We start from the raw sequence: 100,764 nt of genomic DNA on the forward strand, positions 1-100,764 counted from the left end.
CGTATGAGTATGGCATAATATCAGGCTATGGCAACGGCACATTCGGTCCCATGGATAAGATAACCCGGGAGCAGGCAATGACCATAATCAATAAGGCTATGACAATCACGGGCCTTCATGTAGAGGTTAAGGCAAACGAGGCCGAAGCACTCCTGGCAGCGTTTGGGGATGCACAACAATCTTCTACATGGTCAAAAGAAAGTATGGCTGCTTGTATAAAAGCAGGAATTGTTTCCGGAATGAGTGATTTTAAACTGGCACCTAAAGATAGAATAACCAGAGCCGAGGTGGCGGTAATTGTAAGAAGATTACTCCAGAAATCCAACCTTATTTAATACGATATATCAGAAAAGAAACACAGGCCTCTGCAGAGTGAATGCAGGGGCCTGTGTTTGGTTCACTGAGTTGAAGAAGGAAATTAGCTTAGTTTAACTACTTCGGGATCAGATTTTCGAACTTTTGGATAGTGGTTTGGTCGGTAGTCGTAATGCTTGCTATGTCAGCCTATCGGCCAATAGCCGTTTACTGCTACAATATCTTGTCATAAGAAGGTTCAGGTGAGCTTACATTGGCATGGACACGGATTGCACGTATGTCCTTAAGCGGTGGTAAGCCGAAGAAGCGTTTGTATTCGCGGTTGAACTGCGTCAGACTTTCGTATCCTACCTCGAACGCGGCTGAAGTGACATCAATATCGTCGGCAAGCAAAATTCTCCGCGCTTCCTGGAGCCGGAGTTGCTTCTGATACTGGATTGGGCTCAGCGTAGTGACAGCTTTGAATTTATGATGCAAGGTGGAAGGGCTCATGCCGCCTACTTGGGCAATCTCTTCTATGGTAAGGGTACGTACATAGTTTGTTTTGACATAATGGATAGCCTTGCTGATGCCTGCTGCGTCATGATGTAATAGCATGTTGTTGTAGAAGCGCGCGCCACCCTCATCGGTCAGCAGGCGGTAAATCAACTCACGCTTAAGGCCGGTTGCGAGAAAAGCAGCCGCCTCACTGTCTGTAGCCAGTTGCAGCAGCCGCTCAAGCATATGCAGCACTTCAACCCCAGTCTTTCCAATAAACGCGCCTTCTGTCAGTTGATTCTCGCCAAAACCTTTGAGCTTGGCATCCAGAACAACAGAAGCAATTTCGTCAGTTGTAAAGGCAATCCGGATCGCTATGTAAGGCGCTTCCTGACTTGCTTGAGATACCTGGCCTTTGATCGGCATATCGAGGTTGGATGCGATATAATCTCCAGCTCCATAGTTGTAAGTATTATTGCGGACAATCAGTGTTTTGTTGCCTTGAAGAACTACACATATCCCTGGCGTGAAGAAGCCGTATTGAAGCGTAGTCGGCCGATCTGCCTTCAGCAGAGACACAAACGAAATGCCGGTCTCACAGATTCCGCGGGACAAGGAATATGCATTACAAAGGTGTAACAACCGCTGTAAAACAACTGAAAGTTCCTTGGCAGGATGTGGCATAAGCATTTTCCTCTCTATAAGCTGGCGTAACACAGCAGCCTTCTGACTGGGTAACTATATCTAATTCATCGGAGTTTTAGGCAAGAATGAAGCACGATCCGACTATCTCCCCAATTATATTCTCATTACAATAAAAGATACAAGGCCACCAGTTAAAGGCCTGCTAAATCACATAAACTCAAATTAGGGAGTGGATTACTTGTCAAAAGTGGTGGTTAATCTGATGCGCGCTGCATTGCCTATAATGCGCAAGCAACGTAGCGGGCATATCCTTCAAATTTCATCGGTCGGTGGAAGGCTCGCAACTCCGGGAAGTACGGCTTACCATGCAGCAAAATGGGCGATTGGCGGTTTCACGGAAGCACTGGCGATGGAAACAGCTCCTTTCGGTGTGAAAATCAGCGCACTTGAGCCTGGGGGCATGCGAACGAACTGGGTTAATCGAGCGTCCAATAACCGTACTCCATTGCTTCCAGACTACGAACCATCGGTAGGTAAGCTGCTCCAAATGATGGATGGCCTGCGGGGCCACGAGAAGGGCGATCCGGTCAAGGTGGCAGAGGTTGTCCTTCAGTTGGCTTACGCGGATGAACTGCCTGCACATCTGGTGCTTGGCAAAGAGGCTGCACAAGGTGCTGAACAGGCTGAGAAACAGCGCGCGGCCGATGCTGAACGCTGGCATGCAGTCACGATCTCGACAGAATATGAGTGATTCAGATCAAGTCTGGTTAAGGGGATTATACAATGAATAAGAAGGTAGCGATTGTAACAGGAGCTTCATCGGGGATCGGTAAAGCAACTGCGATTCAATTAAACAAAGAAGGCTACACCGTGTTTGCCGGATCAAGAAGAGTTGAGCAAATGAAAGATCTGGAGAAAACCGGTATTAAAGTTTTGAAGCTGGATGTCACAGATGAAAAGTCAAATCAAGACTTTGTAGATTTTGTTCGTTCCACATCATCCACTATAGATGTTCTTGTAAACTCCGCAGGATATGGGTCTCTTGGAGCGTTAGAAGATGTACCCTTACAGGAAGCCAGAAATCAGTTTGACGTTAACGTCTTTGGTGCAATGAACTTAACTCAATTGATTGCGCCGATTATGCGCAAACAAAAGTCCGGTAAAATCATAAATATTTCATCGGTTGGAGGACAAATTTATTCTCCACTTGGAGGTTGGTATTATGCCTCCAAACACGCACTTGAAGCTTTGAGCGATACTCTAAGGAATGAGCTAAAACCATTTGGCATTGATGTAATTATTATTGAGCCGGGGGGCACGGATACAGGTTGGCAAGAGGTGGCAAATGAAGCGATGAAGAAATCTACACCTGACAATTCTGTCTATCGAAAATTAGTGGAAGGATTTGCAGCGATGAGTTCTAATAATTACGCTACTTCCCCTGATAAAATTGCTAATCTTATCGTCAAATCCATTAAGGATAAGAATCCGAAAACAAGATATCAGCCCAGTATGAAGGAAGCCATGATTGTATTAGCTGCCAGAAGACTTCCATACAAACTATTTGACAAAGTGATAGAAGGTCAAATGAAGAGAATGATGAAATAATTTTTTGGGAAAGGCGTTTTTCAAATAGCCTCCATCTTAAGGTCAAGGTGTAGGCTATTTGACGTTTTCGAATTTGCAATATGACAGAATGTAGTCATGTTACAGATGCTACAATTTATAAACAAAGGAAAGGAGCGGATTTAATGAATAAACAAACACTGCCAGTAAGTATATCTACCTATATCGAAGGCTCCAATAAGTATGACATGGACATGTATCTCAGCGCTTTTTCAGATTCTGCCATGATTGAAGAGAAGTCTATCGGTCAAGACTTGAAGGGCAAAGTAGAAATACAAAATTATTTTCTCGACTATTTCATAAACTATCAAACGCATACGGAAATTATAGAGTATAAAGTAAAAGAAAATGTTGTAGACATGCGTGTATTATTTAAAGGCAGCTTTCCGGGGAATGAAATTATGGGGTTTTATCAATTTTGGCTTGAAGATGGAAAAATCATTAAATTAGTTGCGGACTTGGAATAATATGAACTTACAGAGGATGAAAGAGTCCTAATTCCTGCGGGTTTCATGCGTAGAACAGGGGGGAATGTGAAGGTAAATTAAAAAGTTAAAATGGCATTCAGCACTAAGGGTGTAATGGGTTATAACGATCTAAATCAAAATTGTCAGAGAGATGAGGGAATTATGGAAGATATGAACTTTAGTGAGATTATTGTACGTTCCATTCAAATTAGAGAACGTTATCATAAATTGGAACGGCAGCACCATGGGAAAGAGTGGAGTGTAGAAGAAGATGCTCTTGCTTTTCTGACAGATGCCGGATTGGTTGGCCGATTGACGATGTCACAACAGGAACGTTGGCCGAAAGCCGGCGATACAGGATCTGAATTGAAGCATAAACTTAGCGAATGTATCTGGTGGCTGATTGTTCTGTCCGAGCGTATGGATATAGATATCAGCGAATCGTTGAATGAGTTTTTGTCTGCACTTGAGGGACAGTTGCGAGGCTGATGAATAGATTTCATTCGAATCACTCTATTTTTATCGGGATAAACCCAGTGAAGCCACAATTGACATTTAGTCTAATTAGACTATAATAGTCTACGTATCGTTAGTCTAATTAGACTAACTTAACATCAGCGCTGAAATAGAGTCTGAAATATAAATCAAAGAAGGAATGAACAGAATGGTTAAATCGTTTCTAATGGTTGGACAGTCGAATATGGCGGGACGAGGGTTTATACATGAAGTAACCCCGATTTATAATGAAAGAATTCAAATGCTGCGTAATGGCAGATGGCAGATGATGGCGGAGCCTATCAATGTGGACCGTCCGGTTTCGGGAATCAGTCTGGCAGCTTCATTTGCTGAGGCCTGGTGCCGAGAGAATCTAGAGGATCGTATTGGCTTAATTCCTTGTGCGGAGGGCGGAAGTTCCCTGGATGAATGGGCGGTAGATCAGCCCCTTTTTAGACACGCTATAACTGAGGCTAAGTATGCTATGGAGAATAGTGAGTTAACCGGAATTCTCTGGCATCAGGGAGAAAGTGATAGTACCAACGGTAATTACAAAGTCTATTATGAGAAGTTACTTCTCATTGTGGAGGGGTTTCGTAAGGAGCTAAATGCTCCGGATCTTCCTTTTATAATTGGCGGTTTAGGGGATTTCCTAGGCAAAAGCGGGTTTGGCAAACACTGCACAGAATATCATCTGGTTAATCAGGAATTACAGAAATTCGCTATGGAACAAGACCATTGTACCTTTGTCACAGCTACAGGTTTAACGTCCAATCCGGACGGGATTCATATGGATGCCATTTCGCAAAGGAAATTTGGCCTGCGGTATTATGAAGCTTTTTCCAGTAAGCAACATGTAATGCAGCCATTAAATAACGAGGATGAGTTGATCCGTCTGATTCATGCCAGAACACATACCCGGACAGAGAAGATCTATATGCACAGTCTGGATTTAGCGTTAGGCAAGATATCCTATGATGAATTCGAAGCTGAGCTTAGAAAATGAGGTGTTGGGTTGATACCCTTACTAATTTTAGGTTTATTAAAACAGAACCCGGGTTCTCACGGATACGAATTATTGGCCTTAATGGAGGAGAAGCACTATAAATATATAGTGAATTTCACCAAAGGATCATTCTATTACAATCTTCAGCAGCTGGAAGACAAGCAATGTATTGTAAAAGTGGATCCATCCAAGGGCTCCAGAGAGACGAATAATTATGTCATCACTGAAGCAGGGGAAAGAGAATTCCAACAATTGATGGTTAAGGTTGGCGCCAAGACAGATTATATCAATTTATCTTTTTATGCAGCCCTGCTATTTGCTGATGAATATAACCGCGAAGAGCTGACCCAATTAATCGAAATCCAAATCGAACAAAGCAAACAGAAGATCACTTTATTAGAACATTCCATTGAGCATGATCCGTCGATTTCGACTCATTTTAGAAAAATGATGGAAAATTCGCGTGCTCATCATCTAGTGAATGTTCAATGGTTTGAAGGATTGTTACAAGAGAATCTCAGCTGAAATGACAAAGAAGACACCGGGAAGGTTCCGAGTGTCTTCTTTTGTGTATTCACACGGATGGGTTCACGCTCTGGTTACTTGCCGTTCCTTTCCGGCAGCGGGCGAATAAAACACGTCACTATGCATATGCTGAATTCGATCCCAGTTGGCCGGATTGGTCGTGTCCAGGGAGCGATGCTCCAGAATGGCTTGATAGAGGGCCGTTTTCTCTTCCAAATGGGCAACGTGCCGTTTGGCTTCTTCGAGCCTCGCAAGCGCGGCTTCCTTATGCTCCATCATGAGTGCGGAGCGTTGTTGTAGGGTCGAATCTCCCTCGAGGCAGAGATCCACATAGATTTTTATAGCTTCAATCGGCATCCCGGATTGTTTGAGGCATTTAATCCCATGCAGCCAGTTGACCGATTCCTCGTCGAACATCCGAATGTTATTTGGATTACGCTGTATGCTTGGTACAAGCCCCTTATCCGTGTAAAAGCGTACTGCGTGCTCGGTGAGTCCCGTGATCTGAGCAGCTTCTTTGACCGTATGCATGTGTAATCCTCCTTGGACAAAATTCATAAGACCGCTTGACTTCGTGTAACACGAAGGTCGTAAGCTTATTTTAAAGCAAAACGGCTGTAAGCGGTATCCCCCCTGCGGTGTCCGATTCCTAGGATTTGCAGCCGATTGCACTTATACATTTAAAACCTGGGAGGAATTATCATGCATAATGTAACATTGAATAACGGTGTAGAAATGCCCATCCTCGGCTTCGGTGTCTACCAAATACCCGATGCCGAAGAATGCGAGAATGCGGTATATGAAGCGTTGATGGCCGGTTACCGCCTGATCGATACCGCCGCCGGTTATCAGAATGAGGAAGCGGTCGGACGTGCAATCAAGCGCAGCGGCGTGCCGCGGGAGGAGCTGTTCATCACGACCAAGCTTTGGATTCAGGATGCCGGCTACGAGAGTGCCAAGCTGGCGTTCGCCAAATCCTTGAAGAAGCTGCAGCTCGACTATCTCGATCTGTACCTGATTCACCAGCCGTTCGGCGATTACTACGGCGCTTGGCGTGCGATGGAAGACCTGTACCGGGAAGGCCAAATCAGGGCGATCGGAGTCAGCAACTTCCTGCCCGACCGTCTGATGGATCTCATCGTGCATAACGACATCGTGCCCGCCGTCAACCAGGTTGAAACACATCCGTTCTATCAGCAGATCGAAAGCGCCGCTTTCATGCAAGAGCAGGGAGTCCAGCACCAGTCTTGGGCGCCGTTCGCGGAGGGACTGAACAACATGTTCGGCAACGAAGTGCTGACCTTAATTGCGGAACAACATAACAAGTCCGTCGCCCAGGTCGTACTGCGCTGGCTGATTCAGCGTGGAATCGTCGCAATTCCCAAATCGGTGCGCAAAGAGCGAATTGTCGAGAACTTCGACATCTTCGATTTCGAGCTGAGCGCGGACGATATGAAGCAGATCTCCGCCCTCGATACCCGGGGAACTCTCTTCTTATCGTATCACGATCCGAAATTCGCCAAGATGCTGGGCACCTTGAGAGTTGATCTGTAACCTTGAGCTACTTAGAGCTCTCTGAACAACAAACAGAAGACACCAGGAAGCTCCTGGTGTCTTCTGTTCTGTGCTTGCGCAGTTCAAATCCAAATCTCGGGTGCAATAACTTAGAATATCGAACGGATGCTGTTAATGATCCTCTGTCCCGTATTTACCTCTGTAAGGGTAACGTCCCACATCACGATCGTTGCCGCCGGATTTAGGTGATCGCCATTTAACGTAATATTAAGTTCATTCACACCCCGCAGAGGAAGCTCAAAGGATTCCGGCGGTTGCTCCCCTTCTAAGCTTAATGAATAGATCTCTTCTCCATCCGCAACAAAGGTGATTTCGCTTCTCCCGTTGACTGGAACGTTGTCAGCATCTGCTGGTATAGCGGCATAACCAGTCATTTTGGCATAGTTACCCTGTAGATCATATGAAAAGGAATGGGTCCCAGTGTTCTTCCGGCTGTACAGATTGATTTGAGGCTGAACCTTAGTTTCGGCTGCTGTAAACCCGGTAAGGTTGTTATCCCACAGTACGGAGCCCTCTTTAAGAGGGAGTTCATTTAGGACAACGATATCTCCGCCGCCTTGCTCCAGATAGTGGTTGATGCCGCCAACGGCTGCAATGAAGCCAATGGACATTCCAGCTGCAAGCAGGGCGATACGAAGCATCCCCTTCACAGATTCACGCTGGCGCGTTACCATTCGCTGTGCCCCGTATCCGACAGCAGCGCCAATGGTATTAATGAGGATATCATCGATATCGAATGCGCCCAAACGGGATATCATCTGAATGATCTCGATCACTGTAATACTCACCAGAAACCAGCAGATAAACCGGATAAAGCTGCAACGGTACAGAAGGGGGATGATGATTCCAAAAGGGATGAACGCTGCATAATTCCCCAGCTCGAACAACCAGATTCCAAAATCTCTCCCCGCTGGAAAGTGTAACGGAATCCCTTCAGGGTTGAAGCTATACCGCAGGCCCTGTTCTTGAACTGAGGAAGCTCTGTGAAACCCGACAAATAAGAAGTAAAAAGTTAAAACCGTATATATGGCCAATCCTAAAAGAATGATTCTTCTTGACCTTCCCTGATACATGGGCACACCCTTTCTGTGTTGTTTAGAGGGTCTGGGAGGCTTGTTTCACCCAATCGGTCAGCATTTCGGCATCGACAGGCTCATCCTTGCGGAACTTGATCGTCTTCCGTTCCGGAGGGCCGTCGAACAAGTCTTCGGGAAGCTCCAGCCCGGCCGTGTTGAAGATTGTGAAGCTGACAGCATCCTTAGAAGTTGAGATCACAGCTGCATATTTTTTATTCTTCAGGAAATGCGGCTTCTTGTATTGAATACGCTCCTGAACATCGGGAATTGCACTGTGGACGGCTTGGCGTAATTCATGGCATAGACTGGCTTGCCACGGCTCTTTGACCTTCTCGATAAACTCGTTAACCTCTTGGCTCATTTGAACTTCTCCTCCCGTAATCATCTCTTATTCCGCGACAGGGCTATATATTAATATAGACCCATCTTTCTGCCGAAATAAGTCATAAAGAAATCAGGTTTCTCGCTGACATACATAGTATACGGGAAAAGTGGAGGGGCCAGGAATGTCGCCAGCATATATTTTTTCTTTAGTTTTTTTATAGCGTTTGCCGTCTATTTATTTTCGGGATATATATTATATCCATCAACACAAAAAGCAAGCTAAACCGGCTTTATTTCGCCGCATGTCTCTCACTTTCGATATGGGCATTCTGTTTCTCCATAGCCAACTCCGCGCAGAATTATGAAATCGCTTTATTGTGGCGCAGATTGGCTGCTCTCGGTTGGGGAACTGTATATAGCTTTCTGCTGCATTTTTATCTCCTTCTGACAGAGAGAAATAAAATCCTGAGAAACCCATGGATATATGCACTATTATACCTTCCGGCGGCAATAAACGTTTATGCTTTTGGACTTAGCGGTTCAGCAAGAGAACAGTACAAGCTGATGAATTCCGCATTGGGCTGGGTAAACGTTTCGGCGAATAGCTGGGGAGATATCTATTTCAATGGGTATTATGTTTTATTTACCACTGTGGGTTTGTTACTGCTTTGGAACTGGGGGAGAAAGACGAAGGATGAGGTCAAGAAGAAGCAGGCCTATCTGTTTCTGTCCTCCTATCTCGTAACTTTGCTATTCGGCACGCTTACCGATGTAATCATGAATGCTTATACGTCCTTTAGAGTACCTCAGTTGGCGCTGGTTTTTGTACTTTTGCCCACTACAGCCATTTGTTATGCGATCAAACGGTATGGCCTAATGGGTCAGGGGAGAACGGATCGGGCTGAACCGGGAAAAATATTGAGCGAAGTCAATATGGACAGATTCATTAAAATCATGTCCTTCGTATATATCCTTGGCGGAATGCTGAATTTCGCGTCACAGTATTTCTTTAATCAGATGCCTCCCGATTTCAACACGATTTTATTATTCAGTTTTTACTTTTTTGCCATAGGAATTATAATGCCGTTTATTAAATTTCTGCCGATTAAGGTGGATTTCAAAGAATACATTTTTATTCTGATTATGTTAGTATCCATCCTTCTGATTGCGGTTAACTTTATTGATTCGGCAAGTATTACCGTATGGGCGGCGCCTATCATCGTAGTGATGCTGTCCGTACTGTTTAACAAGCGGATGATGATCTTCTGGATAGGGATTTCTATTCTGGCTGTGCAAATCTATGTTTGGATGAGAATACCGAAAATCATCCTTCAGGTGGATGGTTCGGATCATCTTGGGAGGATTGGAATCTTTAGCATCACCCTGTGGCTGGCCTATTTCGTCAACCGGGTATACATCCAGCGTCTGGAGGAGAATGAATCTCAAATCCGGTTTCAGAAGATGGTTTCTCGGATTTCCGGTGACTTTGTCAAGGTTACAGAAGCAGACCTGGATGAGAAAATCCATGAGCTGTTGGAGCTGAGCGGAGAGCATTTTCAGGTGGATCGCACACTCTTCATCCGTTTAACTGAACATCAAAAAGTATATGAATGGTGCAATGAAGGCGTTGAATCTGTAGCTGACCATATCCCCAAGTTAACAGAAGAGGCTTTCCCTTGGTGGATGAGCAAGATTCTAAGCTCAGACCTGGTAAATACAACGGATGTTGACATGCTGCCACCGGAAGCCCGGGCAGAAAGAGAAATATTTATCGCCCATAAGATGAAATCGCTGATCTCCATTACGGTAAGGCATAAGGGTAAAATTCTGGGGGAATTGTTCCTGGCGTCCGTCAAGGCGTCAAAAACCGTGGGGGCGAATCATCAGGAGCTGCTGAGAATCCTGGCTAACTTATTGTCAGATGCACTGGTGAAAGTGGAAGCCGAGAAAGAAATCAGCTACATGGCGTATTATGACGCGTTGACGGGATTTCCAAACCACTCGTTGTTCAAGAATCAGTTGGAACAGACGATTCAATCAGCCAAGGGAACGGACCATCTCATTGGTGTTCTTTTTATTGATCTGGATTCTTTCAAAATCGTGAATGATACCATAGGCCACCTTTGTGGAGATGAGATGCTGAAACAGGTTGCCTGCAGGATATCGGGGTGTTTACGGCAACAGGATACGGTTTCGCGTTTTGGCGGTGATGAATTTCTGATCAAGCTTGCCGGGATCGAGCGGGTAGAAGATATAAGGGAGATCGCTGATACTATCATGGAGTCCATTTCTCAGCCTGTGATTGTCAAAGGCCAGGAATTCTTCATTACGGTCAGTGCAGGTATATCCGTATATCCGGCAGATGGTGAAACGACTGAGGAATTGATCAAGAACGCCGATCTGGCGATGTACGGATCGAAAGAAAAGGGGAAGAATCAGTACACCTTATGCTCACCAGCCATGAAAGAAGAATTATCGCAAAAAACGCAGCTGATAAACAGTCTGTACCGGGCGCTGGAAAGAAATGAATTCGTTCTCCATTATCAGCCACAGGTGAGTGTGCAATCACAGGAAATCGTGGGTCTTGAAGCTTTGGTCCGCTGGAACAACCCGGATTTAGGGATGGTCTCCCCGGCTACCTTTATTCCTTTGGCCGAGCAGACCGGACTGATCATCCCGATTGGCCGGTGGGTTCTCGAGACCGCATGCCGCCAGAACAAGGCGTGGCAGGAGATGGGGCTGCCGCCTGTACGCATGGCAGTGAACCTGTCTGTTGTCCAGTTCCAGGAGCGGAACCTGCTAAGCATCGTGGACCGCACACTTCGTGAGACAGGTCTGGAACCGAAATACCTGGAACTCGAAATCACCGAAAGTGCTGCAGCGGATGGGGAAGACTATATTGTCCATGCACTTCAAGAATTGAAGGAGCTGGGAGTATCCATTTCCATTGATGATTTCGGATCCGGGTATTCTTCGTTAAGTAGATTAAAGACACTGCCGGTAGACCGGATCAAGATTGACATGCAGTTCGTACGCGGCATCTCAGCAGGTAACGAAGATGAAGCGATTGCCAAGACGATCATTCAACTGGCTAAGAACCTGAAGCTTCATGTAATCGCCGAAGGGGTCGAAACGGAATCGCAGTTTGAGTTCTTCCATAAATATAAGTGTGATGAGATCCAGGGGTATTATTTCTATAAGCCTATGCCTGCGGAAGAGATTGAAGGGGTTTTTGTGGGTGGGGTGAAGGGGTAGGGATAGGAACAGAGGGGAAATGGTTTATGTGAGAGCAGGTCCTATGCTTAAGGCATGGGGCTTTTTTGTGCGCGATTCCCTATAATGTCCGTTATATCTCCTGCGAGGAATCTCTATCGATCCGCAGCATCTACTCTATATGAATTTATTTTCCATGTAGGAACACTGGTCCTAAGATAGAGTGACATCGTATGACTCGGAGAAGATATGGCATTCAGCACCCGAAATAAAATAATGGAGGTTTTACTGTGATTAAGGTGGGATTCTGGGGCGAATTTTGGAAGACAGCATGCAGAATTATTCAGTACAATGGATGGTCTCGAGGTGGTATTAATCTATGGCCGGGACGAGAATAATTCAGCAAGTTATATCAATGTAAAATGATGAGGAAACTGATATGTTATCACTGTTTATGGAAACAAGAATCAAATGAATTGGTTGAAGTAAGATGAGATAAATGATAAAGTGTTGGAGGGAAATTATGCCATGTATATATTGCGAGTAAAAGTGTTAAGAGTTGACAAAAATTAGATAAGGAGATTGTTATGGGCTTTTTTAAAACTATAAAGTCTGCTACTGGTGAGCAATGGAAATCCACATCTTTATGGCTTTTTTATACCCTAGTGGGAAGCTTAATACCTACGTGGGGTGGAATAGTGCTCTTATTCTTTTTTAACAAGTGGCAAGGGTGGTACCTTTTTTACGAAAAAGGGGAATTTATTCTTTACAGTGCTGCGTTATTAGCACCAGCATTATATGTCCTAATTAAAGAAGCAAAAAGACCGGGGTTTCAGTTGATGGCGGTAATTTCTATTATAATATTAATAATTTCTGGATTGCTTTATTCCGCAATAGCGCTGTTAAGTTATAATATCATTGATTCTGACATAAAGATTGATATGGGGTTACTTGCAAATATATCTCTTTGGTTGTTTTTGATATCAATTATAATAGCATTTTTTGCAGAGCTTTTAAGTAAGATTCAGCAAGACCCGAACGTAGAGGGAATTAGATCGATAGAAATGACCAATCTTGAGGATGAATATAATAAATTCAAAAAGTGAGAGGATTATTATGAGCGAACGGGTTCTAGTAAAATGCATTGAAGTGCAGCAACCAATAGGTTTATTTTACATAGGAGTTATAAATGCTGATGATTTAGTGGCCATTTCTTATTCTGACCCTCGTAGAATTGAAATTGAAAATGAAATAGAAAGGTATCTTGGAATTCAACGTCCAATATCACCTTCGAGAATTAAAGAATTAGGTTCTTATGTAAATACTGTGGACGCTTCTTTCCCTACAAGTATTATCTTGTCGATTTCTTCTGAGGATGCTAAATTCCACAAAGAATCATCAACATTAGAAATTATAAACAAACCACACACCGCAAAAATAATTGATGGACAGCATAGAATAGCTGGATTAAATAATTTTAAGGGACACGGAAGGGACTTCCAGGCAAATGTAACAATTTTTATTGACATGGATATTGAGGATCAAGCAATGGTGTTTACAACAATAAATTTAAAACAGGAAAAGGTTAGTAAGTCATTAGGATATGACCTTTTTGATTATGCGAGCGCAAGAAGCCCGCAAAAAACATCTCACAATATTGCGAAATTGTTAAACTATCAAAAAAAGAGCTCTTTTTATGGGAAAATAAAAATATTAGGAAAGGCCACACAAGATGGAGAGCAAACACTAAATCAAGCAACTTTCGTTGAAGCACTTATGAGTTATATTTCAAAGGATCCTCTTCGAGATAGGGATCTTCTCAAAAAGGGGAAAAAAATATCCCCCGCCACTAAAGAGGAGATGAGGGAGTTAATATTTCGAAATATGTTTATTGGTAAAGAAGATGCCAGTATTGCAATAATTATTGATAATTATTTTACGTCCATTTCAAAAAGATGGCCGAGAGCCTGGAATACAACGGAGCGAAGATACATCTTAAATAAAACAATTGGATTTACATCTTTTATGAGAGTACTAAAAGAAATCATTATTTCTAAAAATAAGCTTGGTGAGGTCATCAGTGTTGATGAGTTTGATCAAGTACTTGAACTGATAAGTATGAAAGACGAAGATTTTGTTTCAGAGAACTTTTCTGGCACAAGAGGAATTACAATTCTGACACAACAAATTTTATCAGAAATTAGATAGGAAGTTGATCTTAGAAATAGACAAGGGACCTAAGTGGCTACTATCAAATAAATTTAAAGCATCTCAAAATTTACCACCAGCTCATCAGTCTTTTTAGAGTATTAAGTTGTGTTATAAGATTATCGGTTTTTTAATGGTTATCTTCTTATTAAAGGATAACTTTGGATTATTTAAACATATATGCATAAATTTAATGGATGATAGCTTGGCAATGCAGAGGATTAAATTTGATCTCTCTGCTTTTTTGTTGTTCACCGAATTTAATAGGATAAAATAGTTCGAACTGTTAACCTTTTATCCAATAGTTTTAACAACAATAGAAACTAAAAAGACCAAAAATTCTATTTATACTAATTGTGAAACTGGCTACAAGATTCTGAAAGTTTGGTTCATTAATTATTAGAAAAAGAGAAATATCTTAGACTGAAGAGGAATCTTAAGAATAGAAATCAATAAGTTATGACTTCCAGGACTAAGGAATAAGGTTTTTTTGAGGTTTGATTTATAATTCTTGCATACTATATTTATCCAGGGATTTAGAAAACTACCACAGATGAGGAAAAACTAGGCGATAATAATGTATGTTGTTATAATTAAATAAATAGTCCTATCTTAAGGACATTACTAATCCATGGAGATGATTAATTTTGCCTTCACAACCATCAGAGTTAGTCTCTTTTATTACGCAATGGGATGCGAATATTGCAGCAATTGTGCAGAAGATGGAGGAGCTAATTTACCAAGACCCGGCGAGTTCGATTGTAAAGGCAAGACTTCTTGTTGAGGAGATTCTGAAGCAAGTCTTTCAATTTGAAAACATTGTACCCCAGTTTAACTGGAGTTTAAATGACAAGATGGTTTTTCTGAGTAATAAAAATATTCTTTCTGGCGAAATTCAGAAGCTGTTTCATACTGTACGTTTAACAGGGAACAAAGCAGCACATACGGCTAACTTTGAAGACTTAAGTGAAGCGATTAAATTACATAAAACCATCTACTTTATTTCGAAATGGTTTTACGAAACCTATATGACAGTTCAAACTTCAGTTCCTGCTTATGAATATCCCAAACCAACATCGGAGAACTCAGAGGAAATTAAGAATCTTAAAGATAATGTCAAACGAATTATGGAAATGATCCGAATTGAGCAAGAAATAACACCCAATAAATTCGCAGTGTCAGTGAAATCAATCAGAAATGCTAGTCTTTTAATTTCAGATCTTTCAGAGGGGCAAAGTTATTTATTAAGGGAACTCCGCAGGTTGAAAGATTCATCCAGAGAAGCAATTGAAAATTCCAATTCGTTCAGCAAATATAAGGAATATCTTCATATTGAACGGAAAGTGCAGAAGGATTTGGAGAACAGTCTTCGCAAGAGACAAAGCATCTCCCAGGCGAGCCTTATTCTATTATGTGGAAGTGTTGGTGATGGTAAGTCCCATTTATTGGCCTACTTGAAGGAGAATAAGCCTGAACTGCTGGAAGGTTACACGATTTTTAATGATGCTACGGAAAGTTTTTCTCCATCCAAAGATGCTATGGAAACCTTACAGGATATCTTGGGAGATTTTTCAGATGAGCGGATTGAAAAATCAGATAAGAAGGTTATTTTGGCTATTAATATGGGGATACTCCATAATTTTATATCTTACGAACATAATAACTTTACATATGGCAGGCTGGAGAATTTCGTTGAAAACAGTGGTTTATTCTCCTCTGAAAAAATAACTGCTTGTTTTAGTGAAGAGCAATTTGATCTGATTAGTTTTAGTGACTATCATCCCTATGAATTGACTCAAAAGGGTGTAGAGTCTCATTTTTTCAGTACAATGCTGGAAAGGGTATTCTCATTTGAAGAGACAAATCCATTTTATCTTGCATACAAGGAAGATATTTCGAGGAATTATAAAACAATGATGCATGAAAACTACCTTCTTCTTCAAAATAGTTTTGTGCAAAAGCAGATTGTACAGCTCGTAATTCGAGCAATCATTAAGTATAAATTAGTGATATCTGCTCGGGCATTTCTTAATTTTATTGCCGATTTGGTTGTGCCTGATTTTCAAACTTCATATGATTTTATGGATACCTTTCAAAGAATGGAGCAAGCTGTCCCTTCATTGTTGTTTAAACGCCGCGAACGATCATTTATTCTGAAAGCTATTTACGATCTTGATCCTATGCATACAAGAAGTTCAGATACAGACAAACTAATCATTGAATTGAATACCTTGAGTGATTGGTCTAATATTACGGACATTTATATATTGGATGTTACAGCCAGGAAATGGCTGAATTTTTACAAAAATACAGAAGAAGAAAGGTTTACGCATTCTTCGTTTGCCCTTTTTTCAGAGTTCATATTACGATTGGCTTTTCTGACAAATGAGGAATTCTCAACTAAGACAAAACCAGTAATTTATTATAAGTATATAGAGAGTCTATATGCTTTAAATGTAGGTGACCGAAAAGGAATTAGGATGCTCTACGAAGAGGTTAAAGAAGTTATTCTTAAGTGGAAAAACTCCCCTGCTAAGGATTATGTTTATATCAGCAAACAAACAGAATCTATTCGGATTGCGCAAAAATTAAACCTTAATCCTGATATTTCTCATATTCAAACATTGATTAAAGAAAAACTCGAAACCTTTAAAGCATCTTTATCTGTAGCATATCGTTGTAAGAACCAGTTGGTAAACTTAGAAATTGATTATGCACTTTATGAATTATTGCAGAAAGTGTTGAGTGGATACTGTCCGAACAAAAAGGATGAAGAAGACGCTATTAAGTTTGTAGAGTTTGTTGAGAAACTAATGAATTACGGGGATAAAAATAAAGAGTTACTTGTGCATTACCCTCAAGATTCTCGAATATACAAATTTTACAAAGATGACTTTTCTGCTTTTGTCTTTGAAAAGGAGTGATGGATGTGGCTATAGAAATGAATCTCAGTGAGCTGGAAAAAGCATATAAGAAAAAGCATGAAACACCAGGTCAAGTAAGAAATATATTGCCGTTTGTCACTACTTTGGGCAGAGAACTTAAAGATGATTTTAATGACTTAATGGGAGAGTATGTGAGACAGTTTTGTAAACATACCATAAAAGAACAACAGAAAAAAATAGATGAAATTGAATTTGAAGATCCACTGATTGCTAAGTTGACTAGTCAAATTGATTTTAGGAATGAAGCACAGTTAGATTTGGAACGATTTTTAAGACAATTCTTATTTGGAGCTAATCATGATATGAAGGTGTTCCATCCTTATATTTACAACTTTCTACCAGTACCTGAAAAAGAGAACTATCGCAAATTCTCCAAATTCATTGCTGATGTGCTTGTAGGGGAAAACAGTGAAGTAGTGGCAGTTTTCAAAGATAAACAGTCGGAGGACATCTTAACGGAGCTGATTTTAAACAATCTTGAAGTCAAATCACATGAAAATAAAAGTAAGGGCAGTTATCAAAACCTTTTGCCCTTCCTATCCGCTCTTTATCAGGACGATCTTCTTTTTATAAGTAAACACAGGGATTATTTCCTATCACATTTTTCATTACTTACACATTTTTATTCATTTATGTACCTTTGCCAAATTTCGTATAAGTTCGAACAATTTGTACTAGGTGATTTCTCCCAAGCTTCCCAATTTTATTTTGCGCTAGAATGGGAACCACTAAGTAAGAGACGAAAATCAACTGAAGAACTTGGTTTTAAGGGTATTAAGGATAAACTTCATCGATTATTTGTCCATTTACATACATTATCACAGTTGAGCATGCAATCAATCGAAGAAAGGGAATTGCCATTTCTTACTTACCCCGATTTAAATAAACAATTTACAGATGATAATGAGAAGAGCATCTTTATTAATAGTTTGAATGATTGGATTACTAAATATTCTTCTATTTTTCCTTCGGAAGAAGAAGACCACTATAAACCGAAAGTGGAAATTGATCAGGCAATGAAAGGTTTATTTGAAAAAGTAAGAAAGGGAGTAAACAGGGAGGCTGCTGAAAGATACGGCAAGAACATTCAGGCTTTTGGTGGCAAAACATTTATTAAAAGCCGAAGTAGCTTAGGACAGGTGTTCAATATGAATCAATCCATGCTGCTCTTACTGACTGCAATTTGTGTGAGGGATACCCGTATGCCCCTTAATTCTCTATTTAATGAGTTTGCCAGAAGAGGAGTTGTCTTTGACCGCCTCTCTAAGAAAGCTATTATAGATTTATACGATAGTTTGAATATTCTTGACAAAAAAAGTGACAGTGGAGATGCTCAATATGTCAAACCCATTCTTTAAGAAAATAGCACAGCTACTTTTTAGCTTTTTTCAGGAGGAACTTAAATCACCTGGCGAACGTTATTATCTTCAGCTTGACCATTCAAGTGATGTCAAGGACCTATTAGAGGCCCTCAATAAGCATCCTCATGTTAAGCAATTTGTTTATCAGCATGAATTAGGACAAGCGTATACAACATTTGCTATTGATTTTAATGATATACAGCTAGTTATTGCGTCTACTTCTGATTCAGTTAAACCCGATTTTTTAGTTACTTTGAGAAATCAGGTGGGAGAACAAAATGGAGTTTGGGAAAATACAGCTCTGCTTAGTATTGTTTCCTCACAGCTGGATTCCATTCAAGGGGGAAGTAGCGATCTTCAGAAAGAAGGCATGCCTTTACATGCGCAATCTTTGGTTGCACAGTTAAAGAAAGAGATTGAAATCAGCACTCTCAGCAAGGTTGAGCAGATTATTCTTCTTGACCGTATGGAATTGACATTACAAGAACAAATGTATCAGCAGATTACATTTTTTGATTTTGAAGAAATTTTCAGAATTCTGACAGCAGGCTCTATATATGATAAAGACTATAAGATGCTTGGTTTGTTCAAGGACAATGAATTAGATACCTATAAAGGCAATAAGCTCAAGGAACGCATTGAATCAAATCGTGATTTTTTTAGTTTCGTAAATAACATACACGATTTTGGACTTGATCCAGATGAATTGGATAGGAAATTCTCTGCCAAGGGAAGAGAAAAGTTAGAAAAGGAAGATTGGACGGAAGTTTCTTTTTCTGAGGTTCTTAAATATAATCTGGAGCAAATGAGCAAGAATAAAGTCAAGGTAGAACTGAAGGACTTTATATCAAAAGATAATCTGGTGATTTGGAACAAACCTGCTAAAGAAACGAGTGCAGGAGCAAGAAAACGCCATATCATATTATTTAATCCAAGAAGGTTAAATTCGATTCAATTATCTGCAGTTTTTTCTCTTGAAGGTGAAGAGATTAAAGGCTTACATGATTCCTATATCTTTTCCAAAAGTTCTCAGGTTAGAGTTAGAGCTGCAAGAACAGCATTACAAATAGAAATTGATGGAACCTCTGATAGGTGCATTTTTGCCAAAGTAGAATATAAGCACAACAAAAAGCCGGCACTTGGGGCGGAATTTAATATTGCGATTCTACCAATCGAGCCTGAATTTATCGAATCCTACAGAACTTCTTATTTAATTGATTCCCGGAACAAATTCATAACGCTACAATATGAAGGAAGTCAACTTATTTTTGGTGAAGGCATTGAAGAAATGACGGTTGAAGTTATTCAGGATGGTCAAGAGGTGTCAGCTCCTCCAGAGTGGAGACTGATTATTCAGCCACAGCCAGATGCTTTTAATGACGAAGAAACACTTTCTCTGAATCTAAATACTCCAAACGGTACTCGTATTCCATTAAAGCTCATAAACGAGCTTCCTGAATCAACGCCTATTACTGGAATGAGACTATGGAAGTTGAAACGGGAAAACCAAAAGAGCATTGAATGGATAAATAATCGTCTAATGCTCGGAAATCGGGAGTTCTACACTCACAATGATTATAGGCAATTTTTCGAGTGGGAGTTGAAATGGATTGAGGAAGGATACAAATCGGCAACTTATGAATCAGGGAACTTAATCCGAATTAATCTTGAGTTAGATGAAGATCTTCGAGAAGCCTACAGCCGATTTATTAACCAGTTTAACGTGACCAGGAATATTCCGAGCTTAACTTATTATTCTGGAGAATTTGTAAATCGGGCTAAGGAATACTTAGAAGCTTTTATTAGAGTCATCCATTCCTTTAAAGAAAATAGAGAAGCCGGATCCCGTGGCAGAGACCTCTTTAAACTTGGTGTCATAAAATCCAGCAATTGTATTTATATGACTCCGTTTCATCCATTGTTAGTTGCTTACCAACTCCAGCTTAATGACCTGCTGGGACAAGAAGATGTGGAGACCAATATTCTGAATAGGCTGAGACCTGATGCGCTGTTGCCCTTCCTATTTGATGAGGACCAAGAAGAGCGGATTTACAAGCCTGAGCCACAGACTAAACTAATGGAGTGGTTGATTTACAAACCTGTTAATCAGGTCTCGGTATCGGATGCCAACAAATACCTTGCCAAAGTTATTGAAGACAAGTTATATCAATTTGAAGAGCATTTCGGTTATTTATTTGCAGAGGGCTCACGTGCTCCGTTAAAAATAAATCTCATTCATATTGAAAATGACCTTGAGGTGTTTCGAGGTATTATCCATTGGATGTTGAAATCCATTGAAAAAAAGGGTTTAGAAGAAGTGAAAAATGTAGAACTTACTTTGTATAGAGGAAAGGGTACTGAAAGTATATTTGACCAATTCTCAAGAGTGGAATCAGCAGAAGAATTTCAAGAAAAATTCGCTATTGAACTCTCTTCCAAACAATATGATTCACAAGACTTGTTAAGAATCATCCGTATGACACTTAATTATTATAAGCAAGAAGAAAATTATGATTACAAATATGCACATATATCCTTCTATAAAATGTTGGCTCAAGAAAAAGATGCCTTGCAGCCTATGAATGAGATGATCGCCGGAGTAGCTTTGGAGGGGTTATATTCTTTTGTACCTGCAATGAAATCGGAGGAAAATTATCGGAGTGGATTTGGTACCAAAGGCTATAGAATTGAAACCAATAATCTCCTTATGAATACTGCCTATCACTTAAATGAATTAGCAGCGAACTTGAAAAACGCCGGGAGCAATGTTTATCACAAAGCTGAAGCGATTTATTCCAGAACGACCACGGCAGATGAGACGACACTAGAGAGTATATTTAACATGTCTTATTGGGTTACGTTTATAGATTCTAATATTGATCTTGAATTCTTTAATGATTTCAAGAATCTTGTTGTTATTCATTATAGTGACCAATACTCAACGAGTTCGAAATATGATGCAATCACTGTGACAGACAAATCTCAGCAATATTATTCAGTCATAAGGGATGTATTGAATGAGAAAAATGTTGAAGCCGACGTCGAAAGCGTAAAGAACACAGTAAAGGCTTTTAATACATTTAATGGTGAATGGTTGCTCCGAATTATTGGAAGCAAAGGGCATTATACAAGGGAAAAGCTTAGTATTATCTCAGCCATTAAGTTTTCATTGGCCTATTTCTACCACGCTAATATTTTGTGGGTTCCAATTTCCTTGGAAGAGATCTTGAGAGTGGCGGGTGCGGTTAGCCTAAATAAATCTGAGGGGATTTTCACGGCGAAAAATTTGGGGGTTAGCGGAGCACACAGCGATGATTTACTGCTAATTGGATTGGAGAGTCATCCTGAAAAACTTAAAATGCATTTTTATCCAGTTGAAGTCAAAATAGGACAGAATAATAGTGGGGTTCTCAATAAAGCAAAGCAGCAGGTAAAGAAGACGAAAAAAGTCATTGTTGAAGCTCTAACTACTGAGAGTCATCCGTTTACGAGTATGTTTTATCGTTATTTTTTCGCTCAGCTATTCATAACAAATGCTCAAAAGCTTAGTCAGGGAAAGTTCTGGCCGGAGAGAAAAGGGTATCAAATTCCTATTGATACTGTTGAGAAGCTCTTGAAGGATGATTTTGAAATTGTTAATGATGTCACTCCATTCATAGGTGATGGAGCTGTCCTGTCTTTTGAGAGGGATGCATACCTGAGAAGTTCCAGTTTAGAAGATGGCGTTACCTACCTGAGTTTACCTGAGGATGATGGGTATAATGGTTTAACTAAATCAATGGAAAGCATGAAGATTTGGATTCAGAATCGGGATAATGATTTCATTAAGGAGAAAATGTTATCCTATTTATTCGAAGGAAACTTAATTAATCAAAGTTTTGAAATCGACAAGATGATCATAGAGGCGGCAGTATCAAAAGCAGAAACTGAAAACCCAATTAAAGAGATTCAAGAGGTAACGGAAAATAGTGCCAACTCAATGCAAACAAAAAGCACTAGTGTGCTGCCTTTGGAACAAATAAGAGTATTGATCGGGAAAGCTGAAAACAGCGAGCGAGAGATCTATTGGGAGTATGGACATGGTGATCTTGCAAACAGACACTTATTAATTTCCGGAAAATCAGGACAGGGAAAAACTTATCTGATTCAATGTTTACTGTTGGAGTTGTCTAAAAAAGGAATTTCAAGCATAATTATCGATTATACAGAAGGATTCTTACCGAATCAGCTTGAACCCGAGTTTATTCAATATCTAGGCTCTAAGCTTACCCAAAGGATTGTATTTAATGAAAAATTCTCAATGAATCCATTTCGGAGAAATGTACGAGAAATCGGAGGGATCACCCTTCCAGAGGATAATACGGATATTGCTGAACGAGTCAAAAGTATCTTTGCATCTGTTTACAAGTCTCTAGGAATTCAACAGCTGAACGCCATTTATGATGCAATTCAGCATGGCTTAGATCGTCATGGTGAGCGATTCTCTTTGCCGCTATTGAAAGATACACTTGAATTGGATGGGTCAAGCTATGCTAAAACAGCTTTATCCCAAATTCGGCCTTTAATTGACCGTAATCCATTCGTTGAGATTCATCCAATAAATTGGAGTGATGTGCTAGAAGGCGATGGAAATGTGTATATTATACAATTAACGGGATATCCAAGAGATGTGCAGTTGGTTCTAACGGAGTTTATTCTTTGGGATTTATGGAATTATTCAGTACGAAATGGAAATAAAACTAAACCGATTCCACTAATATTAGATGAGGCCCAAAATTTGGATCATAGTGAGAATGCTCCTTCTACAAAAATTCTTACCGAGGGACGTAAGTTCGGTTGGTCTGGTTGGTTCGCAACGCAGTTCTTAAAAGCACAGCTTGGAAATGATGAATTGGCACGAATGCAGAACTCATCCCAAAAATTATATTTTGCACAGCCTGAGCAGGAATCCTCGTACGTTGCAGGTAATTTAGCAAATGAACAATTGGATAAAAAGAAAATGGAGCAAAAAATATCTAATCTAAAAAAAGGACAGTGCATCTTCAATGGTCCATTGCTCAAAGAAGATTCTTCACTTTCCTCAACCATTGTAAATGTGGTTAACATTACCTCAATTAAAGACCGATTATAAAGAAGGAAGAGCCGCCCCTATTGTTGGAGGCGCTCTTCCTTCTTTATTGCAGCATTTTAATTCTAAAGTCTTCTAATGAATTTTGGGCAATCATTAAAGTTTGAAATTTTCGAAGTCCCGCTTCGATATAAGTAAGCATGTAATCACTTATTTGCTCATCATCTAGCGGTTTAAGCTGCTCTTGAATAATAAGATGTTTGAAGAGCAGATATTCTTTATCTTTAATTAATCCTTCGGGGATTGTCCATTTTGGTTTGTCATCTTTTTCTGTTTCCAGATTGTAAATACCTGCAGTGATTCCTTTAGCCAGGGCGAGCTTGAGAGCAAGTGAACGCTCCACTTCAGCAAAAATACATAGTGTATCGAGTATTTCTTTTCCTGTTCCGGACAAGTTTTTTTTTCGATTTGACATTAGAAAATCACACCTTTATAAAGTCAAAATAGCCGTCTCGAATGACGGTATATTTCTTATTTTGATCATAGTCCAGCAGGTATTGACGATAGGAATGCTGTTTCATTAAAGAAATGTATTCTTGCGTGACTTCCGTATCTGTAGAGAGAATGATAACCTGTTCACTAAGATTTTTATAATAATGATGGATCAGATGATTTCGATGTTGACTATCCAGGCGGCCTAAGGGGGTATCTATAACCATTGGTAATGAAAGATCAGAAGCTTTGGTTAGAGCCCAGATCAGTGATGAAGCAATCATTTGCATCTCACCGGCTGAGCGGTCATGGATACTGATTTCCTGATGCCGATCGTTGTATAAACGAATGACGTAAGTATGGATATCAAATTCAATTTGTCCGAATTCATCCTGCTTTCTGAACAGTGTTAGAAGCATTTTAGCGAATTCTTCTTTGATAAACTCAGCTTTAAGCTGTGTCATTTCCTGCACATACTGCTTTATGATACTTTCGAGTTTATTGATAACGTTTAATCGTTGAGTAAACTGCTCACTATTGATGATACTTCCGGACATACGAGTAATCTGATTTTGTTGTTTTGACTTTTCTTCTTTGAGATTTTGCAGCTTGGAATTTATACTACGAAATTTGGCATCCATTACACCTATTTTTTTTGTAAGCATATCAATTTTATTGTTTTCATTCTGAAGATCCACTGACTCAGGCGCGTTTCGTAACTCAGTCTCGATAGCGCTTAATGAGAGTTGATGATCTTCAAGCTGATTAATGAGTTGAACCACACTGGACTTACTTGATTTTGTTATTGATGTCAAATAATTAAAATCACTGGTGGTTAAATCATGATGTTCAGAAGTTGTTTGAATGGAATCTTGGAACTTGTTCTCTTTCTTCCATAACAGTTCGCCAGCCTCTCGTAACTGTAGCAATTGTTCATCAGAGAGTGGTGGTGTTATAGGCTGCTGAACAAGCTGATTAAAGAAAGCATAATAAGGAGTCATTTTCGCTTCTTGAAGGAGTTTTCGCTGGCGTTGATCATATTCTTGTTTTAATCTGGTTTGTAGCGAATTGATCTTTTCGCTTAAAATAATCTCGATCGCTTTTTCCTGGATTAAAGAATGAAGTGAGCGTAAGGTGGAATTCAATTTTTCGGAAATCTGGCCTTGCTTTTTAATTATAGTTTCACGAGAGCGCGAATTAAGAAGCAATTTATTATTTCTCTCCATATTAATTTCTTGCAGCAGGTGATTCAACTGTGTGCGATCTTGCAAATTGGATTCTCTTTTTTGTTCCAGAACGCTTATTTCGGCTTCGATATCCTCTAACTTATTTATATAGTTCGATACTGCAGACTGATTTTCAGCTTTGGAAATCTCTGCAACTACGGATGTTTTTAATTTATCTAAATCTTTGATAAGTTGCTTGTAGGCTTCAATTCCACTGATTTTATGTATGGCTTCTTTCATTTCTTGACTGTTCTGACGAAGAATAATATCTTTTATTTCCTCACCATCAAATATGAAAAAAGGAGCTGAATGGTAAGGAATCATTCTATCTATATAGCGGTAATAGGCATTTATATTTTCTACATTTGCCTTTTTTCCGCCCATCATTCCAGGTTTTTTGACGGTGATCTCACGATTTTCATGAACGAGTACCTTGTTATGATTGAAAGTCCACTTAACAATGAGTTCCCATTCTTCTGTTGCATCCAACTCAAGGGTTAGACGTATAGAGCATTCTCGTCCCCCTTCTTCAAAAAAAGTATTATTGAGTACATTGGAGAATTGTCTTTTGTGTTCTGTAGGCGACATTCCTCGTTCACCGAATAGAGCATAATGAATGGCTTTAAGAATTGTTGTCTTACCGGCACCATTAAGGCCACCGACTAGAATAATATTTTGTTGTCCTTTTTCCCTAACATCTTTGGGGATATCAAAGTTGAGCTCTTGTTGGCCGTAATAGGTTTTGTAGTTTTGCAAATGCAGTTTTTTTAAGATCATCGTCTACTCACCTTTGATATCCTTGGAATAAAAATCAATTAATCCAGTATAGTCTTTAAGTCTTACCGCATCAGTTGTATTTTCGTAAGAAAACTTGTTTGCGGATTTAAGCAGTTCATTAACCATTTTCATGGGAAGGTTATGTTCCCTACATAGTTTAGAGAGCAGTTGTAGTTCTTTATCTTTCATTTTTTTCATATTTTCACCTGCATAGTTTAAGTATGATCTCCACTTAAGAGTCCAATGAACTGGTCAATTTCTTCGAGAGTATTGAATTTTGAAAAGGAGATTCTCAGTGATGAACGAATTTCATCCAAGCTACAACCGATGCTTTGCAGGACGTGAGAAGGTTTACTACTGCTGCAAGCAGATCCGCTCGAAATAGCAATATCTTCAGCTATCTTTTTAATTAAAAGTTCATTATGAACTCCCTTGAATCTAATATTTAGTATACCAGGTAATTTTCCGGAAAGTGGAGAATTAAATTGAAGAATATCGTCGAATTTATCCTTAATTTTATTAGAAAAATATTCATCCAGTGTTTCTAAGTGACGAATATTCATCTCCATATCCCTTTTGGCGATTTCAGCTGCTTTTCCGAATCCTACGATAGCGGGGACATTCAAGGTTCCACTGCGATATCCGAATTCTTGTCCCCCACCATGAATCAAAGGTGTAATATGGGTCCGAATTCCCAGTGAATTTTTCTTGATCACAGCAGCTCCTATACCTTTTGGACCGTAAATTTTATGAGAAGAAAGGGATAAGAAATCAATGGGCATACTAGAGAGATTAATAGGAAGCTTCCCCGTAACTTGAGTAGCATCTGTATGGAAAGCTACAGAGTAATTGTTGCAAAGAGTAGAAATGGCATGAATATTATTTATAGAGCCTAACTCATTATTACCCCATATCAAACTGATTAATAGTAAATTATTTTTATGAGAATGCAGTAATTCTTCAAGATCATTAAGATTTACTTTACCAAATGAATCAACCTCAACTTTTATAACGATAAGCCCTTTGGATTGCAGGTAGTCAGCTGTTTCTAGTATAGAGGAATGTTCTGCTTTACTAGTAATAATCTGCTTTCCGGAACCCCAATACTCGTCAGAGAGGCCTTTTAGAATCATGTTGTTACTCTCCGTAGAGCCACTTGTAAATATAACTTCTTCCGGCTCACAGCCTAACAGCTCAGCAATACGGCTTCGCGCTTCATTAACAGCAATCTTTGCTTTTTCAGCTATGGAGTAATATTTGCTTGAGGGATTTCCAAACTGAAGATGAAGAAAGGGAAGCATAGCTTCCCTTACCGCTGGGTCTATAGGAGTTGTAGCAGCATTATCAAAATAGATCACGATAAACTCCCCCTAGTTTTTTCTACGAGATTAAAGATCAGTTTCTGATAATTTCCCGCATATTGATATTCATTCTCCAGCAGCTTCGAACCCCGTTCGAGATGAGCATAAAATAGATCGGGAAAGTATTCTTCATCCGTTATTTCTCGCCCTTCATACTGGGTTATAAGTGCTTTAAATATATAATCGTATGCACCGGTAAGGGTGTTGCGATTGAACTCTAAGCCGCCTTGATCTTTGACACCTGTAAAGGTTAGCATATTAGACTCACGGAGAGATAAGGATACTGATATTCGGGATAAAATATTCGGTGTCAATCCCGTACTGTTTTGCAAAAGTTTCAACCGGTCAGCTGTTGCTTTGGAAGTTCGTAAACGAAACTGCATAGTTATGGATACCTTCTTTAACGTTGAAATTGAAAGTAGTGGTTATGTACATGAACATTGGAATCTTCCGTGTTAAAGTCCAGCACATATTCTTTGGAAACAGCGCGATTAATTAATTTATAATGTTCTTCATCCACTTCAGAGTCTGTTGAAAGGATAATAACTTGATCTCCGCACCTTGGGATGAAATTCTCTATGATACTTTTTTTATGAGTCTGATCCAAGCGTCCCAACAAAGTGTCAAAGATAAAAGGTAATCTGCGGTTGGAGCTTTTGGCCATTGCCCAAATGGTAGAGAGTAAAAGTATTTGTGTTTCTCCGGCTGAAAGATTGCCTTTTAAAATTTCTTCATTTAATGAATTGTAAAGTCTCAATTGAAATGTTTCCGGATGGATCCATAGCCGTACGACAAAAAGTTCTTTGCGGAACAAAAGACGGAGCATTTTGGCAGCTTCGATTTCAACTTCTTGGAGTTTTTTAGTAAGCTGAATTCTTCGGAAATGTCTACTGACCTCGGCTAATCGAGTTGAGACAGCAAATATGTTTTCGGATTTTTTATTTTTCATCTGTTTTTCTTTAGCAACGCTCAGCAACCGGCGTAGTTCGAGAAGTTCTTCCTCTAAATCGGCAAGTATAGTTTGTTTTTGAATTTTATTATGTTCAAGAGAGGCAATACCTGACTGTGTATCGGTAATGTTTCTAAGTAATTCATGCAACTCGCTAGTATTGTCATTTTCAGTGAGTTTTTTTCGTAAGTTCTGGCTTTGTTTAATAAGATCCGTATTCTTTTTGAAATTGTCCACGAGAGAAGTGGGATTGAATTCCTTAATTTGATTACAGATCGATTGTATTTCAGCTTTTTGTTCAAAAGAAGCGCGATGAACCGGCTTAGGCAACTTTTGGGAAAGAAACTTAACAATTTCTTCTCGGAGCTGCTGGGCGGTTTGCGGACTAGTTATGGCAATATTACCTTTTTGCTGCATTTGATTCAAAATATATTGAAATCCATCTGCCTGGAATAAGGTATCAATATTGTTAATGAGTTCGTGTTTGATTTCATCCTGCATTTGCTTTTGAATATTGGCAAGCTGACCCTTCACAAGAGCAAATGGAAGCAGTGAAGAAATGTCTTCTCTTGTCGCATCCATTAGATTTTTGCGATTTTGTTCGATTTCATTATTTTTTCGAAGCAGAGTTTCTCTTTGTTCTTTCATTAACCCGCCATGTATTTCATAATTTCGGAGTAGCTCGTTAACAAATGCAGTTTTTTCCTCCAACTGCTTTTCCAGCTCTTCCAGCTCGTTCGCCATATTTTCTTTTTGTATCTGTAAGGTGTCATGATGGGAGTTAAGTTCAATTAACTCCTGTTGGTCTTCAGATAGGCTATTCTGAATGTTCTCCTGTTTTAGATACGTATGAAGATCAGATTCGAGATTCTCAAACAAATCCAAATTAAACATGACCTTGGCTGTTTCCCGCAAATAGTCTGATAAGATTTCATCGGAAATAATATGCGATATTTTTTCTCCGTCAAACAAACATAGATCCATCAGCTGAGGCGGAGTATTTTCACGCAGTTTATTGTGGAATAATTCCCGATCTATTTGGGAGAGTTCCACACGATTCCGAAGTACTGTGAAGTCTTCTTTCAGATTGTTCTTATTCAAGGACCAGCTTCTGCGGATCGTATACAGATTTTTTTTAAAATCCTCCACAATCTCAACATCCAGTATGATTTGGTAACGATTTTCGCGGTTCTTTTTTGCTATATTATTTAATTTGGCTTGTACTTTGTCGTAATAAGGTAAGGATTCGGATTTATAACCATAAGCAAGCGCGCCGAATAGGGCAAGTTTGACACTCTCTAAAATAGTGGTTTTTCCAGATCCGTTTTTCCCTCCAAAAAGGACGACATTTCGTTGACCACGTTCTGTTCTTAAATCAAAATCGTAACTGCCATGAAAGGCACCTATGTTAGTAATTCTGAGACGTATAAATTTCATAGTTTATAACCTTCAACTTGTCCGAAATGTAATTTGTCTTGACTTAGAACGCGATTGAAGTCTTGCAGAAGACCTCTTCGAACTTTGAATCCCAAGTGATTTTTTTCAATTCCAATCAGTTTCTTCATCAGTTCCATATCAACGTTATACTGATTGCAAAGCAATTCCAAATCAGTAATTTGTTCTGGTTCAAAGAGGGGACGGTCATTAAATTCCCAATCCAAGTCTTCTCCAAATACTTCTTGATAAATGGTAGGGAGAGAATCATCCCAGTCTCCGTCCTCTAGCCAGTACTTGCGGATAATACGCAATTCGTCATCCTGGATAAGTTTGTAGTCCGGGTCGTACGGATTAGCTACGACCTTTTGTGTTTCAAGGAGCTCTCTTAATATCATTTGGCGAGCTTTTAGAGTGAACGGTCCTAGACCTAGCTCCTTGTCCTCACCTTCTCCCACAAAATAAATGGAACCGTTCATACGATGTTTTTCCCGATAGTCACGATTTTCACGGATATCCGACAGCCAGTTACGAAATTTTAGAAGCGGGGTAAGCCAGGTCTCGCCACTTTCAATAAAGCCTACAAGGGCCTTATCTTCTTTAACCACTGTGCATACCCAGCAGCCAAAACGGCTATTACCACAGGAACCAGCACTTTCCTTGATCTCTTTATCTACAATTAATGGACATTCACCGCTGCTAGAGTTTTGGTATAAAGCATGAAGTTCATTATTATCTGCCCCCCAAGGAGTTGTACCATTATTGCTCAAAAGAAAAGTCCAAACGTCATCTAAAGTAAAGTCCCTAATCGGTGCATAGACATATGCATTAGCCAAAGAAGAATGCCTCATAAGAGTTTTTCCATCGATGGTGTGAGATTCCATAACTTGAGCACGGCTTGAACTTTCTGAATCTCTTACTCCAAGTACCATGATGACTTCGCCGAACTGAGATACTTTATCGAGAATAAACTTATTTGCCGGATCAATTTTCATACGATCTGTACACCAGCGAAACTTCTGACGAGGGGAGGGGTAACCTTTGCCGATCAGAGAGGACCAAAAAGTCTTCTCTGCCGTGGGTTTCACTTTGTGAGTTTCAATGGGTATCCCTGTTTCTAGGGCTAAATTTTGAATTTGGAGTAGAGTTCTGTTAATGGAAGAGATAATCAAAGGTGTTTCAACGAGCGTATCCGAAGAAATCACAAATACTTTTTTATGGCGCTGTTCAGGTTGAAGGCGGCTTAAAGCTTCAAAAACAAGTTGAACGACAACAGAGGAATCCTTGCCACCACTGTAACCAACAACCCAAGGCCGGTCATCGGCTAGGTATACGTCCTGGATGTCTTTGATTTTCTTATCTATACGATTAGACTGATCTAAGAGTCCAAATAACATAAGGTATCATCCTATCTTTATTTTTTCTTCTAGCAAGGTCTCTTGTTCGGTTAAAGAAAGTCCTATACTAAATTTAATTTGGTTTGCGGTCAGTTGAATCGTCTCGTTATTCTTATTGATTCTGCCTGTAGTCCCGAAGGCTCGTCCTAACCAGACCTTGTTGCTTCGATGCCAGTCTACTGCTGACAGTTTGGTCAAAAACTCACGCCAGTCAGTAGGATGGAACGTAAATAAATAATTACCTACAATACCGATTGCTTCAAGAAATACTCCATGAGTATTTATGTAATTGGATCTAAGATCGGACGGCGAAAGCAGCTTTTTCATTACGAGTTGCCACTCCGTCATAGAGTGGCAGAGTTCTTTCCAAAATTCTTCTAGGAAGATTTGTTCGGGTTCTGAGATGAATTCTCCTCGCTTTTTGTTTAATATCCTGCTGTTGGTCTGGAATAGATTGCTTAAAGCAAACAGTTTGGGAGAATGCTTGGCGAGAGATTGTTTTTCTCGGTCAGTATAACGTTCTAGTAAGGGGATTTGAGATATTAATGTTTTGGTGATGTTGGCCAACTGATCCCGATGCTCATAAAGGATTCCTAGAGAAGATGTTGTATTAACTGCATGGCGATTTAGATCAGCGAATAATTGTTGGCTCTTGAGTAACCCTGTATCTTGGAAAAAGACGACGGAGATAGTCTCCGTTCCAAGTTCAGGAGCAATCTTTAGTGCTTCTTCAATAGCTGCTCTTCGATGCTGACCGTCATTAATGAGAAAACGGGCATCAAGAGAGATGGATAACCTCCCTATATCCTTAACTTGGAGGTCATCGGAGAATGGGACAAATTCCATTTCGCCGTCAACGGATGAAGTCAGTGAAGAGAAGGCATAATCCTTAGGATTATTTAAAATGTAATTGCAAATTTCCGGAATCCTAGCTTTGTTAAGAGAACGCTGAGCACGATGCTCAGGCGGAATTTCTTCTTCATCAAACAAAAAAATTCTTGGGATTAACTTTAGAGGACACATGGCAACAAAATATTCATTACCTGCTTGTACACCTCTAATAGCTGGGAAGTTATAACTAAATGTTTGTTCCATAGAAACCTCCGATTACGTACGTAATTTGTGTTTATTATAAAAGATATGTAATAATTCTACAAGTACTAGATTGTAAGTAGATAGAGTTTTTTACTTGTTTCAGCATATACTTCTGGATCTTAAATTATTATTGTTTATTAATTTATACCAACCATACTTGGCGCATTTCTGTATTAAAGAAATCAATTTTTATGAGGACTTGGAACAGGGAAGCCCGAGTTCTCTAAATAAAGGGATTTAGTTCCTTATGTTGAAATAAATGAAGAATGAAAATCATAAATTTTACCTAAGAGAAAAAGGAGGGTGATATATATGAATCATATACAAGCACAAGGTACGTTCATTCGAAGTGGTGCTTTAGTCTTTCGTACAAAAGCTGAACTTCGTTTCCGAGAAGGAAATGGACAGCGGCTGCTACTGATTGGCCTTAACCCGGGTTCTTGTCAGCTACTCCATAAACATGAGTGGGCTTCTTTTCTTGAGCAAGAAATGCGAAGCGTAACGGGAGATATTGCTCTTGACCCAACCATGAAACAGATTGTGAATATAATAGAAGAAGCTGTTCCCGCTTTCAGCGGAAATTTACATATACTAAACCTGTTCAATCTACGCAATGGAAATATAGATAATGCACTGCAGGAATACAGTAAGCTGAAGCTTGATCCTCATATTTTACCATTGTTAGAAACGGACTTTAAACGGGATATCATATTTAGCCAGTATAGCTGTGTATGGTTGGGTTGGTCTCAGCACAGTCATAGTGAGCTTAATCTCCGGAAAAAATCAGTGAGGCAGTATCTAGCTTTGGCAGGTACTCCTGTATTAGCACGTTTCCGAAATGATAACTCAAAAGATCATCATGTGTGGCATTTCAAGCCCCAAATGAAAAATCAGTCTGATGAATACCGGAATTACATCGTTCCGTTATTGTCTAACCATCTCATGGCCCATTAAATTTATGTTAACCACCTTCCATAGACTTGAGGTCCTATCCATGAAACAAGGCATTTACGAGCAAATTATCAACAACATCACCCGTCAACAACTGGAATCTCTGGATCCCGGCGTTTACGATATCGGTAAAGAGCCGCTTGATGCAGAAGAGGCTAGGAAACTACTGACCTCATACTTAGCAACTGTGACTCGCAGGGCCTTAAAGGTAGTAAGGGAAGCCAGTGATGATAAGGAAGCTGTAGTGGCTCAAATACGGATATGTAATGACATCATAGCGACTTTACGGGATGCAATGGGTCCAGAAGAATATAAAGAATTGCAACTGGATGAACAGGGAGAAGTACTGACTCATATTTTCTCTAAAATCAATCATATTCGTGCATTCAAGAATGAGAAAGTGGCTCGTCCAGCTACTCCTTTGTCTCAGAGTTCTTTGTTCACAGGGGCGCATTCTGAACCAAGTATGCTGCATGAACTGAAACAAGAGATCCTAACGTCTGATCGAATTGATTTCTTGGTTTCTTTCATTAAATGGAGTGGCTTGCGATTTCTGATGGATTCACTGGAGCAATTCACTTCAAATGGTGGTCAGCTAAGAGTCATTACCACGACCTATATGGAAGCAACGGACTATAAGGCGGTCATGGAGCTCGGTAAATTGCCCAACACAGAAATCAAAGTTTCCTATGACACAGAGCGAACCCGGCTTCACGCTAAAGCATATGTGTTTAAGCGTGATACTGGATTTACTACTGCATATATTGGCTCATCTAATCTCTCTAATCCAGCATTAACTAGTGGACTGGAATGGAATCTGAAGGTAACAGAGAAAGACTCCTTTGATGTACTTCAAAAAGTGGAAGCTACATTTGAAAGCTATTGGAACGCTCAGGAGTTTAAAAGCTTTTTGCTATCCGATCCCGAACATGAGATGCTCCTCCAGCAAGCCCTTCGAAAAAGTAAACTCAACAATACGGAAGCATTGTATTTTCCTTTTGAGATCACACCCTATGACTATCAGAAAGAAATTCTTGAAAAGCTGGAAGCGCAGCGAACTCTTTTTGGACGAACTAAAAATTTGGTCGTAGCTGCTACAGGCGTTGGCAAAACTGTGATTTCTGCATTTGATTATAAGCAGTTTGCCCAGAAGCATCAGAGAGCGAGATTACTGTTCGTTGCTCACCGGGAAGAAATTTTAAAGCAGAGTAGAGATACTTTTCGCTTTATTGTAAAAGATCTGAATTTTGGGGAGCTACATGTCGGTAGTCATCAAGCTCAGTCCGTTGATCATCTGTTTATCAGTATTCAGAGTTTAAATTCCATGGGCTTAACGGAAATGACGACTCCAGATTTTTATGATTATATTGTTGTGGACGAATTTCATCATGCAGCTGCACCGTCTTATCAAAAATTGCTTACTTACTATACTCCGCAAATACTTATGGGTCTTACAGCGACTCCGGAGCGCATGGATGGGAAGAATGTACTTCAATATTTTGATGATCGAGTCGCAGCGGAAATTCGGCTGACGGATGCTATTGATCGCAAGTTGCTTAGCCCGTTTCACTATTTTGGAGTAACAGACTCCGTTGACCTTACGAAGGTGAAATGGTCCAGACGAGGATATGATCTCTTTGAACTAGAGAATCTCTACACCCACGATAAAATAAGGGCTATGCAGGTTCTAAATAGCATGAGAAAGTATGTTACGGATATGGATCAAGTTAAGGGTCTGGGATTCTGCGTTGGAGTGGAACATGCGCTTTATATGGCCAATATCTTCATTGAAGCAGGGATACCGTCGCTTGCCCTTCATGGTAATTCTAGTGATGCGGAACGCCTTACTGCTAAGCAGCGTCTCGAACAAGGTGAGATTCAGATAATCTTTGTTGTTGATTTGTATAACGAAGGGATTGATATTCCAGCGGTGAACACGATTCTTTTCCTTCGTCCTACAGAGAGTTTAACGGTATTTCTACAACAGTTGGGGCGTGGACTACGTCTGTACGAGGGGAAAGAGTGCCTAACGGTTCTTGATTTCATTGGACAAGCCCATCAGGAGTATAACTTCCAGGATAAGTTTCGTGCGCTGATCGGTAAAACCAAACACTCGGTGCAGCACTATGTGGATAACGGGTTTGCTAATTTGCCGCGGGGTAGCTTCATTCAGCTTGAGAAGCAGGCTAGGGACTATATTCTTCGTAACTTAAAACAGCTAACCACGAATCGACGAAGTCTGGTGCGCAAAATCAAATATTTTGAAGCCGATACCGGTTTGAAGCTTACTCTGGAGAATTTCGTTAAGTATCACGGGATGAGCCTCTATGAGTTTTATGGAGGTAGAACAGGAAACCGCTCGTTGCAGGGGCTTAAAGTAGAAGCAGAAGTGATTGAGCCGTATACTTGGGATAATGCTGACTATTTAACCAAACGTATTCCGGCATTGCTAAGTATAAACTCACAGAGACTACTAAAGTTTCTACTTAGCTATTTGGAGGAAGAGGTAAGTCCTCAAACAGAAGAAGAGCAGCTAATGCTGAATGTACTTTACTATACCTTTTATCGTTCTGAGCCTCAAAATAATCGGTTCTTGAATGTCCAGCATGCTCTTGAGTCTACCTTTACGTGCGAGGCCTTCCGGGAGGAAGTAATTGAAATCTTCAAATATAACCTGAATAATATCGACTTTGTGGATAAAAGGAACGAATTCCCTTATGTCTGTCCTTTAGATATTCACTGCAAATACTCTATGGATCAAGTGCTTGCGGCATTTGAATATTGGAATGAAGAGAAGGCTCCGAGTTTCCGGGAAGGTGTAAAGTATTTTGAGGAGAAAAAGACAGATATCTTTTTCATTACGCTGAACAAGTCGGATAAGGACTTCTCGCCTTCGACTCTTTATGAAGACTATGCCATCAATGAACGATTGTTTCACTGGCAGACCCAGAGCCGAACCTCGGAAGAGTCCAAAACTGCTCAGCGGTACATCCACCATAAAAAGATGGGTAATCGAATTGCTTTGTTTGTTCGTGAATACAAAGAAGAGAATAACTATACCTCTCCTTTTATTTTCCTAGGTGAAGCGGAGTACGTTAAGCATGAAGGGAATAAGCCTATCAGTTTTGTGTGGAGACTAAAGGATGAAATGCCTCCGGCATTGGTGCCAGTAGCGAATAAAGTAATAGGTTAATAACTTTGCTGAATATAAAAAGGGAATTTATTGTATCAATTAACTCAGAATCGAGCTGACCCCTATGAAACCAATCAGCCTTATTAAATTCGGCGGCATTACCTTGATCCTTTCGGCCATTCTCTTTTTGACCCAGTCTCTATTTCTTCTGCCGATGCCAATTCCTCCGCTGGCGGATGCGGATCTAATGACGTGGCTCACGAAATGGAAGACCAATATCGCGATGGCGGACGAGCTGCTGTTCTTTGCCACGGTATTGTTGATCCCTTCGATCGTTGCTTTGTACCGGATATTGGTGAAGGTAGATCGGATTAAAGCTATATTCGGCTGCGGTCTGTTGGCAGTGGTCATACCCGTTAATATAGTCCTGGACATTATCCTGGGGCGGCTAGTCTATCCGGTGTTTGATATCGAACTTTCCTCTGATATCTACAAGCTGGTAATTAGTTTATATTATGGTGGGATGCACATGGTAGCGATCATCTTCACTGCAGCTACCCTTATCTTGTGTTTTGCCATAAGAAGAAGTGGGCTTGGCAAGCCTGTAGCCTATCTTGGTTTTGTGGTTGGAATACTGGACTTGGTCGGCGCGTTTCCTTGGTTGATTAGTGCTACTATGGTATTTGTCTGTCAGTTGTTCTTCTGCGCATGGTTTGTCCTTCTCGGGATAAGGATGCTAAAAACGGAAAAAGCAGCATAAGTGAGGTTGCAGTACCTATTCCGAAATCTCATAGCTTAAAGTAAAGAAGGTTCGCTTTCTCGCGCTTTTTCTATTTTTTTTGCAGGAAAAAAGTTCCAAATGTCGAAATATTCAGAATCGAAGAAGCGACATGGGGGATGGAGTATGGCAAGAAGAAAGAGCAAAGCAAAACAGGAGCAAGAGTTTTTTGAAGGACTTGCGGGTATCGCAGCAGTTTCTTTTGGACTTGTTGGTTTTCTGATTTCCAAGTCATTGTATGGTGGAATAGTCGGTGTTATCCTGGGGGTGGCAATTGTAATCTCCATCATGGGGTATATTGGGAACAAAAGAGCAGAACGCTTGAAGAAGTCCGGAATTGCTGACATTGACAAGATGGATGGTGTCCAATTCGAGAAATACCTGGGCCATTTACTCCGAGCTCAAGGTTACAAGGCTGAAGTAACTAAGGCCGCTGGCGATTTCGGTGCCGATCTGCTTATTCAGAAAGATGGCAAAAAAATCGTCGTTCAGGCCAAACGATACAGTAAGAACGTTGGGATCAAAGCAGTTCAGGAGGCACAGGCATCAATCGCTCATTATGGAGCTGCTGAAGCCTGGGTCATATCAAATAGTGATTACACAACAGCTGCTTATGATCTGGCTAACTCCAACAGAGTGAAGTTAATAAACCGTGAGGCGTTAATCGAAATGATTCTAGCTATGAACCAGGGATCTGTGCCTACTCCGAAAGCTGTTATTATGGAATCCCCGGCTGATGAAGTGATTTGTCCCAAATGTGGAAGCAAGCTTGTACTTCGTTCTGGGCCAAAAGGTCAGTTCTATGGCTGTAGCAGATTTCCGAAATGTCGGCATATCAGATCGATAACCGCAGTATGAAGTCAAGGTAAGTAGAGGGTCACAATAAGGACTGTACTTTTTATTTAGTATCGGAATGTATTGCATGTGTTTTCTCTCCCAAATAATCAAAGAAAACGCTGTGGAGATTATCGAGTAACCGATAGAGATCATATGCAAAGGAGTTAATGTAAAATGAGATATAACTTCCGGCGTCCGCTGATGGTTATTATTGTGGCGCTGCTGGTGAGAATGTTGGTAGGTAATGTTTCTGTCCTGCTCGGGATGAAGCCGGAATCGGCATCGAGCTTGGGTATGGCCGCAGCCGTTCTATCCGCATTGTACCTGTTCACGCGCTTCAAGAAGCAGAACCGTAAATAAGCTTTTGGACTCCATAGAAGAGTGACTCGGATACCTGTGACAATTGGTCACGGGTATTTTACTTTTTAACCCTCTAACCCAATCCCGTCCCTATCGTTTATACTAATAAGACAACACTTCTAAGGAGCTGCGGAATCGATTATGAATAAAAAAGAAGTCGCGCACATTCGCAAACATTTTAAGCTGGACCATGATATGCTCAAGCTTTTTGAGATTCTTAATGTATATGTTATGAAGGAAAGCAGTGAAATTTATCATTACGAGTGCCAACCGTTCGAGCTGGTGGATCGGGAGAAACAGGAGCTGTATATCGGCAATTTCAAAAAATTGCTGACCGGCGAATTGGGCCAGAAGCTGTTCGAGTTACGGTTTCAAGACGAAGCGGAGGAGCCTACGAAGGTGCTGCTTCATCAAGGGCTCGTGACGGGAGACCCGGAACAGTGGCAGGACCTGATGCTCCTATTGGTGGACCGGATGCTCAAGGATACCAAGCTTGAACGGGATACAGTGGTAACCTTCGTTCGCGGGCAATACTTCCGGCCGACTAAGAGCCGAAACGATGAAGCTGAGGAGAGCGAGAAGAATGAGATGTTCGCACATCCGTTCATTTTGTGCAGCGTGAACACTACGGAGCCGCAGCGGAAATCGTTGTTATTCGATTATGTCGAGCGGGAATTCAAGTACAACATCATCGTTGACCCCATCATCAAATTGAGTACACCGGAGCAGGGATTCTTCTACCCTAGCGTGACGGACAACACCTCCGATGTGAACCGGGTTCTATATTGCGCGGGCAAGGCGAATGAACCGAATCTGCGTTTCATCGATGAAGTCCTGAATGCCGAGAAGACGGTAACGGCGCTGGAAGAGCGGGTTATATTCGAAGAGATCGTGAAAGAAGTGGCGGGGGATCAACTGGATACGGCAACGTTAGCTCATGTCTATGAGGAGATCCACCAAGTCATTGAGTCCAACCAGGAGGAAGAAGCGCCTACGCTGGATTTTAAAGATGTGGAACGTGTGCTGACGGCAAGCGGCGTGGAGAATATATCCTCGGAAAAAATGGAGCGTGCCTTCGAGACCGTCGTCGATGACCGCAACTACGAACTCAAAGCCAGCAACGTGATACCGAAGTTCACCACCAAGTCGATCAAGATCGAAACGAAGGTCGCAACCATCTCCATCAGCCCGCAGGATTTAAGATATGTGAAGCAGGTGAATTTCCAGGGCAAACGCTGCATCATGATCGAGGTTGACGAGGATGTGGTCATTGAAGGTTTCACGCTTACTACGGAAACGCTGTAGCCGGAAACAGGATGCTGCTCACGGTCATAAGTCTGCTCACGGTCATAAGTCATGCCTAATCGAACACTGGGTTGCTCTCCGTCGCAAGTCATACTTTATTCGAACATAGCTGCTCTTTCGTCACCGGGTCATTTTGTGATTTAACATCCATTTAACATGCCTCATATGATCACATGATATAACAGTAACTAGTTATAACAATAATAACTATGTGTATTAAACTTAGACAATTGAGGAAAGGGAAAGAAGCAACGAAGGGGAATTTTGGAACTGTAGGAGCGTTAGCGTTCGCCTTTGTCTCCGGATTTCATCCGCTACAAGCGGTATGAATCAAGAAATCTGGAGACAACAGCGACCAGAAGTCCAAATATTCACCGTAGTTGCGAATGGACCTATACTCATAGCCCATTAAGTTCAATCACATTAAGTTCAATCTATATAACGATCAGAGGCGGGTGTGATATGAAGCTAACCAAAGAGGAGAAATCATGGATTCTGTATGACTGCGGCAATTCAGCGTATTCGATGGCTGTTACCACTGCCTTATTGCCGATTGTATTTGGCATGTTCACGAATGTGAGCAGCAGCATGGATTTGGGGTATTTCAATTCAATTGCGAGTATTCTGGTGGCTATCCTTAGTCCGATACTCGGGACGATCGCGGATTACAAGGATACGAAGAAACGTTTCTTCATATTTTTCGCGTTGCTTGGTGTGATGGCTACGGCTGCATTGGCATTTGTTGCACCTGAGAGCGGGCAGTGGCAGGTATTGATTGTGTTTTACATCCTGTCAGCCATAGGTTTTGCCGGTGCGAATATCTTCTATGACTCCTTTTTGGTCGATGTGACGAAGGATGAGCGGATGGATAAGGTATCCACCAGAGGGTTCGCGTTCGGGTATATCTCCAGCGTCATTCCGTTCGGAATCAGCTTACTGCTGATCTTTGTGATGGGAATGGACAAGGCCATCGGGTATCAGATAGGTTTCATTATTACGGCCCTTTGGTGGGGGCTGCTGACGGTACCGATGATCAGAGATGTGAAGCAGAGACACTATATTGAGCGGGAACCCAGACCGATTGCTAACAGCTTTCGCAGACTGGCGGTCACTTTTAAGAATATCAAACAGCACAAGATTGTGTTTGTGTTCCTGGGCGCATACTTTTTCTATATTGACGGAGTCGATACGATTATTAAAATGGTGGTACCATATGCCACTACAGTACTAGGTACGGATTCCTTAGATACTTTTACCCTGTTGGGGATATTGCTGCTCATCCAGATCATTGCGTTCCCGTGTGCGATCCTCTACGGTAATCTTGCCAAAAAATACTCCGCCCGCACGATGATTATCGTCGGTATATTCACCTATATCATCTCTTGTATTGCGGCTTTCTTTATTACCTCGGTCTGGCATATTTTCATTCTGGGTGCGATGATCGGTTCGGCCCAGGGCGGAATCCAGGCGCTCAGCCGGTCTTATTATGCGAAGATTATTCCGAAGGAGAATTCCAATGAATTCTTCGGTTTTTACAACATCTTTGGCAAGTTCGCGGCGATTATCGGTCCTGCGGTGATGTCGTTGACAACAACGGTAACAGGCAATGCCAAGTTCAGTATTTTGGCGATTATCCCGTTATTTATGATTGGATTGTTCGTATTTCTAACTTTACCTAAAGAGCAGACTGAAATTGTAGCCAAGGGGTAGGTAATCCTATGAAATCCATAACTGCACAAGCGGCAAAAGCTAAGCATCTGATCGTCATCTCTTACGATGCCTTCTCTGAAGACCATTGGGAAATGGCCAGCCGACTGCCGAACTTATCGAAACTCATGAAGAGCGGAGCCCACAGCAACAAGTTAAAAAGCGTGTATCCCACGCTCACTTATGTGGTTCACAGCACTATCGCCACGGGTGTATATCCGGATAAACATGGTATCCATCACAACAATCCGTTTCAGCCGTTTGTGAAGGAAGAGGAGCAGAACTGGTTCTGGTTCCGGGATGCGATAAAAGTGCCAACAATCTATGACGCGGCACGCGAGCACGGGATGAGCACTGCTGGTATTCTATGGCCGGTATCGGGCAAATCCTCCATTAAGTACAATATCCCTGAAATCAGAGCGATCAATAACGAGAACCAGGCTCTCAAGGTGCTCCGAAGCGGGAGCCCCCTATACTGTCTCCAGATGGAGATGAAATTTGGGCGGGTCAGACAAGGAATTGCTCAGCCGTATCTCGATGATTTTACTACAAAGTGTGCGGTAGACACGATCAAGCGCAAAAAACCTAATCTGCTCATGATGCATTTGATTGATCTGGATGATGCCAAGCATATGTATGGAACGGACTGCGATGAAGTGATGCAGGTCATCTTGCGGATGGATAGCAGGCTGGGTGATATTATGCAGGCCGTGGAGGACGCCGGGATCGCGGAGGAGACGGTTATTCTGGTGTTGGGCGACCATGGACAGTTTGATGTGAGATACAAAGTGCATTTGAACAATCTTTTGCAGGACAAAGGGTTGATCTTTGAAGAGAATGGCGAGATGAAGTGGAGAGCGTATTTTCAGTGCGGGGGCGGATCGGCCTACCTGCATGTTCAGCCGGGTGATGAAGAAGCGGAAGCAGCAGCATTGGCTGCGCTTGAAGATTATATGAAGGATGACTCCTCAGGTATCGAGAGTGTGTATGACAGGGATGAGTTAGACCGTCTTCATGTGGGCCGATCCACAAGGTTCATGCTTGAAGCCAAGAAAGGCTATAGTTTCGATGAAAGCATGGGAGAACCGACGATTGTAGATTTGAAAGAGCAAGGGGTCCGCTATGCAACGCATGGCTATTCTCCTGAAAAAAGCGATTATCGCTGCAATATCGTTGTCTCTGGAGCTAAGGTGAAGCAAGACTACGCCATCGGTGATCTCGAAATGGTAGACATCGCCCCTACAATGGCAAAGATATTAGGGATTGATTTCAATCCTTGTGACGGCAGAGCACTAGATGAAATATTCAATAGCTAATAGAGGTACGAAGAATACAAGGAATGGATGAATGGAGAACGGGGGAACCCGGAACCATCAGGCCATTCCTTTGTTTGTATCTGGACAAAGGTTCTTTCGTTAGGGTAGCCTTCCTATTCAGCGAATAATACTGGGTGAATTAACAAATAATTACTTGGACAGCTCATTGAAAGGAGGGAAGGGGTGAACTTTCATTTTATTTGGAAATCGGTTGTTATTGTGGTGGGCGGGGTGCTGATCCTGCGGTTCGCGGGAAGAAAATCCATTTCACAACTAACGGTTGCCCAGACTGTCATGATGGTCGCGGTAGGTTCATTAATCATTCAACCCGTGGGGGATCGTAACTTATGGATTACGTTGTTAATCACGCTGTTAATGGTCATCACTCTGATAGGGATTGAGTATGGTGTCCTGAAATCGAATGCGCTTGAGACGGTTATTAACGGTAAATCTTGTATGGTTGTTGAGAATGGGGCAATAGTCGAGAAGAATATGAGGAGATTACGGTTATCCGTAGATATGCTGGAAGTGCGACTCCGGCAACAGGGAGTCCCAACGATAAGTGATCTTCAGTGGGCTACCATAGAATCAAACGGACAACTGGGTTATCTCTTAAAGCCGGGCAAGCAGTATGCGACCAAAGAGGATATAGACAGACTGATTGCGGCGATGCAGCCGAGTATGCCCAATATTTCCATCCCCTCGGCAGAATCCCGGTCGGCAGGGGCTGATTCGCTGTTCACAGAAGTCCATAACAATAAACATCAGGTGGAACCTCCGAATCGACTGAAATGAGTACTGTCCTATGGAAGGTATAACGAAATATAAGCATGTCATGAAGCTACGGGGTGCGTGGATTATCTTAGGGAGGTTAGAGAAGGGAATGGATGGTTAATAATCGGGTGGCTTCACGAATGGTAATACCATTGGCATCATTGGAAAAAATAAAAAGTGATATGGACAGTTATAAAAAAATCCCCTCCGGCAGATCGTGGCAGAAGAACGTGATTTCATGTGTTCTTCTATCATTATCAGGCTGTGAGGGGATTTATTTTATGATTATCAATCGAATGATTTCTACGTATGAATTATAAATTCTTTGCCTTCTTTACGCTTTTTCGCATATTCGGCTGTTGCAGTGAAGAGCAGGTCAGAAGATGAATTCAGGGCTGTTTCAAAAGAGTCCTGCAGTACGCCGATGATGAACCCTACTCCAACGACCTGAATGGCTACATCATTGGAAATACCGAAGATGCTGCACGCCAGAGGAATCAGGAGGAGGGATCCGCCGGCAACACCGGAAGCACCGGCAGCCGCTACGGCCGACAGGATACTAAGAATCAGCGCCGTACCGAAATCCACATCAATACCAACCGTATGGACAGCAGCAAGAGTCAGAACGGAAATTGTAACCGCTGCCCCCGCCATATTAATCGTAGCGCCTAATGGAATGGAGACCGAATAGGTATCCTTGTCCAGCTTCATTTGCTCGCATAAGCTCATGTTGACTGGAATGTTAGCAGCTGAGCTCCGGGTGAAGAACGCGGTAATTCCGCTCTCCTTCAGGCAATGCAACACAAGCGGGTAAGGATTCCGGCGGATATTCACATATACGATGAGCGGGTTAACCACAAGCGCCATGAAGAGCATACATCCAATGAGAACGAGAAGCAGTTTGCCGTAATCGAGCAGGGATGAAAGCCCGTTAGCTGTAATGGAATCAAAGACTAATCCCATGATGCCCAGCGGAGCCAGATTAATTACCCATTTAACGATATGGGAGACGGCATCGGAGAAGTTGGAAAGCATGGTTTTGGTACTGTCATTCGCATTCTTTAGAGCTACGCCGAGAAGAATCGCCCAAGCCAGAATGCCGATATAGTTGGCCTTCATTAGTGCGTTAACCGGGTTGTCCACAATCTGGAACAGCAATGTTTTAAGTACTTCTACAATCCCGTCAGGCGGACTCAGGTCACTGGCTCCTGTAACAAGGGACAAGCTTACCGGGAAGATGAAACTTGCGATTACAGCAAGAAGTCCCGCCAGGAATGTACTTAACCCATATAGGGCGAGGATCGATTTCATATTTGTTTGATGGCCTTTTTTATGCTGCGAAATTGCTGTCATGACCAGGAGCAGGACCAATACAGGCGCAACCGCCTTTAATGCGGATACGAACAAGGAACCAAAGATAGTGAACCCTGTAGCATCAGGAATGGCCAAGGCCAGGATGATACCCGCTACAATCCCTACAAAAATTCTTTTTACCAGGCTGAATTGATTCCACTTGTGTACTAATGCTTTCATGACTTCCCTCCGGTATCATTTATGGAAATATAACTAAGCCTAGTCGCTTTACTATGTTGATGCATAGCTGCTTTACTATGTTAAGGCAATTATATTTAGGCTAGTGTACCATGAAACTGACCGGTTGTGTGAGGGTGGAAGAAACTGTGCGCTTTTATTCACTTGTTCTTTATTTGAAGTTTAAAGCGGCCGCAGGTACTGAATTGAAGTAATATAATTCTATACTATAATAGATCCAAAGCATGTTTAAGAAAGGAAGTGTTAGCACTGGATTTAGAAATGGTGATGCAGGAGCTTGAAGCTCTCGGCAAGGAGCGAACCAAGAAGATGTACGTGTCCAATGGCGCGCACGAGCCGCTTTTTGGTGTGGCTACAGGCGCTATGAAGCCCATTTTTAAGAGAACTAAAATCAATCAGCCTCTAGCTGAGCAGCTGTACGCTACAGGAAATTATGACGCCATGTACTTTGCAGGCATCATTGCAGACCCCAAAGCTATGACTGAAGACGATTTTGACCGCTGGATCGATGCGGCTTATTTCTATATGTTGTCTGATTTCGTGGTTGCAGTAACCTTGGCAGAAGCAGATATTGCACAGGAAGTTGCCGACAAATGGATCGCAAGCGGGGAAGAGCTGAGGAGGTCAGCGGGCTGGAGCTGTTACTGCTGGCTCTTGGGCAATCGCCCGGACCATGAGTTCTCCGAAAGTAAGATTGCCCATATGCTTGAACTGGCGGAACAAACGATTCACGATGCTCCCGAACGGGCCCAATATTCGATGAGTAATTTTATCTACACCGTAGGGGTCAACTATTTGCCGCTCCATGACAAAGCCGTTGAAACCGCAAAGGCAATAAGCCCATTAGAAGTTAAACGGGATAAGGACAAAAGCAGCTTCCTCGATCCTTCCGGAAATATTCAAAAGGCCGTAGATAAGGGGCGAATTGGTTTCAAACGAAAGCATGTACGATGCTAAGCCCCGGCATATGGAGTTATATATGGAACTGAAGAACCCTGCCGCAATGGGCAGGGTTCTTTGTTTTTATAGGAAAATATGTATGTAGAACTTAGGAACGTAACAAAAAGGAAAGCTAGCATCGGAAGCATATGCAGTCTCCGGATTTCAACCGCGAACAACGGTTTTAATCAAGAAATCGGGAGTCAACAGCGGCCGGAGGTCCAAGCATTCACCGTAGTTACTTCCTCGCTCAAATGGCAGAATCTTGAGTTCGATTGTTACACACAGAGACTCTCCTTAGCTTTAGTTCGACGAGGAAGCAGCAGCCGATGCGGCGGCAGCTGCGGCAATCGCGGTCTGCTGGGCAATGACTATATTGGTAATGCTGGTGGAGAGCGTTGTGGTAAGGATGCCGCTTTTGACACCATCCACAGATTTGAAGGCTGCCAGCGCAGCGGATAACAGCAGTAATTCCTGTTTGGTAATGGACCAATTCCCGAACCCTTTTTTCGTACGCAAAAACTCATAGGTATCCGAGACATCGCTAATGATAGTCTCCTTGTCGGAGGGGAGTAATGATAGTACGCCAAGCGAAGAAAGGGTGTATTCTTTATCCAGTCGGATCCCCCGCAAGCGGAAAGCTTCTCGTAATTCAAGTACACGGGCTGCTTCGTTTGCCGCCTCGTCTCCAAGAACTAATACCTGTGTCAGGGCCTGAACACTGTTCCCGGATAAGAACTCGGGCTTCAGAGCCGTATAGAGCTGTTCTATTCTCGCCACACCGCGATGAACGTCAATGTCGGACAAGCCAAGCATTGCAGCAAAAATATAGTCGTCCTGTCCCGTAAGGAAGCGGTGGTGTACCTTTATGCCGTCGTAGAATGCTTTTGCCCGCTCAACGGTGTGCAGGTATTGATCTGATGTCGTATGAGCGGCGATCTGATAGGCGGCAACGACGAGATAATCGGAGGCTCTGAATTTGGCGTTCTTCATCAGGTCATAAACGGCAAGCGTGTGTGTCAGCAGCGTTTGTCTATCTGTAGTAAGAGATAGCAGGGCAGCGATACTGATGGCTGAAGTTCCTCTGAAAGAAGAAAAAAGCCCGGTATTCTCCTTAATCAGCTCATGGCTCTGACGTATCGCATCTTCGTCTACGATTTTATTTTCTGCCGTATACAGTAATGCAGCCAATCGATTGACCATGGCATTTTGCCAGACAAACGCCTTTTTCATTCTCTGCGCGTTATCCGCGAACAATTCGAGATTTGCTGTATACCGCTCCATCATCGTATCCACCGCCTAGTTTTGTTTGATTTCACATAAACCTGTATTCATTCTACCGCGCCAGAGTTGGTCTGAATACTACATTTTTCCATTGGTGAAAGATGTATAAACCTAAAGTCTCCCTTGTTCCAACGGCTTGCTTCGTCCATAATTTTACATGAGAAAGCAGACAAGAATGGAGACGATGTTCACTGTTAAACGAATTTATAATCCGAAATCCGCAAGATGAAGATGTGGAGCAAATCGCAGGGCTGGATTTTATTCTGAAGTTGCGATACCTGTATCATGATGATTTTGATAAAAAGAATATGTTCTGCGCAGTCCGTGGGGACAACGAGATTGTAGCGGTTGCCCATCTGATGGAGCATGATACCTTTCATGCCATCCGTCCAGATGACGACCTGAATTTCATCCGGTATCTTACCTTTGAGATCACCTTTGCGGCTGATCTGGAGGATGAACGTGTCAAAGATGCGCTGACAGAGGCTCTGCTTAAGAGAGCCAGAGAAATCAAAGCCGAATATCCAAACAAGCGTATTGTAATGGCGGAGTATATCGACACGGATGATTTCGAAGAGCTGAGCTATCTGCTTGCACGCGGATTTACCATCCACGATACGATCGTCGTCTTTAAATTTGACCTGAGTAAGGAGATCCCTAACTATCCATTACCGGAAGGTGTGCGGGTGCTGCCTTATGCACTGGATCACAGCGAGGCTTTGGAGCAATATCATCAAGCGGAGCTTGCTTCCTTCGATGGGGTGGCGTGGAGCATGAATCAGCTGAGATGGATGCAGGGAGCGCAGGAGATGGTTAACTATTGTGCTTTTCATGGCAGCCAATTCATAGGCAATACTTCAACATGGAGAATTACGGAGGAGAGAAGTGCAACGGAGAATGTGTTTGTCATTCCGGAATGGCAACACAAAGGCGTCGCCCGGAGCATCCTCTGTACAGCGCTTAGTGAGCTGAAAAAGCAAGGTAAAACCATCGCCACCTTAGGCACGCATGGAAACAACCGAAAGGCCATCCGGCTGTATACGCAGATTGGTTACGAACTGTACGGGTTCAGACTGACGGTTGGATATGAAATCGATTAGAGGAGTAGTATGGGGGAGCAGCGAGCTCCTCTTTTTTAATTTATACAGCTTCATTAAGGCATCTTCCACCGCGTTCAGCTAATTTTCATAATAGCCCCTTATACTACCTTCAAAGATATCTCGCCGCGAAGGAGTTTGGATATGGGGAAGTTGTTTCAGAAGACTATATATTTCATGCTGGCAGGTTTTATCGGGCTGTTTGTGGCATCCTCATTTGTGTACAGGGCGCAGTATAATTATTTTGTGTACGGCGATACGCCGGTTCTGGAGCGGCAAAAGCTGGGGATATTCCTGCTGGTGATCGTTCTAGTAGTTCTGCTCAGCATCGCGATGTACCGATTGTGCCTGAAGCTGAATAAGTATAGCTGGAAGACGGTTATTCCGCTTGTGCTGCTGTGCTCCTTCGGGATTCAACTCGTGATCATCTTTCTGTTCACCAGAGTGCCTACGGATGATTCGCAGACGGTGCTCTCGCTGGCAATGAGCATGCTGTATGACAAGGATTATTCCTCGTTTCAAACCGAAGGATATCTCCATATGTTTCCGTTTAATTTCTCCATCGTCCTGTACTTAAAAACGCTGCTGCTCCTGTTTCCGGACAACTATTTGGTGATCAAGATTTTTAATATCCTTTTTTCACTGGTTACGACATTAATGGTGTACCTGATCTATAAAGAACTGAATTACAAATCCAAGGACAACGACTATGGTGTTCTGGTGTTCGCGGCAACGTATATTCCGTCTTTGTTTATGAGCAATCTCATCTACAACGATATTATCGCTACAGCGTTTCTAACCACGGCTCTGTATTTGGTGATCCGATTCATCAAAGGCAAAGAGCTGAACATGCTGATTGGGGCCGCGATTGCCTTGGCTATCGGCAATTATTTTAGAAGCGTGGGTGTGATTGTACTCATCGCTGCGGCGATTAGCATATTGTTAAACCTTAAGCGTATTGGGATCCAAAAGAGTATAGTGGCTTTGGGCATCATGGCCGTGCTGTTTAACGTTCCGAACTGGACGCAAAATGCAGCTCTGCAGGCTGCTGGTATCGTCGATGAATCGGTTACCGCAAACTCCGCGCCAGTGTATATGTGGCTGAATATGGGGATCAATACGGATACGTTCGGCTTCTGGGATAACCGGGAGAGCTATAGTATCTATCAGAATGATGCGGGGTATGACAAAGCGGCCAGCACAGAGCTATTCAAGGAGGAAATCAGCCGTAAGCTATCCGAGGCACCCCCCGGTGAATTGGCGAAAATGTATTATAAGAAGATCGTTTGGACTTGGACAGAAGGAACCTATCAGATGGATCGTTATGGCATCAGCAATGAAGGCGGCGGGGGCGGGGGCCAGCGTATGGGCGCGCTCATGGGTGGATATAGCTATTCTACTTTTGCTACGGATTTATTCGCAGGAGATTCCGCTTACCGGAGTGCCTTGCTCTGGATGGTATATGTGCTGAACTTCCTGATGTACGGCATGATTCTGGTCCGGCTGATCGGCGGGATCCGGGCGAAGAGATTTGATGAGGTGTCTTTAATTCTGGTGATTCTGGGGTTTATCGGGTTCTATATTCTATGGGAGATCAAATCGAGATATATTTATCCGGTGTATCCGCTGCTGATCGTGTTATCTTATATGGGCTTCAAAGACGTGCATGATTACATGCTGACGAGTATCCTACCCCGTTACCGGGCATCCCATGGAAAGGAGCTGTAACGTTATGCGAAAAAGAGTTCAATGGCTACTCACAGGTGTGATCCTGCTCGTATGTTCCCTGGTACTCGTCTCCTGTGACGCTATTACCGCGCAAAAGATCACCAACACAGGCATAGGCTCCTTCCCTGGCGGGAACGGCGGGGGCCGCAGCGGGTTCCCCGGGATGAACGGGGGGCGCGGAACGAACGGAAGGCCGGGTATGAATGGGAGACCGGGTATGAACGGGAATCCGGGAACAAACGGCAGACCGGGTGTGAATGGCGGGTCTGGTGTGAATGGCGGGTCTGGTGTGAATGGCGGGTCTGATGTGAACGGCGGGCCTGGTGTGAACAACGGGCAGAATAACGACAGCTCGACCAATGATTCCACTAACAGTACCGATAAATAAAAGTGAAATTTAGATTAAGAGAGTGAGCCGGACACCAGCGTGTTCGGCTTTTATGTGTTCTGTATTGAATGTGTTCAGCTTTTGTGTGTTCAGCTTTTTGTTTTAGTTGTATGTAAATATAAGAACGAAGATGCTAATTGGGGATTAGAAGTGGTGCAAGCGTAACGGACATAGGAGACTCTATTTGGAGCCCGATCGACGTGTGTCATCCCTTGCGGACTCAGATGACCTTATCTGGTCTATAACCCCATAATATCGGCTGAATTGAAGAAATAACGGCGCTGGAGTCCGTTACCACTCCTAAAACAAGCCGTTGGGACTCCAATAAGCACCCTAGGGGCTGTTAGCATAGAGTCAAACAGGCTGCGGTTCATATTCGTGGAATGCAACTACACTTTCAATGATTGTAACTCAAAACCCCCGACTCCACTCTGGAGTCGGGGGTTCGTCATACAGTTAGCCTTACGCTTCCATCTTCTGCGCCGAATACAGCCGGTAATACAGCCCTTGCTGCGCCATCAGCTCATCATGCGAGCCGCTTTCGGCAATGCCCTTGTCAGACACGTACATAATGCGATCGCAGTTCTTCACGGTGGACAGCCGGTGGGCAATAATGAACGAGGTACGTCCCTTAAGAAGCTCGTTCAGACCCTGCTGGAGCAGGCGCTCGGTCTTGGCATCGATCGACGAGGTAGCCTCGTCGAGGATGAGAATACGCGGGTCAGCCAGCAGCGTCCGGGCGAACGAGATGAGCTGCCGTTGACCTTGCGAGAGCTTCGAGCCGCGTTCATTGACTTCCGTCAGGTAGCCCTGCTCGAATTCGCGGATGAACTCGTCAGCACATACGGTTTTCGCAGCGGCGATGATTTCTTCCTCAGTGGCATCGAGCCGGCCGTACCGGATATTCTCAAGGATGGTTCCGGAGAAGATGAAGCTGTCCTGCAGCATGATTCCCATCTGGCTGCGCAGCGATTTCAGTGTCACCTCGGAGATATCGTTGCCGTCGATCAGGATGCGCCCCCCGGTTAAATCGTAGAAGCGCGAGATCAGGTTGACGACCGTGGTTTTGCCCGCGCCTGTCGGCCCCACGAGAGCGATGCTCTCCCCTGCTTTAACGTCAAAGGAAAGGTTCTCCAGAATGTTCTGACCCGGATCGTAGGCGAAGGTTACGTCGTCAAAGGTCACCCTGCCTTGAACCGGCGGCAGCGCCTGTGCCCCAGGAATGTCGCTGACGGTTACGGGTTCATCCAGCGTTTCAAAGATGCGCTCCAGGTAAGCGACGCCGTTGATGAAGCTGTTGTACAGGTTCGACAAGTTCAGAATCGGCTGCCAGAAGCGGAGCGCATAGTTGCTCATAGCGAGAATGACGCCAAAGGTTACATCTTTGGGGTCCAAGGCCAGCAGACCCACCAGAAATAGCAAGGTCATGACAATCGTAGCCAGGTTGTCGACCGTGAACGGGATCAGGGCGTTGTACCGCACAGCCCGTATCCATTCGGTGCGGAAATTGGATGCGAGACGGGTGAATATGCCCTCATTGCGTTCTTCGCGGGAGAAGATCTGCGTCACGCCGATCCCGCTGATGCTCTCCTGCATATAGGCATTCAGGTTCGAGCTCTTGTTGGATACAGCTTGCCATGACCGCCGTTGCCGGTTCTTGATCAGCAGCATGAAGCCGAGGAAGACCGGCAGCCCCGCCAGAATGATGAACGACAAACGTACGTCGACGGCGAACATGAACGCAGCAATAAAGATCAGGTTCACAATCTCCAGAATGAAGTTGATAATACCGCTCGATAACACATCGGATACGGAATTGACGTAGTTCACGACCCGGATCAGGATCTTGCCCTGCGGGCGGTCGTCGTAATACTTGAACGGCAGCTCCTGTAGATGCTTGAACAAATCCATACGGATTTCATAAATAATATCCTGCCCGACCCTCGTCATAATACGTGAGCGGAACGTTGCCAAGATCACGCTGACTACGATGGTTAACAGCAGAAGCACTGACCAGCCGGCAAGTGCTGAAACGGCCTTGGCGGGAATGGTCACGTCTACGACATGCTGTATGATGAGCGGCGCGGACAGGGCGATGGCCGCCGACAGCGCGCTGAGCACAAAGGCGAGAATCATGGGCTTCTGCTGACGACGTATGTACACCATGGCCCGCCGGAAATGCCTGATGTCAAACGGGGATTCCAGATTTTCATCGATGTCGAATCTATTCCTTGCCATCAGTAATCACCTGCCTTCCAATACCCTCGTTCTGCAGCATAAAGACTTCGTAGTAATAGCCCCGCTTCGCTACGAGCTCGGCATGGGTGCCTTCCTCAATCAGGCGGCCGTTGTCCAGAATAAGGATACGGTCGGCTTTCGCGGTGGTGGAGACGCGCTGCGCAATGATGATCTTCGTGCAGGGGAAATCCAGCTCGTCTAAGCTCTTCTGGATGTGTTCCTCGGTCTCCAGATCGACAGCGGATGTGGTGTCGTCGAGAATCAGGATCGGACGCCGGACCGCAAGTGCGCGTGCAAGCGCGATCCGCTGTTTTTGCCCGCCGGACAGGCCGACGCCGCGTTCACCTACAATAGTGTCATATCCTTCCGGCATCTTGGTAATGAAACTGTGAGCAGCCGCAAGCTGAGCATACTTAGCTGTATCCTCTTCCGGGAGATCGGGCTCGCCAAAGGCGATGTTGCCGTCGATCGTATCGGAGAACAGCAGCACATCTTGGGTGGCGATCCCGATGTTACTGCGGAGCTCATCGAGCTTCAACTGGCGTACGTCAATGCCATCCACTAGCACGCGTCCTTCCGCGACATCGTAAAAACGGGGAATGAGGTTAACGATCGTTGTTTTGCCGGAGCCTGTTGAGCCCATAATGGCAATGGTTTCGCCGGGTTCGATGGTGAAGCTGACATCATGCAGCACTGTTGTACTGTCGTATTTGAAGCTGACATGATCGAACTCGATTTTTCCGTCATAACGGCGTTTGTCTAAAGCGTTGTGCTGGTTAAGAATTCTGGGCTTGGCATAATAAATCTCTACGATTTTGGTGAGGCTGGCGAAGAATCGCTGAATATCATTGATAATGATGCCGATATTGCGCATAGGGTTGGATACTGCCCAGATGAGGGAAGAGAAGGCCGTGAACTCGCCGAAGGTAATCCGGTCGTTCATGACGAACAGGCCGCCGGCGAACATTAGAATCACGTTGAAGACTTGTGCGAAGGTTTCGAGATAAGGGAAGTAATCCAGCCAGACGAGAGCAGCCGCTTTGTTGGCTTTGGAATAGTTGAGGTTCTTGTCTGTGAACTTTTCAATTTCATACTCCTCGCGGGCGAAGGCCTTGATGACGCGGTTGCCCGAGATATTCTCCTGTGTTGTGGTGTTCAATTGCGATAGCCGCTCGCGCAGATCGATGTACATGGGACGGACCCGCTTCGCGAACAGGAAGGCTGTTATAAAAATCGGCGGGGAGAGAATAAGCAGCCATAACGTCAGCTCGGCATCGATCGTAAAAAAATACACAACCGCAGCCGCGAAGACCGTCAACGACTCAATAATCGTCTTAATAATCCACGCCATGGAATGCCGGACCATATCCAGATCCCCGGTCATTTTGGTCATTAGATCCCCGGTACGATTATGGTCGTAATATTCCATGTCTTGGCCCTGAATCTTGTTGTACAGATAAATGCGGACGCGGTACAGCATGTTCTGCGAGGTATGCTCATACTCCATCATCGTGAGGTAAGCAAGACCCGTACGCAACAGGGAGAAGCCGATCATCCCTAAGCAAAGCGCGATCAAGAGCCCCCGCTGCTGCGAGAGGTTCTGCACTGCACCATCTCCAGCAATAAACGTATCGACAATCCGCTGGCTGATGTACGGATTCACGATCGTGAGCGAAGAGCCCACCACAGACAGGCAGAGGGCGAGAATGTAGCGCTTACGGTTTCCCTCCAGGTTCTGCCACAGCCATTTTAGTTCAAACATCTGATCACCTGATTTCTGTTTGTTCTGTTATTGGTGCTTGAGATTATAACATAATAAACGACCAACAGAGCCCCGTCTTTTCATTCTTTCTTTACATTGGAGTGAACGATTGCATTCGGAAGTCCAAACATTCACCGTAGTTACGATCTCGCCCAGATGGCACAATTTTAACTTAAAAAGCCGAACGAATTTCAGGTAATTACCCTGATTTACGTTCGGCTTTTAAGTTAGGCCGCTATTTAGTTAGCTCGATAAACTTGCTGGCTGCGCTCGACAGCGGCATGTTCCGCATGGTCATCATGCCCACCTGGGCGGGAGGCAGCTGCACATCGAGCTTAATCTCGAAGAGGGAGCCCTCCTCCAGCTCCTTGGAGACAAATTCCCGGGTAACGAACGAGATGCCTAGCCCTTTGCGCGCGAATTCGATAAGCAGGCCGACACTGCCGACCTCGAATTTCGGCTTCAGCTCATAGCCGTAGCCCTGGAACAGATCCGTAATCGCCATGCGGGCACGGCTGCTGCGTGAGAAGAGGATGATGGGGTATTGGAGCAATTCCTCAATGGACAGCACTTTGTTGTTAAGCTCGGCATAATGGCACCCGGCAATGAAGCAGTCCTGAAGCTGAAGACCCTGCCGCACCTCAAGCTGGGGATCGTTGATCGGGATGCGCACCACGGCCAGATCAACGAGGCCCTCTTTTAAATAGGAGATGACTTCCGGTGTGGTTCCATGAATGAGCTGAAGCTTGATGCCGGGGTACTGTTGATGAAAGATCTCGATGAAGGGTAGCAGATAATGCTTGAACAGGGAGTCGCTTCCGCCAATCCGCAGCTCACCGTTGTCCAGATTCTTGAGCTCGATCATCTTCTTCTCCGCCTGGGTGATGAGGATGTGGGACTGCTCGATATAGGAGTAGAGCGTGGTACCCTCCGGGGTTAGGTCAACACCTTTAGAAGTCCGGTAGAACAGGGTGAGGCCGAAGCTGTCCTCCAGCTGCTTGATGGCATGGCTGACGCTTGGCTGGGTGATGTACAGCGCTTTGGCGGCCTGGGTCAGGCTTCCGGTCTTGGCGGCCCAATAAAAAACCTTGTATAGCTCAAAATTGTTCATAGACATGATCTATGGCTCCTGTTAAATATATTAATTACTTGTATGGCTCGTATTTGTATTATAGTGTATCCAAGAAATAGAAACCAGAGATAAAGGAGAATGAGGATGGAGGCAACCACTTTTGTTTTATTTGGAGCGACAGGCGATTTGGCCCGGAGAAAAATCTACCCTGCGCTGTATAATCTGTATCTCGATCATAAGCTGCACCATTCATTCTCTGTGATTGGTCTGGGCAGAAGAGAACTGGCTGACAGTAAATTTCAGGACATGGTGGAGCAGTCGCTCTGGGATTTTTCCAGGCGGGAAGTGAATGATTCTGCGTCTCTGAGCAGCTTCCTTGGGGCCTTCCGTTATAATGTGCTGGATGTAGGACATACAGAGGATTATCTTAAGCTACTTGAGCGTATTGAGGAGCAGGAGAAAGGGATGGGCATTTCGCCTAACCGGTTATTTTACCTGTCTGTAGGGCCTGAATTCTTCGAAACGATTGCCTTGAATATCAAGGAGAGCGGACTGGGTGCCGCCAAAGGGTGGAAACGTCTCGTAATTGAGAAGCCCTTCGGCCATGATCTGTTGTCTGCGCAGGCATTGAACCGGAAGCTTAGCGAAGCTTTTACCGAGGATGAAATTTACCGGATTGATCATTATCTGGGTAAGCCGATGGTGCAGGAGCTGGATGTCTTGCAGCAGACGAATCCGGTGCTTCATGCCCTGTGGAACAATCGGTATATCGCCAATGTGCAGATTACTGCGGCTGAAACGGTGGGTGTCGAGGAGAGAGCGGGCTATTACGATCATGTGGGTGCGCTCCGGGATATGTTCCAGAACCATATGCTGCAGCTGCTGATGATGCTGGCGGTCCGTCTGCCGAAGGATAGCACTCCTTCCGAGCTACGCTTCAAAAAGAAAGAGGTTATGGAATCCCTGGAGCCGCTGGACGAAGCAAGTCTTGCACTAAATGTGATCCGGGGGCAGTACACCGCAGGTGCCATTCAGGGTAAACCGGTCATTGGATATGCTTCGGAACCGGGGATTGCAGCAGGCTCCATGAATGATACGTTTATTGCCGCAAGGCTGCAGATCGATGATCTGTTCTGGCGTGGTGTGCCTTTTTATATCCGTACCGGTAAAAGAATGAAGGAGAAGTCGACGCGGATCGTCATCGAGTTCAAAGAGCCGATCAAGCATAACTCCTCCGTCGCCGAGGATGATATTCCTAATCTTCTGGTGTTTGAGATCAGTCCGAATGAGGGCATCACCTTACAGATTAAGGCGCGGGATCCACGGCATAAAGGCAAGTTCAAACCGATGCACATTGATTTCCATACCCGCTCTATCGACGTACCGGAAGCTTATGAGAATCTGATCCAGGATGCATTGAACGGGGACCCGTCTTTCTTCGCGCATTGGGATGAGGTGGAGCTTTCCTGGAAATGGGTGCAGCCGATCCTTAACGCTTTTGAGCAGAATCAGATTCCTCTTCAGCACTATGCAGCGGGCTCATTTGGGCCTGACGAAAGTGAGCAGTTGCTATCGAGAGACGGATATCACTGGTGGTTCGACGATGTAGTGGAAGAAGAAAGCGAAATTCTTTTGCCTAGTACATCGAACTTTTAATACTGTAATTAAATCTAATAAGAAATCATTTGAATCAACGGGAGGATATTAACGATGTCAAAGCAACAGATTGGCGTGGTCGGCCTGGCCGTCATGGGTAAAAATTTGGCACTGAATATGGAGAGCAAAGGGTTCTCGGTGGCGCTCTACAACCGTTCCCGGGAGAAGACGGATGAGCTTCTGGCCGAAGCGCCGGGCAAAAACTTCGTTGGCGCGTACAGCATCGAGGAGTTTGTCCAGTCTCTGGAAACGCCGCGTAAAATCATGATTATGGTCAAGGCCGGCAAGCCGACGGACGATACCATCAGTCAGCTGGTGCCGCACCTGTCGCCCGGGGATATTCTGATTGACGGCGGCAACGCCTTTTTCCCAGATACGCAAAGACGGAATAAAGAGCTACAGGCTCAGGGCTTCCGCTTTATCGGTGCAGGAGTATCAGGCGGAGAAGAAGGAGCGCTGAAAGGTCCGGCCATAATGCCGGGCGGGCAAAAGGATGCCTACGAGCTGGTGGAACCGATCCTGACAGCCATTTCAGCCAAAGTGGACGGTGATCCTTGCTCTACCTACATCGGGGAAGATGGTGCGGGACATTACGTGAAGATGGTTCATAACGGCATTGAATACGGCGATATGCAGCTCATCGGGGAAGCATATCAGTTGCTGAAAGATGTGCTGGGTCTGGATACGAATGACTTGCATGAGATTTTTTCGGAATGGAACCGTGGCGAGTTAAACAGCTATCTGATCGAGATTACGGCGGATATCTTCGCCAAGACCGATCCGGACACGGGTAAGCCAATGGTGGATGTGATCCTCGATTCCGCCGGACAAAAAGGGACAGGCAAATGGACGAGCCAGAATGCCCTCGATCTGGGCGTGCCGCTGTCGATCATTACCGAATCCGTCTTTGCCCGGTTTATCTCGGCGATGAAGGAAGAGCGGGTCGCGGCAAGCCAGCGTCTGAGAGGACCGGTAGCCAAGCGCTATGAAGGAGATACGAAGGAATTTATTGAGGCTGTGCGCAAAGCTCTGTATGCCAGCAAAATCGCCTCGTATGCCCAAGGCTTTGCCCAAATGCGGGTTGCTTCCGACGAATACAACTGGAATCTGAACTATGGCAGCATTGCGATGATCTTCCGCGGGGGCTGCATTATCCGTGCAGGCTTCCTGCAGAATATCAAGGACGCGTATGACCGGGACCCTGAATTGAAGAACCTCTTCCTGGACGAATACTTCAGCAGCGTGGTTCATGACTATCAGGAAGCCTGGAGAGAGGTTATTGCACTGGCCGTTAAAAGAGGGATTCCTGTTCCAGCGTTTGCTTCTGCACTGGCTTATTACGACAGCTACCGTTCGGAGCGGCTTCCGGCCAACCTGCTGCAGGCGCAGCGCGATTATTTCGGGGCGCATACCTTCGAGCGGCTGGATCAGCCGGGAAGCTTTCATGTTCAATGGATGGGGAATAAGGAATAACTTTGGAGCAGCATGCACTTAAGAAGCCCGGGCGGAAGTGCCCGGGCTTCTTAAGTGACCGGATGCTGCCAGTTAAACAAGTTAACCTGTTCCAGCTCCAGTAGCGCGGTTTTCTTGTCGATTCCTCCGGCATACCCGGTCAGGCTTCCGTTGCTGCCGACCACCCGGTGACAAGGGATCACCAGCGAAACCGGGTTGTGTCCTACCGCTCCGCCTACAGCCTGCGCCGACATGGATGACAGTCCTTGCTGCTGGGCAAGCTGCTTAGCGATGGTTCCATAAGTAGTAAGCTCTCCATAGGGAATGTGCAGCAGAATATCCCAAACTGCTTTCTGGAAGGGTGAACCCTTCGGTGCAAGAGGGAAGGTGAGCTGAGGCTCTTTTCCGGCAAAATAATCGGTAATCCAGCCCCGCAGGTCCGCAAATACAGGATAGGAGGAGTCGACGATCCAGTCTGCCGTATGCTGCGGGTAGTATTTCTGCCCGACAAACCAGAAGCCTGTTAAGGCTCCATCCTCACTACTTACTGTCGCAGGTCCGAGCGGGGTATCGATGGTGCTGGTGTAGATCATGGGATTACTCCTTTCTAATCTATTTGGAACACCTTGCTTTTAGCGATGAAGGCAGATGATAATTCATCATACCATAAGGTGTTTAAGAATCTGGCAGGATCAGTTGAAATACGCGGGAAAAGAACATTGGAAATGAAACTGAGTTTGCAGTAATCTGAGAGAGATAATGAAAACGGTCTATTTCTTAATCATTCAAGTAGACGAAAGAGAGGCTTAATTCATGATAAGAGCATCTGAAGACAATCAGTATTATGAACTGACGAGTCCGACCAGCCTGCCGAAGGCATCGGGGTTTCTGTGGAATGAGAAGATGATGATTCATGTGAACTGCCGTGGGTATGCGGTGGCACAGTTTATGCAGCCGGAACCTGCCAAATATTCGTATGCACCGAATCTGGAAGCGAAGACGTTCATGCAGCCGGAACAGCCATATTATGCCCATCACCCCGGCCGCTTTGTATATGTGAAGGATGAAGAGAATGGTGAAGTGTTCTCGGCTCCTTATGAGCCGGTTCGGAGACTTCCAGATCAATACACTTTTGCAGTCGGCAAAAATGATATTGTGTGGAAGATCGAAAATGACGGCATCGGCATCGAAATGAGCTTGAGCCTGCCTAAAGAGGATGCCATGGAGCTCTGGCGGGTGAAGGTGACGAACCTATCGCAGAAGAAGCGGACCTTAAGCATCTATCCTTATTTTACCGTTGGCTATATGTCATGGATGAATCAATCCGGTGAGTACAAGGAAGAGCTGCAAGGTATTGTGTGCTCTGCGGTTACGCCTTATCAGAAATATCAGGATTACGCAAAAATCAAGCTTTTGAAAGACAAAACATTCCTCTTAGCTGATCAGAAGCCTTCTTCATGGGAAGTTAACCAGGAAGCCTTCGAAGGAGAAGGCGGTATTCAATCACCGTCGGCGCTCCGCAGTGAAGTGTTGTCCCAAGGGGAGTCCCGTTACGAATCGCCGGTTGCTGTCTTGCAATATCGTCTGGAGCTGGAGCCTGGTGAAGAGCAAACCTACCGGTTTATATTCGGCCCTGCCAAGACAGAGGAAGAGATCGCCGGAATCCGTCAGAGCTTCTTCCTGGAGTCGAATGCCGGTGGTGAGGATGGTTTTGTTCAGGCGGAGCGGGAATATGCGGAATACATACAGGAAGGCAGAGGGTGCATCGAGATCAAGACCCCGGATGGTGATCTGGATAACTTCGTGAACCACTGGCTGCCGCGGCAGATGTATTACCATGGTCAGACGAATCGCCTAACGACAGATCCCCAGACCCGGAACTATCTGCAGGATAACATGGGTATGAGTTATATTAAGCCGCAGATCGCAAGACAGGCTTTTCTGACAGCGTTAAGCCAGCAAAATGTAAGCGGGGCTATGCCGGACGGCATTATTCTCCATGAAGCGGCTGAACTGAAATATATTAATCAGGTTCCGCATATGGATCATTGCGTGTGGCTGCCGATTTGCCTGAGCACCTATTTGGATGAGACGAATGATTACAGCATCCTGGATGAAGTGGTCCCTTTTGCGGAAGGGCAGGAAACGGGAACTGTATTTGAACATATCAACCGGGCGATGTATTGGCTACAGACGGCGAGAGATGACCGGGGTTTGAACTTTATTGATCAAGGCGACTGGTGTGACCCGATGAATATGGTGGGCTATAAGGGAAAAGGTGTGTCTGGGTGGTTAACGATGGCTTCAGCCTATGCCTTTATGATCTGGGCGGATATCTGTGAGGTCAGCGGGCAACCGGATCTCGGCCAGGAATTGCGCAAATCTGCGGATGAGACGAATGCTGTTATTAACACCTACCTTTGGGATGGAGAGTGGTATGCCCGGGGAATCACGGATGATAATGTGGTATTCGGTATTAGCACCGACCTGGAGGGCCGGATCTTCATTAACCCTCAAGGCTGGGCGCTGCTCTGTGGTGCTGCGGATTCTCTGAAGCAAGAGAAGCTGATCCGGGCAGTTGAGGAGCAACTGGAGACACCGTATGGTGTTGAGAAGCTGGCTCCGGCCTACACAGCAATGCGGGAGGATGTCGGCCGGGTTACGCAGAAGCATCCGGGAACGGCTGAGAATGGTGCGGTCTATAATCATGCGGCTGCTTTTTATATCTATGCGCTGTACGAAGTGGGCGAGCAGGATGATGCGTACCGTTTACTGCGGAAGATGCTTCCTGGACCTGACGCTGAGGATATAAAAAGACGCGGTCAATTGCCTGTGTTTATCCCCAATTACTACCGGGGGGCATACAGACAAATTCCGCATACTGCCGGACGTTCCAGCCACTTGTTCAATACCGGAACTGTTCCGTGGGTGTATCGCTGTCTGATTGATGGCCTGTTCGGCGTAAAAGGGAATAAAGCGGGTATCCATATCAAGCCGCAATTGCCTGCAGAATGGCAGGAGGTCACAGTGAAACGGTTGTTCCGGGGCGCGGAGCTGCAAATCGAGATGAAGCGGGACTCCAGTGTTACGGAAACAGAAGTATATGTTAACGGCAATTATACAGAAGACAGTATCATCAAGGACTTGAATCCGGGTGCAGTGTATAATGTGCTAGTTATAATTCCTTCCCGCAATGCATAAGTATAGAAATTATTCGCATAAATATTCATTTGATTGGTGTTGAAAATTTATTGATAATTTAAACCGAGCGATATTCAGGTAGCGTTTCTGAGTATCACTCGGTTTTCTTTTGTCTCACCAAAATCAGGACTAAGGAATTAAAGGTCTTTTGCACTAATACTTGAAATTATTGTCGAAAAATAGAGTGATTATTTAAAACTTTAGAACTATTTATGTCGAAAATAGCGAGTAAAAGTTGATATTTTTTAAAAAAATCCGACATGCTTTGACAAATATCCCCTTTGCAACTATAATCGCGAGGAAGGGTTAGTGAAGACTGATCTGTAATGTCAAATCATACGGTATTTTATACATATTTAGGGCGTTATTATCGAATCTAAGAGAAGAAGGGGAGCGATTATACTAGCCAATTAATGAGTGTGGAGTGGAGGATATATCTACCCAGGATATTGCTAAAAAAGGGATTTATTGAGAGACCCCCCAACACCTTCGTCAATTTATTGAAGTAATCGAGCATTTCATAAAGATGATCATGCAATCTTTCAGACAACTGAGAAATATGAATTTGGTTGAGGTTTTCGTTATATATTTGATACACCTATTTAACATATATACTAATGCAGCCCTTCTATGAGGGAAGGATATACTGAGATACATACAGGTAAAGCTAATGAGCAAAATTCAAGTGCACATCAATTCGTATAACAAGGGAAAATCTTTTGGAATTCGTTGCGAGAACTTTGTTGCTGATCCCATCAATATAGATCTGCTGATTGAAGATTTGAAAAAAATCGGCTTGATATTCAATATGTAGTCAGCCGGGAAAGAAGTTGAAAATGACAACGGTATTAATAGTAGATGATGCGTCATTTATTAGATCACAACTTAAACAAATGCTTGTACAACATGATTTTGATGTTGTTGGTGAAGCCGAAAATGGATTGGTTGCACTGGAAAAAATCAAGGAATTAAAGCCTGACCTGGTTACGCTTGATATTACGATGCCAGAAATGGACGGACTTGAATGTATCACTGAGATTATGAAAATGAGTCAGAAACCTATTGTAATTATGGTATCTGCTATGGGACAGGAATCTGTTGTGCAAAGCGCAATCATGAAGGGAGCAAAAGGCTTTATTGTTAAACCTTACAATGCAGAAGGAGTAATCAAACAGTTGAATAAGTTCAGAAGATAACTTGAACGAGGAGTGGAAGAGAGAACATGCATCATTTAACCGATGAATCTCTTTTGAACTTTATAAAGAGTTGTGAACCCGAGTTCAATACTTTGGCTGAAATCCATAAAATTCTCATTCAACATAACATACAGTGCAGTATTGAAGAGATCAGACAGAAGATACTTGCATTACACAAGGATGGATATATAGGAAATGAGTCCACCGGAGACGGTGTGAATATGTACTATATCATTTTCAATCCCGAGGATACCATGCACAACCCTGCCTCTTAATAACATTATCATGATGGTAATGGTGATGGATAAGTAATACTTCATAATGTGCATTTATTCACATTGTGCCTAGAACGTGAACCATAGTAGATATTCGGGAGGACATATCATAATGGAGAAGAAACTAGCAACGCCTTCAAGTGAAAGAGCCAAAAAGGGAACAGCAAGCACATCGGTACCCGCGACCGATGAAATGGAAAGAAAGAGAGAGCAGGCAAGAAAGCAGGCTCAGGATAAGGTGAGAGCTAGGACATTAGCCAAGCAGCAGCAGTTGGCGGAGCGTGTGGCTACAGCAACAGAACAACTTGCTTCAGGGATAGAAGAAGCTAGCAGTGCCGCAGAGGAACTTGGTGCAACCATGCAACAAATCGCTACGGGAGCCAGTCAAGCCTCGTCAGCTGCTGAAGAGTCAAGAACTGCCATTAATCAGGTTGATAAAGCATCACTAATAGCGGACAGGAATGCTAGGGAATCACTTGAAAAGGTCGACATTGCGAAGGAACTTATTGAAAATACGACTAGTGATATTGAGTTAATGATCAAAGGAATACAGGATTCCGCCGATACCAATTTGGAATCCGTAAAACTTGTGGGGGAACTGGAGAAGCAGTCCAATGAGGTAGGAGATATAGTACAAGCTGTTGTAAGAATTGCTGACCAGACAAATTTACTTGCATTAAATGCTGCAATTGAAGCAGCTAGAGCGGGTGAGCACGGAAAAGGGTTCGCCGTTGTAGCTGATGAAGTTAGAAACCTTGCGGAAACCTCTGAAAAGTCTGCTAGAAATATAAGAGAGTTAGTAAATGAAATCTTGAATAATGTAAAGGTAGTAGTTGAAGATATTCAAAATGCAGGTGAAGCTGCAAATGAAGAAGTTGATAAAGCAAAGAAAACAACTTCAGACCTAATAAAGATTAATGAAGAAATTGTATTGGTACAAAAAGCTATTTTCGATGTATCCCAGTATGCAGCAGATTCAAATAAGGGAGCGGGAGAATTCCTTGGAATAGCTGAACAGATTGCTGCGGCTGCTGAACAGCAAAGCAGCGCTGCTGAGGAAGTAGAGAGATCCATCCAAATGCAGAATAAAGCTTTTAATGAGTTGAACGCAGGTGCAGGAGACCTTTCCCAAATGGCGGAAGACCTAAAGGTGTCTACCGATGCCCAAAAGTCCTCTGAGTCTGTGGCTGCTGCTTCAGAGGAATTATCGGCAAACGTGGAAGAAGCAAACTCAACAGCATCAGAAATACTAAAGGCCATGCAGCAGATCTCTTCCGGTGCGGAGGCTCAGGCTGAGCTTACTGATAAAGCGGGAGTGCTTGCAGAGAAGCTTGTAGTAGCAGCCACTCAAATGAGTGAAAGAGCAGCTTTCTCTAGTACTAAGACAGAAGAGCTGCAGAAACTATTAGAATCTAATAAAATTGCAATTGATAACATGATTTCGGGGATCTCGTCTTCGGCACAAATCTCCCAAGTGGCAGCAAAAAATATAAAGAGTCTTGAGGAAACCACTAGAAGAATTGACAAAATCGTAGATGCGATTGTGAATGTGACCATACAAACAAACATGTTGGCCGTAAATGGTTCCATTGAAGCGGCTAGAGCAGGAGAGTTCGGAAGAGGGTTCTCTGTAGTAGCTGGAGATATTAGGGCTCTTGCTAATGAATCTGCAGAAAATACGGATAAGATTAAAGATCTTGTACGAGGTATTCAAAACCAAATCCAAAGAGTTTCGGCAGATACAGACTTTTCCAGCAAAGCTTCCTTTGCGGAAGTCGAGAAGTCAAAGAAGACAACTCAGAACTTGGGCATTATAGAAGAAAGCATGATGAAAATACTAAAAGGTGTCAAGGAAGTTCAACAAGGCGCTGAGGAGTCAATGGTTGCCTTGGAACAGGCGAAAAAAGGTGTGGACCAGATTGCTATAGCAGCCCAAGAAGCCAGCAGCGGAGCAGAGCAGGCTTCAGTTGCTGCTAATCAACAATCAAAAGGCATGCAGGAACTTGCAGAAGCTATAGAAGAGATATCAGGACTGGCTGATGAGCTTCAGAATATGTAATAGGAGGGAATAGTTATGGCTTCTGAAATACAGAATGCAAGCTTTGCAGAGTGCCAGCTAGTTACCTTCCTGCTAGGAGATGATGAATTCGGGGCAGATATTATGGATGTGAAGGAAATTATCCGGGTTCCGGAGATCACAAAGGTACCGAATGCTCCAAGCTATGTTGAAGGTGCCTGTAACTTGAGAGGAAATATTCTACCTATTATTGATGGTAGAACCCGATTTAATTTAACTCGAAAAGAAAAGGATGAGAATAGCAGAATTCTTGTCATAGATGTTGACGGCAAGGCGACTGGAGTAGTTGTAGATAAGGTATCTGAGGTAATAAGGGTAAGCACCATGGATATAGAGGAACCACCGCAGATCGTGAAAAATGTGAATGCGGACTATTTAAATGGTGTTGTGAAGCTGGACAACGGAAACAGACTCGTATTGCTCCTAGATTTAGTAAGTGCTTTAAACACCGGGAATAACCGGATAAGCGACAGCAACGATGAGGGCTTACATCATATTAATCCAATGCTCAACAGTTCGAGTGGGGATTCGATAGATGAAGAACAACTGGTTTCATTCCTGCTGGATAAAGAAGAGTATGCCATTGGAATCATGAAGGTTAAAGAAATCATCCGTGTATCTCAAATCGTAAGAATTCCTAGTTGTGAAGATTATATAGATGGTGTAGTGTCTATCCGCAATAACCTGCTGCCCATTATAAACTTGAGAACCTACTTTGGAATGAGCCATCTGGAGATCAACGACCAGACGAGAATACTTGTGGTGGATATGGGTGACTACTCAGCGGGAATAATGGTAGACAAAATTTCGGAGGTTCTGAGAGTACCGGCAAATTCAATTCAGGCTCCGCCTAAATTCTCTACACAAAGTGGAGAACAATTAAAGGGAGTGGCAAAGCTTGATAACGGTAAACGAATGATTCTGATTCTTGAGCCCTCAAAGCTGATTACTGCCGATGAAATTAGTGGACTCAACCTCAACTTTGAAACGCATGGTGTGCAGGATGCCGTTGGAGAGAACTTTGCGGGCAAGCTTCTTGACGAAGAAAAACTAGTGACCTTCAAGATTGACATGGAAGAGTATGGTATTAAGATAGCCAATGTACAGGAAATCAATAGGATGACAGAGGTTACCAAGATACCCAGAGCTCCTCATTACGTTGAAGGTATTGTAAATCTTAGAGGGAATGTAATTCCTGCACTAGATTTAAGAAGGCTCTTTGAACTATCAGATAAGCAGGTGACTGATGCCACCAGAATTATCATTGTTGATTTCAACGGGAAACGAACAGGAATTGTAGTGGATTCGGTTTCGGAGGTTCTCAAGTTCGAGAAGGCAATGATTGAGTTGCCGCCCGCTATATTGAGCAATGGTATTGACAGTGAATATGTCGAAGGTGTTGGAAAACTCGACGGCGGTAAGAGAATGATTCTGATTCTGAATATTAGTAAAGTATTGAGTTTTTTTTGAGGATTTATTAAAAGGGTATTGCCTAGAGTATCAATCAATTTCGACTCTGGGGGATACCCTTTTTATTAATCATTATGATAGGTGGGTCTGCATATGTCTGACAGAATAAAAGTATTGATTGTTGATGATTCAGCCCTAATGAGAAAAGTGCTGAAAGAGATCATTATGACTGACTCCAGTCTTGAAGTGGTGGGGACGGCTAGAGACGGGCAGGAAGCCATTGATAAGGTTCATGACCTGAGGCCCGATGTGGTCACAATGGACATCAATATGCCGGTTATGGACGGCTTAACCTCTATGCAGCATATTCTAAGTTATTACCCAGAGATGCCTATATTAATGGTGAGTTCCCTTACTGCTGAAGGCGCATTGACCACTTTTGAAGCTTTAGAACTGGGAGCCTTTGACTATGTAGGCAAACCATCGGGGACTGTATCGACTAACCTGCATATCGTGGGCAAGGAAATCATTCAAAAAGTTAAACTGGCTTATAAAGGTGTCAACAAAAAAAGTATAAGGGAAAGATCACTAAGGCGAAGTGCTGCGATAACTCAAAAAACAGTACCCCTCTCTAAAAAGCAGGACTCCCCGAGAAACAAAGAGGTGTCAAAAGTAGTGGTAATTGGTGTTTCCACGGGTGGTCCAGGTACTTTGATGGAGGTGCTTCCTATGCTTCCACAGGATCTCAAAGCAGCAGTAATCATTATACAACATATGCCACCTTCCTTTACGACCTCCTTTGCCAAAAGAATGGATAATGCATGCCGAATTCATATCAAGGAGGCGGAAGCCGGTGATGTACTCCAGAACGGACGAGGGTATATTGGGGCAGGAGGATACCACTTGGTGGTGAGGGGGGAAGCAGGTGCACTGCGGCTACCCAGCAGTCCCAAAACCATTTTTATGCCCTCAGTAAATGTGACCATGGAATCTGTGCTGGAGGCTTATGGTGGTGAGAATGTGATTGGGGTTTTGATGACTGGAATGGGGGACGACGGAGCAGACGCCATGGTAAAGATCAGAAATGCCGGCGGTGTTACGATTGCGGAGGATGAGTCTACGGCAGTGGTTTTTGGGATGCCAAGGGAAGCCATAGAAAGAGGCGGTGCTGAATTTGTATTGCCCTCCTATAAGATAGCGAATGCAATCATACGAGCGGTGAGAAAAGGTTAGTGAATGGAGGTTTATGATGAGGCTTAAATATAAGGTTCTGATTGTTAACGATAATGAACAAATGGCAAGTACACTTGAAGGGCTTCTGCGACAGGAGGGTTATACAGTAGAAACTGCCCCTAGTGCTGACAATGCTTTTGGTAAAGTTGAATGCTGTAAGTATCATATAATTTTAATTAATTCAGATTTACCCGATATGGATGGGATTGAGCTATTGAAGAGAATGAAAAAATACGATCCAATGTCACAGATCATCATGATGACGGAACATCCCAATATAGGAGATATATTAAGCTCACTAGAATATGGAGCGAACGATTATCTAAATATGTCTCTTAAGAGTGCTGAGCTTGTCATAGAGGTGGTCAATGATTCTGTACACAATCTAGAAAGATGGCGAGAGACTATCGTACAACTCGTTAAATAATGAACTTGGAATGAGAGAAACACATAGCTCTCGGAGGTGTTCTTAATGGATGCAATGATGCAAGCCTATATGGAAGAAACGGAAGATTTGCTGCAAAGGGCAGAGGAATGCATCATAAGGCTTGAAGTAGATTATTCGACTGTTGATGTTAATGAACTGTTCAGAATGGCGCATACCATTAAAGGTTCTTCCTATATGGTGGGTTATGAAGATATCGGGAAACTGATGCACGAGATTGAAGATATGCTTGACTGCGTAAGGAACGGCTCTATCTTGTTTGATCAAAGTATAGTTTCCCTCTGTTTTAAAGGTTTGGATACCGTGAAAAAAATGCTGCAATACAAAACTGAGCCAGTTACTCAGGAGAGTATGCAGGACCTTCTAGACGCTGCATCCAATATTAGCGAAATGGTGGAGGTCTTGATTAGAACTAATAAAAAGGAAGAAGAAAAGAGTAGCTCTATACAGCCAGAGATGGGGATTATTTCATCCCACTTACATAGAGAATCAAAGGGTGAAAATAAGTACTATATCACGTTCTTCATCGAAGAAGATGCGCCAATGATATCTCCTGTACTAATGATAATTTTAAACAGTGTTGCGGCTATAGGAACACTCGTGTATTCCAGTGTGACTGATCAATATTTTGCTGGTCAAACGGGCGATCATGATCTAAAAACGTTTGATATCATCCTATGCACAGATGTTGATGAAGCGGAGCTGTATTCTTATTTTGCCTTATTTTATGTTGAGAAAATAAATATTGTGGATTTGAGCAGAAGTATTATTGAGGGAAATGATTATAGCTTCAATGATACTGATGATATGCCTTACATTGTTATTTTGAGAACACTGTTGAAGCTGTACGCTTTATTGTTCAACGATTCTAATAGGAAGATAGAAGAGCGATACATTATAGAATCCTTATACAAGGATACTGTAAATGCCATTTCTAAGCTGGAAAATAAAAAAAACAGCATCTTAATCAAAGATTTCAATGAGTTGTATAACCAAGCTCTTACAATATATGACGTACCATCGGGCATTGAAGAAATAAACCGCATGAATAGTCAAACACGGCTGGTAAAGCAAATGGAAAAATTTTATAACCTTACCAAAGGGAAATATATATTCAGCATTTTCAAATCAGGAAATGACAATTTTATTCATAGCCTAACGAATTTTATAGAAATGGTTAATAAGTCATCCATTTCAATCATGTTTATCGATATAAGTAAGCTGGATGTATTACATCATGATGAGATAAAGGATTTAATGGAGATCAAGAAACAGCTAGAAGATCAAGATATAGAAATCAGTATTATTATAAAAGGCCCTGGTGCTAGAAGGCTTCTTAACATTTTTGATTCTATACAACCACTGGGAAAGTTCAAGGTGTTTAGGTCAGAACTTGATGCTATTCTTGGGGTGTTTGAGTCTGAAGGCTCTTTTCGTAGAATAAAGGGAGTGGAGCATGAATAGTAGCATGAACGTATTCGATGAACAAGATATCAAGTCACTTATTCATAGTCTCCTTACAGAAAAAGAAAGATATGAGCAGGAGAAGATCACCCTAAAAATTCAAAGAATAAAAAATGAACGTACTGCTGAACTTGTAGCCGAACTTCTATATTCAGGAGATGCATTTATTCGCAATATTGCCATTGAAATGCTTATAGCACTTGAGGATACTGCATTACCCGTTTTGAAAGATAAACTTTCAGATAAGGATAGAAACATAAGGAAGTTCGCAATGGATGCGTTGAAAAGTATAAAAGGAAGCGCTAGCTGCGAGATTGCCTTAGAGGCTCTTGAAGATCCGGATGAAAATGTTGTAGAGGCAGCCTTGGAAGTCATTGCAGGGCACCACTATACAGAGGCGGAGGACAAACTTCGGGAATTTCTGCATAAAACTAATAGTGTCTGGATCATAAATGCACTTTTAGGAGCGTTTGCAGACCTTGATATCAAAATTTCGGGAGTTATGGAAAGAAAAATACTTTCGCTAGAGGCTACTACCCTTGAAAAAAGCATCTTAATGAACACTTATGTTCGGACTCTAGGCAGCACAGGTTCCTATGACGATATTGAACTGATTCTAAATAAGTATTCCAAGGATATCATGTTTGATGATTCTAACCTCGTCTTCGGATTAAGCGGTTTAATACTAAAGAGTGAAACCTCTAAACTTCCTGTAGAAACTACTCGGGGGATTTCGAGGTTTTTTCAGGAGCGCTGGGATTATCAGGACTCAAGTCAAATATTTGTTTCCATCGCCGCCTTTGTTAAACTTCAGCAGGATTTCTTTCTCCTTGCTATTAAAGAAATATATGATTTTTATAAGGAAGAAGAGTTCTTTATTGAAAGATTTGTTGAACTTGTACAGAGACTAGAGAATATCCCTTTCAGCTTTGTTAATGAAATACTGACTGCTGATGAGCCAGTATTGGTATTGATGGGGCTAAATTTGATATATACCAAAAAAATACCTGGATTTAATAACATCGTGGAGAAATTATGCTATTTCAAAGATACAAACATATCTGAAATGGCAATTTGTATTATCACTGAACTTGATTCATATAAGAATGTCTTACTGCTTGAGAAACTGACGAATTTTAGTGAAGAAAACGAGGTTGCATCCATAGTAAGCACAAATGAAAGAGAGCCGGAGATCCTTGATTATCTTCTTCTGAGACTTGAGCATCCAAGCCGGAAAGTCAGGAAAGCAGCTGCCCAAAAGCTATTTTCGTTTTTTAGTGATGTGGACATAGAATTACTGGAGGCGCTTGTAAAGCGCAATCAAGGAGAGGAAGGGCTAGAAGCCCTTGAAGTTCTTTTCCGTTTAAATGGTGATATTGGATGGAAATATATCGTCTCCAAAATGGATTGTATGGATGAGAATGTTCGAGTGGGACTTGTGGATATTATGGGGTATTCTTCGGATAACGTATTTTACAGTTTTATGAATACGATGCTTAACGACCCGTCGTTAGTAGTAAGGAAAAAGACGATAAAAGCGTTAAACAAAAAAACAGACGATAAAAGTTTGCAATTGCTGAAAAAATTGTATAGGGATGAATCGGATACTTTAAATAAGATGGAGATTGTCTCTAACTTATATAGATTTAATAGTTGTGATGTTATGGAGCTTCTGAAAGAGGCCTCTTGCAGCGAAGATGCTCTCACAAGGATGGCAGCCATTAAAGCATTGAGTTTTATGAATGACGGTAAAGCGATTAGTATATTACAAGGAATGCTGGAAGATCAGATAGAAGAGATCAGGGAAGCTGCTACGGATGCTTTATCTATAAAAGAGGTGGCAGAATGATTCTATCGGATGACCTATTCGACAAGTTTGTGAAATTGATATATAAAAAAACAGGAATATATTATGAATACAATAAAAAGTATTATGTCCAAAAAAGAATTGAGAAGCGTGCACAATTATTGGAAATGGAATCCTTGAATGAGTACCTAATAATGTTGAAATTTTCCACGGACTCTTCTGAATTTTATGAATTAATTAATGACCTCACTATTAACGAAACTTACTTTTTTCGTGATTTTCCTCAACTAAGCAACTTTGCAGAAAATGTACTGCCTATATTCGAAAAAGAAAAACAAGGCAGGAAAAAAATTAAAATATGGTGCGCAGCCTGTTCAACAGGAGAAGAGGCATATACCTTGTCTATCATTCTTCTGGAAATGCTTGATAAACCGGAAGAATGGGATATTCAAATTCTTGCATCTGACATAAACACCGAGGTATTAAAGGCTGCTAGAATCGGACTGTATGAAAGCAGAGCGGTAAAAGATGTGCCTCCTGAATATCTAGAAAAGTATTTTACACGACGCAATGATAAGTGTTTGGTCAATCTCAAGGTGAGAAAGACTGTATCATTTAGACAAATCAACCTGATGGATGAAAATGCGATGAGTAATATCAGCGGTTGTGATTTCATATTTTGTCGAAACTGTTTGATCTATTTCGATGAGGTATCCAGAAAAAGTGTAGTATCCAATTTTTACGAATCCTTGAATCCAGGAGGGTTCATCTTTCTCGGTCATTCCGAATCTGTGGGAAGAGTCACATCAGCTTTCAAGGTTCGAAGAATCGGGGATAGCTTCGTATATTCCAAGCCTCAATAGGAGGAAGAGCGTATGAAACAGAATTCTAAAGTGAAAATATTGATTGTGGATGACTCTGAAATGGTGAGAAACTTTCATAGCTATATTATTAAGATATTTGGATATCACGTGGAGACTGCTGAAAATGGTGCGGTTGCTCTGGAAAAGTTACTTATCGGCGATTACCAACTGTTGTTAACGGATATTAATATGCCGAGAATGGATGGATACGAACTGATCAAAAATATGATTGAACAGGGTATTACGGTTCCTATTATCATAATTTCTACAGAAGATGAATATATAGGAGGCCCTTCCCAATTGGACCCAGATCATTACGTACATCTGGTAAAACCAACGGATCCTGAAAAATTGGTACAAACAATAAAAATTCTTCTTAAAAGCTAAGGGGTGATTATGATGTCCGACAGAATTTATTTGGAGGATATTAATGTAGTAATAATGCTTGTTAATAAGTGGATGAATGGTCTTGAAGGACTTGAAAAAGAGGTACTGAAGCTTGAAATTCACACCGAAGACAATGATTTACTCTATAATATCCTCAAATATATTCACAGTACGAAGAGAGAGTCTTCATTTATAGGACTAGTAGGTATAACAAAATTAAGTTTTGAAATGGAATTTATCCTTGAGGCTATTATGGAACGCAGGATGATTGCCAGCACAGAGCGTATCGACAGTCTACTATTATGTGTGGACTTTTTAAATACATATACCAAAAGACTTCTTGAGAAATTGAGCCCATATCATTTGGGGGATGAAGCAACTGCACAATATTTAGATCTTGACGATGACCTGAAGGAAGAACAGATCCTCGAAAGCTTAAAGTTGGCGCGTGAACAGTATATGGTTGAGAGCAATAATAGCTCCATACATCAAGAAGTAACTTTAAAGGAAGAAGTGACGCTAGATATTCTGCATTCTGAGGAATTTAAGAACGGACTGGCAGAGGGAGTCAAGGAGCAGTTTTTAATTGAAAGTTCAGAGCACATTGAGAGAATTGAGAACGATTTATTAATACGACTGGATAGCAATAATGCTGACAAGGAAGCGATCCATGAAGTATTCAGGTCTGTCCACAGCATTAAAGGAGGGACGGGAATATATCTCGCCACTTTGCCCCCACATAGTCAAGTTCACGCTGAGTTAAAAGCATTTCTCGATGTTGTGCATACCTTTGAAAGTCTATTAGCTTTGCTAAGAGACAAGGAATGTAATTTTGATAATAGTCTCATAGATTTAAGTTTAATCGTAATGGACTATTTAAAGTCCTTTATAAGCTCAAGTGACTCTGAAGAATCTAGTAAACAAACGGTCGATAGCCTACTTGACCAGATTCATCAGCAGATGTTACTTATTCAAGCTTTGCCAACCAACACAGATCATAATCTTACTACACAAGTCCGGCAGCAAGCGGCTAAAGCTGGGGATATAAAACCAAGTAGCGGCGTTATACAAAGTATTCGAGTCAATCAAGATAAAATTGATAATATGATGAATATCATTTCAGAGCTTTTTATTGCCAAAAATTCATTCCTGCACATATCTACAAAGCTGAATATGGAGTATGATCTGCCGGAAATGTCCAAAGAAGTAAAACAGGTAGGCGCTTATATTAATAAAATTTCGGATGAACTTCAGAATGCAATTATGTCTATAAGAATGGTAGAGATTAAAAGTATTTTTCAAAAAATGCCTAGAGTTATAAGAGATATTGCTCAGAGTACAGGTAAAAAGATGGAACTGTCTATGGAGGGGGAGAACACAGAAATCGATAAAACAATCATCGAGCAGATCAGTGATCCTCTAGTACATTTGATACGGAATTCTGCAGACCACGGCATTGAAGATCAAGCAGAGCGTCTAGCCAAACAGAAACCCGAAACTGGTCATATTGTTCTCAGGGCTTATAACAAGAACAAGTATGTTTTTATTGAAATTGAAGATGATGGAAAAGGAATTGACGCCGAGAAGATTAAGAGAAAAGCAATAGAGAAAGGGGTTATTACTGAGGAAGAGGCTCTACATATGACTCAGAACCAGTTGATAAACCTTGTCTTCCTACCAGGCTTCAGTACGGCACAGCAAATTACAGATGTATCGGGTCGTGGGGTCGGAATGGATATTGTCAGAAGTAATATCTCAAAAATAAATGGCAATATAACGATAGAAAGTGAAGTTGACAAAGGTACGAAAATGACAATTCGATTGCCGCTTTCGTTGGCAGTTTCGCGCGGCTTGATTGTGGAGGTATCTGGAGATACCTATATTATTCCACTAGAGTTTTTAGTAGAAACCGTAAAAATAAACAGAAGTAACATTCATAAATTTAACGGAAAGTACTTCACACATTTAAGAGGTGCTGCCATCGGAATGGAATGGCTGTGCAAGCTTTTTCTAACAGGCGAAAGAGATCTGGACAAAGAAGAACTGAATGCTGTTATTCTCTCTAACGGCGTTGAAAATTACGCAATTGTTGTGGATAAGCTCAGAAACGAACAGGAATTTGTAGTGAAAACTTTGGAGGGGCATTTGTCTGCAATTCCCGGGATAGCCGGTTCAACTTTACTTGGAAACGGGCAAGTGGTTTTAATTGTGAATCCTACGGATATCTTAGAGCTTGCAGGGAAATAAGATCATCACCGTATGTAGAAGGAGGATAACCGGTATGATAAATAGGGTTCAGAAGTATGCCGTTCTAAATAATAAGGGAGGAGTGGGCAAAAGTACACTAGCGGTACATATTGCACATGGACTTGCTGCTAAAGGCGAAAAAGTATTGCTGATCGATATGGATGGACAGAATGATGCAAGTCTTTTCCTCGGCTTTACTTCAGAAGACTATAAACGGAGTCTTTATGATCTTTTAGTTAAACATGAAGATCTCTCTCTTAGTGACTGTATTATCAAGGCTAGAGATCATTTGGATTTGCTGCCTTCCAAACATATAGACCGTATAAACGCAGAACTTTACAAGCAATCTAATACCCATTCATTTTTGAAGGATAAGCTGCGTACCTTAGAACAACTTGACTACAATTATGTAGTTGTGGACTGTGGACCTCAGCGCAGCAAAATTAATGATGCAGTTTTGTATTTTGTAGACGGAATTATTGTGCCAGTACAAGTAGAAGCTGCTTCTGTAAGGGCCATAGGGAACATCTATGAGTATCTTTCCGATCTTGGGCTGGACAACCGCATGATTTCACTCGTAGTTCCCAATATGTATGATCAAAGAACCAGTGATGGGAAGGAAAATCTGGAGTTTCTCCAAGAGTTTTTTGCGGACACCGACGTTTTAACGAAACCTATACATCGAAGAGTTAAGATTACAGAAAGTGGTAAAATGGGAAAAACTGTTTATGAATATGATGACGAATCCTCTAAGCAATTTGAGCAAATTGTGGAAAGGATCGTGAGCATACATGGCAGGGAGAAGCGGTAAAAAAGAACAGGGTAATTTTGAAAAGATGAAAAGGGAAATGGCTGTAAAGAAGCAGAAAGCTGAGATGCAACAAAATTCGGAAATATCACAAACAGATACTGTGACTATGGTTTTGAATCCAGAACCAATAGTGAATAGAACACAACAAATTGGACTTGTAGTTTTTAAGGTGGCTGAAGAAGAATTTGCATTCAGGATATCGCATGTAAAAGAAATTATCAGAGTTCCTTCAATGACCAATATTCCTCATGCTGCAAATCACATCATCGGTATGTGTAGTTTGAGGGGTGAGTTACTGCCTGTTATGGATAGTAGACAATTGTTTGGTCTGCCAGCGCAGGAATTAAATGAGAACAGCAGAATAATTGTTGCAGACATTCATGGGAAGATGATTGGATTGGTATCTGATAAGGTATCAGAAGTGATAAATATTGAAGAGACGATGATTAAAGAACCACCCGCTAACATCAGGGGAATAGTTGGAGGCGCATTGAACGGTATTGTGGGTGGTATTGTAATTCTTAATAGAGGTAAAAGAATGGTTATGATTCTCGATGCGGAGAGAATTACAAATGTGGGGAATCATGATCTCACAGTAATGCAACAACATGCAAACTCCAGGGAATTATCCCGTTCAGAAATGCAAAAGCTTGAAGAAGAGCAGTTAGTTATATTTAATATTGGCACAGCAGAGTATGCATTTAATATTAACAATGTAAAAGAAATAATCAGAGTACCTGAATTTTCAAAAGTACCTAATGCGGCAAGCCACATTGAAGGGGTCTTTTCTACAAGAATGCAGCTGTTGGCAGTAATTAACTTAAGAAATCTTCTGGGCATCGACAATAAGGGGCTGGACGATTCTAGCCGTGTTGTAATTATTAATGATGGAAGCCAATCCTATGGGGTGCTGGTTGATAAAGTATTGCATGTCATTGGGGTGCAGAAGAAATTTTTTGAAGCGGACAACCTGATCGCCCGCTTATCCCATACAGATTTTATCAAAGGGATGTATACTCTTGATAATGGTAAACGGATAGTTATGATGCTGGAGCCTAGTCGACTGGTACGTCCGGAGGAAGTGAAAGCGAGTTCGGATGCGTATCATAAATATGATCCATTGCTGAATCCAGATGAAGCAGATCATAACCTAGAGCATGTTGTGATATTTAGACTGGGTAAGGAAGAATACGCAATAGAAACCCAAAACGTTCAAGAAATCAGAGTCATTAACGAATGGACCCACTTTCCTGGAGCTCCGGTTTTTATTTCGGGAATGGTAGATTTGCGTGGAGAAACAATACCGTTATTGAATCTCCGGCAATTATTTGCGGTTCAAGGCTCCGCTACTCATTCATCCAAGCTTTTAGTTGTGGAATTCAAAAACAAAAGAGTGGGTATTCTTATAGATTCAGTCTCGGAGGTCTTAAAGTTCCCGAAGACCAATCTTGAAGAAGCCCCAGCAGTATTTAAAGAAATGGCTCTGAATAACCATATAGACAAGATAGCAAACTTAAGTGAGGGTACCCGAATAGTATTGCTATTAAATCTTGCATCGGTACTAAGTTTTATGTGAAGTCCTAATTTCAATGTTAAAGTAACCGCTGCTTGTATTGCTGGGAAGGGCTCGCCCATCCCGACAAAAAAACAGAGGGGTCGTCCAGTAGCCATTTCATGGCTTTTGGGACTGCCCCTCTCTTTTTTGTGCATCTCCAGTTTATTTTAAGAAGAGAGATTTGACAGTTGTGGATCACAGCGGTTTGACATTGACGGTTCAGCGACTTACTCTAAACGAGTGAACTAACTTATTTCCATTGCAAAGGAAGTCTGAACATAATGAACGATATAATCAAAAGCGAAGTGGAAGCCACGCTTCGGACCTTCGTAGGTGAGGAGATTTATATTCACAGCGAGGCGACTTCATATTTGTTCGTCCGCAATTTCAAGGTGAAGGTAAGTGATGCTTTTATTGCCGGGGATGGTCCTTATCGGGTGGCCCTGCGCTTTGACGGTCATGGCTGGCTGCGGATTGAGGCGCTGACTCATTATGAAGTAGATGGTAACGCCCGTCTGCTGCTAGCAGGTTATGATGATAAGGGACGAATGGATGTCGCCCTGCACTTAGGAAAGGAGCCTTTTCCAGAATGAACGAATTACATACACCGCGAAAAATATTGGCTGTTCTAGCACATCCCGATGATGAAACCTTCATCTGCGGAGGCACACTTGCCAAATATGCCAGCCAGGGAGCCGACATTACGCTGGTAAGCGCTACTAGAGGTGAAATGGGACGCCGCATGGGCAACCCGCATTACCTGAACCGGGAGTCCATTCCGGCAGCCCGGGAAATCGAATTACGCCGTGCCTGTGACAGTTTGGGCATCCGGAGACTGATCTTTTTTGATATCCGTGACAAGACAGTGGAATTTATCGACGAGGAGCTACTAATCGGCAGAATCTCGGATCTTATTGACGAAGAGGATCCCGATGTGATCCTTACGTTCCACGAGAAGCTTGGCGGACATCCTGATCACTGCGCGATCGGCAAAGTGACGACGGCTGCTGTTATGCGTTCGGGACACAGGGGAGCTTTATATTTCATATCCTATGGTGATGCGATGAAGCAGCCGGGGAGATACGGCTATACCCGTGCGGATATTACCAGAATTAATGTACAGAACCATCTGCAGGCGAAGCTTGCAGCGTTCCGGGACCACCGTTGCCAGTCTGAATTCGATGAGTGGGTATGGGAGGAAGATACCAAGGCACTTTCGAGGTTCGGGCCCTATGAATATTTTATTAAAGGCAATTCAGCGGCGATGTCGCAGCAGTCAGATGACTTGTTCATCGCAACTTCGGTCCTGTGACGGGTGAACTGTAATCGAAATATTCTCTAATTAAGATCTAAGCAAAGAACCTTGCATACAAGGTTCTTTTTTGTCTGGAGCAGCGATGCAAATTTTGTCGGAAACAAGGAGAAAAGCGCGGATTAAGCGAATTAATAAGAGAGAAGCCAACGAAGGGAATTATACGGTTTGAAGACTACAATAAAGGCTGTTGTTTCAATCATCCTGCCATTTGTTTTACTTGTATTAACCTATTTATTTTTCACAAAGACAGGCACTATGTCCAAACCGCAATTAGATATCATTTCATTATCTCCGTATGCCGTATTTCTTATTGGTGGGGCACTTTCGTGGAAGTTTAACCGCAGCAGGGAATTGTTCATCCTGCTAATTCTTGCGGTCTGTCTGTTTGTACTAACTCACCTGCCGGCCTCAGCCGTCAGACCTGCGCAGCATGCTGATATTTATACGCTCATTTGTGTGCTCATTCCCTTGAACATTGCGGTATTCTCCTTCTTTAAAGAACGGGGCATCTTTAGTTTATGGGGAATTCTTCGTATTGCTTTCATTATGTCGCAGTTTATGTTTCTCTGGTGGGTCATACAGCCGGGCTCAAGAGAGCTTCTTGTCTTTATTCATCAGGATATACTCCCTCTGAAGCTGGATTCACTGACTTCCATGTCCCAGATGTCTATCCTCCTTTTTGTAATTACATTGCTGATTCTTGGCGTTAAACAGTTTATGACCAGAGCGTCGCAGGATATTTCTTTTATAGCGGTGCTGGTTGCCCTGTTTTATGTGCTGAATGACCATAGTAATCCTATCGTGTATCCGATATTTTTTGCAGCTTCGGGCATTATTCTGGTGACTTCGATTATTCAGGATTCGTATTCCATGGCTTTCTCCGATGAGCTGACAGGTCTGCCGTCAAGGCGGGCGCTTAAACAGGATATGATGAAGCTTGGCATGAACTATACGATTGCGATGCTCGATATCGATTTCTTTAAGAAATTTAATGATAAGTATGGTCATGATACCGGTGATGATGTGCTTAAACTTGTGGCTTCAACGATCAGGGATGTGACAGGCGGCGGGAAGGCTTTCCGTTATGGCGGTGAGGAATTCACCATTCTATTCCCGGGCAAAAGCATAAGCGATGCCATTCCGCATCTGGAGGAGCTTAGAGAGAAGGTGTCCAAACGCGGATTCACCTTGCGTGGCAAGGGAAGGTCCTCCAGCAGCTCCAAAAGCAGATCCCAAGGCTCCTCGCCTGGCAAGACAATTTATATAACCATAAGCATCGGCGTTTCACAAAAAAACGAGAAAAACAAAACCCCGGACACCGTGATGAAATCAGCAGATGCTGCTCTTTACCGGGCTAAGAAAAAAGGCAGAAACTGCGTTAGTAAATAAACATACGTCATTTAAAGTTGTCAGCATCATGAATGAGAAGAAGGTGATAGTAGAATGAGACTCCTTACAAAAAGAACAGCAGGTACTTGGTTTACCTTAATAGTACTTGTGCTGCTGTACTTCAGCAGCTATTACAGTTATCTGCTTTTCCATACCACTGCAGAAATATTCAGCATTTGTATCGCTGCAACGGTATTTTTAATCTCTTGGAATTCGAGCCACTATATCAAAAATAACTATTTATTGCTTGTGGGCATTGCCTATCTGTTCATTGGGTTTATGGACCTGTTTCATACGATGTCATATAAAGGCATGGGGATTTTCACCGATTATGATTATTATGCCAATCAAATGTGGATCGCTGCCCGTTTTTTTGAAAGTGTTGTTCTTCTGCTCTCATTTATATTTGTGAAATCTAAAAGAGAACTCAATCCGAACGTCATTTTTAGCGTATACACGCTCATTACAGCTCTATTGATGCTGTCCATATACGTTTGGAAAGTATTCCCTGTATGTTTTATTGAGGGGCAGGGGCTTACTCCGTTTAAAAAGTACAGCGAATATATTATTTGTACGATATTGCTTGCCTCTATCGTGATGCTCCATATCAATAAAGATGCGTTTGAGGGCAAAATATATAAAGTGCTGACCGTATCCATGATTTTTACGATTATATCAGAGCTTGCTTTCACCATATATATTGATAATTACGGATTATCCAATCTGGTCGGACACTACTTTAAAATCTTTTCCTTCTTCCTGATCTATAAGGTCATCATCGTTAAAGCCATACAGGAGCCTTATGATATCATCTTCCGGGAAATGAAGCTCTCCGAGCAGAAGCTGTCTGAACAGAACAGTGTCCTGAAGGATCTGGCGACCGTAGACGGGCTGACCGGGCTGTATAATCACAGGCATATCTATGATACGCTCGAGCAAATGGCTGCGGGGCGAAATGTGCAGAAGGACTGCTTCACCGTGCTGATCCTCGACATTGATCATTTCAAGAATATTAACGATAGTTATGGACATTTGACTGGCGATAAGATTCTGAAGCAGCTGTCCACTATTCTTAAAGAGAACACACGGAAGTTGGATGTGGTTGGGCGTTATGGGGGCGAGGAATTTCTGATTATGCTTGAGAACACCTCCATAGAGGAAGGTTTTACGGTAGCAGAATATATAAGACAAATTGTCGAGTCAACGGAATTTGTTCAGGGCATCAGGCTAACGCTAAGCATAGGAATTGAAGAGTACAAGGGTGAGAAGATCAGCGAGCTGCTGGAAAAGGCAGATCATAAGCTGTATGCTGCTAAGCACGGAGGAAGAAACCAAACGACGATGTAAAAAAATTGAGGAGAGATGTTTATGCAGAAAATCGTAATTAACCTGTGGTTCGATACGGAAGCGGGAGAAGCTGCGGAGTTCTATACCTCTATTTTCAAAAATTCAAGAATTGTGAATACTTCGTATTATGGTGAAGGCGGGCGGCGGCCTGCAGGCATGGTAATGACAGTTACGTTCGAGCTGAATGGGATAACATTCACGGCACTCAATGGCGGACCGGAATTCAAGTTCTCCGAAGCGGTATCCATATTGATCAATTGTGAGGGGCAGGAGGAAGTGGACGAGCTGTGGGAGAAGCTGACGGAAGGCGGCAAACCGGGTCCATGCGGCTGGCTGAAGGATAAATACGGCTTCTCCTGGCAGATTGTCCCTACGGAACTCGGGAAGCTCATGAGTGATCCTGATCGTGCCAAAGCGTCAAGGGTCATGCAGGCAATGCTCAAGATGGGCAAGATTGATATTGCGGGTTTAAGAGAAGCGTACGAAGGTAACTGATTGACGGTATGTCAGTGACGGTGACTTGACGGACATTCAAACAAGTGTTAATTTTATCCTAACAAAAAGGCAATGAAACCTTTGGGTTCAACCTCGTATTCACGTGGTTGGGCCCTTTTTGCATTTTATTTTATCCGGGGAGGTTTAAGAATGGAAAGAACACAATTGCTGATGCACAGACTGGATGACATCGGCAGGACGCTGGAGGTGAAAGGCGGTGCGCTCGCGCTGCTGGGGCTCGGGTCGGTGGGAATAGAGACGGGACGGCTGGATGAATATTCTGACCTGGATTTCTTTGTAATTGTAGCGCCAGGTTATACACAGCGGTTTATTGAACAACTGGACTGGCTGGAGGACACGTACCCGCTGGCTTATCATTTCCGGAACAGTGATCTCGGGCATAAGATTCTATTCGAGGATGGGATTTACGGGGAGTTCGCGGTATTCGAAGAAGCAGAGCTTGCAGTCTCTGACTATTCGGAAGGGCGAATCGTATGGATGGCTCCCGGATACTTCAACCGGACAATCACCAAACCGTTGAAGGTTTTCCCCCGGATACGCGCGGAATCAGTGGAGTTCTCCCTGAATGAAGCGTTGACCAATCAGTATGTGGGGCTGTGCCGATACGCCAGAGGCGAGAAGCTGTCGGCCCTGAAATTCATCGAACGTTATGCGGTGGACAGCATCATCTCTGTGCTACACCTTTTGGAGGAAGAGGTGAACTATTATCCCGATATTTACGGGAATGAAAGAAGATTCGAGAAGAGATTCCCGGATTTCGCCGCAAGGCTTGGCACCATGCTGCAGGGATACAACAGGGTGCCGCAATCCGCGGTTTCCATTCTGGGGTACCTTGAGGAGATGTATCCGGTTAATCCCCGGTTAAGTGCAGAAATTCGCAGATTGGCTATGCATTGCGGGTTATCATAGGTTCTTCTCTGCCGGAGGGGAGTACCGTTCTAACCTTTTTGCTTCTTTCCATACACCGTAATCACAATAACGGCGGTAATGATCAGTACGGCGGAGATCAGGGAGTTCGCAGGGAGCTGCTCACCAGCGATGAACCAGCCGAGGGCTACCGCCACCATCGGATTTACGAAAGCATAGGTGGATACCCAGGTGGGGTCGGCATTTTTGAGTAGCCAAATATAGGCAGTATACCCTACGATAGCGCCAAACAACACGAGATAGCCAAAGGCAAGATAACTGCGCAGCGAAATATCGGACAGATGCAGCGCGGACCAGTCTTCAAGGAACAGAGACAGTACGATGAGCAGAATTCCTCCAACAATCATCTGCAGGGCTGTGGACAGCAGCGGTGAATCCGGGAGCTTGGCCGTGCGGGAATATAGAGACCCGATAGACCAGGATATGGAAGCGAACAACAGGGCCAGTATGCCCACAACATCCATGCCTTGATCTGAGCTTCCGCCTGAATGCAGCACCAGAACGGCAATGCCCAGAAACCCTGACACTACTCCTAAGATAACCCCGGTATTGGGTTTCTTCCGGCTGCCGCCCAGCCAATTAAACATAATAATCCATAAGGGAACCGTAGCAACCAGCAGTGAAGCGATCGCTGAGGGTACTCTTTGTTCCGCCCAAGCAACTACTCCATTACCTCCAAGCAGCAGTAATGCACCCACGATTCCGGCACCCCTCCATTCCAAGCGGCTTGGACGGGGGTCACCCTTTATCCGGGCAACGAAATACAGGATTGTGCCGGCCATAAGGAACCGGACTCCCGCCATGATAAATGGGGGAATGGTCTCAATAGCCACCTTCATGCCAAGGTACGTACCTCCCCAGAAGATATAAAGGGATATAAGCGCGATTAGGGTAACGGCAAGCTTCGAGCCTGTCGCCGCAGGTTTTGTTGCCGCAATGCTCACGGACTTCATACGGTATCTCCTTTGCTGGTATTCAGCTCATTGATTCCGTTCTCGTAAATGGTGGATAACACAAATGTGGTTGAGGTTTCCTGAATCTCAGGTATTTTCACAAGTTCATCAATGAAATGGGTTAGCTCCTCCGGTGAGGGCGCCCGCAGCTTCAGTAACACATGCTTGCTGATCTCTTCATGCGATAACCTGCCGTCCTCTTCCAGCAGCTGAATAATCTTGAGATCGATATCGTCCATGTTCCACCTCCTGAGGAGATCATATCATATATGCCTAAAATACGGACTATTAGTAAGACTAAGGATTAAGATTCGAACGAATAGAAGATATTAGCGGCATAAACAAGCTAATGAGTAAGTGTGAGGAATAGGAATGAAGCCGCAAGACATTACGAATCGTAACTTTTTTTCATGAACATCTTAACGGAGAAATACATAAAGGATAGACCTACCGCGAAGTTCAATGCCTCCATGACCAAAGGTGTGACGAATACCTGCGTTAGGCTGCCGATGAAAGCAATCAGCGTGAGAAAGAGGACTGTAGACCCCAGCGCCCCCAGGCCAAAGATATAAATGTCACTCTTATGTAAATGTTCCTCAGTCAGCTTGGCGGAGAATACTCCGGCCCAGAACAGGATAGTGAGCGGATTAGAGGCCGTCAGCAGCAGGGTGTATATGAATGCGTTAGGGGTATCAGAGCCACCCGTGACGTCTAAACTGGGAATGAAGCTGAGTTCAAATACGCCGGCAATCATATTGGCACCAAAAATAAACAGGACAGCCGCTCCGAACAGCTTCAGGCCCCGCTTCATATTCGTTCGCGAGATCACCGAGGTTAACCCGAGAATGGCGGCTGTAATAAACAGCCCGTCCACAAGTGTGACTCCGAGCACCCCCGCTTCCGCTGAAATGAACCCTTGAGCTGCGGCAAGCTGGAATATAAAAATACATACCGGACCTACCGCAAGCTGCAGCAGCATCCCGAACCTCAGACCTTTTAGGAACATCATTCCGCCTGCCTCTCCATAAACTTTCCTATCATTATATGCAAGACCCCCTTTTTAAAGATAGTGGTTTTGATATACTTAGGCATATTACAACAGAAACGATGGTGGATATGAGAATTGTAGTTCAGAATCAGCCGATAGATTTTAACGTCACGTATAAAAATAGAAAAAAACTCTCCATTCATATCGATCCCATTGGCCTTGTAACCGTGAAGGCTCCCAAGGGAACAACCGAGGAGATGGTACTAAGTGCGGTGGAGCGGCATGGACCGTGGATATTAGAGCAATTGCATAAACTTGAAGAGGCCAGAAAGACCCCGGAGGCCAAGGAGTACCAGGACGAGGGGAAGTTCTTACATCTTGGTCAAGAGGTTCCGCTGCATGAGCTGATTGATACCGACGGTTTAAGCGAGGAAGAACTCAGAATCCAGCTTAAGAAGTTTTACTTCGCCAGCTGTAAGAAGATTGTAGGGAAGCGTATCGGCGATTATCAGGCGAAACTTGGCGTGAAGCCCAAGAGCATTGAGATCGTGGAATCCCGGACCAAGTGGGGAAGCTGCAGCTCGGACAAGAAACTGACTTTCAATTACCGTCTGGCAATGGCTCCGGTGGAAGTGATCGATTATGTCATTATCCACGAGCTGTGTCATCTGCTTCATATGAATCACGACAGATCCTTCTGGCGGCGGCTGGGCAGTATTATGCCGGATTATAAAGCTAAGGAAGAGTATCTGGCCCGGCACGGGCAGTTCATGACCCTATGAAATTTCAAGTTAGCCGCTCCGGTGTGTCCGGGGCGGTTCTTTGTGCTGCATCTACATCTCAAGGCGGATATGCAAATGGTCTTGAAGACGGTTCAGACCCGGCTCGTGTCCAGGGTATAATGAGGCTGCGAGCAAGACACAGGAAATTATCGGGAGGGATATCATGTCAGTGCTGGAGGTAGTGAATTTACAAAAGTCGTTCGGTCAGGTGCGAGCAGTTGAAGATATCAGCTTTTCAGTCGAAGCGGGCGAGGTCTTTACGATCATCGGGCCCAATGGTGCGGGCAAGACCACAACACTGGAGATGATTGAAGGATTACAGCAGCCGGATGCCGGATCAATTACAATAGACGGTCTCGTCTGGAGCAAGGATGAGAGCAAGATCAAGACCATCATCGGAGTTCAACCGCAGTCGGGAGCGCTGTTTGACCTGCTGACCGTAGCAGAGAATCTGGACTTATTTGCTTCCTTTTATCCCAAATCCAGAAGTACGGATGAAGTGCTGGAGATGATTAATCTGACAGAGCACCGCCGTAAAAGAGTCAAGTCCCTGTCCGGCGGGCAGCGGCAGCGTCTGGCGATCGGGCTGGCCATGGTCAGCGATCCGCGGATTATATTTCTGGATGAACCGACGACAGGCCTGGATCCCCAGGCACGCCGCAATATCTGGGACATTATTCTTAAGCTGAAGAGCCTCGGCACCACGATTATTTTGACAACCCATTACATGGAGGAAGCGGAGAAGCTAAGCGACCGTGTCTGTATTGTCGACCAGGGGACCATTATCAGTCTGGATACACCGGCCGCATTGATCGGCAGACTGACGAAAGAGCGGGAAGTCCGCCTGTCCTTCTTCGAAGGTCAGGAAGCGGCACGGCAGACCGAAGAAGCGATGACTTATCAGCCTTGTATTATCCGCATGGAGCGGGATGGCGCCAATCTGACGCTTTGGTCGGCTCAGCCGGAGCAGGCATTATATGAACTCCTGGGATACACCAAGGAGTGGGGATACCGGGTTGAGCATGTATCCATTCGCGAAATGAGTCTTGAAGATGTCTTTATTGCCTTCACCGGCAAAGAATGGAGGGACTAGGATGAGTACAGGCAGACAACTGAAGAAGCTGTTCACTGCACAGCTTAAAACGATGTTCCGTGAGAAGCAGGTGTGGTTCTGGAATTTATTCTTCCCTGTCATTCTGATGGTGGTATTCATGGTGATCTTTGGCGGCGGAGACAACAGCGATTTCAAGGCCAAGGTGGCTCTCGTGAAGCCACAGGCCAGCGCTTCTGCAGATCAACTGGAAGCCGGGCTGCGTCAAGTTCCGGTCTTCGAATGGAAGTCGGAGCAGCCAGTCAGTAAGGAGCAGGCGGATCAATGGATAAAGGAGAAAGACGTAGACGCAGTGATCATTCTTCCAGAAGGTGAAACGGGTGGTGCAGTACAGCTGCTCGTCAACGTGGAGAATGAGACCAACGCTACCTCCCAGGCCGTACGGGGTATTCTTGATCAGTCGCTGCAGCAGGCCAATTTCGCCGCGGCTGGAATTCAGCCAGCATTCACTTTGGAATCTTCAGTAGTGTCCAGCGGACGCAGCGATTTAAGCAGTGCCGATTTCCTGCTGACGGGGATGATCGCCCTGTCTGTTGCCCAGTCCGGTCTCTTTGGCATGGTGGATATGGTAGAAAGCCGCAGATCTGGCTTACTTAAGCGGCTGCGTATGACGCCTGCACGCATGGGATTGTACGGGGTTGGCGGCATGATGGTGCGCTTCGTGCTCAGCTTTGTCCAGATCGTATTGTTGACTGTAATCGGAGTGTTCGGGTTTGGAGCGAATCTTCATGTAGAGCTGCCTACCCTAATCGTGGCTTTCTTTGTAGGGGTTCTTGCCTTTAATGCCCTTGGGTACCTGATCTCTTCCTTCAGCAAATCCATTGAAGCCTACATGGGGATCGCGAATATCACCAGCTTCCTGATGATGTTCCTGAGTGGTGTATTTTTCGCTACCAGCACATTGCCGAATTGGTTGAAGCCCGTTACACAGCTATTGCCCCTCACTTATTTCGTGGAAGGCATGCGGGATGGCATGGTGTACGCATCTGGCATCCTGAGCGGAGAGTTCTGGGCAGGCATGGGCATCCTGATGTTGTGGGGAGTAGTGGCTTTTACCATCGGTTCACTAATCTACCGCAAAGGGAAAATAGAGGTGAGATAGATTATGATATACAGATCGTGCGGAATTACTTTTTTAAGATAAATAAATCCTTGGATAAGTCTTATCACTTGCAATTTCCCGGGTTATACTGTTACTGTTAGGTATTGTGTAATTCATGCAAGAGATGTGACTAAAGGGGATTGAAAGATATGGCAAATGAAGAATTGCAGGTTGACCTTCCGGAGAATTTCGGAGAATTGAAAAAAGCGGCGAACCGCACGTCCGACTGGAGAGCACGTTTGGCGGCTGTTGAAGAGCTGGCCGAGTGGAATAATAAACAAACGATCAGCATTTTGACACGTCTTGCCGCAAGTGATCCGGTATATACCGTTCAGGAAGCAGCTTACCAGAAGCTCAAAGCTTTTGGCGAGTCCGTAGCAGCACCCTCGAAGAACAGACCGGATCCGGTGAAGGGTCTCTCCAAGATTCTGCTCAGAATTAAGAAGAGCCTGCCCCAAGATCACACTTATGAAGAGTTTAAAGAGAAGCTGAAAAAGATGAGAATCGATATCTACGATGTGTACGAAGGCGAAAAAGGTGCGGAATTTGATACTTGGCTGGAAAAGCAATGGGCTGAAGTTTCGTCCGACAGACGGAGTAAATAAACAGACGCGGATCTCTGCGTGCCGAAATGAAACCCGTAAGGCTGACACTTGGTTAAAGTGTCTACCTTGCGGGTTATTTGTATTGATGATATCCAAATTTTAAAATGATTCTCAAGTCCTGTTTTTTATTAAATTTTAGGACTTTAGGTATATCTTAAATCTATATTTTGGGATATTATTTAATAATAGAAGTCATATTTTGGTGAATAGACCCGAATGGTAGGAGGGTTATTTACAATTTGGAGATTATGAAGATGAAACAAGATGCCAACGAGATTATTCGATTATCCAGCAGACAGGTCGGATCCAGAGCGGTGAAATGGATCGCAGGGGGATTTATACTGGGAGCCTCCATTAATTTCATAGCCAGGCTCTTTGAGGGAAGGCCGATGCTGGAAATATTAACAGTCAGCGGTCTTCTATTGGTCATGGGCGTACTGTTGTACTCGGCTACGCTTATGAAATTAAGCGACAAGGCGAGGACGCTTACCATTGGTACTATTGTTTCTCTAGCCATCCCTCTCATCACTTTAAGCTTCCTATACTGTGCCTCTATCACCGTATGGGCGTTTCCTTTTTTTATCATTATTCTGTTACTGGTAATCACTGACCGTAAAATGTTCTACGTGATCTCCCTTTCTATCATGCTCACGCAGGTAACCGTCTGGATTCTCAGGCCTCAGCTGGAGGTGCTGGTGAATACCGCAGATCATATTGCCCGGCTTAGTTTTTTTACACTTGCTTTGTGTGCCGCCTTGTTTGTGAATAAAGCTTTCACGAATAAATTCAGGGAAAACGCTTATCACATGAGTAAGATTGAGGAGTTGGCTTACCAGGATCATTTGACGGGTCTGCCGAACCGGCTTTTATTCTCGGATCATATCAAACAAGCTATTGAATCCTCCGAACAAGGGAATTCATTATTTGCAGTGCTGTACATCGACCTCGATGGTTTCAAAATGATCAATGATACGATGGGACATGAGAGTGGGGACAGGCTGCTGCAGGAGGCGGCCGCGAGGCTGAGGTGTACGCTTTCACATGACGATGTTATCGCCCGGGTTGGCGGCGATGAGTTTATGATCATGGTGCAGCGACTGGATAGCATGGATAACATACATATTCTGGCCCAACGCATTCTGAATTGCTTTTCCCCTATTTTCAGGTTAAACGGTCAGGACTGTGTAATCTCCTCGAGCATGGGCGTTGCCGTATATCCGGCGGATGGAGACGATGCGGAAACCCTGACCAAGAATGCGGATACCGCCATGTACGAAGCGAAAAGTCGAGGTAAAAACCAATATGTTCTTTGTCATAGTGCCATGAAGGATAAAGCTGAGGAGACCGTCAGGCTGACGCATCACTTGTATCGGGCGCTGGAACGGAAAGAGCTGGAACTATACTATCAGCCTCAGGTAAGCTGCGAAACGGGGCATATCAAAGGTATGGAAGCGTTGATCCGCTGGAGGCATCCTGAACTGGGCATGATTCCGCCTAGTGCGTTCATTCCGATTGCTGAACGTACGGGACTTATATTTCATATCGGTAGATGGGTTCTGTATACGGCCTGCCGGCAGAATAAGGCTTGGCAGGCTGCGGGAATTCCTCCAATCCGCGTAGGTGTGAATGTTTCGGTTTCTCAACTGCAGAACCCCGACTTTGTAACATTGGTTGAGCAAGTTCTTGCAGAGACAGGGCTGAGTCCTGAGTATTTGGAGCTTGAGATTACGGAGAGCATTGCCATGAAGGAGTCCTCTATTGAGGGTACATTGAACCGTCTGAAACAACTGGGAGTCTACTTGTCCATAGATGATTTCGGTACAGAATATTCCTCCCTTATGTATTTGAAGCGGCTGAATGTGGACCGGATCAAGATCGCCATGCCTTTTGTTCAGGGAATCGAGGCCTCTCGAAAAGACCAGGCTATAGCGAAAGCGATTATCGTACTCGGCAAGAGCATGGAGCTTGGGGTAATAGCAGAAGGAGTAGAGACCAAGGAGCAGCTTGAGTTTCTGAAAAGAGAGAAATGTGATGAAATCCAGGGTTACTATTTCTATAGACCAATGCCGTCCTCTGAAGTGGAAGAGTTGCTGGAATCCCGGTTTCTGCATCAAGGTTTAATGTAGCTGTTATTTCTGTCCTTCCTTGTGGGTAATATTAAGTATCGTGCTTTAGGAAAGGGAGGGTTCATAATGGCTAAATGGGCTATTGGACTAAAAGGCAGTAAGAGAGAAGGCGTTCTGCGGCTTACCTTATTTATTGTACTTACTTCTCTCATTTATACCGTCCGTGAGTACTCCTGGGCAATTGTGCTTGTCTCCTTAGTGGCAGTGTATTTCCTGATTACCGGAGCTTATCAATATTTATATTCGCCGAGAAATGAATGACCGTTATTAACCAGAGAGTTATCCTTCCCGGCCCGAAAGGGTACTGGAGGGTAACTCTTTTTTTGTGCAAGCAGGGGGGCGTTATCCATTATTCCAGTCCTAATGTTGACATTGAAAATTCGGATATGGTATATAGAAGTTAGCATTAGCACTCAGAGAGATGGAGTGCTAATATTAACGCGTAAGCGTAATTCTTCAATTTTCCACATTCGAAAGGAGATCTAAAGAAACCCATGGTGAAAAAAGAGTTTAAAGCCGAATCTAAACGATTGCTGGAGATGATGATTAACTCCATTTATACGCATAAGGAGATTTTCCTCAGAGAACTTATCTCCAATGCCAGTGACGCTATCGATAAAATCTATTACAAGGCACTCTCCGACGATAGTCTGGTGTTCAATAAAGAGGATTATTATATTAAAGTCGTGGCTGACAAGGGCAGCCGGACCTTGACCATTACCGATACAGGAATTGGCATGAGCAAGGAAGAGCTGGAGAACAATCTTGGCGTAATTGCGAAGAGCGGCTCCCTGGCGTTCAAGAAAGAGAACGAAGCCAAGGATGGACATAATATCATTGGCCAGTTCGGGGTCGGGTTCTATGCGGCCTTTATGGTTGCGGATATGGTTACAGTTACGAGTAAGGCACTGGGCAGCGATGAGGCTTTTAAGTGGGAATCACGTGGCGCTGACGGTTACACGATTGAGCCTGCCGAGAAGGCAACCGTAGGAACTGAGATTGTGCTTACGATAAAGGACAACACTGAAGATGAGCAGTATGATGAGTATTTGGAAGAATACCGCCTGAAGGCCATCATCAAGAAATACTCCGATTTCATCCGCTTCCCGATCAAGATGGAAGTGAAGGGCCGGAAGCCTGTGGAAGGCAGTGAAGGTGAGTTCGAGGATACACTTGAAGAGCAGACTGTGAACAGCATGGTGCCGATCTGGCGCAAGAACAAGAGCGAGCTGACCCAGGAAGACTACGAGAATTTCTATATGGAGAAACGTTACGGCTTTGACAAGCCGCTGAAACATATACACATTAGTGCGGATGGCGCTGTCGTGTACAACGCTATCCTGTTCATTCCGGAGAATACGCCGTTTGACTACTACACCAAGGAATATGAAAAAGGGCTGGAGCTGTACTCGAACGGCGTGCTGATTATGGATAAATGTTCGGATCTCTTGCCGGATTATTTCAGCTTTGTCAAAGGGATGGTGGATTCCGAGGATTTGTCCCTGAACATCTCCCGGGAACTGCTGCAGCATGACCGTCAGCTGACGCTGATTGCGAAGAATATCAAGAATAAAGTCAAAGGCCAGCTCCAAAGCCTGCTGAAGGAAGAAAGAGAGAAATACGAGCAGTTCTATAAATCGTTTGGCAGAGGCCTGAAATTCGGTGTCTACAGCGACTACGGCATGAATAAAGAGACACTGCAGGACCTCTTGATGTTCTACTCCTCCAAGGAGAAGAAGATGGTTACGCTGGACGAGTACGTATCCAGAATGCCGGAAGAGCAGAAGTATATCTACTATGCATCCGGTGAGTCTATTGAACGGATTGAGAAGCTCCCGCAAACCGAGCTGGTAGCTGACAAGGGTTATGAAATCCTGTACTTCACAGATGACATTGACGAATTCGCCATCAATACGATCATGAACTACAAGGAGAAGGAATTTAAATCTGTATCCAGCGGCGATCTCGGCATTGAAGCCGATGAGAAAGACAAACCGTCGGAAGCCGAAGAGAATGAGAACAAGGAATTGTTCGAAGCGATGAAAGGCATGCTCTCCGGTAAAGTGACGAATGTTAAAGCCTCCAAGCGCCTGAAATCCCATCCGGTCTGCCTGTCTACGGAGGGTGATGTCTCCATTGAAATGGAGAAGATTCTCAAGGCGATGCCGAACGGTCAAGACGTCAAAGCAAATAAGGTGCTCGAAATCAATATTAACCATGAGGTGTTTGGTTCTCTGAAGGCAGCTCACGCTAACGACAAAGAGAAGCTTGGACTGTATACCAATCTGCTGTACAACCAGGCACTACTGATTGAAGGTCTGCCTGTCGGCGATCCGGTAGAATTCACTAATGATATTTGCAAAATCATGGTTTAAACAATAAAGCCGCTCAAAATACCCCGTTATGGCTATAGGCCACGGCGGGGTATTTTGTTGTGACTGCCGACTTTTCATTTCAAATCACCCAGCACTCTATGTTACGATAGCGACAAGAAGTAAGGACAGGAGTGAGACCTTTGACAGCTAAATCCGATTGGAACAAAAATATCGTGCTTTTCCTCGCCAGCCAGACCTTGTCCCTATTCGGTTCATCCCTGGTTCAGTATGCCATCATGTGGTACATTACCCTGAATACGCAATCGGGCTTGATGATGACGATATCCATTATTTGCGGCTTTGTGCCGACGTTCTTCCTGTCTCCTTTTGCAGGAGTATGGGCGGACCGGTATAACCGCAAGCTGCTTATTGTGGTATCAGATTCGATGATTGCTTTATCTACGCTAGTGTTGGCTGTCCTGTTCCTGATGGGTTATGATGCCATGTGGCTGCTCTTTGTAGCTTCAGCGCTGCGTGCTCTGGGGACCGGTGTACAGACGCCCGCTGTAGGAGCGTTTATCCCTCAGCTAGTTGCCGAGGATAAGCTGACCAAGGTGAACGGCTTGAATGGCAGTATCCAGGCGCTGGTGATGTTGGTATCACCCATGCTCAGCGGGGCACTGCTTACCTTTGCCTCCATTGAGGCGATCTTTTTTATTGATGTCGTTACGGCGGCGATTGCGGTTGCAGTGATGCTAATATTTCTGCATGTGCCGGTTCATGCCAAAGCCGCACAGCAGCAGACGGTAAGCTATTATAATGACCTGCGTCTCGGATTTACCTATATTAAGAACCATAACTATATCCGGGCATTCTTTACGTTCTGTGCTTTTTTCTTTATTCTTGCGGCTCCGGTGGCCTTTCTGACCCCGCTCCAGGTGAACCGTTCATTCGGGGAGGAGATATGGCGGCTGACCGCAATCGAGATTGCCTTTTCCCTCGGGATGATGAGCGGCGGCCTGTTCATGGCTTCCTGGGGCGGATTCCGCAACCGCGTACATACGATGACACTAGCAAGTGTCGTCATCGGAGCAGGTACGTTCGCGCTCGGATGGATTCCGGTATTTTGGATTTACCTGCTTGTTATGGGGTTTGTCGGTGTGGCCATGCCGATGTTCAATACCCCCTCCACCGTGATGCTGCAGGAGAAGGTGGAACCGGACTATCTAGGCAGAGTATTCGGAGTGATGGGAATGATCTCAAGCTCCATGATGCCCCTCGGCATGCTGGTGTTCGGGCCTATGGCGGATTACGTGCGCATCGAATGGATGCTGATTGGTACCGGGCTGCTACTATTCATCCAGGGGCTGTTCCTGTTGACCAATAAAGTGCTGCTGAAGGCCGGAGAACCAGCCCCACAGATGGAGACTTAACGGCTTAATAAAGGAGGGCAAATACGTTGGATACGATGGATGCCATAGCCCAAGTTCCGGGTTACGAGGACTGGAAGATCGCCGAGCCTGTTCTCAAGGGCTGGTCTGATGACAAGAAGTATTATATCGAAGACAGGTTAGGCCGGAAGCTTCTTCTTCGGCTCGCGGACAGCAAGAAGTATGCGGCCAAAGAGGCGGAGTATGAGTTCATTCAGCGGATGAACCAGCTTGCGTTCCCGATGTCACGGGCAGTGGACTTTGGATTAACCCGGGGTGGGCAGAATGTGTACATGCTGCTGACTTGGGTCGAAGGCGTCTCCCTGCACGAATGTATACATTCTCTGCCGGAAGCGCGGCAGTATGAGCTGGGTATCGAAGCCGGGAAAATATTGAAACAGATGCATTCCGTCCCGCACTCCGGTGATGATCCCGTATGGGGGAACTGGATGAAGAATAGAATCCTTTCTCGGGTGGAGCAGTATGAAAGCTGTCCCTACCGGGTTCACGGGGATGAACGTGTGATTGCCTATGTGCGCGATAACATCAGTCAGCTGGATCATGTGAAGCAGGTCTACCGCCACGGGGACTTCCATATCGGCAATCTGATTTATACCGCAGAGGGCGGGATTGGGGTTATTGATTTCAACCGCTGTGACAGCGGGGATTATGTGGAAGATTTCTATAAAGTGCAGATGTTCGACAGAGAGCACAGTATTGCTTTTGCCAAGGGGAAGATAGAAGGGTACTTTGAAGGCAGCCCACCCGTGGAATTCTGGAGAAGACATGCGCTTTATGTGGCGTATTCGGCGCTGTACTCTATTATTTGGGCTATCCCGTTTGGCCCGTCCGATGTCGAAGGCATGATTGAGCGCTACCAGACAGCGTTCACGGATTATGATGATTTCACGCGGATTATTCCGCGCTGGTACGCTGAAAGTCTTTGAACATCCAGGTAGCCATAAGAGGAGGTCTCAGACATGTCGATTTCAACTACAATCATTATCCGGCTGGATATTCGTAAATCGGTAGCATCTTTTGGAGACGTTGCATCTGTAATTACGGTAGCCGGCGGGGATATTGTTGCGATAGACGTAATCCGTGCAGGCAAGGAGGTCACCACCCGGGATATCACCGTGAACGTGCAGGATGCAGGGAATGAAGAAGTGACCCGGAGGCTATCCGCTATGCCGGGGATCAAGGTGATCAATGTGTCGGACCGGACCTTTCTTGCGCATCTGGGCGGCAAGATTGAAATCACGCCCAAGATGCCGATCAAGAACCGGGAAGAGCTGTCACAGGTATATACTCCCGGGGTTGCCCGCGTATGTATGGCGATTGCCGAAGATCCGGGAAAAGCGTATTCGTTGACTATGAAGCGCAACACAGTAGCCATTGTTACCGACGGTACAGCTGTTCTGGGCCTCGGGGATATCGGTCCGGAAGCTGCGATGCCAGTGATGGAAGGCAAGGCGATGCTGTTCAAGCAGCTGGCGGGGATCGATGCCTTTCCGCTCTGTCTGAACACGAAGGATACGGAAGCGATTATCGCACACGTGAAGGCGGTATCACCGGGCTTCGGCGGTATTAACCTCGAGGACATTGCCTCCCCCCGTTGCTTTGAGATCGAACGCCGGCTTGCTGCCGAGCTGGACATTCCTGTCTTTCATGATGACCAGCACGGCACGGCTATCGTTGCCCTAGCTGGGCTCTTGAACGCGCTTCAAGTGGTCGGCAAGTCGATTGAGTCGGTCCGGATCGTTGTTGCAGGTATTGGGGCTGCTGGTGTGTCGATCTGCAGTCTGCTGCTCGCGGCGGGCGCCCGTAACATTATTGCCGTTGACCGGGAAGGGATTCTGCGTAAGGGAGAACATTACGATAACCCGGAATGGCAGCGTCTTGCGGAAGCGACGAACCCGGATGAGGTGACCGGGGATCTGAGCGATGCGATGCGAGGAGCGGATGTGTTCATCGGGGTCTCCCGGGGAGGGATTGTGACGGAGCAGCATGTCATGGATATGGCTGCAGACGCCATCGTGTTCGCCATGGCTAATCCAACCCCGGAGATCGATCCAGAGCTGGCAGAACATCATGTCCGTGTCTTGGCGACAGGTAGAAGTGATTACCCGAATCAGATCAACAATGTTCTGTGCTTTCCGGGTATTTTCCGGGGCGCTTTAGACTGCCGGGCCAGTGTGGTTAATCTGGAGATGAAGCTGGCTGCTGCCAAAGCCATCGCCGGGGTAGTCCATCCTGATGAATTGAATGAGCAATACATCATTCCAAGTATTTTTAACGAAAAAGTGGTGGAAGAGGTACGATACGCGGTCATAAAGGCAGCCATTGCGACCGGGAAAGCCCGGCGGATTCCGCCGGATTTTAATGAGTGACGGAAAGAACGACCATAAATATAGAAATGATAGGTGAAGAGATGGTTTTACTGGGAGCGCTGGTGAATGGGATCACTGTAATCTTCGGTACGCTGCTTGGGCGCTTACTGCGCAGAATACCGGAAAGTATGAAAACTACGGTAATGAACGCGATTGGCCTGGCGATTATCGTCTTGGGCATACAAATGGGTTTTAAGAGCAATAATTTTCTCATCGTCATATTAAGTCTCGTGATCGGGGCAGTCATCGGGGAGCTTATCTCACTGGAGGACAAGTTCACCCGCGTCGGGAACTGGCTGGAGAAGACGATTGGTTCGAACGAGCCAGGAAGTATCTCGCAGGGGTTTATCACGGCAAGTCTGGTGTTTGTGGTCGGTGCCATGGGGATACTCGGTGCATTGGACAGCGGCATCAAAGGAAACCATGATATCCTGTATACCAAGGCGATTATGGACGGATTCATCTCTATCATCCTTACGACGACACTAGGGATTGGAGTAATGTTCTCGGCTATTCCCATCATTCTCTACGAAGGGGCCATAGCCTTATTCGCTACACAGATTAGCCGTTTCATGCCGGATGAGCTGCTCAACCAGTGTATTGCTGAACTGACGGCTACCGGCGGTATCATGATTGCAGCCATTGGCTTTAATCTGCTGGGGATGACGAAGATCAAGGTAGCGAACCTGATCCCGGGGATCGTAGTGGCTGTGTTGATGGTGGCGGGATTGTATATCTTTTAGTGAAATATCAGACAAAGGAATGAAGACATGCTAACAACCAAATTTAATGAATACCTTGATCTGTCTGCACAGCTGCGGCCGGAATACGTGGAGAGTCTGGGAGCATCGGCAGCAGAATACGGCAAGCCAATTACAGATATAGTGCCGGATGCACCTGAACTTCTCAAGGCTATTTACAGCGCGGTCTCTGGGACAAGCGAGAAAGTAGAGGATGCAAGCCTGATTGAGTTCATACCGGGCTACAAGCTGATCCATATTGACGAATACGCTGATAAGCTGGAAGAAGTGTTGGGAATTTTGAAGGGAAAGGACTGGGACGGCAAAGGAATTGTTCTGCCGATTCTCACCAACTACAGCAGCGACTTCATCTGTTATTACCGGTCAGAGGATGGAGTAGAGCAGGTATGTGACTTGCTGCATGACTTTGGTGATTTAACGGTTATGTTTGATTCACCGGTAGCTTTCCTGGAGACACTGTGCCAGTTCTACAGACAAGAGGTGTATTTCCTGGACGAAGACGGTTATCTGGACTGCGATCTTATTAAAGAAGGCGAAGTAGGGGCAGAGCTGAATCCGGCTGCGATTTATTGGTCGGAGTAGATTTGATTGAAATTGTAACTATTTGACATTTGCAATATATATTATACGGCGGCTTGATTCTGGTATTTACGGACAAGCCGCCGTTTTTATTTTGGAAAAGTGCGAATGTTGTCATATCAAGTCGTCTTACATCAATTTTTAGGTTAAAAAAAGGATATTTATGTTATCTGTCGAATTTGTGAACGAAAGACTCGAATCTTTTATCGAGTATCCATGTGTGAGGCGGCCCTGTCTGTATAACTTGTTTAAATGGGATAAAAGATTGGCACTGAAGGGAGGAATAGAGTAAGGCTTCGTTATTGGTTGAAGATGATAGATAACGTATACAGGGAGGCTTAACTTGTGATCCAATTATTGAAACGGAACAAAAGTAAGACTGCTGAAAGTTGGACTTTACCCAGGAAGGGCCGGGTGGTTTTTTTAGCGTGTATCATCGTATTCTCGAATGTATCTCCTTTAAAGGCAGTTGCTTCTTCTCCTGTAGATGAGAACTTTGAGAGTTATTCACACAGTGGAAATACCACGAATAGCAGAACACTTGGAAGCTTGATTTATTCTTCCAATGGAACATCTCAGGTGGATATTATCGATGATACTGATGCATTTTTAGGTGAGCACATTGACGGATTTGATGATCATAGCGTCATTAATGATTTCAAGTGGGATGCTAGCGACAGCATAACCTATTTCGAATTCGCTTCGGCTGATCTAAGCAATGATTTCAGACTTGTCTCATTGAATGCCAATGTGGTAGATCAAGACAGTGCGCAGGTCTATGAAATTACCGGGTACAATGGTGGGTCAGGAATGAGTCCGGTAGTCACCGTTAGCGGATTCGACTTTGGTACTTCTGGAGACTATGGCAGCGGAAGTAGTGCAATTACGTATACCAAGGAACCTAGCGTATACAGAGCAGGCGCACTTTCTTTCGGAAGCGATTGGGATCATATTGATACTGTCCGTTTTACAAGAACAGATAATACTGGCTCGGGAGTTACAATGATTATCGATAACATCGACTTTGAAAATCCGACTTCAGGGCCGGTCTTTACTTCATCAGCTACGGCAACGTTTGCCGAGAATGCCTCAGGAACGGTATATTCTGCTGTGGCAACTGGAACTGGGACGATAACCTATTCCCTTACCGGTGGGGCCGATCAGAGCAAATTTAATATCAATTCATCTACAGGGGCATTAACTTTTAAGGGCGCGCCTGATTACGAGACGCCTACGGACGCAGGTACCAATAATGTTTATGATGTGATAATTACCGCTACCGATAATAACGGCAGTAGTATTCACAATGTTGCGGTAACGGTGACTGGTGTAAATGATGTGAACTTCTCTACGGCAGATAATGCCAGTATCGTGAACAATGTGCTGACCAAAACCGTTACTGCCGGGAATACGGCCGATATCTCATTGTACCCTGAGGATTTAGTTACAGGTTATTTGAGTGTGTATGCCCCGAATGAGAACGCCGGATTCCCTGGAGGCATCTATGCATATTCTGGAATAGGCTCTACCGTTACCTTATATATTACAGCGGAGAGCGGGTATACCTTTGATTTATCCAGTTTTAAATTTGCTGCCGATAAAACAACTTGGAACATGTCTTCGGTGGATGTTAGCTTCACATCAGGAGGTGTACCCCACAACGATTCTTATGCAGTCAATCAAGATGGTACATTGGGGTATTCCATCGTCAACTCTTTTACAAATGCGGTTAATGATGTTACTCAAGTCATATTGACTGTAAGTGGCTACACGGAGTTCCAGGATATCGAAATTACAGACATCAAACCTGTGGCTGATAGCACAGCCCCTGTCTTTGATATCACTCCTAATGTTTCAAATGTGGCAGCCACTGCTTTTGATCTCTCGGCCAGTATCGATGAAGCCGGTAAGATTTATTATGTTGTTGTAGGGGATGGACAGACTGCACCAACGGCAGCGCAAGTGAAATCAGGTGTTACGTATAGCGGCGTAAGCATTCTTGCAAGTGGATCGAATATTGTGGGTTCAGGGCCTTATAGCCATACGTTTAACGTTTCCGGACTTACCTCCGGTACTGCTTACGATGTTTATGCTGTGGCAGAAGATGATGAGGGACTGCCAAATCTGCAGGGAGCCCCAGTCAAACTGGATGTGTCTACTTTAGTAGTTCAAGCGGCTCCGGTAGCATCTAGTGTGAGCATATCCGGAACGGCGCAGGTGGGACAGACGCTGACGGGCAGTTACACGTATAATGATGCGAACACTGATCTTGAAGGAACGAGCACATTCAAGTGGTATCGTGCGGATGATACCTCCGGAACGAACAAGGCAGCGATTTCAGGAGCGACGAGTTCCACGTACACGCTCCAAGCAGATGATCTGGCGAAGTTCATCAGCTTTGAAGTGACGCCGGTGGCGCAGACAGGGACAACAACCGGAACGCCGGTGGAAAGTGCGAGAACAGCGGTGGTTGTAGCGGGAGAAGCAGCTCCGGTAGCATCCAGTGTGAGCATATCCGGAACGGCGCAGGTAGGACAGACGCTGACGGGCAGTTACACGTATAGTGATGCGAACACGGATCAAGAAGGAACGAGTACGTTCAAGTGGTACCGGGCGGATGATATCTCTGGAACGAACAAGACAGCGATAGCGGGGGCAACGAGTTCCACGTACACGCTCCAAACTGTGGATCTGGCGAAGTTCATCAGCTTTGAAGTGACGCCGGTGGCGCAGACAGGGACAACAACCGGAACGCCGGTGGAAAGTGCGAGA

Annotated in this window: 83 protein-coding genes and 1 pseudogene; 63 read left to right on the forward strand and 21 right to left on the reverse strand. The window is 43.9% G+C overall.

The window, feature by feature from the left end:
• The coding region (locus ACAN55_RS16735) for an S-layer homology domain-containing protein (protein ID WP_379135177.1) at positions 1-335 on the forward strand (335 nt) is incomplete at its 5' end.
• Between the two features lie 193 nt (positions 336-528).
• Here the strand turns inward: ACAN55_RS16735 and ACAN55_RS16740 are convergent.
• Entirely contained in the window at positions 529-1,407 is an 879-nt protein-coding gene (locus ACAN55_RS16740) for an AraC family transcriptional regulator (RefSeq protein WP_379135180.1), read from the reverse strand.
• A gap of 277 nt (positions 1,408-1,684) precedes the next feature.
• Here ACAN55_RS16740 and ACAN55_RS16745 point away from each other — a divergent pair, with 277 nt between their 5' ends.
• The 6 genes from ACAN55_RS16745 to ACAN55_RS16770 all read left to right on the forward strand — a co-directional run bounded on the left by ACAN55_RS16745 (position 1,685) and on the right by ACAN55_RS16770 (position 5,556).
• Positions 1,685-2,188 (forward strand): SDR family NAD(P)-dependent oxidoreductase, encoded by a 504-nt coding sequence (locus ACAN55_RS16745; RefSeq protein ID WP_379135387.1) that lies wholly within the window; start codon positions 1,685-1,687, stop codon positions 2,186-2,188.
• Between the two features lie 32 nt (positions 2,189-2,220).
• Positions 2,221-3,045 carry an oxidoreductase gene (locus tag ACAN55_RS16750; RefSeq protein WP_379135182.1) on the forward strand — a complete coding sequence of 275 codons (825 nt, stop codon included), beginning with the start codon at positions 2,221-2,223 and terminating at the stop codon, positions 3,043-3,045.
• 143 nt (positions 3,046-3,188) lie between these two features.
• Positions 3,189-3,530, forward strand: coding sequence for a nuclear transport factor 2 family protein (locus ACAN55_RS16755; protein WP_379135185.1), 342 nt, complete (start codon positions 3,189-3,191; stop codon positions 3,528-3,530).
• 90 nt (positions 3,531-3,620) lie between these two features.
• Entirely contained in the window at positions 3,621-4,019 is a 399-nt protein-coding gene (locus ACAN55_RS16760; protein WP_379135187.1) for a nucleoside triphosphate pyrophosphohydrolase family protein, read from the forward strand.
• A 175-nt stretch (positions 4,020-4,194) separates the two neighbouring features.
• Entirely contained in the window at positions 4,195-5,031 is an 837-nt protein-coding gene (locus tag ACAN55_RS16765; protein ID WP_379135389.1) for a sialate O-acetylesterase, read from the forward strand.
• A gap of 9 nt (positions 5,032-5,040) precedes the next feature.
• The gene (locus ACAN55_RS16770; RefSeq protein WP_379135190.1) at positions 5,041-5,556 is read left to right on the forward strand and encodes a PadR family transcriptional regulator; all 516 of its coding nucleotides are present in this window, start codon (positions 5,041-5,043) and stop codon (positions 5,554-5,556) included.
• Positions 5,557-5,619: 63 nt separating this feature from the next.
• Here the strand turns inward: ACAN55_RS16770 and ACAN55_RS16775 are convergent, their stop codons facing one another.
• Positions 5,620-6,087 carry a MerR family transcriptional regulator gene (locus ACAN55_RS16775; RefSeq protein WP_379135192.1) on the reverse strand — a complete coding sequence of 156 codons (468 nt, stop codon included), beginning with the start codon at positions 6,085-6,087 and terminating at the stop codon, positions 5,620-5,622.
• Between the two features lie 171 nt (positions 6,088-6,258).
• On the opposite strand from ACAN55_RS16775, the gene ACAN55_RS16780 reads away from it, so the two are divergent.
• Positions 6,259-7,110: an aldo/keto reductase gene (locus ACAN55_RS16780; RefSeq protein ID WP_379135195.1), complete on the forward strand. Its 852-nt coding sequence runs from the start codon at positions 6,259-6,261 to the stop codon at positions 7,108-7,110.
• Between the two features lie 110 nt (positions 7,111-7,220).
• On the opposite strand, the gene ACAN55_RS16785 is transcribed toward ACAN55_RS16780, so the two are convergent.
• Together ACAN55_RS16785 and ACAN55_RS16790 are read right to left on the reverse strand one after the other, a co-directional pair.
• A complete protein-coding gene (locus ACAN55_RS16785) occupies positions 7,221-8,204 on the reverse strand; it encodes a VanZ family protein (protein WP_379135198.1) in 984 nt (327 codons plus the stop codon).
• A gap of 22 nt (positions 8,205-8,226) precedes the next feature.
• Positions 8,227-8,568, reverse strand: coding sequence for a DUF1801 domain-containing protein (locus tag ACAN55_RS16790; protein ID WP_379135201.1), 342 nt, complete (start codon positions 8,566-8,568; stop codon positions 8,227-8,229).
• Positions 8,569-8,765: 197 nt separating this feature from the next.
• Between ACAN55_RS16790 and ACAN55_RS16795 the strand changes: the two are divergent.
• From ACAN55_RS16795 to dptH, 7 genes and pseudogenes are all read left to right on the forward strand, one after another.
• Positions 8,766-9,395 (forward strand): annotated as a pseudogene (locus ACAN55_RS16795) (histidine kinase N-terminal 7TM domain-containing protein); the annotation flags it as partial.
• Positions 9,396-9,674: 279 nt separating this feature from the next.
• The gene (locus ACAN55_RS16800; RefSeq protein ID WP_379135391.1) at positions 9,675-11,786 is read left to right on the forward strand and encodes a putative bifunctional diguanylate cyclase/phosphodiesterase; all 2,112 of its coding nucleotides are present in this window, start codon (positions 9,675-9,677) and stop codon (positions 11,784-11,786) included.
• Positions 11,787-12,331: 545 nt separating this feature from the next.
• Positions 12,332-12,850, forward strand: a complete 519-nt coding sequence (locus tag ACAN55_RS16805; protein WP_379135203.1) for a hypothetical protein — start codon at positions 12,332-12,334, stop codon at positions 12,848-12,850.
• Positions 12,825-13,952, forward strand: coding sequence for a DGQHR domain-containing protein (locus ACAN55_RS16810; protein WP_379135206.1), 1,128 nt, complete (start codon positions 12,825-12,827; stop codon positions 13,950-13,952). Before ACAN55_RS16805 ends, ACAN55_RS16810 begins: the two co-directional genes overlap by 26 nt.
• A 647-nt stretch (positions 13,953-14,599) precedes the next feature.
• Entirely contained in the window at positions 14,600-16,876 is a 2,277-nt protein-coding gene (dptF, locus tag ACAN55_RS16815) for a DNA phosphorothioation-dependent restriction protein DptF (protein ID WP_379135208.1), read from the forward strand.
• A gap of 5 nt (positions 16,877-16,881) precedes the next feature.
• On the forward strand, positions 16,882-18,255 hold the full coding sequence (dptG, locus tag ACAN55_RS16820) for a DNA phosphorothioation-dependent restriction protein DptG (RefSeq protein ID WP_379135211.1): 1,374 nt from the start codon (positions 16,882-16,884) through the stop codon (positions 18,253-18,255).
• Positions 18,203-23,389, forward strand: a complete 5,187-nt coding sequence (gene dptH, locus ACAN55_RS16825) for a DNA phosphorothioation-dependent restriction protein DptH (protein WP_379135214.1) — start codon at positions 18,203-18,205, stop codon at positions 23,387-23,389. The genes dptG and dptH overlap by 53 nt, the downstream gene beginning before the upstream one ends.
• A gap of 43 nt (positions 23,390-23,432) precedes the next feature.
• Here the strand turns inward: dptH and ACAN55_RS16830 are convergent, their stop codons facing one another.
• From ACAN55_RS16830 to dndB, 8 genes are read right to left on the reverse strand one after another with little or no spacing between them, the layout of a single operon-like run.
• Positions 23,433-23,801 (reverse strand): hypothetical protein, encoded by a 369-nt coding sequence (locus ACAN55_RS16830; protein ID WP_379135216.1) that lies wholly within the window; start codon positions 23,799-23,801, stop codon positions 23,433-23,435.
• A 7-nt stretch (positions 23,802-23,808) separates the two neighbouring features.
• Complete coding sequence (dndD, locus tag ACAN55_RS16835) at positions 23,809-25,821, reverse strand: DNA sulfur modification protein DndD (protein WP_379135219.1); 2,013 nt, start codon at positions 25,819-25,821, stop codon at positions 23,809-23,811.
• Positions 25,822-25,824: 3 nt separating this feature from the next.
• The gene (locus tag ACAN55_RS16840) at positions 25,825-26,019 is read right to left on the reverse strand and encodes a DNA modification system-associated small protein (RefSeq protein WP_379135221.1); all 195 of its coding nucleotides are present in this window, start codon (positions 26,017-26,019) and stop codon (positions 25,825-25,827) included.
• A 17-nt stretch (positions 26,020-26,036) separates the two neighbouring features.
• Positions 26,037-27,179, reverse strand: a complete 1,143-nt coding sequence (locus ACAN55_RS16845) for a cysteine desulfurase family protein (RefSeq protein ID WP_379135225.1) — start codon at positions 27,177-27,179, stop codon at positions 26,037-26,039.
• Positions 27,176-27,565, reverse strand: a complete 390-nt coding sequence (dndE, locus tag ACAN55_RS16850; protein ID WP_379135227.1) for a DNA sulfur modification protein DndE — start codon at positions 27,563-27,565, stop codon at positions 27,176-27,178. The genes ACAN55_RS16845 and dndE overlap by 4 nt, the downstream gene beginning before the upstream one ends.
• Before the next feature lie 17 nt (positions 27,566-27,582).
• Positions 27,583-29,568: a DNA sulfur modification protein DndD gene (dndD, locus tag ACAN55_RS16855; protein ID WP_379135230.1), complete on the reverse strand. Its 1,986-nt coding sequence runs from the start codon at positions 29,566-29,568 to the stop codon at positions 27,583-27,585.
• Positions 29,565-30,962 carry a DNA phosphorothioation system sulfurtransferase DndC gene (gene dndC, locus ACAN55_RS16860; protein ID WP_379135233.1) on the reverse strand — a complete coding sequence of 466 codons (1,398 nt, stop codon included), beginning with the start codon at positions 30,960-30,962 and terminating at the stop codon, positions 29,565-29,567. Before dndC ends, dndD (ACAN55_RS16855) begins: the two co-directional genes overlap by 4 nt.
• A 6-nt stretch (positions 30,963-30,968) precedes the next feature.
• On the reverse strand, positions 30,969-32,057 hold the full coding sequence (gene dndB, locus ACAN55_RS16865) for a DNA sulfur modification protein DndB (protein ID WP_379135236.1): 1,089 nt from the start codon (positions 32,055-32,057) through the stop codon (positions 30,969-30,971).
• 312 nt (positions 32,058-32,369) lie between these two features.
• On the opposite strand from dndB, the gene ACAN55_RS16870 reads away from it, so the two are divergent.
• From ACAN55_RS16870 to ACAN55_RS16910, 9 genes are all read left to right on the forward strand, one after another.
• Positions 32,370-33,011, forward strand: coding sequence for a DUF1643 domain-containing protein (locus ACAN55_RS16870; RefSeq protein WP_379135239.1), 642 nt, complete (start codon positions 32,370-32,372; stop codon positions 33,009-33,011).
• A 40-nt stretch (positions 33,012-33,051) separates the two neighbouring features.
• The gene (locus ACAN55_RS16875; protein ID WP_379135244.1) at positions 33,052-36,201 is read left to right on the forward strand and encodes a DEAD/DEAH box helicase; all 3,150 of its coding nucleotides are present in this window, start codon (positions 33,052-33,054) and stop codon (positions 36,199-36,201) included.
• Between the two features lie 64 nt (positions 36,202-36,265).
• Positions 36,266-36,901 (forward strand): hypothetical protein, encoded by a 636-nt coding sequence (locus ACAN55_RS16880; RefSeq protein WP_379135247.1) that lies wholly within the window; start codon positions 36,266-36,268, stop codon positions 36,899-36,901.
• A gap of 144 nt (positions 36,902-37,045) precedes the next feature.
• Positions 37,046-37,777, forward strand: a complete 732-nt coding sequence (locus ACAN55_RS16885; protein WP_379135249.1) for a restriction endonuclease — start codon at positions 37,046-37,048, stop codon at positions 37,775-37,777.
• Positions 37,778-37,930: 153 nt separating this feature from the next.
• Positions 37,931-38,116, forward strand: coding sequence for a hypothetical protein (locus ACAN55_RS16890; protein ID WP_379135252.1), 186 nt, complete (start codon positions 37,931-37,933; stop codon positions 38,114-38,116).
• A 141-nt stretch (positions 38,117-38,257) separates the two neighbouring features.
• A complete protein-coding gene (locus ACAN55_RS16895) occupies positions 38,258-39,421 on the forward strand; it encodes a DUF4317 domain-containing protein (protein WP_379135255.1) in 1,164 nt (387 codons plus the stop codon).
• 462 nt (positions 39,422-39,883) lie between these two features.
• Positions 39,884-41,131: an MFS transporter gene (locus ACAN55_RS16900; RefSeq protein WP_379135258.1), complete on the forward strand. Its 1,248-nt coding sequence runs from the start codon at positions 39,884-39,886 to the stop codon at positions 41,129-41,131.
• A gap of 8 nt (positions 41,132-41,139) precedes the next feature.
• The gene (locus tag ACAN55_RS16905) at positions 41,140-42,444 is read left to right on the forward strand and encodes an alkaline phosphatase family protein (protein ID WP_379135262.1); all 1,305 of its coding nucleotides are present in this window, start codon (positions 41,140-41,142) and stop codon (positions 42,442-42,444) included.
• Positions 42,445-42,627: 183 nt separating this feature from the next.
• Positions 42,628-43,239, forward strand: a complete 612-nt coding sequence (locus ACAN55_RS16910; RefSeq protein ID WP_379135264.1) for a DUF421 domain-containing protein — start codon at positions 42,628-42,630, stop codon at positions 43,237-43,239.
• A gap of 282 nt (positions 43,240-43,521) precedes the next feature.
• Here ACAN55_RS16910 and sstT read toward each other — a convergent pair whose 3' ends face one another.
• On the reverse strand, positions 43,522-44,751 hold the full coding sequence (gene sstT, locus ACAN55_RS16915) for a serine/threonine transporter SstT (protein WP_379135267.1): 1,230 nt from the start codon (positions 44,749-44,751) through the stop codon (positions 43,522-43,524).
• Between the two features lie 267 nt (positions 44,752-45,018).
• On the opposite strand from sstT, the gene ACAN55_RS16920 reads away from it, so the two are divergent.
• Complete coding sequence (locus tag ACAN55_RS16920) at positions 45,019-45,726, forward strand: DNA alkylation repair protein (protein WP_379135393.1); 708 nt, start codon at positions 45,019-45,021, stop codon at positions 45,724-45,726.
• A 285-nt stretch (positions 45,727-46,011) separates the two neighbouring features.
• Here the strand turns inward: ACAN55_RS16920 and ACAN55_RS16925 are convergent, their stop codons facing one another.
• Complete coding sequence (locus ACAN55_RS16925) at positions 46,012-46,995, reverse strand: DUF4003 family protein (RefSeq protein WP_379135269.1); 984 nt, start codon at positions 46,993-46,995, stop codon at positions 46,012-46,014.
• A 230-nt stretch (positions 46,996-47,225) separates the two neighbouring features.
• On the opposite strand from ACAN55_RS16925, the gene ACAN55_RS16930 reads away from it, so the two are divergent.
• The 3 genes from ACAN55_RS16930 (at position 47,226) to ACAN55_RS16940 (ending at position 50,205) form a co-directional block, all read left to right on the forward strand.
• Positions 47,226-48,092, forward strand: a complete 867-nt coding sequence (locus ACAN55_RS16930) for a GNAT family N-acetyltransferase (RefSeq protein WP_379135272.1) — start codon at positions 47,226-47,228, stop codon at positions 48,090-48,092.
• Positions 48,093-48,233: 141 nt separating this feature from the next.
• Positions 48,234-49,817, forward strand: a complete 1,584-nt coding sequence (locus tag ACAN55_RS16935; RefSeq protein WP_379135275.1) for a glycosyltransferase family 39 protein — start codon at positions 48,234-48,236, stop codon at positions 49,815-49,817.
• 4 nt (positions 49,818-49,821) lie between these two features.
• A complete protein-coding gene (locus tag ACAN55_RS16940; RefSeq protein ID WP_379135277.1) occupies positions 49,822-50,205 on the forward strand; it encodes a hypothetical protein in 384 nt (127 codons plus the stop codon).
• Between the two features lie 462 nt (positions 50,206-50,667).
• Here ACAN55_RS16940 and ACAN55_RS16945 read toward each other — a convergent pair whose 3' ends face one another.
• The 3 genes from ACAN55_RS16945 to ACAN55_RS16955 all read right to left on the reverse strand — a co-directional run bounded on the left by ACAN55_RS16945 (position 50,668) and on the right by ACAN55_RS16955 (position 55,322).
• Positions 50,668-52,443, reverse strand: coding sequence for an ABC transporter ATP-binding protein (locus tag ACAN55_RS16945; protein WP_379135280.1), 1,776 nt, complete (start codon positions 52,441-52,443; stop codon positions 50,668-50,670).
• The gene (locus tag ACAN55_RS16950; protein ID WP_379135282.1) at positions 52,430-54,205 is read right to left on the reverse strand and encodes an ABC transporter ATP-binding protein; all 1,776 of its coding nucleotides are present in this window, start codon (positions 54,203-54,205) and stop codon (positions 52,430-52,432) included. The genes ACAN55_RS16945 and ACAN55_RS16950 overlap by 14 nt, the downstream gene beginning before the upstream one ends.
• 235 nt (positions 54,206-54,440) lie before the next feature.
• Positions 54,441-55,322 (reverse strand): LysR family transcriptional regulator, encoded by an 882-nt coding sequence (locus ACAN55_RS16955; RefSeq protein WP_379135285.1) that lies wholly within the window; start codon positions 55,320-55,322, stop codon positions 54,441-54,443.
• A 99-nt stretch (positions 55,323-55,421) separates the two neighbouring features.
• On the opposite strand from ACAN55_RS16955, the gene zwf reads away from it, so the two are divergent.
• Both zwf and gndA read left to right on the forward strand, forming a co-directional pair.
• A complete protein-coding gene (gene zwf, locus ACAN55_RS16960) occupies positions 55,422-56,933 on the forward strand; it encodes a glucose-6-phosphate dehydrogenase (protein ID WP_379135287.1) in 1,512 nt (503 codons plus the stop codon).
• Between the two features lie 54 nt (positions 56,934-56,987).
• A complete protein-coding gene (gndA, locus tag ACAN55_RS16965; protein WP_379135291.1) occupies positions 56,988-58,406 on the forward strand; it encodes an NADP-dependent phosphogluconate dehydrogenase in 1,419 nt (472 codons plus the stop codon).
• A 50-nt stretch (positions 58,407-58,456) separates the two neighbouring features.
• Here the strand turns inward: gndA and ACAN55_RS16970 are convergent, their stop codons facing one another.
• Positions 58,457-58,978, reverse strand: coding sequence for a methylated-DNA--[protein]-cysteine S-methyltransferase (locus ACAN55_RS16970; protein ID WP_379135294.1), 522 nt, complete (start codon positions 58,976-58,978; stop codon positions 58,457-58,459).
• A gap of 220 nt (positions 58,979-59,198) precedes the next feature.
• Between ACAN55_RS16970 and ACAN55_RS16975 the strand changes: the two genes are divergently transcribed.
• From ACAN55_RS16975 to ACAN55_RS17070, 20 genes are all read left to right on the forward strand, one after another.
• Positions 59,199-61,586 (forward strand): GH36-type glycosyl hydrolase domain-containing protein, encoded by a 2,388-nt coding sequence (locus ACAN55_RS16975; RefSeq protein WP_379135297.1) that lies wholly within the window; start codon positions 59,199-59,201, stop codon positions 61,584-61,586.
• A 670-nt stretch (positions 61,587-62,256) separates the two neighbouring features.
• Positions 62,257-62,400, forward strand: coding sequence for a hypothetical protein (locus tag ACAN55_RS16980; RefSeq protein WP_379135300.1), 144 nt, complete (start codon positions 62,257-62,259; stop codon positions 62,398-62,400).
• 22 nt (positions 62,401-62,422) lie between these two features.
• Positions 62,423-62,782 carry a response regulator gene (locus ACAN55_RS16985; protein WP_379135303.1) on the forward strand — a complete coding sequence of 120 codons (360 nt, stop codon included), beginning with the start codon at positions 62,423-62,425 and terminating at the stop codon, positions 62,780-62,782.
• Positions 62,783-63,169: 387 nt separating this feature from the next.
• Entirely contained in the window at positions 63,170-65,116 is a 1,947-nt protein-coding gene (locus tag ACAN55_RS16990; RefSeq protein WP_379135305.1) for a methyl-accepting chemotaxis protein, read from the forward strand.
• 15 nt (positions 65,117-65,131) lie between these two features.
• Entirely contained in the window at positions 65,132-66,604 is a 1,473-nt protein-coding gene (locus ACAN55_RS16995) for a chemotaxis protein CheW (protein ID WP_379135307.1), read from the forward strand.
• 93 nt (positions 66,605-66,697) lie between these two features.
• On the forward strand, positions 66,698-67,777 hold the full coding sequence (locus ACAN55_RS17000; RefSeq protein WP_379135309.1) for a protein-glutamate methylesterase/protein-glutamine glutaminase: 1,080 nt from the start codon (positions 66,698-66,700) through the stop codon (positions 67,775-67,777).
• Between the two features lie 16 nt (positions 67,778-67,793).
• Positions 67,794-68,204 carry a response regulator gene (locus tag ACAN55_RS17005; protein ID WP_379135311.1) on the forward strand — a complete coding sequence of 137 codons (411 nt, stop codon included), beginning with the start codon at positions 67,794-67,796 and terminating at the stop codon, positions 68,202-68,204.
• A 45-nt stretch (positions 68,205-68,249) separates the two neighbouring features.
• A complete protein-coding gene (locus ACAN55_RS17010) occupies positions 68,250-69,686 on the forward strand; it encodes an Hpt domain-containing protein (RefSeq protein ID WP_379135313.1) in 1,437 nt (478 codons plus the stop codon).
• On the forward strand, positions 69,679-71,535 hold the full coding sequence (locus ACAN55_RS17015) for a HEAT repeat domain-containing protein (protein ID WP_379135316.1): 1,857 nt from the start codon (positions 69,679-69,681) through the stop codon (positions 71,533-71,535). The genes ACAN55_RS17010 and ACAN55_RS17015 overlap by 8 nt, the downstream gene beginning before the upstream one ends.
• Positions 71,532-72,356 (forward strand): CheR family methyltransferase, encoded by an 825-nt coding sequence (locus ACAN55_RS17020; protein ID WP_379135319.1) that lies wholly within the window; start codon positions 71,532-71,534, stop codon positions 72,354-72,356. The genes ACAN55_RS17015 and ACAN55_RS17020 overlap by 4 nt, the downstream gene beginning before the upstream one ends.
• A gap of 12 nt (positions 72,357-72,368) precedes the next feature.
• A complete protein-coding gene (locus ACAN55_RS17025) occupies positions 72,369-72,743 on the forward strand; it encodes a response regulator (protein WP_379135322.1) in 375 nt (124 codons plus the stop codon).
• A gap of 12 nt (positions 72,744-72,755) precedes the next feature.
• Positions 72,756-74,990: a chemotaxis protein CheA gene (locus ACAN55_RS17030; protein ID WP_379135325.1), complete on the forward strand. Its 2,235-nt coding sequence runs from the start codon at positions 72,756-72,758 to the stop codon at positions 74,988-74,990.
• A gap of 34 nt (positions 74,991-75,024) precedes the next feature.
• Positions 75,025-75,801, forward strand: coding sequence for a ParA family protein (locus tag ACAN55_RS17035; protein WP_379135328.1), 777 nt, complete (start codon positions 75,025-75,027; stop codon positions 75,799-75,801).
• Positions 75,782-77,377: a chemotaxis protein CheW gene (locus ACAN55_RS17040; RefSeq protein WP_379135330.1), complete on the forward strand. Its 1,596-nt coding sequence runs from the start codon at positions 75,782-75,784 to the stop codon at positions 77,375-77,377. Before ACAN55_RS17035 ends, ACAN55_RS17040 begins: the two co-directional genes overlap by 20 nt.
• 260 nt (positions 77,378-77,637) lie before the next feature.
• Complete coding sequence (locus ACAN55_RS17045; RefSeq protein ID WP_379135332.1) at positions 77,638-77,949, forward strand: DUF1806 family protein; 312 nt, start codon at positions 77,638-77,640, stop codon at positions 77,947-77,949.
• Positions 77,946-78,668 (forward strand): PIG-L family deacetylase, encoded by a 723-nt coding sequence (locus ACAN55_RS17050; RefSeq protein WP_379135335.1) that lies wholly within the window; start codon positions 77,946-77,948, stop codon positions 78,666-78,668. The genes ACAN55_RS17045 and ACAN55_RS17050 overlap by 4 nt, the downstream gene beginning before the upstream one ends.
• A gap of 168 nt (positions 78,669-78,836) precedes the next feature.
• Positions 78,837-80,060: a GGDEF domain-containing protein gene (locus tag ACAN55_RS17055; RefSeq protein WP_379135338.1), complete on the forward strand. Its 1,224-nt coding sequence runs from the start codon at positions 78,837-78,839 to the stop codon at positions 80,058-80,060.
• A gap of 54 nt (positions 80,061-80,114) precedes the next feature.
• A complete protein-coding gene (locus ACAN55_RS17060) occupies positions 80,115-81,407 on the forward strand; it encodes a sensor domain-containing diguanylate cyclase (protein ID WP_379135340.1) in 1,293 nt (430 codons plus the stop codon).
• Between the two features lie 21 nt (positions 81,408-81,428).
• Positions 81,429-81,902: a VOC family protein gene (locus ACAN55_RS17065; RefSeq protein ID WP_379135343.1), complete on the forward strand. Its 474-nt coding sequence runs from the start codon at positions 81,429-81,431 to the stop codon at positions 81,900-81,902.
• A gap of 150 nt (positions 81,903-82,052) precedes the next feature.
• Positions 82,053-82,832 (forward strand): hypothetical protein, encoded by a 780-nt coding sequence (locus tag ACAN55_RS17070; protein ID WP_379135346.1) that lies wholly within the window; start codon positions 82,053-82,055, stop codon positions 82,830-82,832.
• Between the two features lie 29 nt (positions 82,833-82,861).
• Here ACAN55_RS17070 and ACAN55_RS17075 read toward each other — a convergent pair whose 3' ends face one another.
• The 3 genes from ACAN55_RS17075 to ACAN55_RS17085 form a co-directional block, all read right to left on the reverse strand.
• Entirely contained in the window at positions 82,862-83,803 is a 942-nt protein-coding gene (locus ACAN55_RS17075; RefSeq protein ID WP_379135349.1) for an EamA family transporter, read from the reverse strand.
• A complete protein-coding gene (locus tag ACAN55_RS17080) occupies positions 83,800-84,042 on the reverse strand; it encodes an AsnC family transcriptional regulator (protein ID WP_379135352.1) in 243 nt (80 codons plus the stop codon). Before ACAN55_RS17080 ends, ACAN55_RS17075 begins: the two co-directional genes overlap by 4 nt.
• A gap of 149 nt (positions 84,043-84,191) precedes the next feature.
• Complete coding sequence (locus tag ACAN55_RS17085; RefSeq protein ID WP_379135355.1) at positions 84,192-84,812, reverse strand: LysE family transporter; 621 nt, start codon at positions 84,810-84,812, stop codon at positions 84,192-84,194.
• Between the two features lie 107 nt (positions 84,813-84,919).
• Here ACAN55_RS17085 and ACAN55_RS17090 point away from each other — a divergent pair, with 107 nt between their 5' ends.
• The 13 genes from ACAN55_RS17090 to ACAN55_RS17150 all read left to right on the forward strand — a co-directional run.
• Positions 84,920-85,573 carry a M48 family metallopeptidase gene (locus ACAN55_RS17090; protein WP_379135357.1) on the forward strand — a complete coding sequence of 218 codons (654 nt, stop codon included), beginning with the start codon at positions 84,920-84,922 and terminating at the stop codon, positions 85,571-85,573.
• 163 nt (positions 85,574-85,736) lie between these two features.
• Positions 85,737-86,666: an ABC transporter ATP-binding protein gene (locus tag ACAN55_RS17095; RefSeq protein WP_379135359.1), complete on the forward strand. Its 930-nt coding sequence runs from the start codon at positions 85,737-85,739 to the stop codon at positions 86,664-86,666.
• Position 86,667: 1 nt separating this feature from the next.
• The gene (locus ACAN55_RS17100) at positions 86,668-87,786 is read left to right on the forward strand and encodes an ABC transporter permease (RefSeq protein ID WP_379135362.1); all 1,119 of its coding nucleotides are present in this window, start codon (positions 86,668-86,670) and stop codon (positions 87,784-87,786) included.
• Positions 87,787-87,935: 149 nt separating this feature from the next.
• Complete coding sequence (locus tag ACAN55_RS17105) at positions 87,936-88,391, forward strand: HEAT repeat domain-containing protein (protein WP_379135365.1); 456 nt, start codon at positions 87,936-87,938, stop codon at positions 88,389-88,391.
• 248 nt (positions 88,392-88,639) lie between these two features.
• On the forward strand, positions 88,640-90,517 hold the full coding sequence (locus ACAN55_RS17110) for a putative bifunctional diguanylate cyclase/phosphodiesterase (protein ID WP_379135368.1): 1,878 nt from the start codon (positions 88,640-88,642) through the stop codon (positions 90,515-90,517).
• A 66-nt stretch (positions 90,518-90,583) separates the two neighbouring features.
• Entirely contained in the window at positions 90,584-90,778 is a 195-nt protein-coding gene (locus ACAN55_RS17115; RefSeq protein WP_379135371.1) for a hypothetical protein, read from the forward strand.
• Between the two features lie 233 nt (positions 90,779-91,011).
• Positions 91,012-92,892, forward strand: a complete 1,881-nt coding sequence (gene htpG / locus ACAN55_RS17120) for a molecular chaperone HtpG (RefSeq protein ID WP_379135374.1) — start codon at positions 91,012-91,014, stop codon at positions 92,890-92,892.
• Between the two features lie 140 nt (positions 92,893-93,032).
• The gene (locus tag ACAN55_RS17125; RefSeq protein ID WP_379135377.1) at positions 93,033-94,265 is read left to right on the forward strand and encodes an MFS transporter; all 1,233 of its coding nucleotides are present in this window, start codon (positions 93,033-93,035) and stop codon (positions 94,263-94,265) included.
• Positions 94,266-94,300: 35 nt separating this feature from the next.
• Complete coding sequence (locus ACAN55_RS17130) at positions 94,301-95,209, forward strand: phosphotransferase family protein (protein ID WP_379135396.1); 909 nt, start codon at positions 94,301-94,303, stop codon at positions 95,207-95,209.
• A gap of 33 nt (positions 95,210-95,242) precedes the next feature.
• Positions 95,243-96,652: an NAD-dependent malic enzyme gene (locus tag ACAN55_RS17135; protein WP_379135379.1), complete on the forward strand. Its 1,410-nt coding sequence runs from the start codon at positions 95,243-95,245 to the stop codon at positions 96,650-96,652.
• Positions 96,653-96,693: 41 nt separating this feature from the next.
• Complete coding sequence (locus ACAN55_RS17140; protein ID WP_379135398.1) at positions 96,694-97,395, forward strand: DUF554 domain-containing protein; 702 nt, start codon at positions 96,694-96,696, stop codon at positions 97,393-97,395.
• A gap of 27 nt (positions 97,396-97,422) precedes the next feature.
• Positions 97,423-97,995: an SMI1/KNR4 family protein gene (locus tag ACAN55_RS17145; RefSeq protein ID WP_379135382.1), complete on the forward strand. Its 573-nt coding sequence runs from the start codon at positions 97,423-97,425 to the stop codon at positions 97,993-97,995.
• 411 nt (positions 97,996-98,406) lie between these two features.
• The coding region (locus tag ACAN55_RS17150; protein ID WP_379135385.1) for a hypothetical protein at positions 98,407-100,764 on the forward strand (2,358 nt) is incomplete at its 3' end.

The sequence above is a fragment of the Paenibacillus oryziterrae genome, from assembly GCF_042610485.1.
Taxonomy (GTDB): Bacteria; Bacillota; Bacilli; order Paenibacillales; family Paenibacillaceae; genus Paenibacillus_AQ.

Coding starts and splice junctions, on each gene's coding strand:
- ACAN55_RS17035 (WP_379135328.1), top strand. CDS start 75,025: ATGATAAATAGGGTTCAGAAGTATGCCGTTCTAAATAATAAGGGAGGA.
- ACAN55_RS16955 (WP_379135285.1), bottom strand. CDS start 55,322: ATGTCTATGAACAATTTTGAGCTATACAAGGTTTTTTATTGGGCCGCC.
- ACAN55_RS17080 (WP_379135352.1), bottom strand. CDS start 84,042: ATGGACGATATCGATCTCAAGATTATTCAGCTGCTGGAAGAGGACGGC.
- dndD (WP_379135230.1), bottom strand. CDS start 29,568: ATGAAATTTATACGTCTCAGAATTACTAACATAGGTGCCTTTCATGGC.
- ACAN55_RS17040 (WP_379135330.1), top strand. CDS start 75,782: ATGGCAGGGAGAAGCGGTAAAAAAGAACAGGGTAATTTTGAAAAGATG.
- ACAN55_RS16945 (WP_379135280.1), bottom strand. CDS start 52,443: ATGGCAAGGAATAGATTCGACATCGATGAAAATCTGGAATCCCCGTTT.
- ACAN55_RS16830 (WP_379135216.1), bottom strand. CDS start 23,801: ATGTCAAATCGAAAAAAAAACTTGTCCGGAACAGGAAAAGAAATACTC.
- ACAN55_RS16800 (WP_379135391.1), top strand. CDS start 9,675: ATGTTAGTATCCATCCTTCTGATTGCGGTTAACTTTATTGATTCGGCA.
- ACAN55_RS16980 (WP_379135300.1), top strand. CDS start 62,257: ATGAGCAAAATTCAAGTGCACATCAATTCGTATAACAAGGGAAAATCT.
- zwf (WP_379135287.1), top strand. CDS start 55,422: ATGGAGGCAACCACTTTTGTTTTATTTGGAGCGACAGGCGATTTGGCC.
- ACAN55_RS17000 (WP_379135309.1), top strand. CDS start 66,698: ATGTCTGACAGAATAAAAGTATTGATTGTTGATGATTCAGCCCTAATG.
- ACAN55_RS17045 (WP_379135332.1), top strand. CDS start 77,638: ATGAACGATATAATCAAAAGCGAAGTGGAAGCCACGCTTCGGACCTTC.
- dndD (WP_379135219.1), bottom strand. CDS start 25,821: ATGATCTTAAAAAAACTGCATTTGCAAAACTACAAAACCTATTACGGC.
- ACAN55_RS16940 (WP_379135277.1), top strand. CDS start 49,822: ATGCGAAAAAGAGTTCAATGGCTACTCACAGGTGTGATCCTGCTCGTA.
- ACAN55_RS16880 (WP_379135247.1), top strand. CDS start 36,266: ATGAAACCAATCAGCCTTATTAAATTCGGCGGCATTACCTTGATCCTT.
- ACAN55_RS16755 (WP_379135185.1), top strand. CDS start 3,189: ATGAATAAACAAACACTGCCAGTAAGTATATCTACCTATATCGAAGGC.
- ACAN55_RS17135 (WP_379135379.1), top strand. CDS start 95,243: ATGTCGATTTCAACTACAATCATTATCCGGCTGGATATTCGTAAATCG.
- ACAN55_RS16990 (WP_379135305.1), top strand. CDS start 63,170: ATGGAGAAGAAACTAGCAACGCCTTCAAGTGAAAGAGCCAAAAAGGGA.
- ACAN55_RS17030 (WP_379135325.1), top strand. CDS start 72,756: ATGTCCGACAGAATTTATTTGGAGGATATTAATGTAGTAATAATGCTT.
- ACAN55_RS17005 (WP_379135311.1), top strand. CDS start 67,794: ATGAGGCTTAAATATAAGGTTCTGATTGTTAACGATAATGAACAAATG.
- dndB (WP_379135236.1), bottom strand. CDS start 32,057: ATGGAACAAACATTTAGTTATAACTTCCCAGCTATTAGAGGTGTACAA.
- ACAN55_RS17115 (WP_379135371.1), top strand. CDS start 90,584: ATGGCTAAATGGGCTATTGGACTAAAAGGCAGTAAGAGAGAAGGCGTT.
- ACAN55_RS17145 (WP_379135382.1), top strand. CDS start 97,423: ATGCTAACAACCAAATTTAATGAATACCTTGATCTGTCTGCACAGCTG.
- gndA (WP_379135291.1), top strand. CDS start 56,988: ATGTCAAAGCAACAGATTGGCGTGGTCGGCCTGGCCGTCATGGGTAAA.
- ACAN55_RS17110 (WP_379135368.1), top strand. CDS start 88,640: ATGAAGATGAAACAAGATGCCAACGAGATTATTCGATTATCCAGCAGA.
- ACAN55_RS17015 (WP_379135316.1), top strand. CDS start 69,679: ATGAATAGTAGCATGAACGTATTCGATGAACAAGATATCAAGTCACTT.
- ACAN55_RS16750 (WP_379135182.1), top strand. CDS start 2,221: ATGAATAAGAAGGTAGCGATTGTAACAGGAGCTTCATCGGGGATCGGT.
- ACAN55_RS16925 (WP_379135269.1), bottom strand. CDS start 46,995: ATGATGGAGCGGTATACAGCAAATCTCGAATTGTTCGCGGATAACGCG.
- ACAN55_RS16780 (WP_379135195.1), top strand. CDS start 6,259: ATGCATAATGTAACATTGAATAACGGTGTAGAAATGCCCATCCTCGGC.
- ACAN55_RS16760 (WP_379135187.1), top strand. CDS start 3,621: ATGGCATTCAGCACTAAGGGTGTAATGGGTTATAACGATCTAAATCAA.
- ACAN55_RS16875 (WP_379135244.1), top strand. CDS start 33,052: ATGAAACAAGGCATTTACGAGCAAATTATCAACAACATCACCCGTCAA.
- ACAN55_RS16765 (WP_379135389.1), top strand. CDS start 4,195: ATGGTTAAATCGTTTCTAATGGTTGGACAGTCGAATATGGCGGGACGA.
- dndE (WP_379135227.1), bottom strand. CDS start 27,565: ATGCAGTTTCGTTTACGAACTTCCAAAGCAACAGCTGACCGGTTGAAA.
- ACAN55_RS17100 (WP_379135362.1), top strand. CDS start 86,668: ATGAGTACAGGCAGACAACTGAAGAAGCTGTTCACTGCACAGCTTAAA.
- ACAN55_RS17020 (WP_379135319.1), top strand. CDS start 71,532: ATGATTCTATCGGATGACCTATTCGACAAGTTTGTGAAATTGATATAT.
- ACAN55_RS17075 (WP_379135349.1), bottom strand. CDS start 83,803: ATGAAGTCCGTGAGCATTGCGGCAACAAAACCTGCGGCGACAGGCTCG.
- ACAN55_RS16890 (WP_379135252.1), top strand. CDS start 37,931: ATGAGATATAACTTCCGGCGTCCGCTGATGGTTATTATTGTGGCGCTG.
- ACAN55_RS16950 (WP_379135282.1), bottom strand. CDS start 54,205: ATGTTTGAACTAAAATGGCTGTGGCAGAACCTGGAGGGAAACCGTAAG.
- ACAN55_RS16970 (WP_379135294.1), bottom strand. CDS start 58,978: ATGATCTACACCAGCACCATCGATACCCCGCTCGGACCTGCGACAGTA.
- ACAN55_RS16905 (WP_379135262.1), top strand. CDS start 41,140: ATGAAATCCATAACTGCACAAGCGGCAAAAGCTAAGCATCTGATCGTC.
- sstT (WP_379135267.1), bottom strand. CDS start 44,751: ATGAAAGCATTAGTACACAAGTGGAATCAATTCAGCCTGGTAAAAAGA.
- ACAN55_RS17050 (WP_379135335.1), top strand. CDS start 77,946: ATGAACGAATTACATACACCGCGAAAAATATTGGCTGTTCTAGCACAT.
- ACAN55_RS16785 (WP_379135198.1), bottom strand. CDS start 8,204: ATGTATCAGGGAAGGTCAAGAAGAATCATTCTTTTAGGATTGGCCATA.
- ACAN55_RS16790 (WP_379135201.1), bottom strand. CDS start 8,568: ATGAGCCAAGAGGTTAACGAGTTTATCGAGAAGGTCAAAGAGCCGTGG.
- ACAN55_RS17060 (WP_379135340.1), top strand. CDS start 80,115: ATGAGACTCCTTACAAAAAGAACAGCAGGTACTTGGTTTACCTTAATA.
- ACAN55_RS17095 (WP_379135359.1), top strand. CDS start 85,737: ATGTCAGTGCTGGAGGTAGTGAATTTACAAAAGTCGTTCGGTCAGGTG.
- ACAN55_RS16810 (WP_379135206.1), top strand. CDS start 12,825: ATGAATATAATAAATTCAAAAAGTGAGAGGATTATTATGAGCGAACGG.
- ACAN55_RS17065 (WP_379135343.1), top strand. CDS start 81,429: ATGCAGAAAATCGTAATTAACCTGTGGTTCGATACGGAAGCGGGAGAA.
- ACAN55_RS16840 (WP_379135221.1), bottom strand. CDS start 26,019: ATGAAAAAAATGAAAGATAAAGAACTACAACTGCTCTCTAAACTATGT.
- ACAN55_RS16805 (WP_379135203.1), top strand. CDS start 12,332: ATGGGCTTTTTTAAAACTATAAAGTCTGCTACTGGTGAGCAATGGAAA.
- ACAN55_RS16975 (WP_379135297.1), top strand. CDS start 59,199: ATGATAAGAGCATCTGAAGACAATCAGTATTATGAACTGACGAGTCCG.
- ACAN55_RS17085 (WP_379135355.1), bottom strand. CDS start 84,812: ATGATGTTCCTAAAAGGTCTGAGGTTCGGGATGCTGCTGCAGCTTGCG.
- ACAN55_RS16995 (WP_379135307.1), top strand. CDS start 65,132: ATGGCTTCTGAAATACAGAATGCAAGCTTTGCAGAGTGCCAGCTAGTT.
- ACAN55_RS16870 (WP_379135239.1), top strand. CDS start 32,370: ATGAATCATATACAAGCACAAGGTACGTTCATTCGAAGTGGTGCTTTA.
- dndC (WP_379135233.1), bottom strand. CDS start 30,962: ATGTTATTTGGACTCTTAGATCAGTCTAATCGTATAGATAAGAAAATC.
- ACAN55_RS16900 (WP_379135258.1), top strand. CDS start 39,884: ATGAAGCTAACCAAAGAGGAGAAATCATGGATTCTGTATGACTGCGGC.
- ACAN55_RS17140 (WP_379135398.1), top strand. CDS start 96,694: ATGGTTTTACTGGGAGCGCTGGTGAATGGGATCACTGTAATCTTCGGT.
- ACAN55_RS16775 (WP_379135192.1), bottom strand. CDS start 6,087: ATGCATACGGTCAAAGAAGCTGCTCAGATCACGGGACTCACCGAGCAC.
- ACAN55_RS17070 (WP_379135346.1), top strand. CDS start 82,053: ATGGAAAGAACACAATTGCTGATGCACAGACTGGATGACATCGGCAGG.
- ACAN55_RS16895 (WP_379135255.1), top strand. CDS start 38,258: ATGAATAAAAAAGAAGTCGCGCACATTCGCAAACATTTTAAGCTGGAC.
- htpG (WP_379135374.1), top strand. CDS start 91,012: ATGGTGAAAAAAGAGTTTAAAGCCGAATCTAAACGATTGCTGGAGATG.
- ACAN55_RS17130 (WP_379135396.1), top strand. CDS start 94,301: ATGGATGCCATAGCCCAAGTTCCGGGTTACGAGGACTGGAAGATCGCC.
- ACAN55_RS17105 (WP_379135365.1), top strand. CDS start 87,936: ATGGCAAATGAAGAATTGCAGGTTGACCTTCCGGAGAATTTCGGAGAA.
- ACAN55_RS16885 (WP_379135249.1), top strand. CDS start 37,046: ATGGCAAGAAGAAAGAGCAAAGCAAAACAGGAGCAAGAGTTTTTTGAA.
- ACAN55_RS17025 (WP_379135322.1), top strand. CDS start 72,369: ATGAAACAGAATTCTAAAGTGAAAATATTGATTGTGGATGACTCTGAA.
- ACAN55_RS16985 (WP_379135303.1), top strand. CDS start 62,423: ATGACAACGGTATTAATAGTAGATGATGCGTCATTTATTAGATCACAA.
- ACAN55_RS17010 (WP_379135313.1), top strand. CDS start 68,250: ATGGATGCAATGATGCAAGCCTATATGGAAGAAACGGAAGATTTGCTG.
- ACAN55_RS17090 (WP_379135357.1), top strand. CDS start 84,920: ATGAGAATTGTAGTTCAGAATCAGCCGATAGATTTTAACGTCACGTAT.
- ACAN55_RS16935 (WP_379135275.1), top strand. CDS start 48,234: ATGGGGAAGTTGTTTCAGAAGACTATATATTTCATGCTGGCAGGTTTT.